Source organism: Pusillimonas sp. MFBS29 (assembly GCF_020687695.1).
Classification (GTDB): domain Bacteria; phylum Pseudomonadota; class Gammaproteobacteria; order Burkholderiales; family Burkholderiaceae_B; genus Pusillimonas_C.
In genome coordinates this window covers 287,089-401,461 of the sequence record NZ_JAJEWL010000002.1, presented here as the reverse complement: position 1 = coordinate 401,461, position 114,373 = coordinate 287,089, and the positions used below count along the sequence as shown (strand labels likewise).

The following is a 114,373-nucleotide window of genomic DNA, read 5'->3' as shown; positions in this document are numbered from 1 at the left end:
GCCGATCTGCTGGTTGACGGGCGCGACTATACGGTCGAAGGCCACGAACAAGGCTTTTATGTCGGCGGTACGCTGTTCGATAACGTTACGCCCGATATGCGCATCTACAAGGAAGAGATCTTCGGACCCGTCCTGGCATGCGTTCATGTGCCAGATCTGGGAGCTGCGGTTGATCTGATCAATCGTCACGAGTTTGGTAACGGCGTGTCGTGCTTTACCAGCGATGGTCATACCGCACGCGAATTCGCACGGCGTATCCAGGTAGGTATGGTGGGCGTGAACGTGCCTATTCCGGTGCCGATGTCGTGGCACGGTTTCGGCGGATGGAAGCGCAGCCTGTTCGGTGACACGCATTCCTATGGTGAAGAAGGTGTGCGTTTCTACACCAAGCAGAAATCCATCATGCAGCGCTGGCCAGAGAACATCAGCAAGGGCAACGAGTTCATCATGCCCACCATGTAGTCTGCCTGAAGAAAGTAGTACAGTGTAAGGTGCCGCCGCGCCCCATGCATGCTCGACGCTGCATGGGGCGCGGCGCTTGAGCCACCTTCAACAAGTCGAGAACACCGCATGAGTCGCCCTCTACGTCTGGCAATCAATGGTTATGGCCGAATAGGCCGTTGCGTACTGCGAGCGCTGTATGAATCGCCGCTCAAAGATTATTTCCAGGTTGTGGCCATCAACGAGCCGGCCGACCTGGCCAGCATGGTGTACTTGTCGCAGTTCGATTCCACCCACGGTATTTTTCCGGGCAAGGTCGAGCAGGGTGAGAACGGCCTGGTGGTGAATGGGCATCCGATACAGGTCACCCATGAAACCGAACCTGAAGCCATAGACTGGCCTGCGCTTGATATAGATTTGCTGCTGGAGTGTTCAGGCCATTACGGCTCTCGCGAGCAACTGCAGCGATTCATTGATGCGGGATGCCCCAGAGTGCTGGTTTCACATCCGGGCAACAGCGCACAGGATGTTGATTGCACTGTGGTTTATGGCATTAATCACCATGATCTGACAGGCGAGGAAATCATCGTTTCCAGTGCGTCCTGCACCACCAACGCCATTGTGCCCATACTTGCCGAGCTGGACTCCGCCTTTGGGGTCGATCACGCATTTCTGACCACACTGCACTCGGTCATGAATGATCAGCCCATGATAGATGGTTACCATCATTCAGACCTGCGCCGGACGCGTTCGGCCATGCAGTCCATTATTCCGGTGGCAACCGGGCTGGCGCAAGGCGTAGAGCGGTTGCTGCCGCAACTGAGAGGCAAGGTGCAGGCCAAGGCAATTCGCGTGCCCATATTGAACGTTTCGGCTATAGATCTGATGCTCAAGTTGCAAAGCGATGTGCCGGCAACAGCGCTCAATGCAACGCTGCTGGCGGCAACGCAACGCTATCAGGGCTTGCTCGATTATTCCGATCATCCGCATGCGTCGGTCGATTTCAACCATAACGTGCATTCGGCGATTATCGATGCGAGCCAGACACGTACCAATGGAGATGGTTTCGCCAACCTGTTCATATGGTTCGATAATGAATGGGGCTTTGCCAATCGCATGCTGGACGTGGCGCAAGTATGGTCGGCCAGGCTGCAGCAAGTGCAGACCATTTCTTTGTAAAGACCTTTCACAGGAGCAGCGGCAATGACAAACAGAATTGAATCTGACTCCATGGGCGAGATTGCCGTACCGGCAGCCCATTACTGGGGCGCCCAGACGCAACGTTCCATCCAGAATTTCCCCATAGGCGTCGGGCGATTTACCTGGCAGCCTCCTGTGATTACCGCACTGGGCATACTCAAGAAAGCAGCCGCACAGGCGAACGCAGAGCTGGGCGAGCTGCCGGCCGATATTGCCGCTCTTATTGTGCAGGCCGCCGACGAAGTCATCGAGGGCAAACTGAATGACGAGTTTCCGCTGGTGGTGTTCCAGACCGGCTCGGGAACGCAATCGAACATGAATGCCAACGAAGTTATTTCGAACCGCGCCATCGAGCTGGCCGGTGGCAAGATGGGTTCCAAGCAGCCTGTGCATCCGAACGACCACGTCAATCGAGGTCAATCATCGAATGACACCTTTCCGACTGCCATGCATATTGCCGTCGCCCAGCAGCTTGAGCAAAGGCTTTTCCCTGCTGCAGGCACATTGCGCAGCACATTGGCGGCAAAGTCCGAGGCCTACGACAATGTGGTCAAGACGGGACGTACCCATTTGCAGGATGCAACGCCGATCACGCTGGGGCAGGAAATTGGAGCGTGGGTGGCGCAGATAGATTTTGCGCTGGATGCCGTGCAATCCGATCTTCCGGGCATTTTCGATCTGGCCATAGGTGGCACCGCCGTGGGTACGGGCCTGAATGCCCATCCCCGTTTTGGCGATACCGCAGCAGGATACATCGCGCAGATTACCGGACTGCCGTTTCGTTCGGCAGAAAACAAGTTTTTTGCGCTGTCTGCGCATGATGCGTTGGTAAATCTATCGGCCTCGTTACGTACGCTTGCGGGCGCCCTCATGAAAATGGCCAACGATGTACGTTGGCTGGCCAGCGGCCCACGCTGCGGCATAGGCGAGCTGAACATACCCGACAACGAGCCGGGTTCGTCGATCATGCCGGGCAAGGTCAATCCTACCCAGTGCGAGGCCATGACCATGGTCTGCGTGCAGGTGTTCGGTAACGATGCTGCCACGGCTTTTGCCGGATCCCAGGGTAATTTTCAGCTCAATGTGTACAAGCCGGTTATGGTGCACAACGTGCTGGAAAGCATTGCTTTGCTTGCCGATGCCTGCCTGGCTTTCAACGACCATTGCGCCGTCGGCATAGAGCCGAACACCGGGCGGATCGCAGACAATCTTGAAAAGAATCTCATGCTGGTCACGGCATTGAACCGGCATATAGGCTACGACAAGGCGGCAGCCATTGCCAAGAAGGCACAAAAGGAAAACATCACCCTGCGTGAGTCGGCACTCGCGCTGGGTTACGTCAGCGCTGAGCAGTACGACGACTGGATCCAGCCTCTGGCCATGACGCATACGGGCTGAAATCATGAGCAAATCCGTACATATCAAGCGGGCTTACGAGCCGGCTGCCACGTCCGACGGCTATCGCGTGCTGGTTGATCGGCTCTGGCCACGAGGTGTCAGCAAAGAGGATCTGCCCTACGACGAGTGGTGCAAGGATCTTGCCCCTAGTCCGGCCTTGCGTAAATGGTTTGGGCACAAGGTGGAAAACTGGGACCAGTTTCGCGACAGCTATGAAAGTGAACTACGTGACCCGGAGCAGCGAGAACGCTTGCACGCCCTGATCGCATCGGCAAAGGGCAAGCGCATTACGCTGATCTATGGGGCCAGGGATCCAGACCATAATCACGCCCTCATTCTTGCCGCCGAGCTAGAGGGTCTATACTGAGACGGTGTCCTTGAGCGCTTGTTGCCCTTTGCCGGCAAGGTCGGTGCAGGCGTAACGCCACACGGAGGCCGAACATGAACAGAACACGAATTGCGTGGTTCGTCAGTATTATTTTCCTGGCTGCCCTGGCTTTGGGTGCCTTGGCTCCGGCCAGGGCAAATGCGCAATCGCCGACCGTCACTATTCTTCATGTCGACGGCATCATCAGCCCCGCAACCGCAGATTTCATCACACGTGGCATGCGCGAGGCGATCGATAACGGTTCGAAGCTGGTGCTTATCGAGCTGGATACTCCCGGTGGGCTTGATTCCTCGATGCGCACCATTATCCGCCAGATACTGGCATCTCCGATTCCCGTCGCGACCTTTGTGGGCCCAAGCGGAGCCCGCGCCGCCAGCGCCGGCACTTTCATTCTATATGCCAGCCATATTGCCGCAATGACACCGGCCAGCAATCTTGGTGCAGCAACACCGGTGGCGCTGGGTATGCCAGGCACGGATCCTCCTGACAAAAAGAACGGGCAAGACGAGGCCGGCAAGCCCGATGCCATGGCAGCCAAGGCCATCAACGACGCGTCGGCCTATATCCGCAGTCTGGCCCAGTTGCGTGGACGCAATGCCGATTTTGCCGAACAGGCCGTCAGGCAGGCCAAGAGCATGTCGGCGCAGGAAGCCCTCAAGGCCGGGGTGATTGATGTCATTGCAGGTGACGTGCCGCAGTTGCTTGAAAAGATCGATGGCCGCCAGATCAGACTGGACGGTGGCACCACCGTCACGCTGGATACCGCACAGGCAGTTGTAGACCGGGTCGAGCCTGGCTGGCGTACAAAGGTACTGGCTTTGCTGGCTAACCCTCAGGTTGCGCTGGTGCTGATGATGCTGGGTATTTATGGCCTGTTTTTCGAGTTGATGAGTCCAGGCGCAGCCTTGCCTGGTGTGGCCGGCCTGATTTGCCTGCTCCTGGCACTGTATGCCTTTCAGTTGCTGCCGGTTAATTGGGCCGGCGTGGCCCTGATAGCCGCCGGCACCGCCATGATGATCGCCGAGACCTTCCTGCCCAGTTTCGGGGCGTTGGGCATAGGCGGCATTATTGCGTTTGTTCTGGGAGGGCTCTTCCTGACTGATACCGGTATACCAGGCTTTGATCTTTCCTTGCCATTCCTGGCCGGTATGGCAGTGGTCAGCGCAGGTTTGCTGATTGCCATAGGCACCGTCGCGCTGCGGGTGCGCAAACGGGCCGTGGTAAGCGGCAGCGAAGATATGCTCGGCGCAATCGGCAGGGTTACGTTCAGCAAGAACGGCATGATTTATGCTCAGGTGCGTGGTGAAAGCTGGAAAGTACGCGGCAATGAACCTTTGTCACCAGGCGATGAAGTAAAGGTTATTGCACTGGAAGGCCTGGTTCTGCAGGTCGTGCGCAGCAGCCGGGCCGGCATCGATCGCCCGGCAGACTAGGGCCTGTTAACAGACCCGCAAGGAGAATCACATGTTTTATAGCGTGAACATAGGACTTACAGCCATTATCGTTGTTTTGCTGATTGTGGTTATCAACGCCATCAAGGTGTTGCGGGAATATCAACGCGGCGTGATCTTTACACTGGGTCGCTTCAGCAGTGTGAAAGGCCCGGGGCTGATCTTCGTCATTCCGGTGATCCAGCAGATGGTCAGAGTGGACTTGCGGGTGGTCACCATGGATGTGCCCAGTCAGGACGTTATCTCACGCGATAACGTGTCAGTTAAGGTGAATGCGGTGGTGTATTTCCGTGTGGTGGCCCCGGATAAGGCCATCATCCAGGTCGAGCGCTATCTGGATGCCACCAGTCAGCTGGCTCAGACCACGCTGCGAGCCGTACTTGGCAAGCATGAGCTCGATGAAATGCTGTCCGAACGCGAGAAACTCAACATCGATGTGCAGCAGATTCTTGATGCACAAACCGACTCCTGGGGCATCAAGGTTACGAACGTCGAGATCAAGCATATAGACTTGAACGAGAACATGGTGCGTGCGATAGCTCGTCAGGCCGAGGCTGAGCGTGAGCGGCGTGCCAAGGTGATACATGCCGAAGGCGAGAAGCAGGCAGCGCAGGCCTTGATGGAAGCTGCCGAAATATTGGCGACCCAGCCGTCAGCCATGCAGCTGCGTTATCTGCAAACCCTTACCCAGGTGGCCGGCGATAAAAGCTCAACGCTGGTATTTCCGGTTCCAGTCGACCTGCTCAAGGGTTTGCTCGACAACAAGCCTGGCCCATAGCAGGCCTGCGCATGCGGGCCAATATAATGTCGGTCTGGACTTTTCCAGTTTGATTCGGGAGTACAAAGTATGCAATTGGGAATGGTGGGCCTGGGCCGCATGGGCAGCAATATGGTGCAGCGCCTGTTGGCCAGAGATCACGAGTGTGTGGTGTACGACAGCCAGCCACAAGCGCTGGAAGCCGCTGCCGCGCACGGAGCTCAGGCTTTTTCCGATCTGTCGGGATTTGTTCAGGCCTTGGCCAGGCCCAGGGCAGTGTGGCTGATGGTACCTGCCGCTGTGGTCGACAGCGTTCTGGAAACGCTTACGCCGCTGCTCGACGAGGGTGACATCGTCATTGATGGCGGTAATTCCGCTTATCACGATGACATCCGGCGTGCCGGCCAACTGACGGAGCTTGGTCTGCATTACATGGACGTAGGTACCAGTGGCGGGGTTGCCGGGCTGGAGCGAGGCTATTGTCTGATGATAGGTGGAGAGGTCGCCACCTACCAGCATCTGGAGCCCATTTTTGCTGCGTTGGCGCCAGGCGCTGATGCGGCTGAGCCCACGCCGGGGCGCACCACGCAAAGCAGCGCCGATCAGGGTTACCTGCATTGCGGCCCGCACGGGGCGGGGCATTTCGTAAAAATGATACACAACGGTATCGAGTACGGCATTATGGCTGCCTATGCGGAAGGGCTCAATATTCTGCATAACGGGAACATAGGCAAGCAGGAACGCAAGATAGACGCGGAAACAACGCCGCTGCGCAACCCGGAGCACTATCAGTATGATTTCGACCTGCCCGAAATCACCGAGCTTTGGCGTCGGGGCAGTGTGGTCGGCTCATGGCTGCTTGACCTGACTGCACAAGCTCTGCAGAAAGACCCGAAACTCAATGGCTACGCAGGGCGTGTATCCGATTCGGGCGAGGGGCGCTGGGCTTTGGCGGCAGCCATTGATCAAGGTGTGCCGACACCTGTTCTTAGTGCGGCGCTGTTCTCGCGATTCGAATCGCGCGGCAATGCTGATTATGCCAACCGGGTGCTGTCGGCCATGCGCAAGCAATTTGGTGGCCATGCAGAGCAAGGCAAAGGGCAAGGCTGAATGAAAAAAGATCAGACACTCACTCCGTTTTCCAGGCGGGCATTGATGCTCGCAGCCTTATGTTTCTCGTGGGCAGGTACTTCGGCACTTGCCCAGGAGAAGCCCGGGCAAGTGCCGGCCGCAAAGGAAAGCAAGGTGGTTGTTCAGGAACTGGCGACAGGGCTGGAATATCCCTGGGCGCTGGCATTCCTGCCCGATGCTGCAGGCATGCTGATCACCGAGAGGCCAGGCCAACTGCGCTTGTGGCGTGAGTCCACCGGACTGTCTGACCCGATCGAGGGCGTGCCGAAGGTCTACAGTCGTTCGCAGGGTGGTTTGCTCGACATCGCCCTGGCACCTGATTTTTCACAGAGCCGGCGTGTTTATTTGTCTTACGCAGAAGCCGGAGACCAGGGGCGCGCCGGCACGGCGGTAGGTTATGGCCGGTTATCCGATGATCTGCGCAAGCTCGAAGACTTTACCGTGATCTTCCGCCAGATGCCGAAGCTGTCGACGGGTGCACACTTTGGGTCACGACTGGTTTTCGACAAGCAGGGCTATTTGTTCATTGCACTGGGCGAAAATAATCAGCGTCCGACTTCGCAAGACCTGGACAAACACCAGGGCAAGGTCATACGTTTGTATCCTGACGGACGTATTCCTGCCGATAATCCTTTCGCAGGAAACGACCAGACCAGATCCGAAATCTGGTCGTACGGCCATCGCAATCAGCAAGGTGCAGCCTTGAATCCGTGGTCGGGCCAGTTATGGACTCACGAGCACGGCCCGCGTGGCGGCGATGAGATCAATATTCCGCAAGCGGGCAAAAACTATGGGTGGCCGCTGGCAACCTACGGGGTGAATTACTCCGGCCTGGCTATTCCAGAGGCCGCAGGTACACATAAGCAGGGTACCGAGCAGCCTCATCATTACTGGAAGGTGTCGCCTGCGATATCGGGTATGGCTTTCTACAATGCCGACCGTTTCCCTGCATGGCAACATTCTTTGTTCATAGGTGCTCTGAAAGCACGCGCCTTGATCAGGCTCACGCTTGAAAATGATCAAATCGTGGGTGAAGAACGACTGCTGGAAGACAGGGACGAACGCGTACGAGACGTGCGGGTAGGGCCAGATGGTTACGTTTATGTGCTGGCCGGTGCCGGCAAAGGCAAGCTGCTGAAAGTTGGGTTGCAGCAAAGGTAGGCGAAAGGGGTGCGACAGGCGCCGCACCCTGAAAATCAAGGCTTATTTCACCAGTGTCACGGGTACGTCGGTAAGGCTCAGTACCTTAGTGGCAATAGAGCCCAGCACCATGCCTGTGATCGAACCCAGGCCGCGCGTGCCCATGATGATGAAATCGCAGTTTTTGTCTTTGGCGTACTCGACAATGGTTTTGGCGACCGGGCCTACGACAACTTCGCTGTTGTAGGGCAGCCCCGACTCGTCGAGCAGCGTTTTGGCAGGAAGCATGGCATTGATGCCTTCGTCCTGGTAGTAGCTCTGGATGTCTTCCGCCGAAAAAAAGCGGGTTACATTGCCCGAAATAATTGGCGCTTGCACAGTAATAAGGTACAAGTTGGCGCCATTCATATCCTGGGCTGCTTTAATGGCGGCCTGAACAGCACGCAGTGCGGATTCGGATCCGTCTACCGGTACTAGAATGGTTTTCATGAAAATCCCCCGTTGTTAAGTAAATGGTAAATGCCCGTTGATTTTGACACAGCCGTTGCGGGCAGCTATCGTGCTGCGGCCACTTTGACTTTATATTACCGGTTTCGTCACGGGACATCATGATAATTATCAAGATTCAGGAGAGCAACGATTAAAACTCTGCATGACAAGCACAACGTTGAAACCATACTCGTAACGGTCAGCGGCCGTGTTCAGGGCGTGGGCTTTCGGATGGCTACCGTGCGCCATGCACATCTGCAGGGTGTGCGTGGCTGGGTACGTAACCTGGATGATGGCACTGTGCAAGCCCTGTTGCAAGGCCCTCACGACCACGTGGACCGCATGCTTTCGTGGTTGCATCACGGCCCCGCACAGGCTCGGGTCGATGCAGTGGAACACCAGGAACACCACACTGAACGGTATTTCGATCGCTTCGAGGCGATATAGCCCGCTGCTCAATCCCTCAGTATGGCCGCATTCGGCGGCCAGTCGCGCTCGCGTGAGAATAATTCCAGCATCTCCTCGGCGTGTATCCCGAAAGGCGCAAGCCTGGCCGCCATCCGGGCTGCGTTTTGCTGCAGTGTGTCGATATCCGGCAAAGGACCTCGCCTGGCAATGACGACCCGATTGGCATGTGTTCTCTGGCTCCGGGCCCGCAGATTGAAAAAGTCGCCGAACACGGCGGCGTAGGTGGCCGATTCCCGCGCATACATGGTGCTGACGGTAAATGAGTTGGCCACCAATACGCCGTCCGGCGCAAGAATGGCATATACCTCTTCGAAGAACTCGCGGGTAAGCAGGTGGGCAGGTATGTAGTCGGTGTCGAAGGCGTCCAGCATGACCATGTCGTACTGTTCGCCTTCCTTACGCGCCCGCTCTACAAAGGCGCGGCCGTCTTCAATGAACAAGCGCTGGCGCGGTCCTTGCCGATAGCCAAAATAGCGCTCTGCAACCCGTGCGACTGCGGGATCTATCTCGATGCTGTCTATTGTGGCATTGGGCAGTATCTTGCCCAGCGCCACCGGCAAGGTCGCGCCACCCAGTCCCACGATCAGCACATTGCGCACGTCGGGTTTGACCAGCAGCGCAGCGGTCATCATGCGGGTATAGCCAAATACCATTCTGTCAGGATCGCTTAGGTCCATGCAGGATTGCCGACCGCCGTCTTCAATGGTGTTGAAGTCCATGCAACGCAGGCCGTATTCCTCAAGCACTACCACGGGTGCATATTCGGAAGGTTCGGTATGGATGAGCCGTGTTTCCGGAGCATTTGCCCGCCAGTAGAGCAGCAGGGCACTGCAGACGGCGGCGAGCCCGCCGGCAAGCAGAAGCACGAGGGAGCGTCGACGCATCGGAATTTTCACCATAGCAGGCATTATCCATTATGTTGTACCGGGTGTAATCTGCTACTATTTTTTTACATTTTGATAATCCGTAAATGCTGGCACAGGGCAAACAATTGCTACGGTGCCAAGGCCCCCAGGCAATACTCGTGAGAAACACCATGCGCTTAGCCAAACTGCCACGCCGCCGCCTGCTCCTGACTGGTGTTGCATTTGCCGGGCTTGTTACTGCAGGCGCAGCCGCTGCCTGGCTGAACTGGCCTTCGCAGCAAGTTGCTACAGAGCCTGTCGTTATTCTGGGCGATGGTGTGAACACGCCTGAAGGTATGGCATGGGTGCCGGGCGGTGTCTTCCTGATGGGCAGTGACAGCAAGCTGGCTCAGGCCAATGAACGCCCAACCCACCCGGTCAAAGTACATGGGTTCTGGATGGACGTCACCCACATCACCAACGATCAGTTCGCCCGTTTCGTGGAAGAAACCGGGTATGTCACCACGGCCGAGCAAAAGCCAGACTGGGAAACCATACGTGTGCAATTGCCGCCAGGCATACCCAAGCCGCCCGACAGCGTACTGCTGCCTGGTGCGATGGTTTTCGTGGGTACCGATAAGCCCGTCGACCTTACCGACTATTCGCAGTGGTGGCGTTATGTGCCGGGTGCCAGCTGGCGTCACCCGCAAGGCCCTGGCAGTTCGATAGAAGGCAAGGGCGATCATCCGGTCGTGCAAGTCAGCTATGTCGATGTACAGGCTTATGCAAAATGGGCGGGCAAGCGTCTGCCCACGGAAGCCGAGTGGGAATACGCTGCACGTGGCGGCCTGGAGCAGGCCACCTACACATGGGGCAATGAACTGACACCAGACGGACAGATGCTGGCAAATTACTGGGATACCGCACAGCAGGCGTTTCCGGTGGTCAGCCCCAAGGCCGGAGGCGCCATCGGTACAGTATCGGCGGGAACATTCCCTCCAAATGGTTACGGCCTGCATGACATGACAGGAAACGCCTGGCAATGGGTGGCCGACTGGTACAGATTCGACTATTTCGCCATGCAGGCAAGCAAGGGCAAGAAACCGATAGACAATCCGCAAGGTCCGGCCGAGTCATTTGATCCCAGTGAGCCCGGCGTACCGGTTGGTGCTCCCAAGCGTGTCATACGGGGCGGATCGTTCCTGTGCAATGAATCGTATTGTCTGTCGTACCGGCCCAGCGCCAGGCGCAGTTCGGATCCTTACAGTCCGATGTCACACCTGGGTTTCAGGCTGGTTCAGGATACTCCTGTGATCAGGTAGCCGACGCCATTCCGTACAAACTGGCAATTGGATCGGCTAACGGGGCTTATTGAATCATTTGATTGATTTCAATAATCGGCATCATCACGGCCAGCACAATGAGCAGGACGATTCCTCCCATGACCAATATCATCAGCGGTTCGAGCAGGGCCGTCATGGTCATGGCGCGGCGTTCCAGTTCTGCGGAAAGTGTTCTCGCCGCGCGCTCCAGCATGGCGGGCAGTTCACCAGTGCGTTCGCCGCTGCCAATCAGATGTATCAGCAGGGGAGGGAAGATTTTTTGTGCCGCAAGGGCCGGAGCCAGGGGACTGCCTTCACGCACATGCCGCGTGGCCTCGTCGACGGCCAGGCGCAGCTTGTCATTGCCCAGGGTTCTCCGAGAAGCCTCGAGCGCCGCCAGCAATGGCACGCCGCTGCTGGTCAGTATGCCCAGCGTTGCCGCATATCGCGCCGTATTCACGCCCAGCACATAGCGTCCCAGCAAAGGCAGACGCAGCACACGTGCATGCCAGGCCAGGCGCGCATCGGGATTGCGCAAGCGCCAGCGCCACAAGGCAAATGCCAGTACCATGATCATGGCGGTGAGCATGCCCCAGTCTTGCACGAACCCGCTGGCTGCGAGCATCATGCGGGTCAGCAGGGGAAGGGTCTGATGAGTCTGGTTGAACGCGCCCACTACCTGCGGGACGACATAGCTCAGCAGAAAAATCACAATGCCTATGGAAACTACCGAAACGATAATGGGGTAGATGAAAGCGGTGAGAATCTTGTTGCGCAAGGCCCCCCGGTTCTCAATGTAGTCAGCCAGCTTTTCCATTACCTGAGATAAGTCGCCGGATTGCTCACCGGCATCCACCAGCGCGCGATAGATGGGCGGGAAGTCACGAGGTCGTGCCGCCAGTGCCTCACCCAGACGGTGTCCTGCACGAATGTCAGCCCTGACGGCCGCGAGCGCGTGGGCAACGTGCTGTCGCTCGGCCTGCTCCAGGGTGGCGCTCAATGCCGCTTCCAGGGGCAGGCGTGCGGCGAGCAAGCTGGCCAGTTGGCGCGTAAGCCAACCCAGGTCTGCATCGCTGATGCGCTTGCTTCTGAACAGTTGGTCGCCCTTGCTGCGTCCTCCGGTATCCTTCAACGACAAGGGCAACAAACCGCGAGTGCGCAATATTTGCCTTGCATTGCGTTCGGTATCCGCATCCACCAGACCACGCTCCACGTGTCCGGCGGCGTTTGAGGCTTCGTATTGATAGGTAGGCATCGGCTTCCGAAAATCAGGTGTCACGCGTTACACGGGCCATTTCTTCCCGTGTGGTTACGCCTTGTTGAACCCAGCGTTCGCCATCCTGACGCAGGCTGCGCATGCCCGCCTGCTGGGCGGCCCGACGCAGTGTCTGCTCACCGGCATCTTCGTGTATCAGGGCACGTGTGCTGTCGTCCAGGACAAACAACTCATGTACGCCGGTGCGGCCCATATAGCCGGTATGACTGCAGCGCTCGCATCCTCCGGCATGCCAGGCACTGGTTCCGTCCGGATGAACGGACTTGCAATGCGGACAAAGCTTGCGAATCAGACGCTGGGCCAGTACACCTTGCAGCGTAGAGGCCAGCAAAAAAGGCTCCACGCCCATGTCTGTCAGGCGGGTGACGGCCGATACGGCATCGTTGGTATGCAGCGTAGCGAGCACCAGGTGGCCGGTGAGCGAGGCCTGGACAGCTATCTGCGCGGTTTCCAGGTCGCGGATCTCGCCTATCATGATCACGTCGGGATCCTGACGCAAAATGGCGCGCAGGGCAGTCGCGAAGCTCAGTTCGATGCGGGAATTGACCTGTGTCTGACCTATGCCGGGCAGGTCGTACTCAATAGGATCTTCCACAGTCAGAATATTGGTGGTGCCGGCATCCAGCCTGCCGAGTGCAGCGTATAGCGTGGTGCTTTTTCCGCTGCCGGTGGGGCCTGTTACCAGCACGATGCCGTGCGGTTGGCGGATGAGTGCATCAAGCCTGGCCAGCACAGGCGTGTCCATTCCCAGGCGCTCAAGCTCAAGGCGACCGGCTTCCTTGTCCAGCAGGCGCAGCACGGCTCGTTCACCGTGGCCGGTAGGCAGGGTCGAGACGCGTACGTCAATCGGCCGGCCGCCGACACGCAGGGCGATACGCCCGTCTTGCGGCAGGCGTTTTTCGGCAATGTCCAGGCTGGCCATGATCTTGATCCGGGACACCAGGGCATTGTGCAGGGCACGCCGGGGGTTGACGATGTCACGCAAGGTTCCGTCCACCCTGTAACGCACCACAGAATGCGTTTCAAAGACTTCCAGGTGTATATCGCTGGCACCGTCCCGTACCGCCTGGGTAAACAGGGCGTTGATCATGCGTATCACGGGCGCGTCGTCGTGGGCCTCGAGCAGGTCTTCAATTTCGGGAATATCCTGCATCAGCCGATCCAGATCAATCTCGTTGGCAGCCGCGTCTACCACGGCTGCCGCATCACCGGTCTGGGCATACGCTGCAGCCAGCAGCGTATCGAGTTCGGATTCGCTGACTGACTTTGCCGGAAGCTGACCGTGCAGGCGCCGGATCTCTGCCAGTGCCCAGGCCGGCGTACTGGCGGTCGTGGCAAGGACCGCGCCCGCAGGCCCAGTCTGGATCAGGGCCCGGTGCGCGCGCGCCCAGGCATAAGGTAGCCGGGCCGTCATAGCGTGCCTGGTGGATCGCGCAAATCCAGCAGGCCGGTGCCCGGATCACGAATGACTTCAGGCAACTGCTGGGTGGCGGCGTCGGGCGAGAACCAAGTGGAACGCGCCGGCAAGCCGGACTGCGCCGCACGCATGTAGTTATAGCGATCGAGTGTCAGGCTGGCGCCGTCGCGGGCATTGCGAACAATATGAGGGCGCAGGAAGACCATCAGATTGGTCTTGGCACGACTGCGTTTGTCATAGCGGAACAAATTGCCCAGCACGGGAATGTCGCCCAGGACAGGAACGGAGCTGGTACTGTCGTTGATCCGGTCTTCCAGCAAGCCTCCCAGCACGATGATTTGCCCGTCATCAACCAGGACGTTGGTTTCCAGTGCCCGCTTGCGTGTGATCAGCCCGCCTCTTACGTTGGAGGCCGCCTCGTCGATGCTGCTTACCTCCTGGTAGAGCGACATCTTGACCGTACCTCCTTCGGAGATCTGTGGCCGTATGCGCAGTGTGAGGCCGACGTCCTCTCGGGCGACCGTCTGGAACGGGTTGCTCGCTCCGTCGGCCGAGGTTGTGTACTGCCCGGTCACAAAGGGTACAGTGCGTCCGACGATGATGCTGGCCTCTTCGTTATCCAGGGTCATCAGGTTTGGAGTGGACAATACATTGGCATCGCCATTGGTCTGCAGCGCACGGGCCAGCACGCTTAAATTCAGGATTTCAGTACCCAGAACATTGACGGTTCCCTTGACGACACCCAGGCTCAAGCCCTGGGCCAGGGCGTCGATCGTGGTCACGCCGTTCCTGCTGATGCCGCTGCCACCATAATTAGAACCTCCAATAAACGAGGTGCCGCCGTTTGTGATGCTGTCGCCACCCGCCATCCATTGAATGCCAAACTCGGCGGCTTTGTCGGTGCTGACTTCGACTATCAGACTTTCAACCAGCACCTGGGCGCGGCGCTGATCAAGCTGATCGATGACTTCCCGCAAACTGCGGTAAAGCGGCGGCGGAGCCGAGATAATCAGGGTATTGGTGGCCGGATCGGCCTGTATTGTTGCGCCACCCGCAGTAAATGCTTTGGTTCGCATGCTGTTACCAGAGCCACCCAGATTGCCCGATGACCCTCCCAGGGCATTCGATGACAGGTTGCCGGCCGCGGCAGTACCTGTTGTCGAATTCATGGCAGTGTTGAGCGCGCCAGGGTTATTGCCCGAGAGGATTCCGCCGGCGCCGTCCGACAGACTGTTGAACATATCGCCCGATGTTTCGTCATTGCCATCCTGACCGCTGAGCACGCCGCGCAGCACATCGGCCAAGCGGGTAGCCTGGGCGTTTCGCAGGTAAACCACATGCAGGTTCCCGCTTTTGGTTTCCGGACTGTCGATACGTTCGATCAGATCACGTGCAACGTCCAGCTGGGCAGGCGTGTTGGCGCGCAGCAAGACGGAATTGCTTCGTGGATCGGCAACCACGGTCGCCTGCATGTTGGCCGGGTTGCCGGAGTTGTTGCCGAGCAGCTGGTTGGCCAGAGCCGCAACGTCGAGCGCCACACCATAATGTATGGGCACCACATCAGTGTTCAGGGATTGTGCCGTGTCGATGCCGGCAATAACCTGTGCAATGCGGTCAAGGTTGTCGGCGTAGTCGGTAATGACCAGTGTATTGTTGCCCGCGTAGGCGTTGATCGTATTGTTGGGCGCGATCATGGGGCGCAATATGGGCACCAGATTGACCGCATTTTCAAACTTTAATGGGAACACCCGGGTAATGAGTTCGCCGCCATACTGGCTGCCCGATTGTTGAGGGCTTGCGACCGGGGCTCCCAACAACTTGGCGTCTGCTTCAGGAACGACGCGGCTTACGCCGTCGACATCGACAACGGCAAAGCCCTGCATGCGCAGTGCGCTCAGCAGCATCGCATAGGCGGTGTCCTGATCCACCGGAGCTTCCGAAACGAGTGTCAGTTTACCTTTGACGCGCGGGTCGACCACAAAATTGTGCCCGGTGAAACGTGCCAGCGCACGCACGACGCCTTGCAGATCCGCGTTGACAAAGTTGAGCATGGTATTGCTGCCGGATGCTTCTGATGTGGCATCACTGTGTGAGCGGGTATCACTGGCGCTGGCGGTTTCCGTGCTCGATGACAGTCTTCGCGTGCGGGGCCGGGGTTCGGGCGGCACCGGCCTGGCTGCGGGTTCCTGACGCCAACCTTCGCTGGATGAAGTATGCACCACGAATTGCGACGGACCATTGTCAATGGGTTCCGGGGTGGCGCAGCCAGCTACGATCATTGCAAGAAACAAGGTCGACAGCACTGGTCTGGTGTGATGGCTGCGACGCTCAGTTTGCGCTGGATTTCTCATAACCGAATCGATAAACCTGTTCTTAATATGCATTAGCGGAATCGCAATAGCGTTTGATTGTTCCGTTGGGGTCCCAGTGCTGCCAGGACGTCGCGTAGCGCGACCTGGTCATTTGCACTGGCCGAAGGATCGGCCTGCGCCGTACCGTCGAACTGAAAGCCTTGCTTCCGGTTGAGTACGCCATGGCCGTCGAGCCGTAACACGCCTTCCCGGGTACTGAGCGTGACATTCACGTTGTCCGGGCCTTTCTGCTTGAGCACCAGCGCATAATCTCCCAAGGGGCTTATAGGCGTCAATGCAGAGGCGGCATCGCGCCAATGCGCTTCAAGCAGCGTTGTCCCGTCGGGCCTGTGGGCACGACCGATGACGCTGGCCGGCCATTTGATTGACAAGGTGCCTCCGGGATCGACCGCGGCAATACGCGCATCAAGCGTTGCCAGCGCAGCCGCAGGCAACTGCAAGGTTTGTCCGGATACGCCCAGACCCAGCCAGGCTGGCGTCAGGGCCAGAGGCCCTCCCAGCCATGGATGATGAACAGTAAGTTTTGGGCCTCGCGACCAGGAAGTTTCCCAGCGTAATGGGGCAGAAACGGTACGCTGGTGTTCTTTTGTACCGAGTGCGACTGTGGCGCTGCCCGACCAAATCGTGCCGCTGGCATCGACGACGGTCAGGGGCCAGTGGCCAGGCACGACTGCCATGAGCCAACGGGCCGGCAATACCAGAAGCGCAGCCGCACAAGCCAGGGCGGCCAGTGCAGCAATGAGCAATCCAAGGCGCCCCGTACTCATGGCTGATCCTTTTCAGGCAGGCTGACAAGCACACGTCCCGAAACATGCCCGGGGCGGTCACGTCCGTCGACACTGGCGCGTTCCAGTGTAATGGCAGGTGTCTGAAGCCGCAGCAGATAGGGCACCTCGGACAACCACTCCATGACGCTGACGGCGCTGGCATTGAACAGGCTGAGCTCCCACTGACGGGTTGTTTCCCCGTCTTCGTCCACGGTAGTCAGCGTCGCGACATCGTCAAGACCGGCGCGCAGCAGGCTGGATTGCAAGGCCTCGGTAAGCTGCGCAGGATCGATGGTCCCGGCATGCCGGCGCTGCAGCGCCCGGGCTTCAAGAATGTAGGCATGAACCTGCGCCGCATCGGCGTGCCGTTGAGGCAGCTGCGCGCTTGACTCCCGGATAGACTTGACCGCGGGCTGCAGTCCGATTGTCCAGATAAGGAAGGCAACGAGGAAGATACCGCCGACCTGCAGCAGTCTTTGCTCGCGCTGATTGCGCAGGCGCCACCATGAGTTCAGCTGTTGCCCGACGGTATCGATCTGCCGGCGCCAAGTGCCTGGCAAATTGCCGGGGACGGGATAGCGGGCGCTCATGGTTGCTCCTTTCCGGAGGAAGGCACAATGGCATGACGAATATGCCAGGTATGTGCGGCCTGATCATCCTTGGCCAGCAACAGCGACTGCGCAGCCGCTGCCTGGTGCAGTGCCGCTTCGTTCGAGGGCGGGGTATAGCCTTCCGTAAGAACGAGCGTCAGGTTGCCTTGCTCGTATTCAAGTGCAGCGACATGGCCCTCAGCGAAACCCAGTACCTGCGCAGCGCCCAGGGCGAGAGGCATGAATTCGTCGTCGCTGGCTTCGCCGCCCGCCTGACGCAGCATGTCCAGTTGATTGCGTGCCTGCTTGACGGGATCAAGAATGACGGTGATGGACGGAAAAGCAGCACGTACGGCTGCTTCGGTCGATGCAGTGAGTGTATCGACTTCGTTACGCAGCTGACTTGCGTAAATCTGCAAGCCTGCCAGCCATAACACAGCGGCCGCCGCCAACCATAAAACCGAACTGCGCCAACGCTTGTCCGTGGATACCGGACGCCATTCTGCCTGTGCCAGTGACCAGCCAGGCAACGGTGTTTGCCAACGCTGGTTTGCAGGAAGCTGCAGTGTTTGATCGGGATGCGGATCGTTTGCCGGAACTGCAAGGGAAAATGGAACCAGGGCCTTGATACGCAGCCCGAGCGCTTCAAGCTGGCTCCAGGCTTTAAGGAGGGCAGACCGGTCGGTCCAGGCAATGCAGACGCTGCCGTCGGCAGCACGCGGCCCATGCGCAATACACAGGTCAGCCACATCGGTGAGCGCCATGGGTTCCACGCTGGACTGAACGGCTTCTGCAAGTCGCTTGGCGGGCAAGGGTGGAAGGACGGTGTCGATAACGATAGCATCGCCCGGGTGAAGAATGGCCTGTACGTGGTCGGCGGGCATCGCCTGCGCGATCTGGTCCAGCGGCAGCTGGCCGGATCGTAGTATCTGACCATTCCGGTCAAGCAGCGCAAACGCCACCACGGCGTCAGGCGCGACCAGGGTCAGGGGCGGCAAGGCCAGGCGCAGTCGGCTCTTCATTTAATTTATTGTCCAGCGTATGGAAGGTGGCTGATTGCCCTGGCGGTGCAGCAAAGCCTGGAGGTCGGTCACCGTTAGTCCCAGCGTAACTTGCCCGGTCACTTTGAACCACTCGCTATTTACCCCTATTTGATTTCCCGGGCGGATCTCGGGCTTGGCCAGGCGGTTGAAAAAATCAGCACGATTGTTGAACCAGATTCCGCTGTCACGTTCTTCGACCAGATCGCGCGCTTCGCCCAGCTGCAGGCCGGGTACGACTGCGCTGAGCACTTCGGCACTGGCCGTATTGGCATTGATACTGGTCTTTTGCGGCAGGATGGTCAGATAGGCGCTTACGATATCAACGATAGCGGGTGTCATGTCTTCGATCACCAGCAAGTCTCCCAGAGTGCGTAGTGCGGGTGCTGTATTCGTGCCATTTGGGCCGGCCTGGGATTCTGCGACCCGCCGCGCAATGGCGCCAGCCAGTCCGGCCGGAAGGCCGAGCCCGCTCAGCAGTGTTTCCAAAGCGGCCAGCTCGCTGATTTGCACATTGCCGTTGACTGCGAGGGTCCAGAGATTGAACTTGCCTTGCTCGTCTTCGATCTGGCCCGAGAAATAAGCTTTGCGTTCGTCGCCCGGCGTGCTCACTTCCAGTCCCTCTATGGGCTGTGACCAGACGGCGCCGTTACGGGTAACGGGATTGCGGCGAGCATCGTTGAACAATATGATGCGCGACCAGTCCAGCCCACCGCGCAGCAACCATCGGGCCTGTACGCGATCACGCTCACCCGTCAGGGTTTCGGCAAGCAAGGCCTGTCTTTCCATTATGGTCGCAGCCGCAACCGATGCCGCGGCGACGACCACCAGAGCGCCAATGATGGCGACACCACGCTGTGGTGCAGAACACTTGCCCGTGGCATGACGACGCATCAGCTTCCTCATGGCAGCAACACCACTTTGCGGTAAGTCTCGGCGACGTCCTTGTGCCTGCGAACGATGGCGAGCTCCAGCCCCGTCGCTGCTTGCTGGCTCACGGTGCTGTCGGGTGCCGCCCAGCCATGGCCTGGTATCCAGGCCCGTACCGAAAAGCTTTGAACCTGGTCGAGTACCATTTCACTTGCCGCCGCCTGAGGCAAGGGCAGGGTGGTTGAAGCAGGTCCGACTGCACGATGCAGTGAGTCATCGATCTGCCCCCAAACGACCTGCTGCCAGGCGCCATTGCCTGCAGAGCGCAATACCGTGAGCACTGGCGCACTCCAATGTATGCCCGGTGGGAGCAGGGTACTTGCGGGTGAGGCTGGTTTGCCCGTGACGGGTGCCTGCTCCGTGTCAGGGGTGTCAGTGGCCGGGGGCACGCCAGCCTGGGGCAGGATGGCCGCTGTGGCATGGTGGGCAATATCGCTTTCAAGCTGGCCCATGATTCGCATCAGCGCCAGCGTGTCATTGGCGCTGGCGTTCAGACGCCGGTTCGATCTTTCAACAAGATCCAGCGCCTGCCACGAGATGATGCTGAGCAATGCCATAAGCGCGAGCGCGATCATGACTTCGATCAGCGTAAATCCCTGCTGAATCATGGACCCGCGCGTCATGGCAATGAAGACAGCAAGCCGTTAAGCTCGGCCAGAACAGGCCCCTGGGCCAAGCGTACGCGCACGGTCGCCAACCGGAAATTTCCGTTCACCGTGGTCTGGAATTGCTGCTCGCAAACCAAGGCCAGCGGGCCCTGGGGGCAAGGCTCGCTGCTGCGGCCTGGCGCAGGAAAAGCCCGCAGCAGTCGCAGTTCGGCCAGCCTGTTCTCTGCGGCCTGCAAGGCCAGCGTGCGTTCCTGCATGCTTTGCGCTCCGCTGGCGCTGACACCCAGGGCGCGTATGGTGGCTGCCAGTGCAATACTGACAATCGCCAGGGCAATCAGAACTTCGATCAAGGTAAAGCCTTCCTGAACTATGGAACGGTTCATGGCAAGGCCTCGTATTGACCATTGCCCTGGCGCACCAGGCGAACGGTATGCGTGCCATCGTGCAGTTCCACGACCTGAGGGCCAGAGATCCATTCGGTGTTGAATTCGGCAGCTCCCTGAGGATGAACGCTGACTTCGATAGCGTTGTCCGGCGTCCAGTCACGCGGGCGCAGCGGGCTGCTGTCGGGAAAATCCGTGGCCTGCAGCAGGCCTTGCTCGCGGTTCATGCCTGCGGGCAGGAACAGCTTGCGTGGCGCTTGCACAAAGCGGTAGCCTTGCTGGTCATGTAGCCATATAACCGGACTGCCCGCCCTGCGTGCTTCGGATTGAGCAAGTGTGAACAGCTGCGCAAGACGCTGCCCATCCTTTCGCAATGCCAGGGAATCCGTATCAGAGAACGCAGCCACGCTGATCGTGGTTGTTGCAATGCCTATGATAAGCAGGACAATCAATACCTCGATCAAAGTAAAACCCTGTTGCCGGGCCAAGCCTGGCTGCGAAGCGGGATTGACCATGAGACTACCTGGCCCAAGAGCCGATATCAGCGTCGCTGCCTTCTCCTCCGGTGCGACCGTCGGCGCCCAGTGAAAAGACGTCGATTTCTCCGTGTACGCCCGGATTAAGGTATTGATAGGGTGTGCCCCAGGGGTCATTGGGCAGGCGATCCATATACGAGCGCGTGCCCGCTGCCTGAGCAGCCGGCGACTTGCCAACCAGGGCTTCCAGTCCCTGTTCGGCAGTGGGGTAGCGACCATTATCCAGCCTGTAAAGCTTCAGCGCCTGCATCAGGGCACCGATGTCCTGGCGTGCAGCGACAGCGCGTGCCTGATCCGGCCTGTCCATAACATTGGGAACGATGAGTGCGGCCATGATGCCCATGATGACCACCACCACCATGATTTCAATTAGCGAGAAACCCGACTGACGGCTGGCTGCGGTTTGCTGGATAATACGTGCTGGAATCAGGACACTTCTCCGTACTAAAAATTGACAATTGTTATTTTTTAGAACATTTTAGAATCATCCGCTTGGTTTGCAAGCGACAAAATTATGAATATGGAGCAACTATGGGCAACCTCGCAGCATTAACCCGGCCTGATGGTCCTGGTGTGGTGCGAGGCCTGGCAATCGCAACGCTGACGGTCGGCATAGGTGTATGGGCAGCTCTGTTGCTCGCACCAGTCCCGACGCAACCGCCACCCATGCTCGACGCCGGCACAGCCGCGGGCCAGGATACGGGCAGGGTAGCCGGCTGGTTTGGCGGCAATGCCTTGCGGGTTCCTGTTGTGGTCACCGGAGTTATCTGGAGTAACGGCGGGCGCGCGGCGGCCTTGCTGTCGGTCAACGGCAGCCCGGCCCAGGCGTATCGGGTGGGGCAGTCGCTGGCCCCAGGTGTCACCTTGGCTGCAGTCACAGCCAATGGTGTCTCCATCGATCAGGACGGCGTCATCGAGCAAGTTGCGATGCAGGATAACCCCACGAACCTGATCCAGGGCTTTATTCCGGTTACTGAAGCCACAACGGCCGACAAGCGCTGATTGCACGGTGCGATTTATTGCCGTAGCAACGTGCCCATCCCTTCCTTGTCGAATACCTCTATGCTCAGGTCTTGCGCCATACCGGCCGGACCAATTCCGAACCTCACACTGGAGCGGGACCCGGGTGCAGCAACTTCACCATCAGGCTCGAACACATAGGTGTTGCCATCCCAGTGTTGCAAGGGAAACGTTTGCCCGGCCGGTCCCATGACCAGATTAAGCTTTCCGCCAGCCTGTTCAACGCTGGCCTGACCGAAGTAGTCATTGAAGTAAACGCCTGTATAGGCATGTGCGGGAAGCGGCGGGATCGGGTTGCCTGGAAATGGCAGGCCTGCGAGCTCGCCTTCAGGCGCCGTCATGGCGGCAAAGTAGGGCTTGAGAAAGGCGACCCAATCTTCATGTGCGCGCCCGAACTGCACCAGATCCATATAGGTCAGGCTGACAGCCTCGGCGGCACCGACAGGCCAGGCATTGGTCAGGACCACAATGCCTGTATTTGCAGCGGGAAGCAGGCTGAAAGCGGTACCCGTACCCATGATAAAAGCCCCGGAATGTCCGTACATGACATGGCCAAGACTGGAGGTGGACAGGTTAAAACCGTATCCATAGTAGCCGGCTGCGCTATCCTCAGTGGCAGGTGATGTCTGCATTTGCGGACTGAGCGCCGGCAACAGGGCGTCTGATGGAATAATCTGCTCGCCCTCATAGGCGCCGCCAGCCAGAATCAGCTTCATCCACCTGGCCATGTCGTGTGCACTGGAACTGACGCCGCCAGCCGGTGATTGTGCATCAGGCTGACGTTGCGGACCCGGTTGAAACTGGCCGTTGACGCCAATGTGGGGAGAGGCGCGATTGGTGCGGGCGATGAAGTCGGCATAACGCGACGAGGTGGACTGCATGCCCAGTGGACGATAGATATCTTGCTCGGACAGGCTTTCCCAATCCGTTCCGGCTGCAACGGCAACAGCCTGAGCACCTGCCGTAAGGCCGAAATTGGTGTAGAAGTATTCGCTGCGCAGTGGCTTGGTGGGCAAAAAACGCAATTTTTCCAGTATTTGCCTGCGGCTGTACCCGATTTCCTCAAGGTCATCGCCGGCATGGTCAGGCAAGCCGGATCTGTGGGCGTAAAGATCGCCTATCGTAAGCTGTGTGGTGGCTTGTGGATCGCTCAGGGCAAACCACGGAAGGTGTCTGGTCAGCGGCGTACTCCAGTCAACAATGCCTTTGCCCACTTGTGCCGCCACAACCGAAGCACCGACGGATTTGGACAAAGAAGCGAGCTGGAATACCGTATCGGCATCGACAAGGGCGGGCTCGGTAACCAGCCGTACTCCAAAGCCTTTGCTGTAAATCGTTTCACCATTGTGTACTACTGCGACGGCCATGCCCGGAATGCCTGTACGCGTCATGACATCGGCGATAACGTTATCCAGCTGCGCCACCGCATCATGCACCTGTGCAGAAGAAATGGTTGTATCGGCAGATTTGTTGCTGCCGCAAGCCGCCAGAAAACCCAGGGCCAGTACGGCAGGCCATAATCGGCATGAACGCAAGTGCATGATGTCTCCTATTGCAGAGTGTTCTTATGTTGTTCTTGAACTAAGGAGGGGTATGCTCCTCCAGGCTCGACAGAATAGGGCAATCGGGCCGGTTATCGCCAGCACAACAATCAATCAAATTCTGTAAAGTGTCGGCCATTTGCTGCAGACCATCTATTTTGCTCTGCAATTCGCTTATATGTGCCTGGGCCAGTTGCTTGACAGCGGCACTGTGACGAGCGCTGTCATTCCACAGGTCCAGCAGCTCGCCGATCTCGGCAACACCAAAGCCCAGGTCGCGTGCCCGCCGTATGAAGCGCAGCCTGTGCACATCGGTGTCTTTATAGACACGATAGCCGGCGGGGGTGCGCGCTGCGGCGGGAATCAGGCCTGTTTCCTCGTAATAGCGAATCATCTTGGCCGAAACCCCCGATGCGCCGGCCGCTTCGCCGATGTTCATGGAATTTATAGCTTGCGTCATTGGGCACCTTCCATATGCGATCCGGAATCTTATTGAACAGGGTAGTGTTAAGATTAAACGATAGCGGTCGTAACTTATAGGAGTAGTAACGTGAAAGGCTTTGTCCAGAACATCGAAAAACTTACTGTAGAAAACGATAACTTCCGCAAGGTGCTGTATACCGGCAAGCATATGCAGCTGGTATTGATGACTTTGCAGCCTGGCGAGGAGATCGGCGCCGAAGTTCATGAAACGCACGACCAGTTCTTTCGCCTCGAGGCAGGCAAAGGGCAGGTGTTGATCGATGACAATACCTACGAAATCGAAGACGATGACGCCATTATCGTTCCGGCAGGTGCTCGCCATAATGTGATCAACACGGGCACCGAACCTTTGCGCCTGTATACCTTGTACGGGCCACCCGAGCATCGCGAAGGTGTGCTGCACGCCACCAAAGCCGACGAAAAAGAAGAGCACTTCGACGGCACCACCACAGAATAATTTCAAACTGTGGGTGGCCCTGCATTACGGCTTTGCAGGGCCTTCGGTCAGTGCCATGTAGTACTGGTGCCTGTCGTAGTGGTCAATGGGCAAATAAAATACGCATAATGTGTATTATGTAAAGTCGATAATACAGGTTCACCAAATACAGGTCCATCAGGCAGCCAGTCTCCGGATGAATCTGCACCCCGCTCTGCGTGGATACGCAGGCTGCCCGTGCAGCAGCCACGCATCCAAAGCGGGAACGCTTCCGCTTATGTACTTATTGCGCAAAACCTGGATCCAGGCGGTACGCCAGCCTGAGTAGCGCCGGCCACTCCATTAGGCCATACGGACGGCGGCTCTGTGGTTGGTATTGCATATAAGTGGATTCAACGACCTGCTCGGGAACGCTGCGCAGCGGCGTACCGCAAGCCATTGCAGCAAGCTGTGCGCGACAAGCAAGCTCCAGGCGATGCATCCAGTTGAATGCTTCGCCGATTGTCCGGCCCGCCGTAAGCAAGCCGTGATTGCGCAAAATCAGGGCTTCGTTGCTGCCCAGATCATTTACCAGCGACTCCTGTTCGGCAAGATCAAGCACGACGCCGCAGTAATCGTGATAACCAATTTTCAGGAAACGCATAGACGTCTGGTTGAGCGGCAGCAAGCCGCATTCCAGTGCAGATACAGCCATGCCGGCCCATGTGTGTGTATGAATTACACAATCCACCTCGGGGCGAGCCTCGTGGACGGCGCTGTGAATAACGAAGCCTGCACGGTTCACACCATATTTGAAGTCCCCAAAATCGGGAGACGACACCACTTCACCCGCATGGTCGATCTTGATCAGGCTGGAGGCCGTGATCTCTTCATAGAGCAGCCCGTAGGCATTAATCAGAAAAGTACCCTCTTCGCCCGGAACCCGCAGCGAAATATGGTTGGCGACCATATCCGCCATGCCATAGTGCGCGATAAGGCGATAACAAGCGGCAAGATCAACTCGTGCCTTCCACTCTTCGGGGGAACAACGGTCCTTCATGGATGAAATTTTCAGTTCTGGAATCAGTGACATGGTTAACGGTGCACTCAAAAATTAAGGAATATGAGAAATGACGATACGGACAGCGAACTCAGGCTAGGCGTTGCGAGCTGAGGCCTGCTGGGCAAAAAAATCCATAAGGCTGCGGCTGGACGGACGCAGGGTTTCCGGATCACGCACACAAAGATAGAACTGGCGCAGTGCCCAGTCGTCTTTAAGGGGCACCTTGACCAGCCCCATTTGTGCGATGTAGGTATCGGCGATGCCTTCCGGCATGATGCCGATCCCGAGCCCTTCCCGGATCATTTTGCAGCGGGCCTCGTAATTGGACACCTGTATCTTCACATTCAGGGGGCCGGTCAGACTGTGACCGGCCAGTTCCATAAAAGCCTCGAAGGAATGGCGCGGAAAGTAGCCTAGAAAATCGAATTCGCGGGCCTCGTCCAGATACACCGCATTTTCGCGTTGCAATGGATGGCCGTTGGGCACCACCAGCACGACACGGTCACGGTGGTAAGGCACGGAATGGACGCCGGGTGCCGGGCCGACTGCGTGATAAATGCCCAGGTCCAGATTTTTCTCTACGACCAGGCGCGGTATCTCGCTGCTATAGGATTCAAGCAGATCGATCCGCAGCCGCTGGGACTGCTGCTCCTGGTAAAGTTTAATTTCGCGAGGCAGAAAAAGAACGATGGCTGAGCGATTCGAAGCCAATTGAATCTTGGGGCTGCCATCGCTCGCGAAATCCTCAATAAAGCTGGTCAGGCCCGACATTTGTCCCAAAATGGCCTTGGCCCGGTAGTACAGCGCCGAGCCTGCGGCAGTTGGTATCACCCCCCTGTTATGCCGCTGCAGAACCTTTGTGCCAAGGCTGCGTTCAAGCTCCGAGATACGCTTGCTGACCGCCGAAGTGACCAGCCCTTCGCGCTCAGCCGCTCGGGCGAGGCTGCGTTCGTCAATCGCAGCGACCAGCGTTCTAAGCGCATCCAGATCAATGTTCAAGGCTCAATCCAGTTTGATGCCGACCTCGGTTACGACGGCATTCCACTTCTTGGTTTCGCTGGCAACGTAAGCAGCAAACTCTTCGGCAGTGCCCCCGACCGGTACTGCACCCTCGTTGGTCAGGCGCTGCTTGATGTTGGGATCCTGCAGCACTGTATTAATGTCGGCATTGATCTTCTGGACGATGTGATCCGGCGTACCTTTGGGCGCAAAATAGCCAAACCAGGAGCCCAGGGCAAATTCCGGCAGCCCTGCTTCCGCAACTGTGGGCAGATCCGGCATGACTACCGATCGGGTCGCGGTCGATACAGCAAGCGGCCGCAGTGTTCCGGCACGAATATGCCCCATGACGGAAGGCATTGTTGCGAACATAAAGTCGACTCGTCCACCGATAAGATCATTCAAAGCCTCGGCGCCCTTGTATGGGATATGGGTGAATTCAATCTTGGCCTGGCGCGCGAATGTCTCGCACGATAAGTGGGCAGCCGTTCCGACGCCGGTGGATGCGCAATTTACCCCGCCTGCACGGCTCTTGGAAGCCTGTATGAGTTCTTCGACCGACTTGATGCCGCTATTCGGATTCACCACCAGCACGTTGGGCACGTCGGCCACCAGTACGATAGGCACAAGATCTTTCTGGGGGTCGAACTTGAGTTTGCTGAACAGCGATGGGTTAACTGCAATGGGGCCGATGGAATTGATCAGAATGGTATAGCCATCGGGTTCCGCGCTAATGACTGCCTGAGTACCGATGTTTCCGGCACCACCGGGCTTGTTTTCGACAACGACGCTCTGCCCCCACATTGGAGTCAGCGCATTGGCGATTTCGCGAGCCAGAATATCGGTGGTTCCTCCTGGCGAGAATGCGACTACCGATGTGACGGGCTTGACGGGCCAGTCTTCTGCCGCCTGGGCGACGCCGCCAAACAGGGCGGCACTGACAAAACCTGCACACAATGCGCGCAGACTGCGGTGTGTACGGATTGAAACCTGGTTGTTTAACATGAACGTCTCCTTATTCTTCGATGTTTCAACCGACCTTTGACCCGCAGCGTGGCAGATCGTGATCGTATGGTGTACATGGATTCTAGATGGATTTAATTAACCAGTATTGAATTTCAGGAAACTCTGCCCTTCCAGGCTTGATGTGTATCAAATTTGACAGTGGCTCGAATTATGCTGATTCAGCTTGTTTAGACAGCTTATTAAAATCGTATTACGATGCTTCAGGGCTATGGAAAAGCATCGCCTGATGTCGTATTAACCACAAAAAACACAAGGAAGGATGACATGTTGAAAACTGGTATAAAAGCATTATCGTTCGCAATAGCGGTGGCGTTCAGTACAAGCGGCGCTGCTGCCGGAATCTCGGATGATGTTGTCAAGATTGGCGTGCTTGGCGACATGTCGGGCATGTATTCAAGCGGATTCAGCGGTCCGGGTGCAGTCGCCGCCGTCGAGATGGCGGTCCGTGATTTCGGCGGAACCGTACTGGGCAAAAAGGTAGAAGTCATCTACGCCGACCATCAGAACAAAGCCGACGTCGCTTCTGCCACTGCGCGCAAATGGTTCGATACCGACCAGGTCGACATGATCACCGACCTGACCAATTCAGCTGTTGCCCTGTCCGTGCAACAGCTGGCCCTTCAAAAGAAGAAGATCACCATTGGAACCGGGCCGGGTAGTGTCGACATCACCGGCAAGGCTTGCACCAAATATGGCATTCACTACGGATACAACACCTATGCCCTGGCCACTGGCACAGCCTCGGCAACCGTGAAAAATGGCGGTGACTCCTGGTTTATTCTGGCGGCTGACTATGCATTCGGGCATGCATTGGCGAAAGATACTACACGGGTTGTAAACGAGCTGGGCGGCAAAGTCGTTCAAACCGTGAATGTGCCTATCAATACGGCCGACTTCTCTTCATACCTGTTGCAGGCGCAATCATCGGGCGCCAAGGTAATTGGCCTGGCCAACGCGGGAACAGATACGGTCAACGCCATCAAGCAGGCGCACGAATTCGGAATCGTCTCATCCGGACAGGATCTGGCGGGTATGCTGGTTCTGTTGTCCGACGTGCAGAGCATGGGCGTAGAGATCACCAAGGGCCTGCACTACACGGGCAGCTGGTACTGGAATATGGACGATGCCTCGCGCGATTGGCAGAAGCGTTATGCAGAGTTTTCGAGCAACGCCGCTCCAACCGGACCACATGCCGCCCTTTACTCAGCAACCACCGCTTATTTGAATGCTATTAAAGCAGCCGGTACGGACGAGACTGATGCCGTTCGCAGCAAGCTGGGTGAAATGAAGATCGACGACTTCTTCGCTAAAGGCGGCACTATCCGCCGCGACGGCATCCTGATGCATGACATGTACATGCTCAAGGTGAAAACTGATGGGAAAAGCGAATGGGATCTGTCTGAAGTTGTTGCGACGATTCCCGCTGAAGACGCCTATGTTTCCCCTGAGGAAAGTGAATGCCCCGCTTTGAAGTCATAAGTGCCCTGAACGGTAAGGTTCTTTAGGATCAGCAAGATAAGCTGGCTGCCAACAGTGCAGCCAGCGATTGTCCGTTCAAAAAAGCCGTACCAGCGCTGCGACAACGATTCCGCAGGCAAGTGCCAGCAAAGGCCTTTTCAACGACAGCATAACGATTCCCGTAGCCAACAGCGACAGCTGTGCCCCGACATCTCCTGTAACAGCCATGGGAGTGACGATTGCCACCAGCACAGAGCCCGACATGGCCTGAATGAAGCGCTTGACCCGTTTGCTGATTGGCACGAATCCCATCACGTAGACACCACCCCAACGCGTGGCTAACGTAACGATAGCCATGATCAGTACGATAAACAGTGCTCCGGTTCCTGTTGTGTCAAGATTCATCGCCCTGCTCTCCTAAAAGCACGCCGGCGATACCGCCCGCCAGCGCGCCAATGATCACGTGTATGTTTTCAGGCAGGTACCAGTACGCCAGCATTGCCGAGAGGCCGGCCACGATCCAGATCATGAGCACACGCAGGTTCTTCTGGCCGCCAGCCATCATGGCGACCAGAAAGCACCCCAGAATCATGTCCAGGCCCAATCGTTTCGGATCGCTGATCGCACTGCCAAAATAAGTGCCAATAACGGTGCCGGACACCCAGAACACCCAAAGCGAAAGGCCACCACCCAGCACGATGCCCAGTCCAGGCTTCCCGCGCCCGAAGGCCTGCATCGCCATGGCCCAATTGGCGTCGGACACGACCGATGTCACGCCGTATTGTTTTGCAGGCGGAAGCTTGCACAGCCAGGGATACAAGGTGGCGCCCATGAGCAAGTGGCGGGCGTTGATGGCAAACACCGTGATCATCATGGTGAATAACGGTATCTGTTCGCCCCACAAGTCCAGTGTGGCAAATTGGGCGGCGCCGGCGTAAACCAGTATGCTCATGCCGATGATAAGGGGCTCGCTAAGCCCCGCCTGCGTCGCCGCAATGCCAAATGCCGCACCAAATGCGGTCACAAAGAAGGACATTGGTGTGAGCTGTTTGAAACCGGACCAGACCAGTGAGCCATCGAGCTTATGCAGCTCGGTATTGGCATTTGCCATTTGTTTCTTCCTAATCCTGTCTGTTTGCGCCTGAAGGTTCAGATCATAGGATATCAGGATGTACAGACAGGCTGGCATGCTAATCCATATCGCGCAACAGGTTCCTGGCAATGACCAATTGCTGGATCTGGGAACAGGAAAACGTGCAGCCCGTTTTGTTCATGCCTGTTCCTCGCCCAGAATCTTTTTCAGTATCTCGATAAAGGCCAGTGTGCGCTGCGGCAGCAAGCGACGGCCTGGCGTGACACACCATATATTGGTTGGTGGCAGACACCAGTCAGGCAAGATTCTTTCCAGTTCACCTTCAGCCACCAGCTTTTTTGCAAAGTTGTGCGACAACCCGACAATGCCCATACCCTTTGCCGCCAATGCCTGCTGCAAACCTAGCGAATTCGCTGATATCTTGTGCAAAGGCAAGCCTTCCCAACGCTCGGTGCCCCGGGTCAGCCGCCATGCTTGCTGTTCACCTGCACTGGTAACCAGCACCAGGCCGATATGCTGAGTAAGCTCGGCAGGATTTCGTGGCTTGCCATGACGGCGCAGATACGCCGGACTGGCATACAAGCCCATCTGCAGTGCTGTGATCAGGCGTGCCACCAGCGTATTGTCGTCAGGCAGTTGTGTTGCCGCCCGAACTGCAACATCAAAACGCTCAGCGACCAGGTCTACACGGCGCGCAGACAGGTCAAGTTCGAGTCGTACATCGGGATACTGTTCAGTAAACTCGGCCAGGACACTCACGAAAGAAAGATCGTAGAACTCCGGGGGCAAGGAAATTCGCAGCACGCCCTGCGGCGTCAGTTGCCGGTGTTGGGCCAATGCGCTGGCCGCTTCGGTCTCTTCGAGCAGACGCCGTGCATATTCCAGTATGCGTTCGCCGAATTCCGTCAGTACCAGGCGGCGCGTACTGCGCTGCAGCAGGCGCTCACCCAGTTCGTTCTCAAGATCGGTCAGGCGGCGCGACAAGGTTGATTTGGGCAGCCCAGTACGCTCGGATGCCCCCGTAAAGCTGCCGGCATCAACAATGTGAGCAAACAATATTAAATCGTCTGCATAGAGTGCAAAAGGCGCCATGGCATTCCTATTGTTCCAAAGATGGAACTATTATAGTTAAAACATGGGGTTTTTCTGCATTTTAAAATTTAATAAACTGCTGATGTTAAATAGAAATCAGTTTCATGGAGAGCAATATGAATGCCAAGATTCTGCGCCGGCTGGCGTTCGCTACCGCCCTCACCTTGGGCGCGTTTGGCGGCGCCCACGCGGCGCAGTATACGGCCCTGGATTCCGAGGCCAGCACTGTAACGTTCGGGTATAGCCAGATGAGCGTAAAGATGGATGGCAGCTTCAGTCAGATCAATGCCACGGAATTCAGCTTTGATCCAAAGAATCCGCAAGCTGCCAGGGTCGCCATTGAAATCACGCTGGCCAGCATAGATGCCGGCTACGACGAAGCCAACGCCGAGCTCGAGAAAGACGAATGGCTGGCGCTGGGGCAACATCCCTTGGCCACCTTTGTGTCCAGGCAGGTACAGGTTACGGGCGACGGCACTTATGAAGTGAGTGGCGATCTGTCCATCAAGGGCACTACCAAAGAAGTGATGGTTCCTTTCACATTTGAAGAGGACGGCGATGCCGGCGTATTCAAAGGTAATTTCACATTCCAGCGTGCCGACTTTGCCGTAGGCGAAGGCCAATGGAAGGATTTCAGCATTGTCGCCAACGAGATCGACATCAAATTTAATATTGTCGCCACACAATAATCGTCAGCTCGAATATTTTTTAATCAGATCAACCAAGGAAACTTTATGAAAACGACTCTTGTCGCTGCTGCATTTGCCACTCTGCTTGCGGGCCAGGCCATGTCTGCCCCCCAGACTTACTCGGTAGATCCGACCCATACTTTCCCCAGGTTCTCGTATAACCACATGGGCATGTCCAAGCAGATTTTGCGCTTTAACAAGACCAGCGGCACTGTCGTGCTCGACCAGGAAGCCAAAGAAGCGAAGGTCGATATCACCATAGACATGACGTCGATAGATACCGGATTTGAAATGTTCGACGGGCATATTCAAGGCGCCGACTTTCTGGATACAGCCAAATATCCGACTGCAACCTTCAAATCGACCAAGGTCAATTTTGAAGGTGACAAGCCCGTCAGCGTCGAAGGCGACCTGACCATCAAGGATGTGACCAAGCCGGTTACATTGACCATAACTTCCTTCTACAAGGGCCCACACCCCATGCTGAAGAAAGACGCCATCGGCGCCAACGCAACGGCCGTCATCAAGCGCACGGAATTCAATGCCGGAAAATTCGCTCCTGGCGTGGGTGATGAAGTAACGCTGGACATCGCCCTGGAAGCCGTAGCTCAGTAACTCACAAGCAGGCGGCCTGCCCGGCCGCCCTGATGTACGCGTGGTGGCGCAAGCCTGGCTCGACACAAGGAACTGAAATGGGGCTTCTGATTAACGGAAAATGGCACGATCAATGGTACGACAGCAGCAGCACGGGTGGCAGCTTCGTACGCAGCGATGCGCAGTTCCGTAACTGGATCACCCCGGACGGCAGCGCCGGCCCGACCGGCGCAGCGGGCTTCAGGGCCGAACCCGGCCGCTACCACCTGTATGTATCACTGGCCTGCCCCTGGGCCAGTCGCGTGCTGATCATCCGTGCGCTTAAAGGCCTGGACCAAATGATAGGCCTGTCCATCGTCCATCCTTATATGGGCGAGCACGGCTGGACCTTCGATCCGGCCCCAGGCGTGGTGGCCGATCCGGTAGGCAATGCGCGTTATATGTACGAGATCTATTTGCGCGCGCAATCCGATTACAGTGGCCGGGTAACCGTCCCCGTGCTGTGGGATCTTCAGCGCAACACCATCGTCAACAACGAGTCGTCCGAGATCATGCGCATGCTCAATTCAGCATTCGATGGTATCTGCGCACGCGAAGGCGATTACACGCCGGAAGAGCTGCTGCCCGAGATCGACGCAGTAAACTCCCGCATTTACGATGCGGTAAACAACGGTGTGTACAAGGCGGGTTTTGCGACCGAACAACAAGTTTATGAAAAAGAAGTCAGCAAGCTGTTTGCCTGCCTGGACGAGCTGGAAAACAGGCTGTCCAGGCAACGCTATCTGGTGGGCGATCGTATCACCGAAGCCGACTGGCGCCTGTTCACCACCCTGATACGCTTTGATTCGGTCTATCACGGTCACTTCAAATGCAATCTGAAGCGCCTGGTCGACTACCCCAACCTCTGGAGCTATACGCGCGAGCTGTATCAGTGGCCGGGTGTGGCTGCAACGGTTGATTTCGACCACATCAAACAGCACTACTATGGTAGCCACGCCACCATCAACCCTAATGGCATCGTGCCGTTGGGCCCCGTACTGAACCTGAATCAGCCATCCAGCCGGGCATTACCGGCTGCATGATAAAGCGCCGCCGCTTCAAACGGCGGCCGGCAGGATCTCAAGAACAAGCTCTTTGGGCCGGCATAAACGCGTGCCAAGCGGCGTGCGCACAAAAGGCCTGTTGATCAGAATGGGATGAGCCAGCATGGCATCAAGCAGCTGGTCGTCGCCGAGTTCGGGATCATCCAGGCCCAGTTCGGTATAGAGCGTTTCTTTCTGGCGTATGGCCTCGCGCGTGGTCAGGCCGGCTTGCCGGATCAGATCGACGAGCGTTGCGCGATCGGGCGGTGTTTGCAGGTACTCGATAACCAGAGGCTCAATTCCTGCCTCGCGGATCATGGCCAGCGTATTGCGCGACGTGCCGCATTTGGGATTGTGGTAGATAACGGTGGAATCCATGAGTATTCTTCCTGTTTGGCGGGCCCTGTGGCCCGCATACAATGATCAGACTGACAGCGCATTATATTGAAGGCTGCGTCGCACGCTTGCCACACCCTTTCTTGCTACATGTTTTTGTCACCAGTTCGTCACGTGCGCTTGCTGTAATGCTGGCATGATTAATCGCGTACCGGTGTATTCGAGTTGATACAAGCAAACGACACGGCCAGAAACTATAGAACAATCTGGATCTCCGATCTGCACCTGGGTACCGCTGGCTGTCAGGCTGCGGCCCTGCTGGAGTTCCTCAAACAGCATGAGTCCGAGACGCTGTATCTGGTGGGCGATATCATCGATGGCTGGCAGTTAAAGAAAAAATGGTACTGGCCACAATCACACAACGACGTGGTGCAGAAAATCCTGCGCAAGGCGCGCAAGGGTACCCGTGTGGTATATGTTCCCGGTAATCACGACTCCTTTGCCCGCCAGTACACCGGCGAGCATTTCGGCGGAATAGAAGTCCATCTGGAAGCCGAACACACCACACTCAAGGGTCAGTGCCTGCTGATCACCCATGGCGATCTGTTCGACGGTGTTATTCAGTATGCGCCCTGGCTCGCCTATCTGGGTGATAGGCTGTACAGCCTGGTGCTTGCGGGCAATGTGTGGTTCAACCGTGCCCGTGCCCACATGGGCCTGGGCTACTGGTCGCTTTCCCAATACCTGAAACACAAGGTCAAGGATGCGGTCTCATTCATCACTGCATTTGAGGATGCCTTGATTAAAGAAGCCAGGCGCCGTGGATTCGACGGAGTGGTGTGCGGCCATATCCACAAGGCGCAGATCCGCGAGGTGGACGGCATACTTTACTGCAACGACGGCGACTGGGTAGAGAGTCTGACCGCATTGGTCGAACATCTGGATGGCAGCCTGGAGATCATTACCTGGATACCTGAGGCCAGCCCCAAACCACGAAAAGCCCGGGCCCGACAGTCGGCACCAGCCCCGGCCACAACCCTGACACAGCAAGCTGTTCCCCCGAATGTGGAAACGGAAACCGTAGAAGGAGTCACGTCAAATTGAAGATAGTCATCGTTACGGATGCCTGGCGTCCGCAGGTCAATGGTGTGGTTCGCACGCTGACCCAGACAACCAATGAACTGACCCGCATGGGCCACGATGTCGACCTGCTGACGCCCTTGGAGTTTCGTACACTGCCCTGCCCGACCTACACTGAAATCCGCCTTTCGCTGTTGCCCGGCAGCAAGGTAAACGCCCGTCTTGAAGCCGCGGATGCCGATGCCTTGCACATTGCCACCGAAGGCCCGCTAGGCATGGCGGCCAGGGCTTACGCATTGCGCAACAAGCTACCTTTTACCACGGCTTACCACACCCGTTTCCCTGAATATGTACACGCACGTACCCGACTGCCACTGGGGCTGACTTATCGCTTCCTGCGCTGGTTCCACGGTCCGTCGAGTGCCGTCATGGTACCCACAGAAGTCGTCAGGCGTGATTTGCTGATCTATGGCTTTCCAGACCAGCAGGTCGTGCTCTGGTCTCGTGGCGTCGATCTGGACATTTTCAAGCCGGGCCCGGTTCTGCCACATCAGGAAAAACCGCCGGTATTCTTATGTGTAGGACGGGTTGCCGTCGAAAAGAATATCGAGGCTTTCCTCAAGCTGGATCTGCCGGGAACAAAGTGGGTGGCTGGCGACGGCCCTTTGCTCGCCGAACTCAAGACGCGCTATCCCGATGTGCGTTTCACGGGTGTGATGGACCAGAAAACCCTGGCCAGCCTGTATAACGCCGCCAACGTCTTTGTATTTCCCAGCCGCACCGATACTTTCGGCCTGGTACTGCTGGAAGCCATGGCCTGCGGCTGCCCGGTGGCAGCATATCCGGTGACCGGCCCCATTGATGTTCTGGGCGAGTCCGCCGCCGGCGTAATGGATGAGGATTTGCAATCGGCCTGCATGAGGGCGCTGGAAATTCCCCGTGAGCTAGCTCGCAGCCACGCCGAAAAGTTCTCATGGCGTGCCTGCACCGAGACATTCCTTTCACACCTGCATCCGATAGAACGCCCTGCCCGCACTGCCGGCCAGCAAGCGGAGGTTAAGCCACCGTTTGCGGCAAGGGGATGAATTCGCTGCTGTCGTGCTCGGGCAAGGCAATGCGACCGGCCAGCCAGTCGGCCTTGGCCTGCTCTATGCGTTCTTTGCGCGACGAGACAAAGTTCCACCATATATGGCGTGTACCCAGCGGTTCGCCGCCCAGCACCATCAGGCGGGCATTGCCCAGCGCTTTAAGCTCGGGAGCACCCCCGGGTGCGAATACCAGCATCTGACCTGCCTTATATCGTTGCCCCTCGTGCTCGACGAGGCCGCTGACAATATAAGCCGCTCGCTCCGGATGCTCGGCCGGAAGCGCCATGCGGGCATCAGACTGCAGCGCAACATCGGCGTAGAACAGGGGCGAGTGAGTTTTGGCGGGGCTACTCATGCCAAAGGCACTCCCGGCAATCAGGCGCCCCGACATGCCGTTCTCGCTGAATAACGGCAGTGCGTCGGACGCATAATGGTCAAAGGCCGGTGCATCTTCTTCATTGGCTTCGGGGACAGCTACCCATGCCTGTATGCCATCCATGCGACCACCCTGGGAACGCATGCCGTCAAATCGCTCGGAATGACTGATGCCCGAACCCGCCGTCATCCAGTTCAGCGCGCCAGGCAGAATATCCTGCTCTACGCCCAGGCTGTCCCGATGCGTCATCTGGCCCTCGAACAGGTAAGTGACTGTAGACAGGCCGATATGCGGGTGCGGCCGTACATCAATGCGCTGGGGGATCGGAGCAGGCAGATCATGTGGCCCCATGCGGTCAAAGAAAATGAAGGGCCCCACCATACGCCGTTGCCGGAACGGCAGCACGCGACCGACTTTGAATCCTCCGCCCAGGTCGTGCTCTCTGGTTTCGATGACAAGATCGTGCACAATGCCTCCGTGTTATGGTAAACCCCTACTGATTTGACGTGAATCAAGACTTTCCTGATTCTGATGAGGTTAAATAGCACTATAGTGCATGGAAACGCAGTGCACCCATACTTTCTATCCCAACTGGAGAACTCTTATGCTAGCAAAAGCCACTTTCGCCGCCCTTCTGTCCGTTATGACCCTGCCGGCCCTGGCTGCCCAGTGTGATATTACCGTCGAAGGCAACGACGCCATGCAGTTCAACACCAAGGAAATCGTTGTCGACAAAACTTGCACTGAGTTCACCATTAACCTGAAGCACACCGGACAACTGCCCAAGGCTGCAATGGGTCACAACGTTGTCATTACCAAAGAAGCCGACAAGCAAGGCGCCGCTACTGATGGCATGGCCGCTGGCCTGGATAACGACTATGTCAAACCCGACGATGCTCGCGTTATCGCCTACACACCGGTTATCGGTGGTGGTGAAAGCACATCGGTCAAGTTCGATGTAAGCAAGTTGGCAGCAGGCGAAAACTACGCTTTCTTCTGCTCCTTCCCCGGCCACTGGGCCGTCATGACCGGCACGCTGAAACTGTCCAGCTAAATATTGCCGGTACCCGGGCCCGCCTATGCCGGCCCTGCCAACTCAAAGGGCCCCAGTCGGGCCCTTCCGTGTTTGTATCACCATGCCTTAACCGGAGTCTTTACGATGCTGGAATTCGAAGTCAATGACATGACCTGCGGTCACTGCGTCAGCGCAATCACCAAAGCTGTGCAGGCAGCAGCGCCGCAGGCCCAACTGGACATAAAGCTTGATAGTCACCGCGTGCTGGTTAACGGCGCACCCGACGCAACGGTCATCGAGGCCGCCATACGGGAAGCCGGTTATTCGCCGGTGCGTGTGTAAAGCAACCCTGATATACAGCCGGTCAGGCGGTCATGCCGACAGCGTTCATGACCAGTCTGAGCAGATAGGCCACAAGCGCCAGCACGGCGATGCTGGCCGCCCAGATGCCCAGCAACCAGCCCAGGCGCCTGATCCACAGTCGTTTGAGGGTTGCCTGTTTCATCAATGATAGCCTTCACCAGAGACCACCTTGCCGCGAAACACGTAGTACGACCAGGCGGTGTACATCAGTATCATGGGTACGATCAATAACGCCCCTACCAGCGCAAAGCCCTGGCTTTGAGGCGGCGCAGATGCGTCCCAAATGGAAATGCCCGGCGGGATGATATTGGGCCAGATGCTGATGCCCAGGCCACTGTAACCCAGAAAAACAAGGGCCAGCGTCAGCAGGAAGGGACCGGCATGCGGCTCTTTTTGCAAGGAGCGCAGCAAATACCAGGCCGCCAGCACCACAAGCAAGGGCACCGGTGCAAACCAGAAAAGGTTCGGTAGCGTAAACCAGCGTTCGGCGATAGCGCTGTGTGTGAGCGGAGTCCAGATGCTGATTATGGCTATCACGCCCAGCAAAACCAGCGTCAGGGGCCTGGCCAGTTGCAGCATACGGTCGTGCAAGTCATCTTGCGTCTTGAAGATCAGCCAGGTGCACCCCAGCAGAGCATAGGCAACCAGCAGCCCAAGTCCTGTAAACAACGGGAAAGGCGCCACCCAGTCGAAGGGCCCACCTACATAGCTGCGGTCGACCACCTGCACACCATGCATGTATGCACCCAGCGTTACGCCCTGGAAAAAAGTGGCGGTGATCGATCCGAGAATAAAGGCTTTGTCCCACCAATGCCGGGTGCTGGCGTGCGCTTTGAAGCGGAACTCAAATGCAACCCCGCGGAAGATCAGGCCCAGCAGCATGAAGATCAGCGGCAGCATGAATGCACTGAGCACGACCGAATAAGCCAGCGGAAAGGCAGCAAGCAGCCCTGCACCACCCAGAACCAGCCAGGTCTCGTTGCCATCCCAGACTGGAGCGACAGTGTTCATCATGATGTCGCGATGTTCCTTGCCGGGCACGAAAGGAAACAATATGCCTATGCCCAGATCGAAGCCATCCATAATGACATACATCAGTACACCAAAAAGAATGATGATTGCCCATAACAAGGCCAGATCTATGCCCATCTCATTCATCCTTAACGTAGGTAGCGGGCTCAGCTGCGGCGTCGTCGCTGGCTGCCGAGATTGGCCTTGAAGGCGTGCGTGATTCACCAGGGCCGCCGGGAAGCGGCGGTTCGTGCTCGTCGGGCCCCTTGCGTATCAGACGCAGCATGTATATTGTGCCCGCTCCAAAAACCACGAAATACACAATAATGAACAGGACCAGCGCCAGCCCCACCTCGAAGGCACCGTGAGGGCTGACGGCATCGGACGTGCGCATCAGTCCGTACACAATCCAGGGTTGGCGGCCGATCTCGGTGGTATACCAGCCGGCCAGTATGGCAATCAGACCGCTCGGTCCCATCAACAGGGCAAATCGCCATAAGCGTGGAGACCGATAGAGCACACCACGGTATCTGGCCCAGGCAGCCCAGAATGCCAGGGCTATCATCAGCAAGGCCAGGCCAACCATGATACGGAACGACCAGAAGACAACCGTGGAATTGGGTCGGTCTTCTTTGGCAAACTCCCTCAGGCCCGGAAACTGGCCGTCCCAGCTATGCGTAAGAATCAGGCTGCCCAGGTGCGGGATCTCAAGCGCGAAGTGATTTTTCTCTTCCTCCATGTCGGGCCAGCCGAACAGCGTAAGGGGCACAGCCTGGCCCGGTGTATTCTCCCAATGCCCTTCTATGGCGGCTATCTTGGCCGGCTGATGCTTGAGCGTATTTTGTCCGTGAAAGTCACCGACCACAGCCTGGATAGGAGCTACGATCAGAATCATCCACATCGCCATCGACAGCATTTTTCGTATTGCCGGTGTATCGTTGCGTTTCAGCAGGTGCCAGCCTGCCGAGGCAGCAACCATCAGGGCAGTGGCCAGGAATGCTGCAATGACCATATGCACCAGGCGATACGGGAAAGATGGATTGAAAATCACGGCCAGCCAGTCAACAGGAACAACCTGATTGTTGATGATCTCGTAGCCGGCCGGCGTCTGCATCCAGCTGTTCGAGGCAAGTATCCAGGTGGCCGACATCAATGTGCCCAGCGCCACCATGATGGTGGAAAAGAAATGCAGCCCTGGCCCTACCCTGTTCCATCCGAACAGCATCACGCCCAGGAAGCCGGCCTCGAGAAAGAACGCGGTGAGCACTTCGTAGGCCAGCAGCGGCCCGGTGATACCGCCCGCGAAATCAGAAAAATAGCTCCAGTTGGTACCAAACTGGTAAGCCATGACCAGGCCGGATACGACACCCATGCCGAAGTTGACGGCAAATACCTTGATCCAGAAGTGGTATAGCTGCCGGTATACCTGTTGTCCGGTTTTTAGCCAGCAGCCTTCAAGCACGGCAAGATAGCTGGCCAGTCCGATAGTGATGGCGGGAAAAAGTATGTGGAAGGATATCGTGAACCCAAATTGAATACGGGCCAGCATCAATGCATCGATATCCATGTATGAGTCTCCGCTATACGGTTACGGGCCGGACCGGGATCGGGGCCAGCCGCCAAGTCACCAGAAAACACTGTACAGGATGGTAATGCCGACGTAAACCTCAGGCTCCAGTGCGGCGGGCATGGCATTTGCTGGTTGATGGCGTGCATCAATACAAGGAGATATCTATGTTACGCACGGTAAATAGTCTTAAAGGTTACGCCATCAGGGCCACCGACGATGAGCTGGGCAAGGTGAAGGAAGTTTATTTTGATGATGAGCGTTGGGGTGTGCGATATCTGGTCGTCGAGACCGGCACATGGCTATCCAGTCGTATCGTTCTGATCTCGCCCTACTCCATTACCGGTGTCGACGATCTGGGCGAATTGGTTCATGTGTCGCTGACACGTGAACAGGTGAAGAATAGCCCCGACATCGACACGCATAAACCCGTATCCCGTCTGCTTGAAGGTGAGTACTCGAGTTACTACGGCTTTGGCAATTATTGGGCCGGCCCCTATCTTTGGGGTACGAGCACCTATCCGGTCGGGCTGGATGTCGAGGCGGATCGGTCTGCCATAAATGAGCCGCCCGAAGTGATCGCGGCGCGCGCTGCAGAGCATCCAGAGGACGTACATCTGCGCAGCAGCAAGGATGTGAGTGGTTACCAGATTGCCGGAACAGACAGCGAAATCGGTCATGTCGAGGACTTCCTCTTCGATGACAAAGACTGGGCTGTTCGCTATCTGCTGGTTGATACCCGCAACTGGTGGCCGGGCGGCAAAAAGGTATTGCTGGGTAGCCAATGGATAGACAGCATCGACTGGAATGGATCTATGGTCCAGACGTCTCTTACACGGGATCAGATCAAGAACAGCCCCGAATATGACGAAGACGCTGCACTGGACCGCGACTACGAGTTACGTCTGCATCAGCATTACGACAAACCGGGCTACTGGGACTGAAGCCCGGCTTTCCTGCAGGCGATTAACGCTGTGGCGTCAGCAGCGATTCCATTTCCCGGCGTATCCGGTAAGCCGAGGTGGTGGTATCGATGTCGACGTCGGCCCAGCTGAGCGACTGGCCTTTGGCAACCGGTCGCACCACTTTGATTCCGTGCGCCAAGCCCAGTGGCAAACCGCCAAAGTCGACTGATTTGTGGGCGGGCAGCAGTTTGCCCCAAACCGTGTAACCGCCCTCGCCGTCCAGCATTTCTCCGGGCTTCAAGTCACGCTTTGCCGTGGCCACGACGTCGGCCTGCCAGCAAGTGGCCACCCCGGTTGCCTCTTTGCGCAATGCAACCGAAGCGACCGACATCCCGACTTCCAGGCCAATAAGATGCCAGCGTTTGTACAAGGTGAAATAACGGCCGCTGGGATCGGTGTGGGCGTTGTATTCTTCAAAGCAATGTTTGATGTAGTCGGTTTCCGCTTCGACCGTAACCCACACGCCCATGCGTATATCGTAAGGTATGCGGCGTCCGTCGGCCTCAAGCGATGAAACCACTTCAACCATGCCCTTGCCTTCGAGTACGCCGCCCTCGCTGACGGGGCGCGTCACGAAAGGTATGTCTTCAATACTGGCGGGTGGGTAAAGCAAGCCGTTGGACGGTACGCGCAAGCCGGTGGCATTGGCTACCGCAGAGCTTTCAATCGAGGGCTTGGAGCCATCGAGGAAGCTGTTGAACATTTTCGGATTCAGCCCGCCCCGCTCGGCTTGCTCGGGTGTCAGACCATAGTGGCCCCAGACGGTGTCCGGTGTGGACTCGGAAAAATGTGGCAGCCATTTATGCCCGCGCCCGGCTGCAACGACAGGAAACCCGCAAGTGCGTGCCCAGTCGACCAGATCGCAAATAAGCGCAGGCTGATCGCCGAAGGCCAGTGAATAGACCACACCGGCCTGGGCTGCCTTGCTGCCCAACAGCGGACCGCAAAACGCGTCGGCTTCCACAGTGACATTGACTACATGCTTGCCCTGCTCAAATGCAGCCAGGCAATGTTCAACGGCAGCGATGGGATTACCGGTGCATTCAACGATGACATCAATCTCTGGCAAATTAACCAGCGCCCGCCAGTCGTCGGTAATCCAGCTGGTGCCGTCATGCAAGGCCTCTTGGGCCGACGCTGCACCATATTGCCCGGGCTCCCAGCCAACCCGGGCCAGGTTGACGCGTGCTGCATCGGGAGAAAGATCTGCGATGCCCAGCAGGTGGACGCCGGGCGTGCGAGGGATCTGCGACAAATACATGGCACCGAACTTACCGGCCCCTATCAACCCTACGCGTATGGGCTTATTCTGGGCTGCGCGTTGCTGCAACTGGGCATAAAGACTCATCAATCCATCCTGTCGTGCAAAAAATGATTAGTGAATTCCGGAACGGGTAAAGCTTACTCGATTCCCAGGCATGCATCCATCAGCGCGTGAGCAGCACAACCCCGGCAACGATCACGGCACAGCCCAGTACGCGTGCGGGCGAAGCGCGTTCCTTGAGCAGAAAGAACCCGGCCAGTGTGGCGATCATCAGCGACATTTCACGGAGCGGCGCGACCAGACTGACATCTCCCCCCATTTGCAAGGCATACAGAACGAGAATATAGGCCAGCGGTGACAAGGCGCCGACGGCCAGGGCGTAGCCCCACTTGCCGCGCATCTGCTCCATCATGGATGACCGGCGTACCCATGCTCGAGGTGCCAGAATGACGGCATTACCCAGCGCCGACAACCAGTCCAGCACCACGGGCGCAACCAGCAATACCTTTACGCTGTACGCATCGGCCACGGTGTAGGCGGCAATGAACAAACCTATGAACACACCCCAGCGCACACCGGTCCAGGCTGCTGGCGTGGCAAAGCGGCGGATGTTCCCGTTGGACGCTATCAGCAAGATGCCCAGTACCACACTGAGTATGCCCAGCACGCCTGATGTGGAAGGCTGCTCACCAAGCCAGATGAAAGCAGCAAGGCTGGACAGTAACGGACCGGTGCCCCGCGCCATGGGATACACCACGGACAGGTCCGCTGCGTGATAACCCCATTGCAGGCAAAGGCTGTAGCCCAGATGCAGAAGGCTGGACAGGACTATGAAGAAAACGACGGCTGCGCTCCAGTTCATGCCGTCTGCCCAGAAAATATAGACGACCCAGGGCGCATACAGCAGCGCGGAAATCAGCCTGTATGCAAAGACAAAATGGCCTGCCGAGGCATTGGCTTTCTTCGAGATAAGGTTCCAGCTCGCATGCAAGGCGGCTGCACAGATTACCAGACCAAATATTTCAGGTGTCATACGTTCGGATATACGCTGCCGGGTTCCAGAACTCCTGAGCGCGGTTTATGATGAAAGCCGCAAAGCGTCTGCTCAAGATCACATTACTTGTCATGAAAATGACATATTAGCTGGTCCTGGCTGGATTGCGATGCGCCAGTCATAAAAGAAAACCCGTTTCACAACACTTGATCAAGGGCTGAATATGAAACTCCTGCACTCATCTCTGGCTCGAATGTTCATCATGCTGGCGTTTTCCTGCGCAGTACCAGGCATGGCATCGGCACAATTGAAGCCGGGCGATGCTGCGCCCGCCTTTACTTTGGCCGCAACACTGGCGGGCGAAGCCTTTGAGTTTTCCCTGGACAAGGCACTCGAACAGGGGCCGGTTGTATTGTATTTTTACCCGGCAGCGTTCACTCAGGGCTGTACCATAGAAGCCCACAATTTTGCCGAGGCAACCGACGAGTACAAGGCATACGGCGCAACTGTGCTGGGCGTTTCAGCCGACGACCTTGAGAAACTCAAGAAGTTTTCCGTCAGTGCCTGCCGCAGCAAATTTGCGGTTGCGGCCGACCCCGCCGCCAAAGTCATCCAGGCTTACGATGCGGGCATGTCCTTTCGCCCCAATATGGCCGGCCGCGTGTCCTATGTCATTACTCCCGATCACAAAATTTATTACGCGTTCAGCAGCAGCAATCCGGACGACCACGTACCCAACACCATGGCGGCCGTCAAACAATGGGCGTTAGATGCTAAAGTTAAGTGATCTTCATCCATACCGGCAAGGTCTAGCATGACATCGGTGTATGCCTTTTCCGCGGTTGCCATTGATGGCGAAACCATAGATTTTTCCGACTACCAAGGCAAAGTCCTGCTTATCGTAAACGTAGCGTCGGAATGCGGCTTTACGCCCCAATACAAGGGGCTGCAAACCTTGTTCGAAACCTATCGGGATCAAGGCTTGCTTGTGTTGGGATTCCCGTGCAATCAGTTTGGACGACAGGAACCGGGTGAACCCGCACAGATAGCCGGCTTCTGCACACAGCAATATGGTGTGACCTTTCCCCTATTTGAGAAAATCGACGTCAACGGCCCGGGTGCCCACCCTTTGTATACCTGGCTAAAAACCAGAAAATCAGGCGTGCTTGGCAGCCAGAGCATTAAATGGAACTTCACCAAGTTCCTGCTCGGGCGTGATGGTGAGGTCCTGCAGCGCTATGGCTCCACCACGAAACCCGAGGCCATGCGCCGTGACATTGAAAAAGCCCTGGAGCATTCATGATAGATTTGTATTACTGGACCACACCTAATGGCCACAAGATCACCCTCTTCCTGGAAGAAGCCGCCATCCCCTATACCCTGTTCCCCATCAATATTGGTAAAGGCGATCAGTTCGAGCCCGAATTTCTGAAGATCTCGCCCAACAATCGCATTCCGGCTATCGTCGATCATGCCCCCATCGACGGTGGTGATCCAATCCCGGTTTTCGAATCGGGCGCCATTTTGCTGTATCTGGCTGACAAAACCAAACAGTTTCTGCCGACCAGCCTGCGTGGTCGCAACGAGGCCTTGCAATGGTTGTTCTGGCAAATGGGTGGCCTGGGGCCCATGGCTGGCCAGAATCACCACTTCAATACTTACGCCCAGGAAAAAATCCCTTACGCCATCGATCGTTATGTGCGCGAGACCGGCCGTCTGTACGGAGTATTGAACAAACACCTGGCTGACCGGGAGTTCATTGCGCACGAGTACTCCATTGCCGACATGGCTTGCTACCCATGGATCGTTTCGCACCAGCGCCAGGAACAGGATTTGAATAATTTCCCTCATCTCAAGCGCTGGTTTGAAGCCATCGCACAGCGTCCCGCCACACGTCGCGCGTACGAGAAAGCAGAACAGATCAATACTGCGCCCTCTGTCAGCGACGATGCCTCCCGCAAACTGTTGTTCGGCCAGGACGCCAGCACCATCAAATAAAGGCCAGCATGTATTCACGTCCAGTCTTCCGATTCGCCCTGACCGCTGTTGCCTTGGGTGTACTGGCTGCTTGTACCAGCGGGCCTTCTGCGAATATTTCCAGAATACCTGTAGAAATCGGGGAGCAAACCAGCAAAGAGGGTTTGTTCACCCAGGAGTTCAAATGGGAACATACAAAACCGGGCTGCAAGGGCGAATGCCCGACGCTTGAGCTCAACTCGCTGGTGTTTCCGGGCGTCCCCAAGCTGACCGAGCTGGTCGATCACGCGCTGGCCATGATGACGGGAATCGGCACCAGCGGCCCTGCTCCTTATTTCACCATCAAGGAATACGAAGACTATTTCTGGAAAACAGCCGCCCCGCGGGATTCCACCGTCATGGTTGCCAAAGCCCGCTACCGGAATCGCTCCCTGACCGTAATCGAGCTGAACACCTGGCAGTATCAGACCGGCTCGGCGCACGGCATTTCGGCTACCCAATTCCTTAACTGGGACAATAACACCGGTAAAGTGCTGAGCTTGGACAGCATCCTGCGGCCCGGCCAATACGACGGATACGTTGCTGCGCTGAAACAGGCTCACGCCAACTGGCTTGCGTCGCACCCCGACGCCCAGCATGATCCGGAAACATTCAACCGGATGTGGCCATTCCAGGTCAGCGAGAACTTTGGATTCACTGATCAGGGTCTTGTCGTCAAGTACGACTCTTATCAGCTGGCCCCCTACTCCTCTGGTCAGCCCGAGCTCGTGCTGCCGTATTCTTCCTTGTCGGGAATATTGCGACCGGAATTCATGCCCGCACCCGCCTGACGGCGTCAGGCGGCCAGCAGCTCAGGGCTCGGGATTTTCGTTAAAGCGATCCAGGTCGAAATAACGTGACGTTGAATTATCTGAAGGCTTCTTGACGCTGGCTTGGGGTGCCGGCTTGCTTGCTTGCATAGTCTGACCGGCCCCGGTGCCACGCTGGCCGCTGCGTTCGGCCATCACCTTGGCGGACAGCGCGTCCAGCTTGCCTGCCAACGTATTATGGTTTTTCAGGCGTGCCCAAAATGCCGCATCATACTGCTGCGTCGTTTTCATCGTGACGTCTGCACCAACGTCAAGCAGATACTGGACCACGGGTTCGCTGCCGGCGTAAGCGGCCATCATGAGTGCGGTCGTTCCGTCCGGCCCGGGCGCGTTCACAATCGCTTTGTTCGCGACCAGCATCCTGACCGTCTCAAGGTGTCCCTTCGAGGCTGCATACTGCAAAGGAGTCCATCCCAGACGATTGACCAACGCCCCACGGTTGATCAGGTCTTGCGCACGCTGCGTTTCACCGGCTACAGCAAGGTACATCAGCGGAGTCTCACGATTGACGTTAATGGCGTTACGCACCGTCTTGGGATTGGCGGCAAGCAGGTCGTATACCTTCCAGGAGCCGTCCCGGATGGCCTGCATGATTGCAGGCTGGCCATCCGGGCTGATCGAGTTCGGATCAGCGCCACGACTCAATGCTTTCTTCACCTCGGACACACGGTCATTGGCAATATCGTTCCACCAGTTTGCAGGATTGGCGGCCAAGGCGGCACCCGACAGCACCAGGCCAGCGAGCAAACACAGAATCAGGCAATAAAATTGCCTTGTATCGATGATCCGGCTAGTGTGATGACTGGTCATGATTGCACCTACCTGAGAATTAAGTCTGGATAATTTACTTTGGATATTTAACTTTAAATAAATTACGTCTAATAAACTACTTTAAATAATTAATATTAGATTACCTGTCTATCTTATTGAATAATTTGAAGAAATTATCTGTTGTATGTTGTGCAATTTCAGCCAAAGTTACGCCCTTTAGCTCAGCAATTTTCTCTGCCACATGCATGACTTTAGAGGGATCATTGGTCTTTCCCCTGTGTGGCACTGGTGCCAGAAATGGTGAATCCGTCTCTATCAACAACCGGTCGAGCGGCATTTTCCGCGCCAGGTCCTGAAGGTCCTGGGCTTTTTTGAATGTCACTATTCCAGAGAGCGAAATATAGAAATTCAGTTCCATGGCAGCCTGGGCAACCTCCCAGGACTCGGTAAAACAATGCATGACGCCACCGATCTCGTCAGCGCCCTCTTCCTTCATGATACGCAAGGTATCCGCGCTGGCGGCACGGGTATGTATGATCAATGGCAGCCCGCTCTGCCTGCTGGCCCTGATATGAGTGCGGAATCGCTCACGTTGCCATTCCAGCGGCTCAGACAACCGAAAGTAGTCCAGTCCGGTTTCTCCGATCGCCACAACCTTGGGTTCCTGGGCCAATTCGCACAGCTGGTCCACGCCGGGTTCAGGCGTATCTTCATAATCGGGATGCACGCCTACCGAGGCGTACAGATGATCATGGGGCGCCACCAGGTCCATCAATCCGGGCCAGTCCGGCATGTTCACGCTTACCACCAGCGCATGGGTGACCTGGTTCTGAACCATACGATCCAGGATTTCCGGCAGGTTGTCCGCCAGCTCGGGAAAATTCAAATGACAATGGGAATCAACAAACATAATAGCTTCTAACGAAAATCCTTAAGTTGCCGGAGCACAAGCCAGCGCAACTCGTTGCAGGGTGCTGTGCACAAACAACTTGGCGTTCAAGGGATGGCCTGCTACCGCGCGCTGCTGGGCGAGCCATTTTGCCGTCTCGGCAAGACGAGCCGGAGACGCCCCGGCGGCGACAGCGGCAACCTGCTTCTCCAGCGCAGGAAAATAACGCAAAGATGCACCCGATGCGGCCAGCATCAAATCCAGGAAAGCCCGCTGCAAGGTGTCTATCCAGGCTTCGGGGGCCTGAGCCTCCAGTTGATCTGCCAATGCGCCAATATCAGCTGTACGGGCAGCGGCGAGGTCGCCCAATAATCGGGCCAGCCACTCAGGATACGGCTTGTCGCCAGACTGCGCCAGCTCTTGGGCCAGCAAGGGGGCGCCACCTGCGACCGCAAGCCATTGCTCCGCTTCGGACACGCCATGGGCCTGCAGCCATGGGAGGCTTTCGCCCGGCCCGGGCACCGAAAGCGGAAGGCGACGGCAACGCGATACCAGGGTAGGCAAAAGCCGGTCGGGCGCATCGGCCACCAGCAGGAAAATTGTATGCTCGGGCGGCTCTTCGAGCACTTTCAGCAAGGCATTTGCTGTAACGGCGTTCATGGCCCGAGCCGGATAAATGAGCGCTACACGCCAGCCTCCTCGGTGAGTTGCCGTGTTGAACCAGTTGTGCAGTGCCCTGAGTTGCTCGACTTTAATGTCTTTGGACGGCGTCTTCTTTGCGCCACCCGCTGGCGCGCTGTCGTCCGACACGGCACCGGCCTCGCCCTCTTCCAGTGCCATGGCTTCAGGGCGAATGCGCCGCATGTCGGGGTGACTGCCACTTTTCAGCCAGAGACAGGCCGCGCACTGGCCGCAGGCAAAACCACCCGCAGGCGATTCGCACAGCAGACTCGCTGCAGCCGCCAGCGCAAACTGACGTTTTCCTATGCCTGGGAGTCCGTGGATCAGCCAGGCATGTGCAAAGCGTTCACGTTGCCCCAGCCACGCTGCCGCCTGTTTTTCCTGCCATGGCAAAAAGGAAACGAAATCACTCATGGCCACCCTGCCCGTGCCTGATCAGTACTTGTCGAACCAGCTCCCGGATTTCGCCGCGCACTTGTTCGTAAGGCTGTGCGGCATCCACAATCGCAAAGCGCCCGGGTGCCAGCCTGGCCTGCTCTATATAGCCGTGCCTGGCGCGTTCGAGAAACGCCAGGTTTTCCTTCTCCATCCGGTCAAGTTCACTGCCTCTGGACGTCACTCTTTGCAGCCCAACTGCCGGATCCAGGTCAAGGATAATGGTGAAATCGGGCTTCAGCCCTGCGACCGCCATATCATTCAGACAGTTGATCAAATCAAGGTCCAGACCACGCGCATAATGCTGAAAACTGATGGTAGCCGAGTCAAAACGATCGGATACGACGATTTTTCCAGCCTCAAGGGCGGGGATGATCTTCTCGCGCACGTGCTGTGCACGGGCCGCGGCAAACAGCATCAACTCAGTTACGTCGCACATTTCGGCTGCAGAGTTGTCCAGCAGAATATCCCGGATCTTCTCGCCTATGGGTGTTCCACCAGGCTCCCGGGTCATTACTGCCTCGAGCCCCCGGGTGCTCAAATAAGCCTCGATATCACGCAAACAGGTGCCTTTTCCGGCGCCATTGCCTCCGTCGACCACTATCATGCAGCCCCTGCTCAATTTCGCCGCCCCAGAATGTATTTGGCAACTGCTCGATTGTGGGCAGCCAGATTGGGCGAAAACTCGCTGGTACCGTCGCCCCGCGAGACAAAATACAGAAATTTGTGCTCTTCGGGATGCAGTACCGCCAGCAGCGCCGCGCGCCCGGGGCTGGCAATCGGCGTAGGAGGCAGGCCGTTGCGCGTGTAGGTGTTCCAGGGCGTGTCGGTCGTGAGGTCTTTTTTACGGATCCTGCCCTGATAGGCATCGCCCATGCCATAGATCACGGTCGGATCCGTCTGCAGGGGCATGCCTAACCTGAGGCGGTTCACAAATACGCCTGCAACCCGGCTGCGATCGTTGCTGTGCCCGGTTTCCTTTTCCACTATCGAGGCCAGAATCAAGGCTTCGTAGGGCGTTTGCAGAGGTAAATCGGGGTCACGTTCGTTCCAGAGGCGCTCCAGCAACTGGTGCTGGGCATGATAGGCACGTCGCAGCACGTCAAAGTCAGATGTGCCGGGCGCAAATACATAGGTATCAGGAAAAAACAGCCCTTCGGTGCTGGACGATGACGCACCCAGGCGCTCCAGCAACTCTTCATCGCTGACACCTTCCAGGGTTTGTTTCACCTTGGGGTCGTCCCGCAAAGCCTGGCGGATGCGTTTGTAGGTCCACCCTTCCACCAGCGTCAGCCGTGTCTGAGTCATGTCGCCGTTGGCCATGCGTTCGAGCAATACCCGCGGCCCATCACCCTGAACGGCTTCATAAGCCCCGGCTTGCAGCTGTTTGTCCAGGCCCGTGAGCCTTGCCAGCAGGGCAAATGCGTCAGGATTGACCTGTATGCCTGCCTGATTCATAGTCCTTGCTATGGCACGTGGGCGGCTTCCCGGCTCAATCACGTAGTTGACCCGGTCTGCAGCCAGGTCAACGGGCCGCTCAGCCCAGTACCAGGCGCCGGCGCTGATGGCTGCGGCCGCCAGGGCCGTTGCCAGCAGCAGATACAAAATTATCAATTTGAGTTTTTTCATGAGCACCAGAGTGTAGCCCAGCCTATCTGGCGGCGCAGTAAATTGTCGTCAAATGGGCCACGGCAGCCAGAGCGCGGCACGTTTCATTAAAGCCCATTATCATAAACGCTGGTGTCCTGTTGAATTGAAGAGTTGTCAGTCATGAGTATTTCCCGTTATGTCGTTTCCCTGGCCGATTTGGCTGTCATTGAAATCACCGGCCCGGATGCCGTCACTTTTCTGCATGGCCAGCTTAGTCACGATATCGCCGGCCTGTCTCCGGGCCACGCCCACCTGGCCGGATTCTGCACGGCCAAAGGCCGTTTGCTGGGCACCATGGTGGTATGGCCGCTATCCGGCAGCGAAGTTCCCACCTTGCGTGCCTTGATCAAGGCCGATATCGCCGATGCGGTAGCCAAACGGCTTTCCATGTTTGTCCTCAGGGCCAAAGTAAAGATCAGCGTCACCAACCTGAGCGTGCTGGGCGTCGGTGCATCGACGGGCACCGCTGATGCAAATACCCCGGCCGGGTCGCAGGCCGGTTTGCTGGAGCAGGCCGCCGCCCTGCCCGAAGATCCTGCCCCATGGGCGGTCGTACATACCGAGGCCGGCGACTGGATCGCAGCAATCAGTGCCAAGGGCGCCAGCGCCAGATGGTGGCTGGTTACCGCAACCGACATGGCAACAGAACAGCCTTCACAAGCGGCACGCACCGCATGGCAGGCGCAAGATATTGCGGCCGGTTTGCCCTGGGTGCAGGCTGCGATACAAGACGTATTCATTCCCCAAACGCTGAACCTCGATCTGATCGACGGAGTCAGCTTCACCAAGGGCTGCTATCCAGGCCAGGAAGTCGTCGCCCGCAGCCACTATCGCGGCACCGTCAAGCGTCGCATGGCCTATGGGCTGATACACAATGGAACAGACCTGCAGGCCGAAACCTTGTCAGGCACCGACACTTTCGATGCCAACAACCCCCAGAATCCCGTCGGGCGGATCGTGAATGCCGCCAAAGCGGCGGCCGGCGATCAGAGCGACGGGCAATCAGCAAGCGATGCCGTGCACGTTCTGATGGAGGTGCAACTGGCGGACCTGGGCCAGGCCGATTTCCGCCTTGGCAGCGCCGAAGGCCCTGCGATAAACGTGCAGATGCTTCCCTACGACATCGTTACACCCTAGCCATGCTTACCGCATGCGGCGGCCCTTACTTTTTGTACAGGTTCAATATGCTGGAAAAATCCAGCCCGCCGCTACCCTGGGAGCTGTGCAGCGAATAAAGATTCCGTGCCAGCTCGCCCAAAGGAACCGAAGCACGCGAATTTAGCGCCGATTCAGCCGCCAGGCCCAGGTCCTTTAGCATGAGGTCTACACCAAAACCGCCGGCATAGTTCTTCGAGGCCGGCGCATGCTCCATCACTCCGGGCCAGGGGTTGTACAGTTCCGTCGCCCAGTTTCGCCCTGAGCTTTTCGCAATGATGTCGGACAGCACCTTGGGGTCGAGCCCATTGGCTGCGCCCAGGGCCAGCGCCTCGGATGTGCCTGCCATCAGGATACCCAGCAGCATGTTGTTGCAGATCTTGGCAACCTGACCCGCACCGGCGGCTCCGGCATGAAAAATGTTCTTGCCCATTTTTTCAAGATAGGGTCTGGCTGCTTCGAGGTCTTCGGCTTCGCCACCCACGATAAAGGTCAGCGTACCCGCCACCGCACCACCGGTGCCGCCGGAAACCGGTGCATCGATCATGCGTATGCCTTTGCCGCGTGCGGCATCGGCCACCTTGCGTGCGGATTCGGGGGCGATGGTGCTGCATTCAAGCACCAGCGTGCCTGCGGCGATGTGGTCAATCAAGGCCGGCTCACCCAGGTACACGCCTTCTACGTGCTTGCTGGCCGGCAACATGGTTACCACGACTTCGGCGTCTTTCACCGCCTCTTGAGCAGAAGCCACCGCTTTTGCGCCGGCATCGGCCGCTGCCTTGACTGCGGCGGCGGCCAGGTCAAAAACCACCAGATCATGCCCTGCCTTGATCAGGTTCAAGGCCATGGGACCGCCCATATTGCCTAAACCAATAAATGCGATACGACTCATTTTTTGTCTCCTTGGAAAATATTCCTGGTTCGATGATGTTATGTGGTGGCTTGACGGCCCAGATCGGCCAGCGGGTTTGCCTCGTGGGCAGGCCAGGGAATGGCAAAAAAGCGTTGCACCCAGGCGTCGGTGGCCGCATCGTGGGTTGCCGGCGACCATTTTGGTTGCTTGTCCTTGTCGATGATCAGGGCGCGTATGCCTTCCTGCAAGTCGCCATGCACGCCGCATTGCAGGCTGACGATATATTCCTGCCGGAAGACATCTGCCAGTGACATCAGTCGTACGCGACGCAGCAATTCGAAACTCAGCCGGGCAGAGCCGGGAGAGCCCGCCACAAACGTAGCTCCTGCCCTTTTCAGCCAGGGATCGTCGCTTTGGGCCAAGCCGGCGATGTTTTCACAAATGCGTGCAAAATCAGCACCATCGCAGGATTGCCTGATCAAATCATAATGGGTGCTCAATGGGCCCGGCTGTCCGGATCCGGTGCCCTGCAAGCCCAGCAGCACATTACGCAACAACACATCATTCTGAGTTCGCTCGGCCGACCATGACGATGTCTGGATGGCGGCAAGCAAGGCGTCCCATTCTTCTGCTGCCAGCGTGTAGTCTGCCAGGCCCAGCATCGTGCAGTCGGCCGCACCCAGTTGCGCACCGGTCAGGGCCAGAAACAGGCCTATCCCGCCTGGCAGGCGTGCCAGCATCCACGTACCGCCCACGTCGGGAAACAGGCCTATGGAGATTTCAGGCATGGCAAACCGCGTGGTTTGGGTAGCCACCCGATGGCTGGCGCCCATCATGAGACCTACCCCGCCACCCATGACAATACCGTTGCCCCAGCACAGCAAGGGCTTGGAGTAGGTATGAATATGGTAGTCAAGCCGGTATTCGACATCGAAGAACTCGCGCGCGTAGGTGTTGTCCCATGCCTGGCCGCTGCTGTTGTCCTTCATGCCCTGATAGATGCCGTGCAGATCGCCGCCGGCGCAAAAGGCCTTCTCGCCGGCACCGCGCAACAGCACGAGTGCAATTTGCGTATCATCTTCCCACTGCCGCAATTGGCTGGCCAGCAACTTGCACATATCGAGCGACAGGCCATTGAGCGTTTGTGGCGCATTCAGCGTGGCGACTGCTACCTTGCGGCCATCGGCCGTATCCAATTCTTCGAACAAGACCGGGGAATTCATCGGATGTCTGCTCCTTTTTCCAGTAGTTGCCGCGCCACGATGACGCGCATGATTTCATTTGTGCCTTCGAGTATTTGGTGTACCCGCGTATCGCGCACTAGCCGCTCCAGCGGGTAGTCTTTCAGGTAACCATAACCCCCATGGATCTGTTGGGCATCAAGGCAGGCCTGAAAGCACAGGTCGGTTGCCAGACGTTTGGCCATGGCGCAATAAGACGATGCATTGGGATCCTGCATATCAAGCTTGGCTGCCGCCAGGCGTACCATCTGGCGTGATGCGACGATATGCGTAAGCATGTCGACCAGCTTGAACTGCAAGGCCTGGAAATCAGCCAATGCCTTGCCGAACTGCTTGCGTTCACCCATGTAGTTGCGGGCGGTTTCGTAGGCACCCTGGGCCGCGCCAACCGAGCAGGTGGCAATATTGATACGCCCGCCATCCAGCCCCTTCATGGCAAACTTGAAACCCTCCCCTTCGCTTCCCAGCAAGTTCTCGGCGGGCACCTCGGCGTTATCGAAAGTGATGGGACGAGTGGACTGACTGTTCCAGCCCATCTTGTCTTCCTTACGCCCGTAGGTGATGCCGGGTGTGTCGGCCGGTACGGCAAAAGCGGAAATGCCGCGGGGCCCGTTATCGCCCGTGCGCGCCATGACCACCAGCATGTCGGTGTCACCGGCACCGGAAATAAACGCCTTGGCGCCGTTCAGCACATAGGCGGCGCCCTTCTTCTCGGCACGGGTCGACAGTGAGGCGGCATCGGAGCCCGAGCCCGGTTCGGTCAGGCAGTAAGACGCGAGCTTTTCACCCGTGGCCAATTGTGGCCCCCAGGTATCACGCAGCGAATCGCTCGCCCATGAGCCTATCATCCAAGTAGCCATATTGTGTATGGTCAGGAAGGCAGTTGTGGATGGGTCGTAGGCGGCCATTTCCTCGAAGACCAGTGTTGCGTCAAGGCGCGGCAGGCCCAGCCCGCCTATGGTTTCAGGAGCGTAAATGGCGCAGAAACCCAATTCGCCGGCGCGTGCAAAGGCATCGCGCGGGAAAATGCCTTCGGCATCCCAGTGAGCGGCGTTCGGGGCCAGTTCGCCCTCGGCAAAATCACGCGCGGCTTGTGCAAAAGCCTGCTGCTCGTCGCTAAGACGAAATTCCATATGTTGTCTCCATTCTGCAATTCGATTTGTTCAGTCAGACTATAAGTCTTATCCGTTACCCCTGAAACCATAGCGCCTTGTCATTATTATTATTGTCATGTGCGTGACAATCGCTTGGTCATGAACGCCTTGCGGTGCTGCGCCCGTCGCCGGCGGGACTCCATGGGGTCAAAATTCAAGGGCCGGTATATTTCGACACGGTCTCCCGGGGCCAGTTGGCGATCGAGCGTGCAGGTCTGCCCGTATATGCCGACAGCCAGTACAGCTTGCGGATAGTCTGGATTGCTGCGTGCGAAACCGCTGGCATCAATAGCCTGCCCTACCGTGCTGCCTGCCGGTAATGTCAGCCTGGCCTGCCACACGGAACCCGCCTGCGCATAGACCACCTGAACATCAATATCAGTGCCCATAAACGGCCTGCGCACGTTGCGTGAAGGAGTCGATGAAGCTGCTGGCAATACGATTGAATATGGGGCCGACCACGGCCTCGAGGGCACGGCTGGAAAAGGCATATTCCATGGTGTAGACCACCTTGCAGGCGTCTGGAGCCAAGGCCTGGAACGCCCAGGTGCCGGTCAGCATCGAAAATGGGCCGTCGACCAGATGTATGGTGATGAGCTCGGGATACTGATGCTCGTTGCGGGTGGTGAAGGTTTGCCGGATGCCGGCAATATTGATGGTGACAGAAGCCTCCATTCCATTTTCATCGTGCTTGTGCACGGTGGTACCACCACACCAGGGCATGAATTCAGGATACTTGGCCACATCGGCCACCAGATCGAACATTTGTGCACTGCTATGCGGGACGAGAACAGAACGCTGTACTTTATGCATCGAAAGTCGTTAATGGATAGAATGTATGGATTTTACAGTCTACAGCCATATTGTGATTCATGAGCATTGTCGATAACCGCAAAGCAACGCACGATTACTTCATCGAAGAACGCTACGAAGCGGGTCTTGTGCTGGAAGGATGGGAAGTAAAAGCAATACGTGCCGGGCATGTGCAGCTGAAGGAAAGCTACGTTATCGTACGAGACGGCGAGATCTGGATCATCAATATGCACGTCAGCCCCTTGCCTACCGCTTCCACGCATATCCATCCTAATTCCACCCGTACGCGCAAGCTGCTGCTCAAGGCGGAAGAAATCAGCAAACTGATAGGCAAGGTGGAACAGCGCGGCTATACGCTTGTACCGCTGAACCTGCACTACAAGAACGGGCGCATCAAGCTTGATATCGGGCTGGGACGCGGCAAGAAAATGCACGACAAGCGCAACACTGCACGCGATAAAGACTGGCAGCGGGAAAAAGAACGCATCATGAAGCACGACACCCGCAACCGAAAGGGTGACTAGAACGCATTTGCGGGGCCGGCGCCGCCACGCTCCTATGCCAGGGTGAAACCTTCCAGCTCCAGCAGGGCGAATTTGCGCTCAAGCCCGCCGGTATAGCCGTTCAGGCGCCCGCTGCCGGCCAGCACCCTGTGGCAAGGCACGATAATGCTGACGGGATTGCGCCCCACAGCCGTTCCCACCGGACGCCCATGCTGCGCCGTCAGGCCTGCCGACAGGGCGACATCGCCGTAAGAAACATATTCACCGTAAGGAATGGCAAGCAGTGCCTCCCAGACCTTGATCTGGAAGTCGGTTCCATGCAGATGCAAGGGAACGCCAAATACCCTGCGATCCCCGTTGAAGTATTCCTGCAGCTCAGCCAGGGTTTGCTGAAACACACTCAGGGCGCCGGCGGGCGTGTCGGGCTGCATGACGACCAGGCACTGCTGCGCATCCCACGCCGCCCCTGGGCCGCCACCGGCCGGGCCGGTGGTGTTCTGGTCTTCATTATCGAAGAGATCGGCTTGAACCGCTTTCTTGTACGCCTTGAAGTCTTTGATGGCTGCGCCCGCCATCATGCCTGCCGTCGGATCAGCCTTGCCCGCTTTCACGGGCGCCAAGCCATCGACCGGCGGCCGATCCTTCTGGTCGTCGAAGTACAGGCCGTCAAGATGCGTGCCGTTTGAGCTGAGCAACATAGCGCCCAAAGGCGAATTCAGCCGCGCATAAAATCTCATTCTCGCTACTCCTTGCCACACTGCAAGGCCTGATTGTAGTGCGCCGGCGCGACGGACTCAGTGCAGCTTGACACGCGGCGCAGCGCGTTTCATGAACAGGCGCCCTATGGCCAGTGTGCCGGTACGCACCGGACCGAGCACTGCGAGGTGGTGCATCAAATGCAGGCTCATGTACATAAGCCGGGCCAGCAAACCTTCAACAAACCAGCTTTTCCCCGACAGCACACCCATCAGATTGCCTACTCCGCGGCTATGCCCTACCGAGACCAGCGAACCGTAATCGCGAAACTGGAACTGGCGATCACGGGGTTGCCGGCCCATGATGCGCTCATGCATGGTATCGAGCAGAAAGCTGGCTTGCTGATGTGCGACCTGGGCGCGGGCGGGCAGCGGGCGGTCTTCGCCGATCCAGGGTGCCTGGGCACAATCACCCAGGGCGTAGATGGACGGATCGGTACTGCGCAGGCTACCGTCCACGACCAATTGATTATTGCGATTGAATTCGAGCCCAAGCCCGGACAGCCAGGCCGGCGCTTCGATGCCCGCCGCCCAGACACAGAGATCAGCCGGATAGCGATTGCCTTCGCTGTCAGTCAACTCGTCTGCCGCCACGGATGCGACACGCACTGATGTCTTGACCACAACCCCCCTGCTTTCCAGCAGCTTTTGCGCCGCGGTCGATAGTTTTTCCGGCAAGGCCGACAAAATGCGCGGGCTGCCTTCAAGCAGGGTAATGCGTATGTCGGCGGCGGGGTCCAGGTCGTTCAGGCCGTAAAACGATGCATCGGCGCAGGCTTCGAGCAACTCGGCCGCCAGCTCAACGCCGGTGGCGCCGCCGCCGACAATACCTATATTCAACTTATAGCCGGGCTCTGCCGCCTTTCTTCGGCTTGCCAGCACCAGCTGATGCAGCAGGCGCAGGCGAAAACGCTCGGCTTCGGCGGTGGAGTCAAGTGCTATCGCGAACTCGGCCGCGCCCGGCGTACCAAAGAAGTTGGATTTGCTGCCCACCGCCATGACCAGCGTATCGTAGGCTATGCTTCTGGCGGGGAAGACCTCGTCTTGCGAGTCGGACAGAACGGGCTTGAGCTTCAGCAGCCTGGCTTGCCGGTCGACCGCTTCAAGCTCGCCATAAATAAAGGTGAAACCACAATCCTTGGCCAGCATGAAATACGAAAGGCCTTCGCGGTGGATGTCCAGCGTTCCGGCTGCGACTTCGTGCAAGGAAGGCTTCCAGATATGGCCGCCGTCTTTGTCGACCAGCAGTACGTGGGCAGGCCCGTATTTGCGCCCCAGCTTGGCGGCCAGCTCAAGGCCACCCGCACCGCCGCCGACAATCACTACCTTATGTGCCTGTTCGTCCATCTGCGCCCCTGATACGCGTGCTAGCCGGAATGTACGACATTCGCAGCATCGGTTTCCAGCCAGCCGCCGCCCAACGCCTTATACAGATCGACCTCGCTGTTCAACTGTGCCAGACGATCCTGAATATACTGCTGCTGCGAAGTGAACAGCAAACGCTGGGCATCCAGCACGTTCAGATAGCTGTCCACCCCTTCATCGTAACGCTGTTGGGCCAGTTTGAAATACTCGCTGGTATTTTCAACCAGTTCGCGCTGTGCTTGCAGCTGTTTGCCGTAGGTGCCGCGTGCGGCCAGGCTGTCCGAGACTTCGCGAAAAGCGTTCTGTATGGCCTGCTCATACTGGGCCACACGAATATCACTCTGGATTTCGGCGTAATCCAGATTGGCGCGCAGGCGGCCGGCATTGAAAATGGGAACGGAGATGCCGGGCATGAAGGACCAGGTTCCGGAACCGCCTTCAAACAAGCCGGACATTTGCGAACTGGCGGTACCCGCAGCACCGGTCAGGCTGATGCGCGGAAAGAACGCGGCACGAGCCGCGCCGATATTGGCATTGGCCCCGATCAGGCGATGCTCGGCTGCCAGGATATCGGGCCTGCGCTGCATCAAATCGGAAGGCAGGCCGGCCGGCACGGCGGCAAATACCTGGCTGTCCAGCTTCAGGCCCTGCGGCATATCGGCGGGCAATGGACCACCCATCAGCATCCTGAGGCCGTTCACATCCACCGCCACCTGGCGTGTATAGCGCTGCACGTAGGCACGCGCTTCGTCCACTGTGGTGCGCGCCTGGCGCACCTCCAGTGCCGAGGCCACACCCACATCGAAGCTGCTTTGTATCAAGGCCAGCGTTTTCTCGTTGGTCTGCAGCGTGCGCTGCGCCACCTCCAGCAATGCCTGATCGGCTTGCCAGGCCAGATAGGCCTGTGCCACATCGGCCACAAGGCTTATATGGACGCTGCGCTGTGCCTGCCCGGTCGCCAGGTATTCTTCCAGGGCCTGCTGGTTCAGGCTGCGAACCCGGCCAAAGAAATCCAGTTCGTACGACATGGCCGCGCCCACGTCATATTGCGAGGAAATGCCCGCCACACCGGCGGGCGACAAGTCGGCCGGCAGGCGCTGGCGGCTGCCATTGCCCGCCGCATCCAGCGTGGGGAACAGCTCGGAACGCTGAATACGGTACTGGGCCCGATAAGCATCGACCGTCAGGGCGGCCACACGCAAATCACGGTTGTTGTCCAGGGCAACGGCAATCAGCCGCTTCAGGGCGGGATCCTTGAAGAAAGTCTGCCAGCCTATATCGGCTGCAGCCCTGCCCTCTTGTGCCGGCGCTTCACCATAGGCCTGCCCCTGCGGCCAGGCCGCCGTTTCCACCGGCTGGGCCGGCTGTTCGTACTTGGGCGTCATGGAGCAGGCTTGCAACAGCACGCTGATGGCCACCCCCGACGTGATCATTGCAAATCTCATGACTGCGCTCCTTCCAGGGCGGGCTGACTGCCGGCCACCGATGATTTTTTCTTCGTCAACGACATCACCACCACAAAGAACAGCGGGATGAAGAATATGGCCAGCACTGTCGCCGTGATCATGCCGCCCACCACGCCAGTGGCGATGGCGTGCTGGCTGCCTTCGCCGGCTCCGCTGGCCAGCGCCATGGGCAATACACCGAAGGTAAAGGCCAGCGAGGTCATGATGATGGGTCTCAGGCGCAGCCTGGCTGCCTCAACAGCGGCCTGGACCAGCGTGCGCCCTTCCTGCTCGTAAAGCTGCTTGGCAAACTCCACGATCAGGATCGCGTTCTTGGCCGACAGGCCCACCGTGGTCAGCAAACCGATCTGGAAGAAAACGTCGTTGGACAAGCCCCTGAGCAAGGTGGCGATGACAGCCCCGATCACGCCGAGCGGCACCACCAGCATGACGGAGGCCGGCACCGACCAGCTTTCATACAGCGCGGCCAAGCTCAGGAACACGATCAGCACCGTCAGGGCATAAAGCATGGGGGCCTGCGAACCGGTCTGGCGCTCTTCGTATGACAGGCCGTTATACGCGATGTCCACACCTTCAGGCAGTTGGTCAACCAGGCGTTCGACCGCTTGCATGGCCTCGCCCGTGCTGTATCCAGGCGCGGGCGCGCCCTGTATCTGTATGGCCGGTACGCCGTTGAAGCGTTGCAGCTTGGGCGAGCCGTAAGTCCATTCGCCGGTGGCGAAGGCCGAGAACGGCACCATATCGCCTTCGGCATTGCGCACATACCACTTGCCGAAATCCTCGGGTGCAAGACGTGAATCCATCTCGCCCTGGATATACACACGCTTGACCCGGCCGCGATCGAGGAAATCATTCACATACATGGAACCCCAGGCGGCGGACATCGTTTCATTGACATCGGACAGGTTCAGCTGCAACGCGCGAACTTTTTCATCGTCGATCAACACCTGGTATTGCGGTTCGTCGCTCAGGCCGTTGTGGCGCACCATCATCAGCGCCGGGTCCTGGGCAGCCAGCTGCAGCAGCTGGTCGCGCGCGGCCATCATTTCGTCGTGACTCAGGCCGCCCATGTTCTGCAGGTAGAAGTCAAAACCGGTGGCGTTACCCATTTCAATAATGGCGGGCGGCACGAAGGCAAACGCGGTCGCATCCGTGATCCGGGACAGGCGCGCATTGGCCCGCTGTGTCAGGCTGAATACGTCGGTAGCGTCGCCCTGACGATCTTCCCAGGACTTGAGCTTGACGAATGCAACGCCCGAGTTCTGGCCGCGCCCGGCAAAGCTGAAGCCCTTGACCGCCATGACGGAATCGACCGTGCCCGCTTCGTCTTCAAGCAGGTACTGGTTCACTTCATCCAGAGCGGCCTGGGTACGCTCGGCGCTGGAGTTGGCAGGCGTCTGCACCTGTACGAACATGATGGATTGATCTTCTTCCGGCAGGAAGGTCGTCGGAATGCGCGTGAACAGCACCGCCAGGCCGCCGACAATAAGCAGAAAGATCACCATATAGCGCCCGCGATGCCTGATCATGCCCGACACGCCGCGCTGATAGCGGTCGTTGCCGCGATCGAACATGCGGTTGAACCAGCCGAAGAATCCTTTTTTGTTGTGATGATCGGCTGCCGAAGGCTTGAGCATGGTGGCGCACAAGGCCGGCGTAAACACCAGTGCCACCAGCACCGACAGGCCCATGGCCGACACGATGGTAATGGCGAATTGCTTGTAGATAATACCCGCCGAACCGCCAAAGAATGCCATCGGCACAAACACGGCGGACAGCACCACGCCAATGCCCACCAGCGCGCCCTGAATCTGCCCCATGGACTTGCGGGTGGCATCGCGGGCCGAGAGTTTCTCTTCGACCATCACCCGCTCGACGTTCTCGACCACCACAATGGCATCGTCCACCAGCAGGCCTATGGCCAGCACCATGGCGTACATGGTCAGGATATTGATGGTAAAGCCGAAGGCAGACAGAATTCCGAAGGTGCCCAGCAACACCACCGGCACGGCCAGCGTGGGTATCAGGGTGGCCCGGAAATTCTGCAGGAACAGATACATCACCAGGAAGACCAGAACAATGGCTTCAAACAAGGTGTGCACGACCGATTCGATCGATGCCTCCACGACCGGCGTGGTGTCGTAGGGATAAGTAATCTTCAGGCCGTCCGGCAAGAAGGGTTCGAGTTTTGCAATGGTGGCTTCCACACGTTCGACCGTGTCCAGCAGGTTGCCGCCCGTGGCCAGGCGCAAGGCCAGGCCCGACGAGGGCTTGCCGTTGTACTGGCCCGAGATTGCAAAGTTTTCGGCGCCCAGATTGATTTTGGCCACGTCGCGCAAGCGAACCTGTGAACCGTCAGGGTTGACCTTGAGCAGAATGTCTTCGAACTGAGGGATGGTCTGCAGACGGGTCTTGCCGATAATGGTGGCTGACAGCTGTACGCCCTTGGTGGTCGGCAAGCCGCCCAACTGGCCCGAAGACACCTGCACGTTCTGGCTGCGGATGGCATTGGCCACATCGCCCGGTGTCAGCGCAAAGCTGTTCAGCTTTTGCGGATCCAGCCAGATGCGCATGGCGTACTGCGAACCGAACAACATGAAGTCGCCCACCCCTTCAACACGGGATAGCGAATCCTGCCAGTTGGTGGCGATGTAGTCGGACAAGTCGGCGGCATCCATGCGTCCGCTTTCATCCACCAGCCCCACCACCAGCATGAAGTTGGATTGGTGCTTGGCCACGCGTATGCCCTGGCGCTGCACCTCTTCGGGCAACAGCGGCGTCGCCAGCTGCAGCTTGTTCTGCACCTGGACCTGGGCAATATCAGAGTCAATGCCCTGCTCGAAGGTCAGGATGATGCTCATGCTGCCGTCCGAGTTGCTTTCGGAAGACATATAGCGCAAGCCATCCAGGCCGTTCATTTTCTGCTCGATCACCTGCACCACTGAATCTTGCACGGTTTGTGCCGATGCACCGGGATAGGTCACGCTCACCGAAATGGCCGGCGCGGCGATATTGGGGTACTGGTTCACGGGCATGCCGAATATGGACAACGCACCGGCCAGCATGATCACGATGGCCAGGACCCAGGCAAAAATGGGCCTGTCTATGAAAAACTTTGACATTCAGCGTCCTCTTAAGCGTTTGTGTCAGGCTTGCCGGACACTGCGGCCTGGTCTTTTGCTTCGGTTTGGGCAGCCGAAGCAGACTCGTCCACATCGGAAAAGTCCATCACAACCGATACGTTCTCGGCCGGTTTGGCAACCACTTCCATGTCCTGGCGCACGCGTTGCACACCCTCGGTCACTACCTGCTCGCCACTGCTCAGTCCCCCACCGACCAGCCACTGATTGCCCACCGTCCTGAGCGTCACGATGGAACGCCGCTGCGCCTTGCTGTCTGCGTCCACGACCCAGACGAAGGGATCACCTTTCTGGTCACGCATGACGGCTTGCTGGGGCACCAGGAGCGCATCGTTGCGCACACCCTCGTTCAACTGCGCCTAGACAAACATACCGGGCAGCAGATCGCCGTCGGGATTGGGGAACTCCGCCCGCAAAGTGACGGAGCTGGTTCCAGGATCGACCGTGACCTCCGAGAATTGCAATGTGCCGGCATGCGGATAGATACTGCCGTCCTCCAGACGCAAGGAAGCTTTTGCCTGGTCGGCACCCGCCAGCTCAAGCCGGCCGTTGGCCATTTCCTTGCGCAGGCGCAGCACCTCGGTCACCGGCTGCTGCACATCGACATAAATGGGATCGATCTGCTGCACGGTCACCATTTCCGTGGCCTGTCCATTGGTCACCAGCGCTCCCTCGCTAACGGTGGAGCGCCCGGCCCGACCCGAAATCGGTGCAAGCACCTTGGTGTAGACCACGTTGATACGTGCCAGCTCGGCCTGTGCCTGGGCCTGCTTCCAGGCGGCCATGGCGTCGTCATACTGCTGTTGACTGATGGCGCTGGTTTTCTGCAGGCGCTGATAGCGTTTGGCCAGACGTTCGGTCGTAACCAGATTGGCCCTGGCACGATCATATTCGGCCTGATGCACCGCATCGTCGATCTGATACAGCTGCTGCCCCTTCTCTACTTCGGCCCCTTCCTCGAACAATCGCTTCTCGACTATGCCATTGACCTGCGGCCGCACTTCGGCGATGCGAAACGCCGCGCTGCGGCCAGGCAACACCGTGACCAGGGTCAGGGGTTCGGTCTGCACGGTATGTACCCCCACTTCAGGGGCTGCGGCGGCCGGTGGCGCCTGCTCGGGCTGGCCGCAAGCGGCCAGTGTGGCGGCCATCACCAATAGCGCGGCGGTTTTGCTGAGGGAAAATCGGTAACTGGGCTTCATGGATGCATCTCAAGAGTTGAAAGGCACCGGACCGGATAGATCCGCATGCAGATTTGCGGACATATCCGGTCCGGAACTTTAGATTTATAACCGTACTGTACGGTCAGTTTAAGCTTGACAAAAACCTCCTGTCAAGCAAAACTGTACGGATTAGTTCAGAAATAAAGAGGCGACCATGAGAACCAAGAGCGAAGCCCGAAAAGATGCAATCATGAGCGTTGCCCTGGAAGTTTTCCGTGAAGTGGGGTTTGATGCCGCATCCATGTCGCAGATCGCAGCAAGGGTGGGCGGATCGAAGGCAACGCTGTACAACTATTTTTCGTCGAAGGAAGAGTTGCTGCTCGAGGCCATGCTGCACTCGGCTGAGCAGCACGCCGAGAATGTCCTGCAATTGCTGCAGACTGAAGGTGATTTCAGCCAGCAATTGCATAGCTTCGTGGCCTCGTTGCTCACGCTGGTCAACGCGCCCGAAACCGTAGAGATCCTGCGCGTGGCCATTTCAGTGGGCGGCACCACCGACGTGGGCCGGCGCTTCTACGAAAGCGGCACACAGCACGTCTGGACGGAAATCTCCAGCAAACTGCAAGAGGAAATCAAAAAAGGCAGCTTGCGCGATGTGGATGCCGACAGGATGGCCATGCATCTGCGCTGCCTGTGCGAGGCTGAAATGATACGCAACCTGCTGGGTGCCCATCAGCGCATGAGCGCATCGGAGGCCAGGGAAAAGGCAGATTGCATCATAGATATTTTCCTGCATGCCTACGGCAGCACGCGCTGAACCCTGCGGATACCAGCCATTAACGACAAAGCCGGTGTGGGCCACACACCGGCTTTGTCGTGTTACAGCTCTGTTTTGCCAGACTAGTTCGGTTTGGCCAGACGCTGCCAGGTGTCGACCACGGTATCCGGATTCAGCGACATGGACAGAATGCCTTCATCGCGCAGCCAGTTGGCCAGGTCGGGATGGTCGCTGGGGCCTTGACCGCAAATACCCACGTATTTACCCGCAGACAGGCAAGCCTGGATGGCCCGGCGAAGCATGAACTGCACCGCTTCATCGCGCTCGTCGAAGTCGGCCGCCAGCAACTCCATGCCCGAGTCACGATCCAGGCCCAAGGTAAGTTGGGTCATGTCGTTCGAACCGATGGAGAAGCCGTCGAAGTATTGCAGGAACTGTTCGGCCAGAATGGCGTTGGAAGGTACTTCGCACATCATGATCAGGCGCAGGCCGTTTTCACCCCGTGCCAGACCATGGCTGGCCAGCAGATCGACGACCTTGGCTGCCTGAGGCAAGGTGCGTACGAAAGGCACCATGATCTCGACGTTGGTCAGGCCCATTTCGTCGCGCACCTTCTTGAGTGCTTCGCATTCCATCTTGAAGCATTCTTCGAACTCCTGGGAAATGTAGCGCGATGCGCCACGGAAGCCCAGCATGGGGTTTTCTTCTTCGGGTTCGTAGCGCGAACCGCCCACCAGCTTGCGGTATTCGTTGGACTTGAAGTCAGACAAACGAACGATGACGGGTTTGGGGTAGAACGCAGCAGCCAGTGTGCTGATCCCTTCGGCAAGCTTTTCAACGAAAAAGGCGCGCGGGCTGGCATAGCCACGGGCAGCCGATTCAACGGCCTGCTTGAGCTCGGCATCGACATTGGGGTAGTCGAGCACTGCCTTGGGGTGCACGTTGATGTTGTTGTTGATGATGAATTCAAGACGGGCCAGACCCACGCCATGGTTGGGAATCTGCGAGAAGTCGAAGGCCAGCTGCGGGTTACCCACGTTCATCATGACCTTCAGGCCGATATCTGGCATTTCGCCCCAGCGGACTTCTTCTATCTCGGTTTCGATCAGCCCTTCGTAGATGCGGCCTTCGTCGCCTTCAGCACACGATACGGTCACTTCGCGACCATTGTCGAGGATATCGGTGGCATTGGCGCAGCCAACGACAGCCGGAATACCCAGTTCACGAGCAATAATCGCCGCATGGCAGGTGCGGCCGCCACGGTTGGTGACAATAGCCGAAGCCAGCTTCATGACGGGCTCCCAGTTGGGATCGGTCATGTCGGTGACCAGGATGTCGCCGGCCTGGACCTTGTCCATTTCGGAAACGTCGGCCACGATACGTACCTGGCCCGAACCAATCTTCTGGCCGATGGCCCGGCCGGTTACCAGCACGTCGCCGGTGGCTTTCAGGCGATAGCGTTCCTGCACATCGCTGCGTCCTTGCTGCGACTTCACGGTTTCCGGACGAGCCTGCAGAATGTAGATCTTGCCGTCGATGCCATCACGGCCCCATTCAATATCCATGGGGCGCTGATAGTGTTCTTCGATGATGACTGCGTAGCGGGCAAGCTCAATGACTTCCTCGTCGGTCAGCGAATAGCGGTTGCGTTCGGAAACCGGCACGTCGACCGTGCGCACGGCATGTCCGGATGTGCGCGCTTCGTCGAATTCCATCTTGATAAGCTTGGAACCAATACGGCGGCTGATGATGGGATAGTGACCCGAAGCCAATGTAGGCTTGAATACATAGAACTCGTCGGGGTTGACGGCGCCCTGCACCACGGTTTCGCCCAGGCCGTAAGACGAGGTGATGAACACAACGTCGTTAAAGCCCGATTCCGTGTCAAGCGTGAACATCACGCCGGCGCTGCCGCGGTCGGAGCGCACCATGCGCTGTATGCCGGCCGAAAGAGCAACTTCCGTGTGGGCATAGCCTTTATGGACGCGATACGAAATGGCTCGATCGTTGTAAAGCGACGCGAACACGTGGCGGATTTTTTCCAGAATGTCGTCGATGCCGACCACATTCAGGAAGGTTTCCTGCTGGCCTGCAAAGGAAGCGTCGGGCAGATCTTCGGCCGTTGCCGAAGAGCGCACGGCAAACGAACCCTGGCCGTCTGCGTCGAGTTCGGCAAAAGCACTGCGAATGGCCTGTTCGAGTTCGGCAGGAAACGGAGTGTCGATGATCCATTGACGGATTTCGGCACCGCCCTGGGCCAGTTCGCGTACATCGTCGGCATTGAGGGTTTTAAGACGCTCTGCAATGCGCTCATCGAGCCTGGTGGATTTCAGAAAATCGCGAAATGCGTCGGCAGTGGTCGCGAACCCGCCTGGGACCCTTACCCCGGCGCCGGCCAACTGACTGATCATTTCACCTAGTGATGCGTTTTTTCCTCCGACCGAGTCGACATCCGTCATGCGGAGCTGCTCGAAAGACACTACATAAGACATAAAGTCACCTTAACTATATAAAAGAAAGCTTGTTTGCTTAGCGCGCCAGAATTTCCGCAAGGAAAACCCTTGGTAAGCGGTGCACTAAGCAAACCAGCCTTGCCTGCCGGTTCGGTGACTGTTAATCTTTGCGATTGTACCGTTTATAGCGCCTTGTGCGCTGACTTTATTCCATGTCTGATTCCCTGATTGAAAGAACCGTATTTGTTGTCTCTGACAGCACGGGTATTACCGCCGAAACATTCAGCAACTCAGTGCTGTCGCAATTTGACCAGTTCTCTTTCCAGGCGATCCGTATTCCATATATCGACAGCGTGGAAAAAGCAGAGGCTGCCGCGGTGCGGATCAATCGCTGCGCGGAAGAACAAAACGCTCCGCCTCTGGTATTCAGCACGCTGGTCAATCCAGCCATCTCCCAAAGCATACGTGAAGCGAACTGCACTTTCCTGGATCTGTTCAGCACTTTTGTGCAACATATCGAAACTGCGCTGGGAGTGAAGTCCAGTCATTCGGTGGGCCGTTCACATATGGGCGGCATGTCGAAGCAGTACGCCAATCGCATCGAAGCCATCAATTTCAGCCTGGCCCACGATGATGGGCAGTTCATACACGGGCTGGAGCAGGCTGATGTCATCCTGGTGGGGGTGTCCCGCTGCGGTAAGACGCCTACGAGTCTTTACCTTGCCATGCAGTATGCGGTCAAGGCAGCCAATTTTCCTCTGATTCCCGAGGATTTCGACCGAGGCTCCCTGCCCGCCACGCTGGCGCCCTATCGCAAGAAGCTGTTCGGGCTGTCCATACAACCCGAGCGCCTGGCAGAAGTGCGCAACGAGCGGCGCCCGAACAGTCAGTATTCCTCGATCAAGCAATGCCGGGATGAGGTGGCCGAGGCGGAGCGCCTGATGCGCATGGAAAATATTCCCTGGCTGTCCACCACGACGCGGTCTATTGAAGAAATTTCCACCAAGGTGCTCGATGAAGTGGGGCTAAATCGGCGGATGTTCTGACGATTCGGGTGCTAATGGGCGTTGATATTCGCTGTGCGGTTTGATTCTTTGATCGCCAGGCTTCTTTTTGCACAGGCTGCTTGGTTTCTTGCGGGAGCCAGGGTGCTGCGCAGGCGCCGAACCAGTCACGAGGAGCAAAGCCCGGCCCACACCATCCGTCACGCGTGCAATATGACACGGCGCTGCTCAAACAGGCACACACCGGCTGCAACCGCCACATTCAGCGACTCCACATCGGCTGCCTGCGGAATGAATACCCGTATGTCGGCCTGAGCCAGCAAGGCCGGATCCACCCCCTGCCCCTCATTGCCGAAAACCCAGGCGCACTCGGCAGGTAATGCAACATCGTATAAAGACTGCGCGTCATGCAGTGCCGTCGCAACCAGTGGCACATCCAGGCGCTTGCGCAGCGCTGCCAGATCCATATGCTCGTGTATCGTCATCACGAAATGCGCGCCCTGCGCGCTGCGCAGCACCTTGGGCGACCAGGCCGAGGCACAGCCTGCAGACAGATAGGCATGCTGTATGCCTGCCGCAGCGGCCGTGCGCAGCAACGTGCCTACGTTACCCGGATCCTGCAGATGATCCAGCCACAGGCAATTGTGGTCTATATGATCAGGCAAGGTGGGCGTTGGTGTTGTAGCCAGAAAATAGACGCCCTGCCCGTGGCCCACCTGCGACAAGCCTGCCGCCAGACGGGGTTCGCAGCTAAGGCAGGCACCAGCGGGCAAAACATTGGCAAGCGCTTGCAACTCAGACTGCGTTTCAAGCTTTTGCAGGTCAAACAAAGCCAGTTCCGGGACACCCACGTGCTGCAGCCAGGCCTGACAAAGATGCACGCCCTCAAGTACCACGCGTTGCACGACGTGGCCGTCTGCACCCTTTTCCCTTTTGCCTGCAGCCAGACGCGACAACTGCTTGTAAACAGCGTTATCGCGCGAGGAAATATGCTTCATGGAAACGTATCTCCTGATTTATTGAACGGCAACACTGACTGTCGCGCCGGGGCTTTCCGAATCCTGCAGCAGCTTCCTGACCGGTGCAAAGCTGCGCCGGTGTGCCGGACACGGTCCGTGTGCCTGCAGGCGGCTCAGATGCAATGCGGTTCCGTAGCCTTTATGCTGGTCGAACCCGTAATCCGGATAGGTCTGGTGCAGCAGCAGACAATCGGCATCCCGGGCGGTTTTGGCCAGTATGGATGCTGCCGAGATCTCTGCCACGCTGTCATCGCCGCCCACTATAGCCTGTGCTGCGCACGATAAACCCTGGGGAACCCGGTTGCCGTCAATCAGCACCTGACCAGGAAGCAAGGACAGCCCTTCACATGCGCGGCGCATGGCCAGCATGGTTGCCTGCAGAATATTCAGCGCATCAATTTCCTCGACGCTTGCACTGGCGATACACCAGGCCAATGCCCGCTCCTGCACGATCAGGGCCAGCCCTTCACGACGCGCTGCACTCAGCTTCTTGGAGTCCGCCAGCCCTGTGATGGGACGATCCGGATCGAGAATGACGGCAGCCGCAAACACCGGCCCGGCCAGAGGACCACGCCCGGCTTCATCGATACCCGCCACATTCAGGACAGCGGGACCGGCACCAAACAGATCAAACTGGCTGCCAGCTTGTGGGTACATTTGACCGTTGTTGTTTGCCATCTGTTGCCTTAGCGAACCTGTTGGACAATGGCGCGAGCAGCCAGCTCCGGCGTATTGCGCCACAACGATTCGTGGATTTGTTCAAAGCGCCCGGAAACCTGCCGGGCGTACGGAGCATCGGTCAGCGCCTTCCAGCTGGCTTCGGCCAGCGCCTGGGGCGTTGCATCGTCTTGCAGCAGCTCGGGCACGACAAAATCACGGGCCAGCACATTGGGCAAGCCTACCCATGGCACATAAGGACGCGCCTGCCCTGACTTCCATTCCATCATACGTTTCATCATGGGTGAAAGCACATAGGAAATCACCATGGGCCGCTTGAACAATGCTGCCTCGAGCGTTGCTGTACCGCTGGCCACCAGGACCGCATCTGCGGCCTCCATGACGTTCCAGGCAGCGGGACGCCCTGCAAAGTCTGTGGTGGACGCATTGCCTGGCTGTGCCAGCTCTGGAGTTGCGGCCCGCGCCTTATCGTCGCCAGACTGCGCAACAATATGGCAGTTGGCAACCGGATATTCCCGCAGCAGGGCCTCGAACTCTTTTCGGCGTTCGGAATTGACCATGGGTACGAGTATCTGCAGCGCAGGATCTTGCCTGAGCAGGATTTGTGCAGCTTGCAAAAAGCGTGGCCCCAGCAGACGGATTTCCGAAGCGCGGCTGCCCGGCATAAGCGCCAGAACGCGGGCGCCGGGGTCTACGCCCAGATAACGGCGCGCAGCCGGCTTATCGGGCTTCATGGGGATGACCTCGGCCAAAGGATGCCCGACATAGGTTACAGGCACGCCTTCCTTTTTGTATATTTCTTCCTCGAAAGGAAACAGCACCAGCATGTGCGACACAGCCTGGCGTATCTTGTGTATGCGCTCATAGCGCCAGGCCCAGATTGACGGGCCCACAAAGTGCACCGTAGGTATGCCGGCCTGCCGCAACTGATGCTCCAGGCGCAAATTGAAGTCAGGTGCATCAATGCCGACAAACACATCCGGTTTGTTGTCCAGCCAGCGCTTTTTCACCTTGAAATACGTGTTCAGCAGACTGGGCATGCGTTTGAGCGCATCTACATAACCGAAAACGGTCAAGGCATCCATGGGCGCCCAGACGTCGAAACCTTGCTGAACCATGGCCGGGCCGCCTATGCCCTGGCATTGGCTGCCGGTGTCGTGACGGCTGATCCCGCGGATAATGCGCGCGGCCAGCAGATCACCGGAGGGTTCGCCGGCGACCATACCGACACGCATGTTCATGAGCGCACTATGCCCCGGGTCGAGCTCGCGAGAAAATCCACCATGAGCTGGATGGCATCGCTTGCCTGGGGTTGCGCTTGCTGAAGCTGACGCATCTGCTCAATAGCCTGCTCGACGTTAAGATTGCGTCGGTACAGCAGCTTGTAGGACTCTTTCAGTGCCGAAATGGCTTCAGGAGTGAACCCGCGTCGGCTCAGGCCCTCGGAGTTGATGCCAACCGGCCTGAACGGATCGCCTGCACCAATCAGATAAGGCGGGATGTCCTGACGGATGGAACTGGTGCCCCCAACCATGGCATGGGCACCGACGCGCACGAACTGATGTATGGCGGTCAGCCCACCCAGAATCGCCCAGTCGCCAATATGAATGTGGCCGGCAAGTTGCACGCCGTTTGCGATTACGGTGTGGTGCCCAATCTGGCAATCGTGCGCTATATGCACATACGCCATGATCCAGTTATCGTCTCCGAGGCGGGTAACGCCTACATCCTGTGCAGTCCCGGTATTGATAGTGACGTATTCCCGTACGGTATTGCCGTCGCCGATCTCGAGGCGCGTGGGTTCGCCCGCATACTTTTTGTCTTGCGGCATACCGCCTATAGAGCAAAACCGGTAAAAATTATTATTGGCGCCTATAGTCGTGTGGCCATCGATCACGCAATGCGGCCCCACCACCGTACCCGAACCGATGACGACATTTTCTCCGATGATGCTGTAGGGACCGACCTGCACGTCATCTGCAATGCGGGCGCCCGGAGCAATAATCGCAGTGGGGTGTATCAGGCTGGACATGACTAGTCTTCCAGCACACGTATTGCGCACATGATCTTTGCTTCTGCAACGACCTGCCCGTCGACCGTGGCGCAGGCCGAGTACTTGCAGATGGAACGGCTGATGCGGTCGGCGGTGACTTCCAGACGCAACTGGTCGCCCGGCACAACAGGCTTGCGAAAACGTGCACCGTCGACGCCAACGAGATAGTACGCGATCTTTTTGTCTGCCGGACTGACGCCGGCGTCATCCTCGAAGGAAAACAATGCGGCAGCTTGTGCCAGCGCCTCGATGATGAGTACGCCGGGCATAACCGGATGATGAGGAAAGTGACCGGTGAAGAACGGCTCGTTCATCGAGACATTCTTGATGGCCACTATGCTTTTTCCCGGTACCATTTCCAGCACACGATCAACCAGCAGCATCGGGTATCGATGCGGCAGCCTGGCCATGATCTGATTGATGTCCAGTTCCATCTTCTTATATCCTGCAAATAAATTCGTACGATACGAAAGTTTGTTTAAGATTGTTGTTTTTCCAGTGCTCTGATGCGTCGGCGCAACGTACTCAGCTGGGGCAGAACAGCGGCATTGCGTTGCCACTGAACGTGCTCGGCATAGGGGTAGACGCCAGTGTAACGTCCGGGTTCACTGATGCTCGAGGTAATCGCCGTGCCGCCCGAGACGTTCACGTCGTCGCCCAGGGTCAGGTGCCCGGACAGCATTGCCGCTCCGCCTATCGTGCAGCGCTTGCCGATGACCGTTGACCCGGCAACGCCCACACAAGCCGCCATGGCGGTGTGGTCGCCAATCAGGCAGTTGTGGCCGATCATGATCTGGTTATCGAGCTTGACGCCGTCACCTATAAGGGTGTTTTCGATTGCACCGCGATCAACCGTTGTGTTGGCCCCGATTTCAACATCATTGCCCAGCACAACACCACCAATCTGCGCTATCTTGGCCCAGGCGCCGCTTTCCTGCCGGGGGTCGGGCGCAAAGCCGAAGCCATCAGCGCCCAATACGCAGCCCGAATGCAAAATGGCGCGATCGCCGATGGTAACGTTGTGGTACAGCGTTACCCGGCCATGCAACAGGCAATCGGCTCCGATTACCGAGTTTGCTCCAATGATGCAACCAGGCCCAAGACGTGTGCCCTGCCCTATGCGTACACCATCTTCGATCACGCAATGCGGGCCCACAGCAACACCGGCTGCAATTTGTGCAGTTGGCGCAATGATGGCGCTCGGGTGGATACCCGCCGGCAGATTCTTGATGCGATGTCTGTCGAACCACTGTGCCAGCAAGGCATACATCAGATAAGGCTCGCTGCACAGAACCGGCTGAAATGTATAACTGCCTGAATCCAGGGTGTCGTATGCGGCCTGGGTCAGGATAACCGCCGCCGCACGGGATTGCTGCAATTGCCCCAGCATCCGCGGGTTGGACAGAAAACTGATTTCTTCAGGACCGGCAGAAAGCAAGGAGCCCAGGCCCCGGATACGGGTCTGGGCTGCGTCCTTGGTTTCGACCGGTATGCAATCCAGACCTGCGACATTGGCCTGGGCCAGCAGTGCTTGCAGGGTGGGCGCCTGCTCAGGCGCTAACAATACCGGCATCTTGTATTAGCCGCCGAGTGCTTTCATGACCTGGTCGGTGATGTCGACGCGTGGGCTGACAGTAACCGCATCCTGGATAATCAGGTCGTAGTTCTGCTGTTCGGCAATTTGCTTGATGGCTGCATCGGCCTTTTCGACGATTCCGGAGAACTCTTCGTTGCGGCGACGGTTGAAGTCTTCCTGGAACTCGCGACGCTTGCGTTGAAGGTCGGAATCGAGATCGGCAAGCGCACGCTGGCGCTTGATACGCTCGGATTCAGACAACACTGGTGCATCTTTGTCGAATTTTTGTGCTTCGCTGCGCAAACGGTTGGCCATGTTCTGCAGTTCGGTATCGCGCTTTTTGAATTCGGCTTCGATCTTGGCCTGCGCTGCCTTGGCTGGCTTGGAGTCGCGCAGGATGCGCTCGGTGCTCACAAAGCCAATCTTGGTTGCCTGCGCCTGGGCTGGCGCCGGTACCGCCACGATGGCCGCGCCAACACCCAGCACGGCTGCAAGTGTCAGTGCACGATTGGCCCGGCCGATGTTGCGGCTTAAGGTGGTAAGTTTTAATGCGAATTGAGACTTCATGAAAAATCTACCTTGCGAATTAGCAGAGATAAAAGAGTTATTGTGCCACTAAATAGAGTACATCAAAAACCTGTGCCGATCTGGAACTGGAACGCCTGCTTGTCGTCGCCTGGTTTCGCGTTCAGCGCACGGGCAAAAGACAGCTGCAGCGGCCCCAGAGGTGACTGCCACGACAGACCTATACCTGCAGAGTATTTCCAGCCGCAAGGATCTTCCACCTGATTGTTGACCCCTTGGGCGCAACCGCCATCGGTACTGGCAACCTGACCTGCATCGGTGAACAGGAACCAGCGCAAGGTACGATCACGCGTTGCACCGGGAAATGGCAGATAAAGCTGGATATTTGCCGCCAGACGACGGGAACCGCCCAGGTAGTCGTTCGTTAGTGTATCGCGCGGGCCCAGTGACGCACCTTCGTAACCGCGTACGGAACCTATGCCGCCACCGTATATGTTCTTGATGACAGGAAAGGACTTGTCGCTGTAGCTTTTGCCCCAGTCGGCCAGACCATTGAATGCCAGCGTATAGGAGCGACCCAGCGGCAGATAATATTGCTGCTGGGCACTGAGCATGTAGTACCGAAGATCCATGGTGGAAACGTCGGCAGACAGCCTTGTATAGCTGCCACGCGTTGGAGCGATTGCGCTATCGCGCGTATCTTTGGACCAGCCCAGGTTGAATATGAAGGAGTTGGCCTTCTCGCCGTACTCGTCGACGTAGTCACGATAAGCTTGTGGTGCACTGTCGCGGAAATGGCTGATCTCGTTGCGCTCGAAGCTCACGCCGGCAAAAACACGATCGTATTCTGAAATGGGCACCCCGAAATTCAGCCCTGCCCCGAACGCGGTAACGCGATAATCACCGGTGGCATCGCTGTTTTCATAAGGCGTGGTACGACGGTAGTACAGCGAGGTGGTCTTGCTGATGCCGTCTTGGGTCCAGTACGGATTGGTGTGCGAAATGATCGCCGCCCGGTTGGTCTGGCTGGTATTCATTTGCAATGACAAGGTATTGCCACTGCCGAAAATGTTGTCCTGGCTGACACCGGCCGACAGAATCACCTTGTCGGTTGAACCATAGCCCACACCCAGGTTGATCAGGCCCGTGGGCTTTTCCACGACATCAACGTTAACGTCGATCTGGTCGGGAGAACCCGCCACCGGCGTAGTGTGCACGTTGATATCGTTGAAGTAACCCAGACGATCGATACGTTCACGCGAAGCCTTGATGCTGTTCGAATCGTACCAGGCAGCTTCCTGCTGACGCATTTCACGCCGTATGACTTCGTCGCGGGTACGGGTATTGCCGCCGATCTGGATGCGGCGCACATAAACACGGCGGCCTGGATCCACATAGAAGGTCAGGTCGGTTTCATGGGCTTCGCGATCGAGTGCCGGATTAGGGTTGACGTTGGCAAACGCATAGCCCAGGCTGCCCAGGTAATCGGTAACGGCCTTGACGGTGGCGTTGGTGTCAGAGGCCGAGAAAACCTGGCCTTCCTTGACCTGGATAAGCGGCTGAATCTGCTCTTCCAGGCCGATCAGGTCGCCTGCCAGTTTCACGCTGCGCACGACATAGGGCTGGCCCTCGTGCAGCGTCAGGTTCACGAAGATGCTTTCGCGATCAGGCGAAATAGTTACCTGCGGCGGTTCGGCCGAATATTCCAGATAACCGCGATCAAGATAGAAGGAACGTATGCGCTCGACATCGCCTTCGAGTTTTTCACGGGAGTATTTGTCGGTGCCGGTATACCAGGTCATCATGCCCGACGTCGTGAGCTCCATTTCGTCGAGCAGGTCGTCTTCGGAAAATGCCTCGTTGCCGACAATCTGGATTTCGCTGATCTTGGCCAGGTCGCCTTCGAAAATATCGAAACTCACCCCGACACGATTGCGCGGCAAGGGCGTAATGATGGGATTGATTTCAACCCCGTACTTGCCTTTGGAAAGATACTGCTGCTTAAGCTCAAATTCGGCGCGCTCAAGCATGGAGCGATCAAACACGCGACCCTGGCCGAAACCGACCTGTGCCAGCGACTTGGTAATGCCCGGCGCGTCGAACTCGCGCATGCCATTGAATGAAACCGATGCAATGGTCGGGCGCTCTTCGACCGTTACCACCAGGACATCGTTGGCCGTGTCGATTTTTACGTCACTGAAAAAGCCGGTGGAGTACAGACGCTGGATGGCCTCGGACGCCTGCACTTCGGTGAATTCTTCACCGACCCGTACTGGCAGGTAGCTGAAGACCGTGCCTGCATCGACGCGTTGTATGCCATTAACCTGAATGTCACGCACGACAAAGGGCGTAAACGCACTGGCGAAACTGGGAATGAGCAAAGCAGCCAGTAAAGCAGGCAGTGCGCGCTTGGAAAAGGATAATTTCCGGCTAAACGACATCCTGGTGCATCCTTGGACGATTAAATGGTGGAAGATTGTAAGACAGAAAGCCGCTAGCTGAAAAGGCGGGAAAAATCGTTGAAAAACGCCAGACTCATCAGGGCTGCCAACAAGCCCAAGCCAATGCGCTGACCGTTTTCAAGCCACTTGTCGGGAATGGGTCGACCCCGTACACCTTCAAGAATGTAATACATCAAGTGCCCGCCATCCAGCATGGGGATGGGTAATAAATTTAACACGCCGATGCTAACACTAATAAGTGCAAGAAACCCTATGTAGGCAGCAAAACCTATTCGCGCTGTCTGTCCGGCATAGTCGGCAATGGTTACCGGGCCGCTCACGTTGCGCAGCGACACGTCGCCGACAATCATGCGCCCCATCATCTTAAGGGAAAACCACACAGTCTCGAAAGTACGCGATACGCCCCGCGCAAGACTCTCGAACAAACCGTAGCGCACCGTCACCATCGGAAAGTCTGCACCCAGCATGACGCCTATGCGACCGGTTACCTGACCGTCGGGCCCCGTTTGCGCCAGGGGCAGAACACTAAGGGTCAGGGCTGCACCATCGCGCAGCACCGTAACTGGCAAGACCTGCCCGGGGTGCTTCTTGACTTCTTCGACCATGGCACCGGCGCTGGGCTGATCAAGCTCACCCACCTTGACGATGACGTCACCAGCTTGTAAACCGGCCTGCTCACCGGGCTCGCCCGCATTAACGCCTGTGACTCTGGGCTTGGGTGTGGCCAGCGACAAGCCGGCCTCGGCCATCAGGTCGGCGCCATCGGGCTCGATGGCAGCGGGCGGAAAATGCAGGATACGCTCGCGCTGCAAGCCTTCTGCCGTTTCCACCCGTAACTCGGCCTTTCCACCGCTGCTCAGGGCGTCCATTAGCTGCCAGCGCGCCTCGCCCCACGATTGCACCGCCTGCTGATTAACGGCGATCACGCGGTCATTGGCCATAATGCCGGCCTGTGCGGCCAAGCTATTCGCCGGCGGCTCGGCCAGGATCGCCGCGGGTTCGCTGGTGCCGGCAAGATTCAGGCCGGCATAAAGCAGTGCGGCCAGCACCAGATTGGCAACGGGACCTGCCAGGACGATTGCACTGCGCTGTTTCAGGCTCTTCCGGTTGAACGCCTGGGCAGCTACGGAAGGAGGGTCACCGGGCTGGGCATCGTCCAGCATCTTGACGTATCCGCCCAGTGGAATGGCCGACAAGGCCCACTCCGTGCCGTGGCGATCCGTGCGACGCAACACCACCTTGCCGAACCCTACCGAGAATCGCAGGATGCGAACGCCGCACAGCCGTGCCACCCAATAGTGGCCCAGCTCGTGAAACGTAATCAATACGCCCAGCGCAATGGCAAAGGCAAGCAAGGTAAATAACATGAAGTTCCTGAAGAATCCGGTCTGGCACCTGTTAAAGGGGTAGTCAGGCCTTAAGCTGGCAAAGCTCGGTGGCAATGCCACGCGTATGGGCGTCAAGCGCCAGAACGTCGTCGAGGGAATCGAGGCTGGTATCGGAACGACCCGTTATGCGTTCCAGACAGGATTCTATAACCGGCGCGATTTCAGTATAGCGAATTTGCTGTTTCAGAAAGCAGTCAACTGCGATCTCATTGGCTGCATTGAGCGCCACACAAGCGGCCTGCCCTGTCTTGAGCGCGTCAAAGGACAGACGCAGACAGGGAAAGCGCTCGAAATCCGGCTCTTCGAAATCCAGCCGTCCCAGCATGGCCAGTTGCAACAGGCCGACTCCGCTGTCTATGCGCTCGGGAAAACCCAGGCCATAGGCGATAGGCGTGCGCATATCAGGCTGACCTAATTGAGCGAGTATGGAGCCATCTTCGTACTCCACCATGGAATGGACCATGCTCTGCGGGTGAATCACCACCTTTATGCGGTCAACGGGCATCGCGAACAGCCAATGGGCCTCGATGACTTCCAGGCCCTTGTTGAGCATAGTGGCCGAATCCACGGATATCTTGCGCCCCATGCTCCAGTTCGGATGCGCGCAAGCCTGGTCAGGTGTAACACCGGCCAGCTGATCGATCGCGGTCTGACGAAAAGGACCACCAGATCCGGTCAGCAACAAGCGTCGTACGCCGGCAGCCGGTTCGGTCGGTATCGTGGCGCGTGTTACCTGGGGCATACACTGAAAAATGGCGTTGTGTTCGCTGTCTATGGGCAAAAGCTCAGCGCCGTTTTCCCGGGCGGTGCGCATAAAGAGCCCGCCGGCGGCAACCAGCGCCTCTTTGTTGGCCAGAAGTATGCGCTTTCCGGCTTTAGCCGCTGCCAGCGCCGAAGGCAGGCCTGCCGCGCCCACAATAGCGGCCATCACCGTAGTTACCTCGGAATCGAGAACGGTATCCACCAGCGCTTGCGCGCCGATACGGATTTCGGGACCAGCACCATCGCCGGCCCAGGCCTGGCGAAAACGGTCACGCGCCTGTTCGGTCGGAACGATCACAATCTTGGCCCGCGCAATCCGGGCTTGCTCGGCGAGTTTTTCCATGCGACTGTATGCGCTCAAGGCATAAACAGCCATGGTCTCGGGATGGCGCAAGGCAACGTCCAGCGTACTTTCGCCTATGGATCCCGTAGAGCCCAGCACGCATAGTTGTTGAAACTTCATGAATATCAGACTCCGGTAATCAGCAGTGCAATGGGGGCTACGGGCAGCAAGGCGTCGATGCGATCGTATACGCCGCCGTGACCGGGCAGCAGCTGGCTGGAGTCCTTGACACCCGCCCTGCGCTTGAGCAACGACTCGAACAGGTCGCCGATAATCGACAGAGCAGCAAGAAAGACGGCAATCAAGGCAACCATCCACCAGGGCCAGCGCTGCAGCATTGCATCGCCAAAACTACCTGGCCACCAGGCGCTGAGCAAGACCCAGGCCGTTGCAGCCAGCACACCACCCGCCGCACCTTCCCAGGTTTTTCCCGGACTGACCCGCGGTGCAAGCTTGTGGCGCCCAAACGCCTTACCGGTAAAGTAGGCGGCAATATCCGCAAACCAGATAAGTGCCATCAGGGACACCAGAAACCAGGCGCCTCGGTGCAAATACATCTGGACCAGTGCAAACCACACGGCCACGACAGCCAGAAGGCCGAACAGACTAAGCCAAACGCCGCCCGAGCGCCGCGTGGCCTGGCCCTGGACGACCAGAGCCGTTGCCAGCCCCACCCACAGGACTGAAACAAGGGGGAGCAAATATCCACCAAATATGGAATGCGCCGGGATGGATGGTGTCGGGGATGCTTTATTAAGCCATTGCCAGGCCAACCCCAGGAGCACAATGCCACACAATGCAGCGGCAACGGGAGGCACGACATGCCCTGCGCCGGGCCACGTCAGGCGCAACCATTCCCACAGTGCACAAACGGCTGTCAGAACAAAAAGCAGCACCAGCGGCCACGGGCTGGATGCCATCAAGGAAGCCAGCAACACTGCCAGCAGAATCACCGCTGTGACGACACGCTGCTTTAACATATAAGGGAACCTCCCCCTGGCTTACTTGGCGAGCTGGGCACTGGTGCGCCCGAAACGTCTTTCCCGCGTGCGATACCACTCGAAGGCGGCATCCAATTCCTTGGCGCCAAAATCAGGCCAGAAATCGTCAGAAAAATACAGCTCAGTATAGGCCAGTTGCCAAATCAGGAAGTTGGAAATACGCTGTTCACCGCCTGTTCGTATGAACAGATCAGGCTCAGGCGCGTAGGCCATCGACAAATATGGAGCAAGCTCGCTTTCAGCAATGGCGTCAGATTGAGCGGCAAGTTCGGGTTTGGCGATCATCAGCTTGCGCAAGGCCTGCAGGATATCCCAGCGTCCGCCATAATTGGCCGCGATGGTCAGATGCAAGGCATCGTTGCCCGCCGTACGCGCCTGCGCTTCCTTTATCATTTCCTGCAGCTTGGGCTCGAAAGCAGATAGATCACCCACGATATGCAGGCGCACACCCTGGTTTTCCAGCTTGCTGATTTCTTTGTCGAGCGTCTGCATGAACAGCCGCATCAGTACCGAGACTTCTTCTTTGGGGCGGCGCCAGTTTTCGGAGCTGAAAGCAAATAGCGTCAGATACTTGACGCCCCGCTCTCCGCAGGCTTCGACGACACGACGTACAGCCTGCACGCCACGGAAATGGCCGGCTGTACGAGGAAGAAAACGTTTGGTCGCCCAACGCCCGTTGCCGTCCATGATAATGGCCAGGTGCTGCGGTATGTCATTGCTCTCGGGGATAGACAGCGTTGAGCTTCTTACCATGTAGGGAATATCCGATGCCTGGACACGACGGTTAAACCGTCATGATCTCGGCTTCTTTCTGGGCGACGAGCTTATCGACTTCAGCCACGTGCTTATCGGTGAGCTTTTGCACTTCATCCTGCATGCGACGCTCGTCGTCTTCAGAGATTTCCTTGTCCTTGACCAGCTTTTTCAAGCTGTCGTTGGCATCGCGTCGCAGATTGCGCACGGCAACCTTTGCATCTTCGCCTTCGTTGCGTACGACCTTGGTCAGATCGCGCCGACGCTCTTCGGTAAGAGCAGGCATCGGCACACGTATGCTGTCACCCATGGAAATCGGGTTCAGGCCCAGGTCGGAGTCGCGTATGGCCTTTTCCACCGGAGCAGCCATATTCTTTTCCCAAACCTGCACACTGATGGTGCGGGCATCGACCAGGTTGATGTTGGCAACCTGGCTGACCGGCACGGGGGAACCGTAGTATTCGACTTGAACATGATCGAGTATGCCGGCGTGGGCCCGACCGGTACGAATCTTGGACAGACTGACCTTGAGGTTCTCTATGGACTTGCCCATACGGGACTCTGCCGACTGTTTGATTTCTGCAAGACTCATTATTATTCCTTTGTCAAACGTGCACCAGTGTGCCTTCATCTCCGCCCGAAACTGCCCGTTTCAGGGCGCCGGACTTATTGATGGAAAATACCTTGATGGGCAACTTCTGATCACGGCAAAGCGCAAACGCCGTGGCGTCCATCACTTCCAGCCGGCGCACAATGGCTTCGTCGAAGCTGATGCGCGCATAGCGAGTGGCTTCCGGATCCTTGTTGGGGTCGGCGCTGTATATGCCGTCGACCTTGGTTGCCTTGAGTACGATTTCAGCACCGATTTCCGCGCCGCGCAATGCGGCCGCCGTATCGGTGGTAAAGAAAGGGTTGCCGGTGCCGGCGGCAAAGATAACAACCTTGCCTTCTTCCAGGTATCGCAATGCCTTCGGCCGTATATAGCGCTCGACGACCTGGTCGATATTCAGTGCAGACTGCACGCGGGCATCGATACCGCGGTTCTTGAGTGCATCTTGCAGGGCCAGGGCATTCATGACGGTCGCCATCATACCCATGTAGTCGGCCGTTGCGCGGTCCATGCCTTGTGCGCCAGGCGCAACACCACGGAAAATATTGCCGCCACCGATGACTATCGCCAGCTCGACGCCCATTGCGGCGACTTCGGCTATTTCTTCAGTCATGCGCAAGATGGTGGCGCGATTGATCCCAAACGCGTCTTCCCCCATCAGCGCCTCGCCGGAAAGTTTGAGAAGAACACGCTTATACGATCGGGTGGTCATAGGTAGTATCCCAGGTAAACAAACCAACGAGAGTTTAAGCCAGAGTCGGGCTTTCGTGATGCCGAAAGCCCGATTTTTTAGCCGAATGCGCTACTAAGCGTTACCGGCAGCGGCTGCGGCGACTTCTGCTGCGAAGTCTTCCGACTTTTTCTCTATGCCTTCACCCACGACATACAAGGCGTAGCGGGAAATACTGGCGCCTTTTTCCTTGAGCATCTGCTCAACGGTTTGTTTGTCGTTCTTGACGAACGGCTGGGACAGCAAGGTAACTTCTTTCAGGAACTTCTGGATCGAGCCTTCGACCATCTTGGTCACGATCTCGGCGGGCTTGCCCGATTCTGCGGCTTTCTGCTCGGCGACGGAGCGTTCGGCTGCAATGACTTCGGGGGCGACACCGCTGGCGTCCAGAGCCTTGGGCTTGGTCGCAGCAATGTGCATGGCCACGTCTTTGCCCACTTCTTCGGTACCGTTGATATCGACCAGTACACCGATCCGGCCACCGTGTACGTAGCTGGCCAGTTGGTTGGCTGTTTCGTAACGTTCAAAGCGACGCACGCTCATGTTTTCGCCAATTTTGCCGACCAGTGCGGCGCGAACGCTTTCGACGGTACCATCACGCATGGGCAGTTCACCCAGGGCAGCGACGTCGGCGGGATTCTTTTCGGTAATGAGCTCGGCCACTTCGTTGATGAAGCCGATGAAGTCGTCGTTCTTGGCAACAAAGTCAGTTTCACAATTGACTTCGACGACGGTTCCGCGTTTGCCGTCTGCGGCAATATGCAGGCCGATGAGGCCTTCAGCGGTAATACGTGTAGCAGCTTTGCTGGCCTTGTTGCCCAGCTTTACGCGGAGAATCTCTTCAGCACGCGCCAGATCGCCGTCGGCTTCGGTCAGTGCCTTTTTGCACTCCATCATGGGAGCGTCGGTTTTCTCGCGCAGTTCTTTAACCATGGATGCGGTAATTTGAGCCACTATTTTCTCCAGTTGACTAAAACACGCCCCGGCTGAACCGGGGCAGATGCAAAACAGGCGTTGGGGCTGCCCGCAAGAGCAGCCACGGCCCGGCGCTGGCCGGGCATTAACGCTTATTCGCGCTCTTCTTCGATCTCGACAAACTCTTCGTCGCCTTCGGCCAGCTCTTCGACCAGACCGTTCAGGTTCTGCTCGCGGCCTTCCAGTACAGCGTCAGCCATGCCACGCGCATACAAGGCAATAGCCTTGGCGGAGTCATCGTTACCAGGGATGACGTAGTCAACGCCGTCGGGCGAGTGGTTGGTATCAACAACGGCCACAACGGGAATGCCCAGCGTGCGTGCCTCGGCAACGGCAATTTTATGATAGCCAACGTCGATGACAAACAAAGCATCAGGCAGCGTGTTCATGTCTTTGATGCCACCAATGCCCTTGTTCAGCTTTTCGAGCTCACGTTCGAACATCAGCGCTTCTTTCTTGCTCATGCGCTCGGTTGCGCCTTCAGCAACTTGCGCTTCCATTTCTTTCAGACGCTTGACCGAAGTCTTGACGGTCTTGAAGTTGGTCATCATGCCACCCAGCCAGCGGCTGTCGACATAAGGCATGCCGCAACGTGCGGCTTCGGCGGCCACCAGCTCGCGTGCAGCGCGCTTGGTGCCAACGAACAGGATGTTGCCGCCACGTGCTGCCAGCTGGCGCACGAATTTGGCTGCTTCCTGATACTTGACGACGGTCTGTTCGAGGTTGACGATGTGGATCTTGTTACGGTGACCGAAGATGTACGGTGCCATCTTGGGGTTCCAGTAACGGGTTTGGTGGCCAAAGTGCACACCGGCTTCCAGCATTTCACGCATTAAAGACATTTGAATTCTCCAAGGGTTTGGTCTTGTGCCAGGCGTGTATCCGATATACTTTAATTACCGAACACCCTTTTGTCGCCCAACACGCGATTTTGGGTTCCCGGTAAACCGCTAGTGAAACCACTAGTGTTTCCCGGGGCAATGCTCTTCTTGAAATTCCAAGAAAGCCTATAATTCTACTATTTTTTCACCAATCAATTCAAGCCATCCATGAGCAGTCTCGTTACCGACCCTACAGATCTGAATAAAATGCGCGCCGCCTGCCAGGCCGCCGCCGCCACGCTGGACTACCTGGAGCCGCATGTACGCGCCGGAATCACCACGGGCGAACTCGACAGACTGTGCATGGATTTCATCACCAACGAGCTGAACGTCAAGTCCGCCACGGTGGGTTACGCGCCTCCTGGCTACACGCCCTTCCCCGCCTCCATCTGCACATCGGTGAACCATGTCATCTGCCATGGCATACCTGGCGACAAAGTTCTGAAGAACGGTGACATCATGAATATCGACGTCACGGTCATCAAGGACGGCTGGTTCGGCGACACCAGCCGCATGTACTACATAGGCGAGCCTTCCATCCTGGCGCGGCGCCTTACCGAAACCACCTACGAAAGCATGTGGCTGGGCATAGAGCAAGTCCGCCCCGGGGCAACCCTCGGAGACATCGGCCACGCCATACAGCAGCATGCCGAGAAAAACGGATTTTCGGTGGTGCGCGAGTACTGCGGCCACGGTGTAGGGCGCAAGTTTCACCAGGATCCCCAGGTCCTGCATTATGGCAAGCCCGGTGCAGGCCAGAAGCTCGAAGCAGGCATGATCTTCACCATCGAACCCATGCTCAATGCCGGCCGCAAGGAAATCCGCACCCTGGCCGATGGCTGGACGGTCGTAACCCGCGACCACAGCCTGTCCGCCCAATGGGAGCACAGCATTCTGGTAACCGACACGGGTTACGAGGTTCTGACTGTTTCCGAAGGCATGCGCGAGCCTCCTGCCCTGATCCGGGCAGTCTGATCCTGTATAAAGGCGACTCAACCATGCATGGGCAGGCAGTAGCCGACCTGCGCGACCAGCTGGCCGCCCGCAAGGCAGAAGCCATCGCCGCATTTCGCCAGCATCTGCGCCCCGATGCCCTGTTGACGGCACTGCGGCGCGCCACCGACCAGACCTTACGGGATCTGGTACGAATCTACCCCTTACCCGCCGGTGCGGCCCTGGTTGCCGTCGGCGGCTATGGGCGCGGGGAGCTGTATCCTTATTCTGATGTCGATGTGCTGATCCTGCTCAGCGAACAGCCCAGCAGCGAGAGCACACGCATGATAGAGGCTTTCGTGGCGGCCATGTGGGATCTGGGTGTCGAACCGGGCCACAGCGTGCGCACCATTTCCGAGTGCAGGCAGGAAGCCGCCAACGACATCACCGTGGAAACCTCGCTGATGGAAGCACGCTGGCTGCTGGGTAGCAAGAACCTTGTGGCACAGCTGCGCCATAGAATGCAGGAACAGCTCGACGCACAAACTTTTTTTCAGGCCAAGCGCTCGGAGATGCAGCAGCGCCATGCCCGCCACCAGGATACCCCCTATGCCCTGGAACCCAATTGCAAGGAAGCGCCCGGAGGGTTGCGCGACCTACAGGTGGTTCAGTGGCTGGCCCAGGCAGCCGGCCAGGGCCGTACCTGGCGTGAAATTGCCAAATCAGACCTTCTGACGGTGGCCGAGTTTCGGGCGCTGCGCCGTGCTGACCAGGCGTTCAAGCGGCTGCGCATCGAACTGCATCTGCTGGCCGGCCGGCGTGAAGATCGCGTTCTTTTTGACCTGCAGCCCAAACTTGCAGCCATTTACGGATTTGAGGCCAGCAAAACCCGCCGTCCCAGCGAAATCCTGATGCAGCGCTACTACTGGGCAGCTCGCGTGGTAAGCCAGCTCAATGCGATGCTTATGCAAAGCATAGAAGAGCTGCTGTTTCCCATGCCGGACGTTCAGATACGAAACATAGACGATCACTTCTGCATTGTCCGGAACCGCCTGAGCCTGCGTCGTGATGATGGCTTCGAGCGCAATCCGGCCTTGCTGTTCCGCGTCTTTCTGGTCATGCAGGAACGCCAGGAAATCGTCGGCATGTCGGCACAGGCGCTGCGCGCCATGTGGCATGCCCGCCGTCGCATCGATGCGCAATTCCGGCGCAATCCAGTAAACCGGCATCAGTTCATACAGATACTGCAACAGCCACGCGGTATCGTGCACGCCTTGCGGCGCATGACGATGATGAACATCCTGCCTCGTTATCTGCCGGTATTCCGGCGCATCGTCGGCCAGATGCAGCATGATCTGTTTCATGCCTATACGGTGGATCAGCATATTCTGATGGTCGTACGCAACCTGCGCCGCTTTACCATGCCCGAACATGCCCAGGAGTACCCGCTGGCCAGCCATCTGATTGCCAATTTTGACCGGCATTGGCTGCTCTACGTGGCTGCGCTGTTTCATGACATTGCCAAGGGGCGTGGCGGCGATCACTCCGAACTGGGTGCCATAGACGTACGCCGTTTCTGCAACGACCACGGCATAGACGGCGAAGACCGGGAGCTGGTCATCTTCCTGGTCAGACAGCACCTGCTGATGTCTACCGTCGCGCAAAAAAGAGACCTGAGCGACCCTGATGTGGTTCACGAGTTTGCGCGCTGCGTGCGCAATGAGCGTCAGCTCACGGCACTGTATTTGCTCACGGTCGCCGACATACGCGGCACCAGTCCCAAAGTCTGGAATTCCTGGAAAGGCAAGCTGCTGGAAGATCTGTATCAGCAGACCATTGCCGCCCTCGGCGGAGCAAAGCCCGATACCGGCACGGTGCTTGCCCAGCGCAAGGCGGCCGCCGCAACCGACATACGCCTGATGGGCTTGCGTGACGAAAGTCGCGATGCATTCTGGGACGAACTGGACGTAGCCTATTTCCTGCGGCATGAAGCCAGTGAAATAGCCTGGCACACCCGCCATCTGTACTACCGTGTGAACTCTCCCGAACCCGTGGTCAAGGTAAGAGTGCTGGGCCAGAATGAAGCCCTGCAGGTCATGGTCTACACCCAGGATCGCAAAGACCTGTTCGTGTCACTTTGCGCTTACTTCGACCACCGCTCCCTGAGCGTGCAGGACGCCCGCATACACACGACAAAGCATGGCTGGGCACTGGACAGCTTCGTCGTCTTGCTCCCGGCCCACGACAAGGATTACCGCTCCAACGCAACGTTGATCGAGCACGAGCTTTCCGGGCAGCTGCAGCAACCCTCCGAAGAAGGCGAGCGTCCAACCCGTCATGCCAGCTGGCGTCCTGGTTCACGTCGTGCCCGCGTATTTCCCATGATTCCCAACGTTGAGCTGCAACCCGACGAACGCAGTGCGTCCTGGCGTTTGTCAGTTACGGCCGCCGACCGGCCCGGTTTGCTGTACAACTTGTCCCAGGTTTTCGCCCAGCACGAGATCACCCTCAAGATGGCCAAGATCCTGACCCTGGGCGACCGGGTCGAAGACATTTTCATTATCGAAAGTGAATCATTGGCCCATCCGCGTGTCCAATTGCAATTCGAACGTAAACTGCTTGCCGCCCTGGATGCTTCCCAGCCCAGAAGCGCTGTACCTGCACTCACTCCAGCTACTGAATACACCGACTGACATGCCATCCAGAATCCTGCACCTGATCGCCCTGCTTTGCGTTGCTGCCCTGACATTCGCCCTGGTTTCCCAGCACGTGTTCGACATGCAACCCTGCGCCTGGTGTGTCTTGCAAAGACTGGTGCTGGTGGTGATCGCCCTGACCTGCTGGCTCGGCCTGCTGGCGGGCCGAATTGCCGCGGGCCTGCGACGCCTGGCCGGGATGCTGGTCACTCTGCTGGGCATATCTGGCGTCCTGGCCGCCTGGTATCAGTACACGGTGGCAGCGAAGATGTTTTCCTGCGACATGACGTTCGCCGACCGCTTCATGGTCAATAGCGGTCTGGATGCCAACGTCCCTTGGCTGTTCGGCATCTTTGCCTCGTGCATGGATGCCCGCGTTGATCTGCTGGGAATTGAATACGCCTTATGGAGCCTGGGCCTGTTCCTGGTCATCACAGCACTGGGCGTAGCCGCCCTGCTCATGCGCCCTGACCACGCCCCGGTCTGATCATTCGTAATCGTTATTGGCCGACATATCGTTGCTGGTGGCCATTTCACCGGCTTGAGGCCTTTGGCCACGGCTGGCACTGAGCCGTTCGAGATAGGCCTGGTCGATATCGCCGGTAATGTAGCGTCCGTTGAAGCACGACGACTCGAACTGTGTCATGGCCGGATTCAGGTCGCGTATGGATTGCTCCAGATCATGCAGGTCCTGGTAGACCAGACCATCGGCGCCAATTTCCCGTGCAATTTCCTCGGTATCTCGCCCGGTGGCAATCAGCTCGGCCTGTGTGGGCATGTCTATGCCATACACATTGGGGAAGCGCACCGCCGGCGCCGCTGAGGCGAAGTACACCTTGTTCGCACCGGCCGCCCTGGCCATATCGACAATTTCACGGCTAGTGGTGCCGCGCACGATGGAATCATCGACCAGCAGCACATTCTTGCCCCGAAATTCCATATCGATTGCACTGAGTTTCTGGCGCACTGACTTCTTGCGTACTGCCTGGCCCGGCATAATGAACGTACGACCAATATAGCGATTCTTGATGAAGCCTTCGCGGTAGCTCAGATCAAGTCGCGCTGCCAGCTGCATGGCAGACGGACGTGAAGAATCGGGTATGGGCATGACCACGTCGATATCGCCCAGACGCAAGGACTTGGCCACGTTATCGCCCAGATACTCGCCCATATTCAGCCTGGCATCGTAGATGGAAACACCGTCCATCAGGGAGTCCGGCCTTGCAAAATATACGTATTCAAATACGCAGGGGGTATGTACCGGATCCGTCGCACACTGGCGGCTGCTGACCTTGCCGTCCAGATCGATGAATACGGCCTCGCCGGGTGCAACGTCACGCTGCAGGGTAAAGCCGCAACCGGTCAGGGCCACGGACTCGGAGGCGAACATCCATTCAGCGCCCTGCCCGGTCTCGTTCGAGCCCATGCATAGCGGCCTGATTCCATGAGGGTCGCGAAATGCGACCATGCCGTAATTGGCAATCTGTGCAATCACGGCATAAGCACCTTTAGCGCGTCTGTGCACCGATGCCACCGCCTTGAAAATAGCGTCTTCATCGAGTGCGCCGCCGCTGGCGGCCAGGTGCAGCTCGTGAGCGAACACATTGAGCAGGACTTCGGAGTCGGAATTGGTATTGATATGGCGCCGGTCTATGCGGAACAACTCTTCGCGCAATTCACGCCAGTTGGTCAGGTTGCCGTTGTGCACAAATGTAATGCCGAAAGGCGCATTGACATAAAAAGGCTGGGCCTCGTCTACGCTCTCGCTGGATCCTGCCGTGGGGTAACGTACCTGGCCCAGGCCGCTGCAACCAGGTAATGCGCGCATGTTGCGTGTGCGGAAAACATCGCGCACCAGGCCATGGGCCTTGAACATATTAAAGAACTGCTCTTGTGCGGTGGCTATGCCCGCTGCGTCCTGGCCACGGTGCTGCAACAAAAGCAGACTATCGTAAATCAGCTGATTTACAGGGGTTTTGGCGGCAACCCCAACAATTCCACACATTTTACTTTCCTGAAAAGGATATCAATAAGGTAACCATGACGACAAGGACGGAGGCAGCATCAGCTTGATCTGTTGCAGGCCCTGGACAACCAGGCCTGAAAATTTGGCGTCGCGCCACCAGGGCTCGGCTGGCAGCTCGGTATAACCGGCCAACGCCACCAATACCAATACGATCAGCGCACCCCGCAACAAACCGAATAAACCGCCCAGCCCATGATCGGCCTGACCCAGGCCGGTTTTGTTAATAAGCGTGGTCAGCGTGATGTTGACCAACCCTACCAGCAGCATCATGACGATGAATACCACGCCATAGGCAACCGCCGTTCGCAACAAGTTGTTTTCAATCAGATTAGTGAGCCAGATCGATACTTCGGGGCCCCACCAGATGGCTGACAGAAACGCCACCACACAGGCCAGCAACGACAAGACTTCCTTGACCAGGCCGCGCAGCAACCCCAGGACGGCCGACGCGCCCAGGATGGCCAACACCAGGTAGTCGAAGCTGGTCACTTGGTGGAAATAAAGCCGTTGTCATATCCCAGCGCCCGCAACCGGGCCTGTGCCGCCTGCGCGGCTTCCTGCGAGGGGAAAGGCCCCACCCGCAGGCGATAAGTTGGCTTGCCGCCGGAGGTGGCTTTCTCAACATAAGTGTTGGTCACGCCCGCAGAAATGAGCCGATCGCGCCGGACATTTGCATCGTCCTGGTTGGTGTAGGCCGCGATCTGCAGTATGTAGTTTCCTGCAGAAGGTGCAGGTTTGCTGGCCGCGGGGCTGCGCCCTTCCAGCAAGGCAATGGCGACCGAGCCGTCGTCGGTACGTTCGGTTTGGGGTTTGCTTGGCTTGGGGGCTGGCGCCGGAGCAGGCTTGGCCGGTTCAGGCTCAGGCCTGGACGGTTCGGGCTTGGCCGGCTCGGGTGTGGCCGGTTCAGACTCGGCAGGTGCCGGCTCAGGTTTAGGTTCTTCCGGAGCTGGTTCAGGCTGCGCCGGCTCGGGTTGCTGAACAGTGCCACTGCCCGGATCCTGGACTACAGTGCCGGCATTGGCTGGCGTATTGGTGCCGGATACATCGGGAGCCGTGGGAGCAAGCGCCACATTATTATCGGTGGCCGGCGGAACTATGGCGGGTACCACAACGGGTGTGCGGACCTCTTCCTCGGGTACGGAAGAATCGAAAAGCATGGGTACGACGATAACGGCCGCCAGCACCAGCGCCAACGCCCCAATCAGCCTGCGTCGTGCACGACCACGCAATTCGTTGGCCTGAGCTTCACTGGACAATGATGCGCGCGATGTGGGCCGGCGACCGGAATCAGAAGCGGCCTCTTTACGTGAGAACAATCCCATGGAGCAAAAACCTATTGTAAAAACCTGCGGCTACCTGACCCACCCGAACCTGATGCACCTGCCAATTCCGGGCAGGACACCGGTTCAGGCCCTTCCCAACGCCTGAAGAACCGGGCCAACTGTTGCAAAAGAACCGAACACGAGAATTCTATCATTGTCGCTGGCTTGCTTCCGCGCTTCTGTAAAGGCTTGTTCCGGATTTTCGAAACTGGAAACGGTTACTGTTGCGGCTTTCACCGGCGCCACGGGCTGTGCCCTGACCCCGGGACGGTCACTCGTTTCCCTTTCGTCGGTCTGGGTGCGCCGGGCCTCAATGCTGTTGTCCACCATAGAGGGGACGGCGGCAGTACCGGCTACTACTTTGCGAACAATACCAGCCAGTTCTTCGCCCGATAATCCCCTGGCACCAGGCAGACTGGCGCAATACCAGCGATCGACACGATGAGCCAGTTTGCTTACAACATTTGCAATGTCTTTGTCGTTGAGCATGCCCAGTACGGCGTGCGTATGAGGGAAATATCCCATGGCATCGAGATTCTGCCCCAACGCTGCAGCGGCGTGCGGGTTATGCGCCACATCCAGAATAATGGTGGGTGTTCCGGGCAGTATCTGCAGGCGACCAGGCAACTGAACCTGAGACAGACCGATGCGAACCGCCTGCTGAGGAACCACCAGCTTGGGGCGCAAGGCCTCGAGAGCCGCCAGCGCCGCCGACGCGTTCAGCAACTGATTGGCACCGCGCAGGCCGGGATACGCCATACCGCTGCGTCGCTGGCCGCGGCCACCGTATGCCCACTGCTGCCGATCTCCGGAATAGTTGAAATCCTTGCCGAACAACCACAGATCAGCCTGTATCTGTTCCGCGTAATCAATAATGCTTTGCGGTGGAACCGGGTCGGCACAGATGGCCGGGCGACCGGGACGGAATATATGGGCCTTCTCGAAGCCGATTTTTTCCCGGGTGTCTCCGAGGTAATCGGTATGATCAAGATCGACGCTGGTAATAATGGCGCAGTCTGTGTCGACCATATTCACGGCATCGAGGCGTCCGCCAAGTCCGACCTCAAGAATGGCAACATCCATTTTTTGCTGCTCGAACAACATCAGGGCAGCCAATGTTGTGTACTCGAAATAGCTTAATGTCGTACTGCCACGCGCCTGCTCTATCCGGACAAACTGCTCGATAATCTGCTCGTCGCTGGCGAAGTCGCCATTGATGCGTATGCGTTCGTTGAAGTCGACCAGATGCGGCGAGGTATAGGTACCCGTCTTATATCCCGAGGCCAGCAGAATGGCTTCAAGCATGGCGCAGGTTGAGCCTTTGCCATTGGTGCCGCCCACTGTAATCTTGACATAAGGCAGCGCTAGATTCAGTTTATCGGCAACTGCGCGTATGCGTTCAAGACCGAGATCGATGGCAGTACTGTGAAGCGACTCAAGATAGCTCAGCCAGGCTTGCAAGCCTGCGGTCTGGCCAGGAATGGACATGGACATGTGTGTTGCTTATAGAAAAACCAAGGGCAGATGCCAATGTTAGCACCTGCCTTTCAAATCGTTGCGCGGACCAGCCTTCAGGATGGCCCGCGCCACTGCCCGGGCACCCGGGCTATTTGCGCCGCACGGGCGGCAAATCGGTACAACTGCCCTCGGCAACCTCGGCGGCCATGCCGATGGACTCGCCCAGCGTCGGGTGCGGGTGTATGGTTTTACCGATGTCGACTGCATCGGCGCCCATTTCTATAGCCAGTGCCACTTCACCTATGAGATCACCAGCATGGGTACCGACAATGCCGCCACCCACGACCCTATGCGTCTCGGCGTCGAAAAGCAGCTTGGTAAAGCCCTCTTCGCGCCCGTTGGCAATCGCACGACCCGACGCGGCCCAGGGGAAGACGCCTTTGGTGACGGCAATGCCTTCCTTCCTGGCTTCGTCTTCAGTCAGGCCTACCCATGCCACTTCCGGATCGGTATAGGCAACCGAAGGAATCACGCGGGCATCGAAGAAGCTTTTCTCGCCAGCGATGACTTCAGCAGCAACATGGCCTTCATGCACCGCCTTGTGAGCCAGCATGGGCTGGCCGACAATATCACCGATGGCATAGATGTGTGGCACATTGCTGCGCATCTGGGCATCAACCTGTATGAAGCCACGATCGGTAACCGCCACACCGGCTTTGTCGGCACCCAGCTTCTTGCCATTGGGCGTACGCCCCACTGCCTGCAGCACCAGATCGTAACGCTGCGCTTCCTTGGGTGCATTCTTGCCTTCGAATGTAACCCAGATACCATCGTCGCGGGCCTCGGCACCCACCGTTTTGGTATCGAGCATGATGTTGTCAAAACGATCAGCATTTTTCTTTTGCCAGACCTTGACCATGTCACGGTCGGCGCCCTGCATCAGGCCGCTTTGCATTTCCACGACATCCAAGCGCGCGCCCAGCGCGGAATATACCGTGCCCATTTCAAGCCCGATGATGCCGCCGCCTACGATCAGCATTTTCTTGGGAATGCCGGACAGCAGCAAGGCGCCGGTAGAGTCGACGACACGAGGGTCTTCGGGAAGAAATGGCAGCTTTACCGACTGGCTGCCCGCAGCAATAATGGCCGAACCAAACTTGACGGTCCGGGTCGTGCCGTCTTGACCGGTTACGGTCAGATGATGCGGATCGGCGAACTCGCCGACGCCTGTCAGTACGGTGACCTTGCGGGCCTTGGCCATGCCGGCCAGACCACCGGTCAGCTTGGCAACGACACCGTCTTTGTAGCCACGCAGTGCGTCAAGATCGATCTTGGGTTCGCCAAAGGAAATTCCATGAGCGGACAGTGACTGCGCTTCCTCGAGCACCGATGCCATATGCAGCAAGGCCTTGGACGGAATGCAGCCTACATTCAGACAAACTCCGCCTAAGGTGGCATAGCGCTCGACCAGCACAACCGAAAGCCCCAGATCGGCGGCCCTGAACGCTGCAGAATAACCACCGGGGCCTGCACCCAGCACCAGGACGTCGCAGCTATGCTCGGCCGAACCGGAAAAACTTGCTGCCGCTGCAGTGCTGGCCGGTGCTGTGTTGCTGGCCGGCGCCTCAGGTGGCGCCGAGGCAGTTGCGGGCTTGGTGCCAGTGCTGTCGGATGCGGGAGTACCGGACGCCGCAGCAACTTCTTCGATCTGGACAATAGGCGAGCCTTCGCTGACCTTGTCACCGACCTTGACCAGCACAGCCTTCACCACCCCCGCCTTAGCGGCCGGGATCTCCATAGACGCCTTGTCGGATTCCACCGTGATCAGGCTTTGTTCAGCCTTGATGCTGTCGCCCACGGCAACCAGCACCTCGATGACATCCACCTCGTTGACGTCACCGATGTCGGGCACATTCAATTCCGTTGTGCTCATGTGGCCTCCTTATAGGGCAATGCGGCGGAAATCGGCCAGCAGGCTGCCCAGATAGGCATTGAAACGCGCCGCGGCAGCACCATCAATGACGCGATGGTCGTATGACAATGACAAAGGCAACATGAGGCGGGGCTCGAATTCCTTGCCATTCCAGACCGGAGCATGGGCCGAGCGCGACACACCCAGAATAGCGACTTCAGGCGCATTGATGATGGGCGTGAACGATGTGCCACCTATACCGCCCAGAGACGATATAGAGAAGCAACCGCCCTGCATCTGGCTGGGCGAGAGCTTGCCTTCGCGTCCGAGCTTGGCCAGTTCCGAGGTCTCGGTAGCCAATTCGAATATGCCCTTCTGGTCGGCGTCGCGGATCACCGGCACCACCAGCCCATTGGGTGTATCTGCAGCAAAACCGATATGGTAGTACTGCTTCAGGATCAGATTGTCGCCATCCAGCGAGGCATTGAACTCAGGGAACTTCCTGAGCGCAGCCACAACCGCCTTGATCAGGAAGGCCAGCATCGTGACCTTGACGCCCGATTTCTGGTTTTCCTTGTTAAGCGTCTGACGCAATTCTTCCAGCTCGGTGATGTCAGCCACGTCGTTATTGGTGACGTGGGGAATCATGACCCAGTTGCGATGCAGGTTTGCACCGGAAATCTTCTTGATGCGCGACAGCGGTTTGGTCTCGATAGAGCCATACTTGGCGAAGTCAACCTTGGGCCAGCCCAACACGCTCAGGCCGCCTTCCGTACCCCCAACCGGAGCAACCGAGGCGCCGGCTCCCACGGACAAGGCACCTTTGACAAACTGCTGTACGTCTTCCTTGGTAATGCGGTTCTTTGCACCCGAACCCTTGACCGTGGCCAGGTTCACGCCCAGCTCCCGCGCAAACTTGCGCACCGATGGAGAGGCATGCGGCAGGTTGCGCGATGGAACATCGGCCTGCGCATAGGCGGCCGTCGGCGAATGGCGCTCGGGTGGAACCGACGCCATGCTGCCTGCGGCCGGCGCTGCGGCTGCTGCTTGTTCAGGCGCTTCGGCCTTTGCAGGCGCTGCAGGCGTTTCAGCTGCAGCAGACGGTTGTGATTGCGCAGCCGGTGCCTGCTCATCGGCAGCCTGAATCTCAACGATTTCCGAGCCTTCGTTAACCTTGTCACCCAGCTTGACCTTGACGGCCGTGACCACTCCTGCACGCGAAGCAGGAACCTCCATGGAGGCCTTGTCGGATTCGACGGTAATCAGGCTTTGTTCGACGGCGATCGTGTCACCCACCGCTACCATGATTTCTATCACCTCGACGTCGGTGGCGTCACCGATATCGGGCACGACAATGGTGGCCCGCTCGCCATCTTGCGATGCCGGGGCGGCTGCAGGCTCCGCCTTCGCCTTGGTTTGGGGCTGGCCGGCAGGTTCGGACTGCTGACTTTGCGCCTTGGCTGGCTTGTCTTCTTTCGCGCTGGCCGCGGCTCCTTCCTGAACTTCAATCAGCAAAATGACTGAACCTTCCTGGACCTTGTCGCCCACCTTGACGGACAGCGACTTGACCACGCCGGCTTGCGAAGACGGAATTTCCATGGAGGCCTTGTCGGACTCCACCGTAATCAGGCTTTGCTCTGCTGCTATCGTGTCACCCTCGGATACCAGCACCTCGATAACGTCCACCTCTCCCGAATCACCGATATCCGGGACTTTCACTTCAATGGTATTGCTCATGTTCGTGTCCCCCTTCAGGCGTGGTGCGGGTTGGCTTTTTCAGGATTGATGCCATACTTTTTGATGGCTTCGGCAACCTTGGCCATAGGCAGCTTGCCCTCATCGGCCAACCCGCGCAAAGCGGCCAGCACCACAAAGTGACGATCAATTTCAAAGTGCTCACGCAGCTTGTAGCGGAAGTCCGAGCGACCAAAACCGTCGGTTCCCAACACTTTGAAGACCCGGTCTTTAGGCATGAACGGCCGGATCTGGTCGCCGTAGGCCTTCACATAGTCGGTCGAGACAATGATGGGGCCGGTGGTGTCCTGCAGCTTCTGGGTAACGTACGGAACCGGTGCCTTGGTATCTTCAGGATGAAGCATGCTGTAGCGCTCGCAATCCATACCGTCACGGCGCAGTTCGGTGAAGCTGGTTACGCTCCAGAGATCTGAACCCACGCCCCAATCGCTGGAGAGCAGCTCTTGTGCTGCCAGTACTTCACGCAAAATCGTGCCCGAGCCCATAAGCTGAACGCGCAGCTTGTTGCTTTCGTCTTGCGACTTGAACTTGTACATACCACGCACTATGCCCTCTTCGTCGCCGGCCTTCAGACCAGGCTGGGGATAGTTCTCGTTCATGACGGTAATGTAATAGAACACATTCTCCTGGTTCTCTACCATGCGTTTCAGGCCGTCCTGAATGATCACGGCGAGCTCGTGCCCGAACGTTGGATCGTAAGAAACGCAATTGGGGATCAGTGCCGACATGATGTGGCTGTGTCCGTCTTCGTGCTGCAGGCCTTCGCCGTTGAGCGTCGTGCGTCCTGCCGTACCGCCGAGCAGGAAGCCGCGTGCCTGCATGTCACCCGCTGCCCAGGCCAGATCGCCAACGCGCTGGAAACCGAACATCGAGTAATAAATGAAGAACGGAATCATGATCCGGTTGTTGGTGGAATAGGATGTGGCGGCGGCAATCCATGAGCTGAATGCGCCGGCCTCGTTGATCCCTTCCTGCAGCAATTGACCATTTTCAGTTTCGCGGTAGTACATCACCTGGTCTTTGTCCACGGGGGTGTACTTCTGCCCTTCAGGCGCATAGATGCCGATCTGGCGGAACAGACCTTCCATACCAAAGGTACGGGATTCATCAGCCAATATGGGCACCACGCGCGAAGTGAGATCCTTGTCGCGCAGGATCTGGTTCAGTATGCGTACGAAAGCCTGGGTGGTCGAAATCTCACGGCCCTCGGCAGTGGGTTCCAGCACGGGCTTGAACGCTTCCAGCTTGGGCGCGATAAGGTGCTCGTCGGCCTTTTCACGACGCTTCGGCAAGTATCCGCCCAGTGCCTTGCGGCGCTCGTGCAGATACTTCATTTCCGGCGAGTCTTCAGCCGGCTTGAAATACGGCAGCTCTTCGAGCTTGTCGTCGGGAATAGGAATATTGAAGCGGTCGCGGAATTCACGCACCGAATCCATATCGAGTTTCTTCTGCTGGTGCGTGGGATTCTTGGCCTGGCCTACGTGCCCCATGCCGTAGCCCTTGATGGTCTTGGCCAGAATAACCGTGGGTTGCCCGGTGTGATCGGTGGCTGCCTTGAAGGCGGAATAAACCTTGTAAGGATCGTGGCCACCGCGATTCAGACGCCAAACGTCTTCGTCGCTCATGCGACTGACCATTTCCAGCAGCTTGGGGTGCTTGCCAAAGAAGTGCTCGCGCACAAACTTGCCGTCGTGCGCCTTGTAGGCCTGATACTCGCCGTCGACGGATTCTTCCATGACGCGTCGCAGAATGCCTTCCTTGTCGCGGGCAAGAAGCGGATCCCAGTAGCCGCCCCAGATCAGTTTGATGACGTTCCAGCCGCTGCCGCGGAAGTCGCCTTCAAGTTCCTGGATGATCTTGCCATTGCCGCGCACAGGGCCGTCCAGCCGCTGCAGGTTGCAGTTAATGACAAAGATAAGGTTGTCGAGCTTCTCGCGCGAGGCCAGGCTGATGGCGCCCAGGGATTCGGGTTCGTCCATTTCACCGTCGCCGCAGAACACCCAGACCTTGCGCTTGCTGGTGTCGGCAATGCCGCGCGCATGCAGATACTTGAGGAAGCGGGCCTGGTAAATGGCCATCAGTGGGCCAAGGCCCATGGACACCGTAGGAAACTGCCAGAAATCCGGCATGAGCTTGGGGTGCGGATAGGAAGACAGGCCTTTGCCATCGACTTCCTGGCGGAAATTGTTAAGCTGCTCGTCGGTCAGGCGCCCTTCAAGATAGGCACGGCCATAAATGCCGGGCGAAGAGTGGCCCTGGAAATAAACCAGGTCACCGCCGTGATCGGGGGTTTCGGCATGCCAGAAATGATTCTGGCCACAACCTATCATGGTTGCCAGCGAAGCGAATGACGCAATGTGGCCGCCCAGATCGCCACCATCGGGCGGGTTATGGCTATTGGCCTTGACCACCATGGCCATGGCATTCCAGCGCACGTACGAGCGGATGCGCTCTTCCAGCACCAGATTGCCCGGATGTGCGGGCTCGAGTCCGGGAGGAATGGTATTGACGTACGAGGTATTCGGAGAAAACGGTATGTAGGCGCCGGAGCGTCGTGCCAGATCGATCAATCGCTCGAGCAGGAAATGTGCACGCTCCGGCCCTTCCCGATCAAGGACGGCCTCGAGCGCTTCGAGCCATTCCTTGGTTTCCAGAGCGTCGTCATCGACGTTCGTTTTATTATTTACTTGATCAAGAGAGGACATAAGCTGTCTCCTGGTTGAGATGGCGGAGTCGGATACGAAAGCTGGCAACAACCTTCACGTTATACCTGAATAACTACCGAATGCGTATAGCCGTGCGGGGCCAGCGGTATCCCCGAATGGTTCAATTCTAGGAAAGAGCTTGAATATGCACAAGCAAAATTTCATTTTATGGTATGAATTTTTATAATGTGAAATAATGTCGATGTCGTTACAGTCTAAAATGCCTGTAGCAATTGACCTGCGCAAGCCTTTTGCAAGCGCTCGAACCTGAAATCATGGCGACTCCTTCCAAGAAATCCCTGATACCGACCACGTTTTACGACCAGGCGAATCATCCGCGCCGCGGCTTCTATTGGCTGACGCCGGTCATCGTGCTGATCCTGTACCTGTGTGTCATGGGCGTATTCGTCTGGCTGCAGCAATTGCATAACGACAGCGTCATGTTCGTCACCATAGATCAGGAAACGCGCCAGCAGCGCCTGCTCATGGTGGTGGCCGCCCTATCACTGGTCATCGTTCTCAGCCTGCTGGCGCTCTGGCGCTACACGCGCTTTCGCACGCGGGCCGAAGCCGCCCTGATTGCGGAAACGGGATTTCGGCGTGCCATGGAAAACTCCATGTCCACGGGCATGCGGGTCTTCGACATGCACGGACGCATTGCCTACGTGAACCCGGCGTTCTGCCGCATGATAGGCTGGAACGAAGCCGACCTGATCGGACGCACAACACCTTTTCCCTATTGGCTGCCGGGCCGGCATGCCCAACACCAGGAAACCCTGGATCTGCTTTTGTCCGGACGCACTCCCAGCAGCGGCCTGGAAGTCGAGGCCCAGCGGCGCGATGGCTCGCGCTTTACTGCACGCATGTATGTCTCGCCGCTGCGCGACCCGAACGGCGAGCAGATAGGCTGGATGACTTCCATGACCGACATTACCGAGCCCAAGCGCATACGCGAAGCACTCACCGCCGCGCACGAGCGCTTCATGACGGTGCTCGAAGGGCTGGATGACGCGATCTCGGTGGTGGCCGACACCAGCGACGGTCTGGAACTGCTCTTTGCCAACCGCACCTACCGGCGCTTTTTCGGTGCGCAATCCAACGGCCACGCCGAGCTGCTGGGTGGCCGCCTGGGAAGATTCACCGACGAAACCGTAGAGACCTTCTCGGATTCCGCCCAGCGCTGGTTCGAAGTGCATCACCGCATACTGGCATGGACCGACGGTCGTCGCGTTCGCCTGCAAGTGGCACGCGACATCACCGAAAGGCGTACTCACGAAGAGGCATCCCGCGTTCAGCAGGAAAAAATCCAGCTCACCAGCCGCCTGACCACCATGGGTGAAATGGCCTCATCGCTGGCGCACGAATTGAATCAGCCACTAACGGCCATCAGCAACTACAACATGGGCGCCGTCGCCATGCTCAAGTCTGGCAACGCCAATCCCGAGCGCTTGCTGGAAGCGCTGGAAAAGGCGGCTAACCAGGCCGAACGGGCCGGCAAGATCATCAGCCGCATACGCGAGTTCGTCAAGCGCAGCGAGCCCCGTCGCCAGCCGGTGCCGATGATGCGCATCGTTGACAATGCGGTAGGTTTTGCCGACATTGACGCGCGCAAACGCCAGGTCGACATTCAGCTCGACCTGCCCGAACACATTCCCGATGTACTGGCCGACCCCATACTTATAGAGCAGGTATTATTGAACCTGCTTAAAAATGGGGTTGAGGCCATGGAAAGCAGCGACTACCGCACCCTGCATCTGGTTATTACAGATCAAGGCGCCCTGGTTGAAATCGCGGTTATCGACCGCGGTCACGGCCTGCGCGACCCTGAACGCCTGTTCGAGCCCTTCTACAGCACCAAATCCGAAGGTTTGGGCATGGGGCTGAACATCTGCCGTACTATTATCGAATCGCATCATGGCCGTCTATGGGCCAGCGAGAATCCAGAAGGCGGTACTATCTTCCGTTTCACCCTGCCTTGCGCCAAGCCACAAGCGAACAGCACAACAGAAAATCCCCAGGAGTTGAATGCATGACTACATCTCAAGCACCGAGCACTGTTTTTATCGTTGATGACGACGAAGCGGTACGCGACTCATTACGCTGGCTGCTGGAAGCCAACGGTTACCGCGTCCGGAGCTTCAGCGGTGCTGAAGAATTCCTGCATGCTTACGAACCCGACCAGGTAGGCGTGCTCATCGCCGATGTGCGCATGCCCGGCATGAGCGGACTCGAGCTCCAGGAAGAGCTCAACCAGCGCGGCGCCCCGCTGCCCATCGTGTTCATCACCGGACACGGCGACGTTCCCATGGCGGTGTCCACCATGAAGAAAGGTGCCGTGGATTTTCTTGAAAAGCCATTTAACGAAACTGACCTGCGTACCATTGTCGCCCGCATGCTTGAACAAGCCACCGAGCGCGTGAATCAAGCCCAGGCCCAGAAGAATCATCAGGCCGTGCTCAGTCGCCTGACGGCCCGCGAACAGCAGGTACTGGAACGCATCGTTGCCGGCCGACTGAACAAGCAGATTGCCGGCGACCTGAACATCAGCATCAAGACGGTCGAAGCTCACCGCGCCAACATCATGGAAAAACTTGAAGTAACCACCGTGGCCGACCTGATGAAGATCGCCCTGACCAAAGAGACCGCAGCATGAGTGCAAGCATCATCGATGGCAAAGCTTTATCCGAAGCCGTCAAGTCTGAAGTATCCACCCGCGTCCAGGCCTTGAAAGCACGTGGCATCACGCCCGGCCTCGCCGTTGTCCTGGTCGGCGAAGACCCCGCTTCGCAGGTTTATGTACGAAACAAGGCTGCGGCATGCGAAAAGGCCGGCCTGAATTCGCGAGTCATCCGGCTCGACGGTGATATCACTGAAGACGCCCTGCTCGACATCGTGCGCGAGCTCAATACCGACAACGAAATTCACGGCATACTGGTTCAGCTGCCGTTGCCACGCCACATGAATTCGGCGCGGGTCATCGAAACCATTGCGGCCGAAAAAGACGTAGACGGCTTTCACATCAGCAATGCAGGTCTGCTCATGACCGGTCAACCGCTGTTCCGCCCCTGCACGCCTTACGGCGTCATGAAGATGCTGGAATCCGAAAATGTGTCGCTGTGGGGCGCCGAAGCAGTGGTGGTAGGCGCAAGCAATATTGTGGGTAAACCCATGGCCATGCTTATGCTGGCCGCCGGAGCCACGGTCACGCTGTGCAACTCCAAGACACGCGATCTTGCAGCGCAAACGCGTCGTGCCGACGTTCTCGTGGTCGCAACCGGCAAACCAGGCATGGTCACGGGCGACATGATCAAGCCCGGCGCCACCGTTATCGATGTTGGCATCAATCGTACCGAGCAAGGCAAACTGGTAGGCGACGTCGATTTCGAATCCGCCGTCAAGGTAGCCGGCCGCATCACACCCGTTCCGGGCGGTGTCGGCCCCATGACCATCGCCATGCTGTTGGTCAACACGCTGGAAGCTGCCGAGCGCAGCGCCGCCTGAACGCAATACACAACACGGTAGCAATGACTCAAAATCCCCTTCTGTTCCCAATTTCCGAACTGATCGACTACGCCGCAATCAGGCCCGAGCATATCGAGCCTGCCATCAGCATGCTCATCGAAGAAAGCCGGCAGGCTGTCGAAGCATGCGCGCAGCCTGCCCTGGCTCCCACCTGGGATGCGATCATTGAGCCATTGGAAGACACCACCGGGAAACTCTGGCGGGCCTGGTCCGTCGCGGGCCATCTGAACGCGGTGGTGAATACTCCTGAACTGCGCGCGGCCTACAACCAATGCCTGCCCTTGGTTACCGAGTTTTCCACCTGGGTCGGGCTGCATACCGGTCTGTATACGCAGTACAAACGCCTGAAGGATGCTCCCGAATACGCCCGGTTGCCGGCAGTACGCCGGCGCATCATAGATCTCGCCCTGCGCGATTTCCGGCTCGGCGGCGTCGAGCTGCAAGGCAAGGCGCGCGAACGTTACGCAGAAATCTCCGATCAGCAGGCACAGGCGTCCCAGAAATTTTCCGAGCATGTGCTCGATTCGGTCGATCAGTGGTCTTTGCTCTTGACCGATGAGGCACGGCTGGCAGGCTTGCCCGCCGATGTCGTGCAGGCCGCGCACGATGCAGCCAAGGCCGACGGCCAGGACGGCTGGAAGCTGACGCTCAAGATGCCCTGCTACCTGCCTGTCATGCAGAACGCCCTCGACCGTCAGTTGCGCCAGGACATGTATCGCGCCTACTCGACCATTGCGTCTGAGCAAGGCCCCGCCGAACTGGATAACTCGGCGCTGATAGAACAATTACTTGCATTGCGCGCCGAAGAGGCGGCATTGTTGGGCTACAGCAGCTACGCCAGTCTGCGGCTGGAAACACGCATGGCCGACAACGCCGGCCAGGTGCTGGATTTTCTGCGCGAACTGGCAGCCAAGGCCAAGCCGCATGCCACCCGCGATCTGGCTGAGTTGCGTAAATTCGCCGCAGACCAGCTCGCCTTGAGCGATCTGCAACCCTGGGATATCGCCTTTGCGTCGGAGCGTCTGCGCGAAGCCCGCTACGCGTATTCTGAAGAAGAAATCAAACAATACTTTACCGAACCGCAGGTATTGACCGGCCTCTTCCATGTAGTCACCAGCCTGTTCAACGTGCAATTAAGGCCCAGCCACGCACCCACCTGGCATGCCGACGCACAGGCTTATGAAGTCATATCGGCTCAGGACGAGGTGCTGGGCACCTTGTACATGGATTTGTATGCCCGCCAAGGCAAGCAAAGCGGCGCATGGGTCGACAGCGAACGCAGTCGTCGCCGTCTGGGCCAGGCCATTCAGACCCCCGTGGTCTACCTGACCTGCAACTTTTCACGCGGACACAATGGCAAGCCCGCCCTGTTGACGCACGACGATGTCATTACCCTGTTCCACGAAAGTGGCCATGCCTTGCACGCCTTGCTGTCGCAGGTCGATGACCCTGGTGCCTCAGCTTTCGCTAGTGTGGAATGGGACGCCATCGAGCTTCCATCACAGTTCATGGAGAATTTTTGCTGGGAATACAAGGTCATCCAGAGCCTGTCCGCCCACGTCGAAACAGGCCGGCCGCTGCCACGCGAGCTGTACGACAAACTCCTGTCGGCGCGCAACTTCCAGGGCGGGATGCAGATGGTACGGCAGCTGGAGTTCTCACTGTTCGACATGCTGATTCACGACCAAGCCCAGGGCCTGTCCATGACGGCCGTGCTGGAACAGCTTAACCAGGTGCGCCAGGAAGTCGCTGTACTCTTTCCCCCCTCCTGGAATCGCTTCCCGCACAACTTCTCGCATTTGTTTGCCGGAGGCTATGGTGCGGGCTACTACAGCTACAAATGGGCTGAAGTGCTGTCGGCCGATGCCTATGCCGCATTCGAAGAGAACAGTCCCGCCGTTGCTCCCGGGCAGCCGCGCGACACCCTGGACGCAGCAACCGGCCAACGCTTCCTGGACGAAATCCTGGCGGTAGGCGGATCACGCCCGGCCGCAGACTCGTTCAGGGCATTCCGGGGGCGTGAACCTTCAATCGATGCGCTGCTGCGCCACAGCGGCATGGCCGAGGCCGCTGTATAAGCGGCTGGCCTATAATCATCAGGTTCTACTGCCTGTTTCTGTCGTGACTGCCATGCGTATCATTCATCGTTTCTTTCTCAGCCTGCTGGCCGGCGTATTGCTGGCCGGTACCTCTGCTGCCCAGGCCGAAACTGCCTTGCACAGTGTGCGCGGCTTCCTGCCAGACCTGGAATTCACATTACAGGCAGCCGGCAACAAGACCGTCACCGAAGAAGATCTCAAGGGCAGTACCGTGATGCTGTTCTTTGGCTACGCCAGTTGCCCCGACATTTGCCCCACAACCATGGCGCAACTGTCGCAAGTCATGAACGAGCTGGGCGAGCAGGCCGACAAGGTGCGCATCGTATTCATCAGCGTCGATCCGCATCGTGATACACCGGACATCCTGCAAGCGTATGTGAATGCCTTTGACAGCGGCGCCATGGGCCTGACGGGCACTGAAAAACAGGTAGCTGCCGTGGCTCGCCGCTACCGGGTGGCATTCCAGATTGAAAAGCCGTCTGCCGACAATCCCAACAATTATGAAGTCGCCCACAGCCGTGGCGTGTATATTTTCGACGCGAACGGCAAGGCACGCTACCTGGCGGCAGATACCGAGTCGGTCGAAGTGCTCACGGCCGGGGTGAAAACCCTGCTGGAGCAGCAGGGATAATTGGCGGGACTCGGGGTTCGGCTCAATTATGATGCAGCGGCCGCAGCACAGCGGTTGCATGGTCCCTTGATATTCATGACGCAGCACGGGGGGTGTCTGGGGCCGGGCTGCGGCGACTTCCGGGGCTGAGCGAGCCGGAAGCGAAGGAAGCCCGAATGGGCGTACGAGCGAGGCGATGCGGCGTTCGGCGCGCAGGCGCCGAACCAGTCACGGGGAGCAAAGCCCAGCCCCAGACACCCCCGTGCGTCAATAAATACCAAGGGACCATGCAGCCGCTGTGCGTCAACAAATACCAAGGGATCATGCAACCGCTGTGCGTCTAAAAAACACGCAATCACCCTTCAAGCGTTATTGACCGCCTGATCCCCCTCGCATACCTGCTCCAGCTCTGCCTCCACCAGTTTCCTGGCGCAATCCCTCAACGCCGTACGTAACCCCTCTTCCACCACAGGATGGTAGAAAGGCATCTTCAGCATCTCGGCAACCGTCAGCTTCTTCTGCACCGCCCAGGCCAGCAAATGCGCGATGTGCTCCATGGCCGGGCCTGCCATCTCGGCCCCCAGGAATCGACCATCACGCACGCTTGCGTACACACGCAACTTGCCCCGGTTCTTAAGCATGACCCGAGAGCGCCCTTGGTTTCTGAAATCGACCTCGCCTATGGCCACTCCCTGGGCCGGCAGGTCTTTGTACCGCACGCCCGCCTGGGCCAGTTGCGGGTCGGTAAACACTACAGCCATTGGAGCGCGACGCTGTGCCGGCTGCACATTGGGATAAGACGCTGCGTTATCTCCGGCGAATTGGCCATCGTCGGCCGCCTCGTGCAATAGCGGCAGCACACCATTGACGTCACCGGCAATAAAAATCGGGCTGGTGCCTATCTGCAAGGTAGCCGCATCGTACTCAGGCATACCCTTGTCGTCGAGCGTGGCCGACGTATTGTGCAGGTCCAATGCCTTAAGATTGGGTCGACGTCCTGTGGCGACCAGCAAATAATCAACACTGGCGGTGTGTTCTTCACCATTCTCCGCCTGGTAGACGACCTCCAGCTGCTCACCTGCGCGACGCACGCTTTTGATTTCCGCATTCAGCTCAAGAGCAAGCTCGTCCAGGAAAGCTGCAGCCGCACTGGCCCTGACTTCCGGATCAGTGATCCCGCCCACCCCGCCACTGCGATTCACAATCGTGGTCTGGACGCCCAGGCGTGCCAGGGCCTGCCCCAGCTCCAGCCCTATTACACCCGAACCCACCACCATCACGCTTGCAGGCAGGTCGTCCCAGTAGAAAACATCGTCGTTTACGATGACCCGGTCCCCTCCGGAGCGGTAGGCGTCGGGCACAAAAGGCGAGGACCCGGTGGCAATAACAATGCTGCCGGCGGTGATCTCGGTATGGTCATCCACCTGAAGCACCGTATCAGACAGGAATCGGGCATAACCGCTGACCTTCTCGTCGGCGGGAATGCCTTCCACACTGTCCAGTACAAACCCGACAAAGCGGTCGCGTTCTCGCTTGACGCGATCCATGACCTGTTTGCCGTCTATGCGAACGCTGCCCTGTATGTGAACACCAAAGGGCGCCGCGTTAGCCGCCGTGTGAGCGGCCTCGGCAGCGGCAATCAACAGCTTGGAGGGCATGCAACCGACGCGGGCACATGTGGTGCCGTGCTGTCCGCCTTCGATAAGTATGGCTTGTTTTCCGGCCTTCTTGGCCGCACGATAGGCAGACAGCCCTGCCGTGCCGGCGCCAATAATGGCAACATCAGTCTTCAATTGCTTCATTGCGCGTGCTCCGGTAATAAGTTCAAGGCAGGCGCCGCTGCTCAACGCGCATCACAAGACCATGATCTTGCAAGAAACGCAGACCTCAGTTACCCGTCCAGGTGTTCACAAACTCGCCGTGATCCGGCCTGGCCAGCAACTGCGGCGCACTGATGGGCGTACCGAGCGCGACATACCCCATGAAACGATAGTCCAGACTATCGTAACCCAGAGCCTCGGCTACTTCTTCCACATAGGTACCAATACCGGTACTCCAGAAAGCCCCATAGCCCAGCATGTGGGCCGCATTCAGAATATTGGTGACTGCGGCGCCTGTGGCCAGCATACGCTCATGTTCCGGTATCTTGGTATTGGAATGATCAAGACGACATGCCACGGCAATCAATAGCGGAACCCGGGACAGCCAGTTACGCGTGCTGGTTTCTTTTTCAGGGGTCAGCGGCAGACCGGCAGCCTTGATCGACGCCATTGCCAGGTCAGCAAAACGACCGATGGATTCCTGGCGGATCAGGGTAAAGCGCCAGGGCCGAAGCTGTCCATGATCAGGTGCCGACATGGCCGCCTGCAAAATCTGTGCGAGTTCGTCTTCATTGGGCCCGGGAGCCTGGACAAACTTGCATGAGCGCCGGGATAAAAGATAGTCTAGAGCCGTTGCAGACATTAGTAAGCTTCCTGTTTGAATCACATGACTTACTCTTATACCAGAGTAAGCTATCTACGGCTCAGCAATGCCTTCATATCGCGCACGGCCTTTTCCCAGCCATCGAAAACGGCACGCGCCACAATCGCGTGACCGATGTTCAATTCGGATATACCGGGAATGGCTACGATAGCCTGCACATTTTCGTAGTGCAGTCCATGGCCCGCATTCACCCGCATGCCGTGCCTCAGGCCTTGCGCCACTCCGGCGCGCAGACGCGCGAGCTCAAACTCAACGGCTGCCTCGTCGGCCGCGTCGGAATAGCCGCCTGTGTGAAGCTCAATGACGGTGGCGCCGGCCTGGAAGGCCGCATCAATCTGCTCTGCTTCGGGGTCTATGAAAAGCGATACCCGGATGCCGGCATCTTGCAATTGTGTCACGGCACCCTTGACCAGCGGGAACTGGCCCCGCACATCGAGCCCGCCCTCGGTCGTCAATTCACTGCGCTTTTCTGGCACGAGGCAGACATCATGCGGCTGAACCTTGCAAGCAATCGTCAGCATCTCGGGGGTAATCGCGCACTCAAGATTCATGCGCGTACGCAGCACGGGGCGCATTGCATATACGTCGGCATCCTGTATATGGCGCCTATCCTCGCGCAGATGCAGGGTGATGGCATCGGCGCCCGCGTCTTCAGCGCGCAGCGCAGCCTGGATGGGATCAGGATAGCTGGTATGGCGTTGCTGCCGCAGCGTGGCCACGTGATCGATGTTCACACCCAACTGAATCATTTTGCCTTACTTCCTGTATTGTCGGACGCCTGAGCCGGCGCCGAGTCCTCAAGCCAGCCGCCACCCAGGGCCTTGTAAAGCTCAACCCTGTTAAGCAGCGAATCCATACCTGTCTGCAGGAAGCTTTGTTGCGTCGTGTACAGATCGACCTCGGCAGTCTGCACCTGCAGGAAGCTGTCTATGCCTGTTTCGTAGCGCAACTTGGCCAACCGCAGCGTTTCCTGGGCAGACGCCTCGAGTGCACGCAAGGCCTCGATCTGCCCGCTATAGGTTGCTTCACCGGCCAAAGCATCGGCCACTTCACGAAATGCCGTTTGTATGGTTTTTTCGTACTGTGCAACAGCGATATTGCTGCGTGCCTTGGCCAGATCCAGGTTGCCTGCTACACCACCCGAAAAGATGGGAACAGTCAGCTGCGGCGAAAATTGCCAGAAATCCTGGCTGGAACCGAACAGCCCGCCCAACTGCGGACTGGCAAAACCCAGCAGCCCGGTTATGGATATCGTGGGAAAGAACGCCGCCCTTGCCGCTCCGATATTGGCATTGGCAGCCAGCAGAGCGTTCTCGGCACCGATAATGTCCGGGCGACGCTCCAGCAACTCAGAGGGCAATCCAACCGGAATGGCGGCCAGGACCTGATCACGGCCGAACACGGCTGGAGTGGGCAGGTCATCGGGAATCTGTGTACCCAAAAGCAGCGTCAAGGCATTGCGGGCCTGCGATTCGGCGCGCTCAATGGCCATCAGGTCGGCCCTGACCGTATCGAACTGGGCACGGGCCTGATTCAGGTCAAGCGCGGAAGCGACTCCGCCATCGTAGCGTGCCTGGACCAGATCCAGCGTGTTGCGGCGCGACTTCTGCGTACTTTCCATCAGGGCTTTGAGCTGCTGGGTGGTGCGCAAACGGAAATAAGCCTCGGCAACCTGTGCAACCAGATTGATATGCACGGTGCGGCTGGCTTGTTCCGTAGCCAGGTATTGCTGGAAAGCCGCTTCCGACAGATTCCGCACCCTGCCGAAGAAATCCAGCTCGAACGCCGTCATGCCTACACCGGCCTGGTAATAACGCGTGACGCTGTCGGCATCGGGACTCGTGCGCAGGTTTTCAGGATTATGCGTGATCTGCGCATTGGCGCCGGCGCCTATGGTGGGCAAGCGCTCGCTGTCGGCAATGCCATACTGCGCATGCGCTTCCTGCACGCGCTCCACGGCAATGCGCAAATCGCGGTTATTGGTCAGAGCCAGACTGATCAGCGACTGCAGCCGCGGATCAGTAAAAAACTCGCTCCAGCCCAGGTCGGCGCTGCTTTGAACCTGGGGCGATACGGTACTGGCACTGTTCGGACCGGTATTACTCATCGCCCCGCTACCCGGATACTGGTCTGGCACGGGCATGGCCGGCCGCTCATATTTGGGTGCAAGCGAGCAGCCTGCCAATGCCAGTGAAACAAGCACTGGCAGGGCTGCTAGTCGAAGTCCTCGTGAACTCATGCTTTATCCCCGCTATCCGAAGTATGGGGCTCCGATTGTGTTGATTCGTTGTGGTGAACGTTCGTAAGCGGCGCGGCGTGCGACCCATGCGATTTGGGTTTAACTTTGAACAGGCCCATGATCACAACAAAGAATGTTGGCACGAACAGCATGGCCAGCGGTGTGGCGGCCAACATCCCGCCTACAACGCCCCGGCCCACTGCATTCTGACTGGCCGAACTTGCGCCGGTGGCAATGGCCAGCGGCACCACGCCCAGAATAAAGGCGAACGATGTCATCAGTATGGGACGGAAACGCAAGCGCGCCGCCTCAACCGCAGACGCAATGAGACTGCCGCCCTCTGCGTAGGTGTCCTTCGCAAATTCGACAATCAGAATGGCATTCTTGGCCGCCAACCCAATCACCGTTACCATGCCGACCGTAAAGTAGACGTCGTTGGACATGCCAAGAGCGGTCACGATACCCACTGCGCCCAGCATGCCCAGCGGCACCATAAGCATGACGGAAACCGGTATCGCCCAGCTTTCATACAACGCCGCCAGCACCATGAAGACCACGAGCATCGCCAGAGCCATCAGGTAGATGGATTGGTTGCCGGCCTGCTTCTCCTGGTAAGACAGACCCGTCCATTCATAGCCAAAGCCAGCCGGAAGCTCGGCGACCAGCCTTTGCATTTCTTCCATGGCCTGGCCGGTGGAATAGCCCGGCGCCGCAGATCCGCCGATACGAATCGATTCATAGCTGTTATAGCGCACCACCTGGACCGGACCCTGCTCCCACTCTGCGGTCACAAAGGAGGACAGCGGCACGGTCTCACCCTGGTTGTTGATGGCGCTCAGCTTCATGATGTCGGCCACAGTCATGCGGTGATCCTGGTCAGCCTGAACCCAGACGTTCTGTATCCAGCCCATATTGGGAAACTTGGCCACAAACGACGAACCCATGGCAGTCGAGATCAGGTTCGCCGCCTCGCTGAAGCTGACACCCAGCGCCGCGGCCTTTTCGCGGTCTATGGTCAGCTTGAGCTGTGGACCGCCACCCAGACCCGTCACGCGGGTATCGGCCAGAATCGGGCTTTGGCTCGCCGCCTGCAGCAGTTGCTGGGTAGCGGCCATCAGCGCGTCGTGCCCCTGGGAGCCGCGATCCTGCAGGCGCAAATCGAAGCCGGAAGCATTGCCCAGCGAGGAAATCGCCGGCGGCATCACCGAGAACACCATAGAGTCCGGCAACCCGAACAGCAGCGTCTGTGTGGCTTTGGCAGAAATTGCCTGAGCGGAATCTCTTTCGCCCTTGCGTTCGGAAAAATCCTTAAGCGGCACAAACGCAATTGCCGAATTCAGGCCATTACCGTTGAAGCTGAAGCCCTGGACCGTCACGATGTTCTGCATCTGAGGCTGGTCCATGAAATAGCCTTCAACTTTCTTGATGATGTCTATGGTCCGGTTGGCGGTCGCACCCGAAGGCAGCTCGATGTTGGCAATAACATAGCCCTGGTCTTCATCGGGCAGGAAGGAAGTGGGCAGGCGCATGTACATCCAGCCCATGGCAATGACCAGGATCAGATATACCAGCAACATGCGTCCGCTGCGCTTGAGGCTGCGTGCAACCCAGCCCTCGTAGCCCGAAGTCACCTTGTCGAAAGATCTGTTGAACCAGCCGAAAAAACCTTTCTTCTGCTCGTGGAAGCCTTTCGGAATAGGCTTGAGTATCGTTGCGCACAGCGCGGGCGTGAAGCTCAGGGCCAGAAAGCCCGAGAACGCAATCGAGACTGCCATGGCGACGGAAAACTGCTGGTAAATCACCCCTACCGAGCCACTCATGAAAGCCAGTGGCAGGAATACCGTAGCCAGCACGAGAGTCATGCCGACCACTGCGCCACTGATTTGCGGCATCGCCTTTTTGGTGGCTTCCTTGGGCGAGAGCCCTTCTTCCACCATGATGCGCTCGACGTTCTCGACCACGACAATCGCGTCATCGACCAGAATCCCGATGGCCAGCACCATGGCGAACATGGAGAGCACGTTGACGGAGAATCCCATGACCTGCATGACGCCAAAGGCGCCCAGGATGGCAATTGGCACAACGAGGGCCGGAATCAGGGTATAGCGTACGTTCTGAAGAAAAATGAACATCACTACAAACACCAGCACCATGGCCTCGAACAGCGTGTGCACGACCTGCTCGATGGAAATCTCTACATAGGGCGTTGTATCGTAGGGTATGGTGTATTCGATGTTCTCGGGAAAGAACTTGGACAGCTCTTCCATCTGAGTCTTGATGCCTTCGGCCGTCGAAAGCGCATTGGCATTGGTTGCCAGCGATACGGCGAACGCGGCCGTGGTCTTCCCGTTAAGCCTGGCGCCGAACTGATAGCTGTCGGCACCAACCTCTACCCTGGCCACGTCACGTATGCGGACAGCGGAGCCATCGGGGTTGGACCTGAGTATGATGTTTTCGAATTCAGACACCGTAGACAATTCGCCATTGACCACGATAGGTGCCGAGACCCTTTGGTTGTCGGGGTTGGGGGGAGAACCAAGAATGCCTGCTGAAATCAGCTGTGTCTGCGATCCGACGGCAGCATTGACTTCGGACATGCTGATGTTGAAACCCGTGAGCTTGTCCGGGTCAACCCAGATACGCATGGCACGCGGCGCGGCAAAAAGCTGAAAGTTACCTACACCAGGTACGCGCGATATGCTGTTCTGGACATTTCGGGTGATGTAGTCAGCCAGGGCAAATTGGTCTAGCGAACCATCTGTCGAAGACAGAGCCACCACCATCAGGAAGTTGGAGTTACTTTTACTGACCCGGAGCCCCTGCTGCATCACCGCGGCGGGCAACTTCGAACTAATGTTTGAAATACGGTTCTGGACATCAACCTGCGCCAGGTCGGGATCGACTCCCGGAGCAAAAGTAGCGGTGATTTCAGCCGAACCATAAGAGTCGCTGACCGATTCGTAATAAAGCAGGCCGGTGGCGCCGTTCAATTCGTTCTCGATCACGCTGGCAACCGATTTGGACACATCGTCGGCCGACGCGCCCGGATAAGTTGCCTGTATTGAAATGGTTGGTGGGGCAACCTCGGGATACTGCGAGACCGGCATGTTGACCAGAGCCAGGATACCGGCCAATGTAATTGCCAAGGCTATCACCCAGGCAAATACAGGACGTTCAATAAAAAACTGCGGCATAAGTGCTCACTTTGCTAGCATTGGCTTGCTGCACAGCCCGGGCAGGTACTCGGGCTCCTTAGCATACTTGACGCTGAAATTCAGCCTTGTTCGGCGGATTTGGCAGCAGGCTTGGCGTCGGCGGGGGTTGCCTGGCCGCCGTCTTTGGATGCCTGGCCGCCGTCTTTACCAGGAGCTGCGCCTGGTTGCGCGCCCTGCTGGGCTTGCCCGGCACCACCCTGCCCGCCTGCCGGCGCGCCCGGTTTCCATGGCATAGCCTGTACCGGCGCACCCGGACGAATTTTCTGGAATCCTTCGACAACGACCTGGTCGCCGGCCTTCAGACCTTTTGTGATCAGGGTCTGACCATCGATAATGATGCCTGTGGACACCGGCACGGGCGCCGCCTTGCCATCGCGAACCACGAACAGGCTGCTAAGACCATCGGCGGTGCGCTGAACGGCCTGCTGCGGAACCTTCAAGGCCTTGTCGTCCACACCTTGTGGAATACGTACACGTACGTACATGCCAGGCAAAAGTATTTGATCAGGATTGGGGAACTCGGCACGCAGGCTGACCTGACCCGTGCCCGGATCAACCGTTACCCCCGAAAACAGCAACTTGCCGGCGTGGTCGTAGGTTGAACCATCTTCGAGCAAAGCATGGACTACGGGGCTGCCATCGCCCGTTTGGGTCAGCACGCCGTCGGCCAGCGCCCGGCGCAATTCGGCCAGCTCGGTGGTGGAACGGGTGACGTCGATGTAGACTTTGTCGAGCTGCTGGACCACCGCCATTTGCGTGGCTTCGGCCGCACTGACCAACGCACCTTCGGTCACCATAGAGCGGCCGATACGTCCATCGATAGGAGATGTGACCTTGGTATAGCCCAGGTTGATATCGGCACCTTGCAGCGCGGCCTTGGCAGCAGCAACTGCGGCCTCTGCCTGGCCCGATCGGGCGACAGCGTTATCGTATTCCTGACGGCTGACCGCATTGGCCTTGATC

The 114,373-nt window shown here is 57.8% G+C and carries 111 protein-coding genes (2 of these 111 running past the window's edge); 37 read left to right on the top strand and 74 right to left on the bottom strand.

The features are described 5' to 3' along the window. From LKR43_RS04545 to LKR43_RS04510, 8 genes are all read left to right on the top strand, one after another. Window positions 1-462 carry the final stretch of a CoA-acylating methylmalonate-semialdehyde dehydrogenase gene (locus LKR43_RS04545; protein ID WP_227682670.1) on the top strand. Its footprint begins 1,086 nt before the window's first position, so 462 of the gene's 1,548 nt are visible here — the last part of the coding sequence; its start codon lies off the left edge, out of view; it ends in the stop codon at window positions 460-462. A gap of 108 nt (window positions 463-570) precedes the next feature. Beyond that, window positions 571-1,620 carry a type I glyceraldehyde-3-phosphate dehydrogenase gene (locus LKR43_RS04540; RefSeq protein ID WP_227682669.1) on the top strand — a complete coding sequence of 350 codons (1,050 nt, stop codon included), beginning with the start codon at window positions 571-573 and terminating at the stop codon, window positions 1,618-1,620. Between the two features lie 24 nt (window positions 1,621-1,644). Then, window positions 1,645-3,039 (top strand): class II fumarate hydratase, encoded by a 1,395-nt coding sequence (gene fumC / locus LKR43_RS04535; protein WP_227682668.1) that lies wholly within the window; start codon window positions 1,645-1,647, stop codon window positions 3,037-3,039. Window positions 3,040-3,043: 4 nt separating this feature from the next. Next, window positions 3,044-3,406, top strand: a complete 363-nt coding sequence (locus tag LKR43_RS04530; RefSeq protein WP_227682667.1) for a DUF488 domain-containing protein — start codon at window positions 3,044-3,046, stop codon at window positions 3,404-3,406. A gap of 74 nt (window positions 3,407-3,480) precedes the next feature. Further along, window positions 3,481-4,860 (top strand): nodulation protein NfeD, encoded by a 1,380-nt coding sequence (locus LKR43_RS04525; RefSeq protein WP_227682666.1) that lies wholly within the window; start codon window positions 3,481-3,483, stop codon window positions 4,858-4,860. 31 nt (window positions 4,861-4,891) lie between these two features. After that, the gene (locus LKR43_RS04520; protein WP_227682665.1) at window positions 4,892-5,656 is read left to right on the top strand and encodes a slipin family protein; all 765 of its coding nucleotides are present in this window, start codon (window positions 4,892-4,894) and stop codon (window positions 5,654-5,656) included. Window positions 5,657-5,725: 69 nt separating this feature from the next. Then, the gene (gene gnd / locus LKR43_RS04515; RefSeq protein WP_227682664.1) at window positions 5,726-6,745 is read left to right on the top strand and encodes a phosphogluconate dehydrogenase (NAD(+)-dependent, decarboxylating); all 1,020 of its coding nucleotides are present in this window, start codon (window positions 5,726-5,728) and stop codon (window positions 6,743-6,745) included. Beyond that, window positions 6,746-7,927, top strand: coding sequence for a PQQ-dependent sugar dehydrogenase (locus LKR43_RS04510; protein ID WP_305080616.1), 1,182 nt, complete (start codon window positions 6,746-6,748; stop codon window positions 7,925-7,927). It abuts the gene before it with no gap. A 42-nt stretch (window positions 7,928-7,969) separates the two neighbouring features. On the opposite strand, the gene LKR43_RS04505 is transcribed toward LKR43_RS04510, so the two are convergent. After that, window positions 7,970-8,395: a universal stress protein gene (locus LKR43_RS04505; protein WP_227682663.1), complete on the bottom strand. Its 426-nt coding sequence runs from the start codon at window positions 8,393-8,395 to the stop codon at window positions 7,970-7,972. 159 nt (window positions 8,396-8,554) lie between these two features. Here LKR43_RS04505 and LKR43_RS04500 point away from each other — a divergent pair, with 159 nt between their 5' ends. Then, a complete protein-coding gene (locus LKR43_RS04500) occupies window positions 8,555-8,842 on the top strand; it encodes an acylphosphatase (RefSeq protein ID WP_255675966.1) in 288 nt (95 codons plus the stop codon). 8 nt (window positions 8,843-8,850) lie between these two features. Here LKR43_RS04500 and LKR43_RS04495 read toward each other — a convergent pair whose 3' ends face one another. After that, window positions 8,851-9,747 carry a spermidine synthase gene (locus tag LKR43_RS04495; protein WP_227682662.1) on the bottom strand — a complete coding sequence of 299 codons (897 nt, stop codon included), beginning with the start codon at window positions 9,745-9,747 and terminating at the stop codon, window positions 8,851-8,853. Window positions 9,748-9,899: 152 nt separating this feature from the next. Between LKR43_RS04495 and LKR43_RS04490 the strand changes: the two genes are divergently transcribed. Next, entirely contained in the window at window positions 9,900-11,030 is a 1,131-nt protein-coding gene (locus LKR43_RS04490; protein WP_227682661.1) for a formylglycine-generating enzyme family protein, read from the top strand. Between the two features lie 46 nt (window positions 11,031-11,076). Here the strand turns inward: LKR43_RS04490 and gspF are convergent, their stop codons facing one another. Genes gspF through gspG form a run of 11 tightly spaced genes read right to left on the bottom strand, consistent with a single transcriptional unit; the run spans window position 11,077 to window position 21,379 of the window. After that, a complete protein-coding gene (gene gspF, locus LKR43_RS04485; RefSeq protein WP_227682660.1) occupies window positions 11,077-12,285 on the bottom strand; it encodes a type II secretion system inner membrane protein GspF in 1,209 nt (402 codons plus the stop codon). Window positions 12,286-12,298: 13 nt separating this feature from the next. Continuing rightward, on the bottom strand, window positions 12,299-13,720 hold the full coding sequence (gene gspE, locus LKR43_RS04480) for a type II secretion system ATPase GspE (protein ID WP_227682659.1): 1,422 nt from the start codon (window positions 13,718-13,720) through the stop codon (window positions 12,299-12,301). Next, the gene (gene gspD, locus LKR43_RS04475) at window positions 13,717-16,074 is read right to left on the bottom strand and encodes a type II secretion system secretin GspD (RefSeq protein WP_227682658.1); all 2,358 of its coding nucleotides are present in this window, start codon (window positions 16,072-16,074) and stop codon (window positions 13,717-13,719) included. Before gspD ends, gspE begins: the two co-directional genes overlap by 4 nt. Window positions 16,075-16,106: 32 nt before the next feature. Next, window positions 16,107-16,862, bottom strand: a complete 756-nt coding sequence (gene gspN, locus LKR43_RS04470) for a type II secretion system protein N (RefSeq protein ID WP_227682657.1) — start codon at window positions 16,860-16,862, stop codon at window positions 16,107-16,109. Next, window positions 16,859-17,452: a type II secretion system protein GspM gene (gspM, locus tag LKR43_RS04465; RefSeq protein ID WP_227682656.1), complete on the bottom strand. Its 594-nt coding sequence runs from the start codon at window positions 17,450-17,452 to the stop codon at window positions 16,859-16,861. The genes gspN and gspM overlap by 4 nt, the downstream gene beginning before the upstream one ends. Then, window positions 17,449-18,474 (bottom strand): type II secretion system protein GspL, encoded by a 1,026-nt coding sequence (gene gspL / locus LKR43_RS04460; protein WP_227682655.1) that lies wholly within the window; start codon window positions 18,472-18,474, stop codon window positions 17,449-17,451. The genes gspM and gspL overlap by 4 nt, the downstream gene beginning before the upstream one ends. Beyond that, window positions 18,475-19,386, bottom strand: coding sequence for a type II secretion system minor pseudopilin GspK (gene gspK / locus LKR43_RS04455; RefSeq protein ID WP_227682654.1), 912 nt, complete (start codon window positions 19,384-19,386; stop codon window positions 18,475-18,477). It lies immediately after the preceding gene. 8 nt (window positions 19,387-19,394) lie between these two features. Next, window positions 19,395-20,030, bottom strand: a complete 636-nt coding sequence (locus tag LKR43_RS04450) for a type II secretion system protein J (RefSeq protein ID WP_227682653.1) — start codon at window positions 20,028-20,030, stop codon at window positions 19,395-19,397. Between the two features lie 11 nt (window positions 20,031-20,041). Further along, window positions 20,042-20,413, bottom strand: a complete 372-nt coding sequence (gene gspI / locus LKR43_RS04445) for a type II secretion system minor pseudopilin GspI (RefSeq protein WP_227682652.1) — start codon at window positions 20,411-20,413, stop codon at window positions 20,042-20,044. Further along, a complete protein-coding gene (locus LKR43_RS04440; RefSeq protein ID WP_227682651.1) occupies window positions 20,410-20,928 on the bottom strand; it encodes a prepilin-type N-terminal cleavage/methylation domain-containing protein in 519 nt (172 codons plus the stop codon). The genes gspI and LKR43_RS04440 overlap by 4 nt, the downstream gene beginning before the upstream one ends. 4 nt (window positions 20,929-20,932) lie before the next feature. Beyond that, window positions 20,933-21,379 carry a type II secretion system major pseudopilin GspG gene (gene gspG / locus LKR43_RS04435; RefSeq protein WP_227682820.1) on the bottom strand — a complete coding sequence of 149 codons (447 nt, stop codon included), beginning with the start codon at window positions 21,377-21,379 and terminating at the stop codon, window positions 20,933-20,935. 101 nt (window positions 21,380-21,480) lie between these two features. Here gspG and LKR43_RS04430 point away from each other — a divergent pair, with 101 nt between their 5' ends. Continuing rightward, window positions 21,481-21,951: a type II secretion system protein N gene (locus LKR43_RS04430; RefSeq protein WP_227682650.1), complete on the top strand. Its 471-nt coding sequence runs from the start codon at window positions 21,481-21,483 to the stop codon at window positions 21,949-21,951. Between the two features lie 14 nt (window positions 21,952-21,965). Here LKR43_RS04430 and LKR43_RS04425 read toward each other — a convergent pair whose 3' ends face one another. Together LKR43_RS04425 and cueR are read right to left on the bottom strand one after the other, a co-directional pair. Then, window positions 21,966-23,510, bottom strand: coding sequence for a serine hydrolase (locus LKR43_RS04425; RefSeq protein WP_227682649.1), 1,545 nt, complete (start codon window positions 23,508-23,510; stop codon window positions 21,966-21,968). A gap of 40 nt (window positions 23,511-23,550) precedes the next feature. After that, complete coding sequence (cueR, locus tag LKR43_RS04420) at window positions 23,551-23,949, bottom strand: Cu(I)-responsive transcriptional regulator (RefSeq protein ID WP_227682818.1); 399 nt, start codon at window positions 23,947-23,949, stop codon at window positions 23,551-23,553. A 111-nt stretch (window positions 23,950-24,060) separates the two neighbouring features. Between cueR and LKR43_RS04415 the strand changes: the two genes are divergently transcribed. Next, on the top strand, window positions 24,061-24,450 hold the full coding sequence (locus tag LKR43_RS04415) for a cupin domain-containing protein (protein ID WP_227682648.1): 390 nt from the start codon (window positions 24,061-24,063) through the stop codon (window positions 24,448-24,450). Between the two features lie 262 nt (window positions 24,451-24,712). On the opposite strand, the gene LKR43_RS04410 is transcribed toward LKR43_RS04415, so the two are convergent. From LKR43_RS04410 to LKR43_RS04400, 3 genes are all read right to left on the bottom strand, one after another. Next, the gene (locus LKR43_RS04410) at window positions 24,713-25,501 is read right to left on the bottom strand and encodes a class II aldolase/adducin family protein (RefSeq protein ID WP_227682647.1); all 789 of its coding nucleotides are present in this window, start codon (window positions 25,499-25,501) and stop codon (window positions 24,713-24,715) included. A 63-nt stretch (window positions 25,502-25,564) separates the two neighbouring features. Beyond that, on the bottom strand, window positions 25,565-26,470 hold the full coding sequence (locus LKR43_RS04405; RefSeq protein ID WP_227682646.1) for a LysR family transcriptional regulator: 906 nt from the start codon (window positions 26,468-26,470) through the stop codon (window positions 25,565-25,567). Window positions 26,471-26,473: 3 nt separating this feature from the next. Next, on the bottom strand, window positions 26,474-27,475 hold the full coding sequence (locus LKR43_RS04400; protein WP_227682645.1) for a tripartite tricarboxylate transporter substrate binding protein: 1,002 nt from the start codon (window positions 27,473-27,475) through the stop codon (window positions 26,474-26,476). Window positions 27,476-27,691: 216 nt separating this feature from the next. On the opposite strand from LKR43_RS04400, the gene LKR43_RS04395 reads away from it, so the two are divergent. Further along, a complete protein-coding gene (locus LKR43_RS04395; RefSeq protein ID WP_370632061.1) occupies window positions 27,692-28,975 on the top strand; it encodes an ABC transporter substrate-binding protein in 1,284 nt (427 codons plus the stop codon). Between the two features lie 75 nt (window positions 28,976-29,050). Here LKR43_RS04395 and LKR43_RS04390 read toward each other — a convergent pair whose 3' ends face one another. The 3 genes from LKR43_RS04390 to LKR43_RS04380 all read right to left on the bottom strand — a co-directional run bounded on the left by LKR43_RS04390 (window position 29,051) and on the right by LKR43_RS04380 (window position 31,139). Continuing rightward, window positions 29,051-29,359 (bottom strand): AzlD family protein, encoded by a 309-nt coding sequence (locus LKR43_RS04390; protein ID WP_227682644.1) that lies wholly within the window; start codon window positions 29,357-29,359, stop codon window positions 29,051-29,053. Beyond that, window positions 29,349-30,065, bottom strand: a complete 717-nt coding sequence (locus LKR43_RS04385; RefSeq protein WP_227682643.1) for an AzlC family ABC transporter permease — start codon at window positions 30,063-30,065, stop codon at window positions 29,349-29,351. The genes LKR43_RS04390 and LKR43_RS04385 overlap by 11 nt, the downstream gene beginning before the upstream one ends. 159 nt (window positions 30,066-30,224) lie before the next feature. Continuing rightward, a complete protein-coding gene (locus LKR43_RS04380) occupies window positions 30,225-31,139 on the bottom strand; it encodes a LysR family transcriptional regulator (RefSeq protein ID WP_227682642.1) in 915 nt (304 codons plus the stop codon). A gap of 116 nt (window positions 31,140-31,255) precedes the next feature. Between LKR43_RS04380 and LKR43_RS04375 the strand changes: the two genes are divergently transcribed. The 3 genes from LKR43_RS04375 to LKR43_RS04365 all read left to right on the top strand — a co-directional run bounded on the left by LKR43_RS04375 (window position 31,256) and on the right by LKR43_RS04365 (window position 33,504). Continuing rightward, a complete protein-coding gene (locus LKR43_RS04375) occupies window positions 31,256-31,828 on the top strand; it encodes a YceI family protein (protein ID WP_227682641.1) in 573 nt (190 codons plus the stop codon). 45 nt (window positions 31,829-31,873) lie between these two features. After that, on the top strand, window positions 31,874-32,443 hold the full coding sequence (locus LKR43_RS04370; protein WP_227682640.1) for a YceI family protein: 570 nt from the start codon (window positions 31,874-31,876) through the stop codon (window positions 32,441-32,443). Between the two features lie 77 nt (window positions 32,444-32,520). Next, the gene (locus LKR43_RS04365) at window positions 32,521-33,504 is read left to right on the top strand and encodes a glutathione S-transferase family protein (protein WP_227682639.1); all 984 of its coding nucleotides are present in this window, start codon (window positions 32,521-32,523) and stop codon (window positions 33,502-33,504) included. Between the two features lie 15 nt (window positions 33,505-33,519). On the opposite strand, the gene arsC is transcribed toward LKR43_RS04365, so the two are convergent. After that, on the bottom strand, window positions 33,520-33,882 hold the full coding sequence (gene arsC, locus LKR43_RS04360; protein ID WP_227682638.1) for an arsenate reductase (glutaredoxin): 363 nt from the start codon (window positions 33,880-33,882) through the stop codon (window positions 33,520-33,522). Window positions 33,883-34,065: 183 nt separating this feature from the next. On the opposite strand from arsC, the gene LKR43_RS04355 reads away from it, so the two are divergent. Together LKR43_RS04355 and LKR43_RS04350 are read left to right on the top strand one after the other, a co-directional pair. Continuing rightward, entirely contained in the window at window positions 34,066-34,944 is an 879-nt protein-coding gene (locus LKR43_RS04355; protein WP_227682637.1) for a UDP-2,3-diacylglucosamine diphosphatase, read from the top strand. After that, window positions 34,941-36,005, top strand: a complete 1,065-nt coding sequence (locus LKR43_RS04350; RefSeq protein ID WP_227682636.1) for a glycosyltransferase family 1 protein — start codon at window positions 34,941-34,943, stop codon at window positions 36,003-36,005. Before LKR43_RS04355 ends, LKR43_RS04350 begins: the two co-directional genes overlap by 4 nt. Here the strand turns inward: LKR43_RS04350 and LKR43_RS04345 are convergent. After that, complete coding sequence (locus LKR43_RS04345; RefSeq protein ID WP_227682635.1) at window positions 35,977-36,852, bottom strand: pirin family protein; 876 nt, start codon at window positions 36,850-36,852, stop codon at window positions 35,977-35,979. The genes LKR43_RS04350 and LKR43_RS04345 overlap by 29 nt on opposite strands. Window positions 36,853-36,988: 136 nt before the next feature. On the opposite strand from LKR43_RS04345, the gene azu reads away from it, so the two are divergent. Both azu and LKR43_RS04335 read left to right on the top strand, forming a co-directional pair. Then, window positions 36,989-37,438, top strand: coding sequence for an azurin (azu, locus tag LKR43_RS04340; RefSeq protein WP_227682634.1), 450 nt, complete (start codon window positions 36,989-36,991; stop codon window positions 37,436-37,438). Window positions 37,439-37,543: 105 nt separating this feature from the next. Continuing rightward, window positions 37,544-37,741, top strand: a complete 198-nt coding sequence (locus tag LKR43_RS04335) for a heavy-metal-associated domain-containing protein (protein WP_227682633.1) — start codon at window positions 37,544-37,546, stop codon at window positions 37,739-37,741. A 22-nt stretch (window positions 37,742-37,763) separates the two neighbouring features. Here the strand turns inward: LKR43_RS04335 and LKR43_RS04330 are convergent, their stop codons facing one another. The 3 genes from LKR43_RS04330 to LKR43_RS04320 are packed head-to-tail and all read right to left on the bottom strand — an operon-like array spanning window position 37,764 to window position 40,340. After that, window positions 37,764-37,904, bottom strand: coding sequence for a DUF2474 domain-containing protein (locus LKR43_RS04330; protein WP_227682632.1), 141 nt, complete (start codon window positions 37,902-37,904; stop codon window positions 37,764-37,766). Beyond that, a complete protein-coding gene (gene cydB, locus LKR43_RS04325; RefSeq protein WP_227682631.1) occupies window positions 37,904-38,911 on the bottom strand; it encodes a cytochrome d ubiquinol oxidase subunit II in 1,008 nt (335 codons plus the stop codon). The genes LKR43_RS04330 and cydB overlap by 1 nt, the downstream gene beginning before the upstream one ends. 1 nt (window position 38,912) lies before the next feature. Then, window positions 38,913-40,340 (bottom strand): cytochrome ubiquinol oxidase subunit I, encoded by a 1,428-nt coding sequence (locus LKR43_RS04320; RefSeq protein WP_227682630.1) that lies wholly within the window; start codon window positions 40,338-40,340, stop codon window positions 38,913-38,915. Window positions 40,341-40,507: 167 nt separating this feature from the next. On the opposite strand from LKR43_RS04320, the gene LKR43_RS04315 reads away from it, so the two are divergent. Then, window positions 40,508-41,284 (top strand): PRC-barrel domain-containing protein, encoded by a 777-nt coding sequence (locus tag LKR43_RS04315; RefSeq protein WP_227682629.1) that lies wholly within the window; start codon window positions 40,508-40,510, stop codon window positions 41,282-41,284. A gap of 22 nt (window positions 41,285-41,306) precedes the next feature. Here LKR43_RS04315 and LKR43_RS04310 read toward each other — a convergent pair whose 3' ends face one another. Further along, entirely contained in the window at window positions 41,307-42,653 is a 1,347-nt protein-coding gene (locus tag LKR43_RS04310) for an NAD(P)H-dependent oxidoreductase (protein WP_227682628.1), read from the bottom strand. A gap of 79 nt (window positions 42,654-42,732) precedes the next feature. Beyond that, entirely contained in the window at window positions 42,733-43,602 is an 870-nt protein-coding gene (locus LKR43_RS04305) for a DMT family transporter (protein ID WP_227682627.1), read from the bottom strand. A 178-nt stretch (window positions 43,603-43,780) separates the two neighbouring features. On the opposite strand from LKR43_RS04305, the gene LKR43_RS04300 reads away from it, so the two are divergent. From LKR43_RS04300 to LKR43_RS04285, 4 genes are read left to right on the top strand one after another with little or no spacing between them, the layout of a single operon-like run. After that, window positions 43,781-44,350 (top strand): peroxiredoxin, encoded by a 570-nt coding sequence (locus LKR43_RS04300; RefSeq protein WP_370632067.1) that lies wholly within the window; start codon window positions 43,781-43,783, stop codon window positions 44,348-44,350. Between the two features lie 27 nt (window positions 44,351-44,377). Then, on the top strand, window positions 44,378-44,866 hold the full coding sequence (locus LKR43_RS04295; RefSeq protein ID WP_227682626.1) for a glutathione peroxidase: 489 nt from the start codon (window positions 44,378-44,380) through the stop codon (window positions 44,864-44,866). After that, entirely contained in the window at window positions 44,863-45,561 is a 699-nt protein-coding gene (locus LKR43_RS04290; RefSeq protein ID WP_227682625.1) for a glutathione binding-like protein, read from the top strand. Before LKR43_RS04295 ends, LKR43_RS04290 begins: the two co-directional genes overlap by 4 nt. An 8-nt stretch (window positions 45,562-45,569) precedes the next feature. After that, window positions 45,570-46,370 carry an RsiV family protein gene (locus LKR43_RS04285; protein ID WP_227682624.1) on the top strand — a complete coding sequence of 267 codons (801 nt, stop codon included), beginning with the start codon at window positions 45,570-45,572 and terminating at the stop codon, window positions 46,368-46,370. Window positions 46,371-46,391: 21 nt separating this feature from the next. Here LKR43_RS04285 and LKR43_RS04280 read toward each other — a convergent pair whose 3' ends face one another. From LKR43_RS04280 to mltG, 5 genes are all read right to left on the bottom strand, one after another. Further along, complete coding sequence (locus LKR43_RS04280) at window positions 46,392-47,219, bottom strand: ankyrin repeat domain-containing protein (RefSeq protein WP_227682623.1); 828 nt, start codon at window positions 47,217-47,219, stop codon at window positions 46,392-46,394. Window positions 47,220-47,319: 100 nt separating this feature from the next. Beyond that, window positions 47,320-48,090 carry a TatD family hydrolase gene (locus LKR43_RS04275; RefSeq protein ID WP_227682622.1) on the bottom strand — a complete coding sequence of 257 codons (771 nt, stop codon included), beginning with the start codon at window positions 48,088-48,090 and terminating at the stop codon, window positions 47,320-47,322. 21 nt (window positions 48,091-48,111) lie between these two features. Beyond that, entirely contained in the window at window positions 48,112-49,164 is a 1,053-nt protein-coding gene (gene holB / locus LKR43_RS04270; protein ID WP_227682621.1) for a DNA polymerase III subunit delta', read from the bottom strand. Beyond that, window positions 49,157-49,792: a dTMP kinase gene (tmk, locus tag LKR43_RS04265; RefSeq protein ID WP_227682620.1), complete on the bottom strand. Its 636-nt coding sequence runs from the start codon at window positions 49,790-49,792 to the stop codon at window positions 49,157-49,159. Before tmk ends, holB begins: the two co-directional genes overlap by 8 nt. Before the next feature lie 11 nt (window positions 49,793-49,803). Further along, complete coding sequence (gene mltG / locus LKR43_RS04260) at window positions 49,804-50,814, bottom strand: endolytic transglycosylase MltG (protein ID WP_227682619.1); 1,011 nt, start codon at window positions 50,812-50,814, stop codon at window positions 49,804-49,806. Between the two features lie 141 nt (window positions 50,815-50,955). Between mltG and LKR43_RS04255 the strand changes: the two genes are divergently transcribed. Next, entirely contained in the window at window positions 50,956-51,972 is a 1,017-nt protein-coding gene (locus LKR43_RS04255; RefSeq protein WP_227682618.1) for a folate-binding protein YgfZ, read from the top strand. A 25-nt stretch (window positions 51,973-51,997) separates the two neighbouring features. Here the strand turns inward: LKR43_RS04255 and mmsB are convergent, their stop codons facing one another. From mmsB to LKR43_RS04230, 5 genes are all read right to left on the bottom strand, one after another. After that, on the bottom strand, window positions 51,998-52,882 hold the full coding sequence (mmsB, locus tag LKR43_RS04250; RefSeq protein WP_227682617.1) for a 3-hydroxyisobutyrate dehydrogenase: 885 nt from the start codon (window positions 52,880-52,882) through the stop codon (window positions 51,998-52,000). A gap of 38 nt (window positions 52,883-52,920) precedes the next feature. Next, on the bottom strand, window positions 52,921-54,066 hold the full coding sequence (locus tag LKR43_RS04245) for an enoyl-CoA hydratase/isomerase family protein (RefSeq protein ID WP_227682616.1): 1,146 nt from the start codon (window positions 54,064-54,066) through the stop codon (window positions 52,921-52,923). Further along, window positions 54,063-55,217 (bottom strand): acyl-CoA dehydrogenase family protein, encoded by a 1,155-nt coding sequence (locus LKR43_RS04240; protein ID WP_227682615.1) that lies wholly within the window; start codon window positions 55,215-55,217, stop codon window positions 54,063-54,065. The genes LKR43_RS04245 and LKR43_RS04240 overlap by 4 nt, the downstream gene beginning before the upstream one ends. A 95-nt stretch (window positions 55,218-55,312) precedes the next feature. Further along, window positions 55,313-55,627 carry an RnfH family protein gene (locus LKR43_RS04235; protein WP_227682614.1) on the bottom strand — a complete coding sequence of 105 codons (315 nt, stop codon included), beginning with the start codon at window positions 55,625-55,627 and terminating at the stop codon, window positions 55,313-55,315. Then, entirely contained in the window at window positions 55,617-56,051 is a 435-nt protein-coding gene (locus LKR43_RS04230; RefSeq protein WP_227682613.1) for a type II toxin-antitoxin system RatA family toxin, read from the bottom strand. Before LKR43_RS04230 ends, LKR43_RS04235 begins: the two co-directional genes overlap by 11 nt. A 59-nt stretch (window positions 56,052-56,110) precedes the next feature. Between LKR43_RS04230 and smpB the strand changes: the two genes are divergently transcribed. Continuing rightward, a complete protein-coding gene (gene smpB, locus LKR43_RS04225) occupies window positions 56,111-56,575 on the top strand; it encodes an SsrA-binding protein SmpB (RefSeq protein ID WP_227682612.1) in 465 nt (154 codons plus the stop codon). Between the two features lie 32 nt (window positions 56,576-56,607). Here the strand turns inward: smpB and LKR43_RS16275 are convergent, their stop codons facing one another. The 6 genes from LKR43_RS16275 to LKR43_RS04200 are packed head-to-tail and all read right to left on the bottom strand — an operon-like array spanning window position 56,608 to window position 64,482. Further along, the gene (locus tag LKR43_RS16275) at window positions 56,608-57,291 is read right to left on the bottom strand and encodes a methylated-DNA--[protein]-cysteine S-methyltransferase (protein ID WP_370632060.1); all 684 of its coding nucleotides are present in this window, start codon (window positions 57,289-57,291) and stop codon (window positions 56,608-56,610) included. Between the two features lie 57 nt (window positions 57,292-57,348). Continuing rightward, a complete protein-coding gene (locus tag LKR43_RS04215; protein ID WP_227682611.1) occupies window positions 57,349-58,656 on the bottom strand; it encodes an NAD(P)/FAD-dependent oxidoreductase in 1,308 nt (435 codons plus the stop codon). 20 nt (window positions 58,657-58,676) lie between these two features. Then, complete coding sequence (adeC, locus tag LKR43_RS04210; protein WP_227682610.1) at window positions 58,677-60,119, bottom strand: AdeC/AdeK/OprM family multidrug efflux complex outer membrane factor; 1,443 nt, start codon at window positions 60,117-60,119, stop codon at window positions 58,677-58,679. Continuing rightward, the gene (locus tag LKR43_RS04205; RefSeq protein ID WP_227682609.1) at window positions 60,116-63,262 is read right to left on the bottom strand and encodes an efflux RND transporter permease subunit; all 3,147 of its coding nucleotides are present in this window, start codon (window positions 63,260-63,262) and stop codon (window positions 60,116-60,118) included. Before LKR43_RS04205 ends, adeC begins: the two co-directional genes overlap by 4 nt. An 11-nt stretch (window positions 63,263-63,273) precedes the next feature. Then, complete coding sequence (locus LKR43_RS16225; RefSeq protein WP_305080615.1) at window positions 63,274-63,633, bottom strand: HlyD family secretion protein; 360 nt, start codon at window positions 63,631-63,633, stop codon at window positions 63,274-63,276. Between the two features lie 6 nt (window positions 63,634-63,639). Then, on the bottom strand, window positions 63,640-64,482 hold the full coding sequence (locus LKR43_RS04200; protein ID WP_305080614.1) for an efflux RND transporter periplasmic adaptor subunit: 843 nt from the start codon (window positions 64,480-64,482) through the stop codon (window positions 63,640-63,642). Window positions 64,483-64,657: 175 nt separating this feature from the next. Here LKR43_RS04200 and LKR43_RS04195 point away from each other — a divergent pair, with 175 nt between their 5' ends. After that, window positions 64,658-65,260, top strand: coding sequence for a TetR/AcrR family transcriptional regulator (locus tag LKR43_RS04195; protein WP_227682608.1), 603 nt, complete (start codon window positions 64,658-64,660; stop codon window positions 65,258-65,260). Between the two features lie 83 nt (window positions 65,261-65,343). Here the strand turns inward: LKR43_RS04195 and ppsA are convergent, their stop codons facing one another. After that, window positions 65,344-67,713, bottom strand: coding sequence for a phosphoenolpyruvate synthase (gene ppsA, locus LKR43_RS04190; protein WP_227682607.1), 2,370 nt, complete (start codon window positions 67,711-67,713; stop codon window positions 65,344-65,346). 173 nt (window positions 67,714-67,886) lie between these two features. Here ppsA and LKR43_RS04185 point away from each other — a divergent pair, with 173 nt between their 5' ends. Then, on the top strand, window positions 67,887-68,720 hold the full coding sequence (locus LKR43_RS04185) for a pyruvate, water dikinase regulatory protein (RefSeq protein ID WP_227682606.1): 834 nt from the start codon (window positions 67,887-67,889) through the stop codon (window positions 68,718-68,720). Between the two features lie 158 nt (window positions 68,721-68,878). Here the strand turns inward: LKR43_RS04185 and LKR43_RS04180 are convergent, their stop codons facing one another. The 16 genes from LKR43_RS04180 to rpsB form a co-directional block, all read right to left on the bottom strand. Continuing rightward, window positions 68,879-69,676 (bottom strand): RNA methyltransferase, encoded by a 798-nt coding sequence (locus LKR43_RS04180; RefSeq protein ID WP_227682605.1) that lies wholly within the window; start codon window positions 69,674-69,676, stop codon window positions 68,879-68,881. A gap of 18 nt (window positions 69,677-69,694) precedes the next feature. Beyond that, window positions 69,695-70,354, bottom strand: a complete 660-nt coding sequence (rnhB, locus tag LKR43_RS04175) for a ribonuclease HII (RefSeq protein WP_227682815.1) — start codon at window positions 70,352-70,354, stop codon at window positions 69,695-69,697. 29 nt (window positions 70,355-70,383) lie between these two features. After that, window positions 70,384-71,616 (bottom strand): lipid-A-disaccharide synthase, encoded by a 1,233-nt coding sequence (lpxB, locus tag LKR43_RS04170; RefSeq protein ID WP_227682604.1) that lies wholly within the window; start codon window positions 71,614-71,616, stop codon window positions 70,384-70,386. Then, on the bottom strand, window positions 71,613-72,407 hold the full coding sequence (gene lpxA, locus LKR43_RS04165) for an acyl-ACP--UDP-N-acetylglucosamine O-acyltransferase (RefSeq protein ID WP_227682603.1): 795 nt from the start codon (window positions 72,405-72,407) through the stop codon (window positions 71,613-71,615). Before lpxA ends, lpxB begins: the two co-directional genes overlap by 4 nt. 2 nt (window positions 72,408-72,409) lie before the next feature. Further along, complete coding sequence (gene fabZ / locus LKR43_RS04160; RefSeq protein ID WP_227682602.1) at window positions 72,410-72,862, bottom strand: 3-hydroxyacyl-ACP dehydratase FabZ; 453 nt, start codon at window positions 72,860-72,862, stop codon at window positions 72,410-72,412. 44 nt (window positions 72,863-72,906) lie between these two features. Further along, the gene (lpxD, locus tag LKR43_RS04155; RefSeq protein WP_227682601.1) at window positions 72,907-74,001 is read right to left on the bottom strand and encodes a UDP-3-O-(3-hydroxymyristoyl)glucosamine N-acyltransferase; all 1,095 of its coding nucleotides are present in this window, start codon (window positions 73,999-74,001) and stop codon (window positions 72,907-72,909) included. A 6-nt stretch (window positions 74,002-74,007) separates the two neighbouring features. Then, complete coding sequence (locus tag LKR43_RS04150; RefSeq protein ID WP_227682600.1) at window positions 74,008-74,571, bottom strand: OmpH family outer membrane protein; 564 nt, start codon at window positions 74,569-74,571, stop codon at window positions 74,008-74,010. A 62-nt stretch (window positions 74,572-74,633) separates the two neighbouring features. Beyond that, window positions 74,634-76,970, bottom strand: coding sequence for an outer membrane protein assembly factor BamA (gene bamA / locus LKR43_RS04145; protein WP_227682599.1), 2,337 nt, complete (start codon window positions 76,968-76,970; stop codon window positions 74,634-74,636). Between the two features lie 53 nt (window positions 76,971-77,023). Further along, window positions 77,024-78,358 carry an RIP metalloprotease RseP gene (gene rseP / locus LKR43_RS04140; RefSeq protein ID WP_227682598.1) on the bottom strand — a complete coding sequence of 445 codons (1,335 nt, stop codon included), beginning with the start codon at window positions 78,356-78,358 and terminating at the stop codon, window positions 77,024-77,026. A gap of 43 nt (window positions 78,359-78,401) precedes the next feature. Next, entirely contained in the window at window positions 78,402-79,604 is a 1,203-nt protein-coding gene (gene ispC / locus LKR43_RS04135) for a 1-deoxy-D-xylulose-5-phosphate reductoisomerase (RefSeq protein ID WP_227682597.1), read from the bottom strand. Window positions 79,605-79,609: 5 nt separating this feature from the next. Then, window positions 79,610-80,464 carry a phosphatidate cytidylyltransferase gene (locus LKR43_RS04130; protein WP_227682596.1) on the bottom strand — a complete coding sequence of 285 codons (855 nt, stop codon included), beginning with the start codon at window positions 80,462-80,464 and terminating at the stop codon, window positions 79,610-79,612. Window positions 80,465-80,485: 21 nt separating this feature from the next. After that, complete coding sequence (uppS, locus tag LKR43_RS04125) at window positions 80,486-81,238, bottom strand: polyprenyl diphosphate synthase (RefSeq protein ID WP_227682595.1); 753 nt, start codon at window positions 81,236-81,238, stop codon at window positions 80,486-80,488. Window positions 81,239-81,269: 31 nt separating this feature from the next. After that, window positions 81,270-81,830: a ribosome recycling factor gene (gene frr, locus LKR43_RS04120; RefSeq protein ID WP_227682594.1), complete on the bottom strand. Its 561-nt coding sequence runs from the start codon at window positions 81,828-81,830 to the stop codon at window positions 81,270-81,272. Window positions 81,831-81,843: 13 nt separating this feature from the next. Continuing rightward, window positions 81,844-82,560, bottom strand: coding sequence for a UMP kinase (gene pyrH / locus LKR43_RS04115; RefSeq protein ID WP_227682593.1), 717 nt, complete (start codon window positions 82,558-82,560; stop codon window positions 81,844-81,846). A gap of 93 nt (window positions 82,561-82,653) precedes the next feature. Further along, the gene (gene tsf / locus LKR43_RS04110) at window positions 82,654-83,532 is read right to left on the bottom strand and encodes a translation elongation factor Ts (RefSeq protein ID WP_227682592.1); all 879 of its coding nucleotides are present in this window, start codon (window positions 83,530-83,532) and stop codon (window positions 82,654-82,656) included. 113 nt (window positions 83,533-83,645) lie between these two features. Then, window positions 83,646-84,395, bottom strand: a complete 750-nt coding sequence (gene rpsB / locus LKR43_RS04105; protein WP_227682591.1) for a 30S ribosomal protein S2 — start codon at window positions 84,393-84,395, stop codon at window positions 83,646-83,648. A gap of 207 nt (window positions 84,396-84,602) precedes the next feature. Here rpsB and map point away from each other — a divergent pair, with 207 nt between their 5' ends. The 3 genes from map to LKR43_RS04090 are packed head-to-tail and all read left to right on the top strand — an operon-like array spanning window position 84,603 to window position 88,550. Then, complete coding sequence (gene map, locus LKR43_RS04100; RefSeq protein WP_227682590.1) at window positions 84,603-85,409, top strand: type I methionyl aminopeptidase; 807 nt, start codon at window positions 84,603-84,605, stop codon at window positions 85,407-85,409. Window positions 85,410-85,432: 23 nt separating this feature from the next. Beyond that, window positions 85,433-88,060, top strand: coding sequence for a [protein-PII] uridylyltransferase (locus LKR43_RS04095; RefSeq protein WP_227682589.1), 2,628 nt, complete (start codon window positions 85,433-85,435; stop codon window positions 88,058-88,060). A gap of 1 nt (window position 88,061) precedes the next feature. Then, entirely contained in the window at window positions 88,062-88,550 is a 489-nt protein-coding gene (locus LKR43_RS04090; RefSeq protein ID WP_227682588.1) for a disulfide bond formation protein B, read from the top strand. Here the strand turns inward: LKR43_RS04090 and purF are convergent, their stop codons facing one another. The 7 genes from purF to aceE all read right to left on the bottom strand — a co-directional run bounded on the left by purF (window position 88,551) and on the right by aceE (window position 99,241). Continuing rightward, window positions 88,551-90,068, bottom strand: coding sequence for an amidophosphoribosyltransferase (purF, locus tag LKR43_RS04085; RefSeq protein ID WP_227682587.1), 1,518 nt, complete (start codon window positions 90,066-90,068; stop codon window positions 88,551-88,553). A gap of 21 nt (window positions 90,069-90,089) precedes the next feature. Beyond that, window positions 90,090-90,578, bottom strand: a complete 489-nt coding sequence (locus LKR43_RS04080) for a CvpA family protein (protein WP_227682586.1) — start codon at window positions 90,576-90,578, stop codon at window positions 90,090-90,092. After that, window positions 90,575-91,411 carry an SPOR domain-containing protein gene (locus LKR43_RS04075; protein WP_227682585.1) on the bottom strand — a complete coding sequence of 279 codons (837 nt, stop codon included), beginning with the start codon at window positions 91,409-91,411 and terminating at the stop codon, window positions 90,575-90,577. Before LKR43_RS04075 ends, LKR43_RS04080 begins: the two co-directional genes overlap by 4 nt. A gap of 84 nt (window positions 91,412-91,495) precedes the next feature. Further along, complete coding sequence (gene folC / locus LKR43_RS04070) at window positions 91,496-92,905, bottom strand: bifunctional tetrahydrofolate synthase/dihydrofolate synthase (protein ID WP_227682584.1); 1,410 nt, start codon at window positions 92,903-92,905, stop codon at window positions 91,496-91,498. Window positions 92,906-93,017: 112 nt separating this feature from the next. Continuing rightward, entirely contained in the window at window positions 93,018-94,802 is a 1,785-nt protein-coding gene (lpdA, locus tag LKR43_RS04065) for a dihydrolipoyl dehydrogenase (protein WP_227682583.1), read from the bottom strand. 9 nt (window positions 94,803-94,811) lie between these two features. After that, window positions 94,812-96,518 carry a dihydrolipoyllysine-residue acetyltransferase gene (gene aceF / locus LKR43_RS04060; RefSeq protein ID WP_227682582.1) on the bottom strand — a complete coding sequence of 569 codons (1,707 nt, stop codon included), beginning with the start codon at window positions 96,516-96,518 and terminating at the stop codon, window positions 94,812-94,814. A gap of 14 nt (window positions 96,519-96,532) precedes the next feature. Continuing rightward, entirely contained in the window at window positions 96,533-99,241 is a 2,709-nt protein-coding gene (aceE, locus tag LKR43_RS04055) for a pyruvate dehydrogenase (acetyl-transferring), homodimeric type (protein ID WP_227682581.1), read from the bottom strand. 275 nt (window positions 99,242-99,516) lie between these two features. Here aceE and LKR43_RS04050 point away from each other — a divergent pair, with 275 nt between their 5' ends. The 5 genes from LKR43_RS04050 to LKR43_RS04030 are packed head-to-tail and all read left to right on the top strand — an operon-like array spanning window position 99,517 to window position 105,493. Continuing rightward, on the top strand, window positions 99,517-101,274 hold the full coding sequence (locus LKR43_RS04050; RefSeq protein ID WP_227682580.1) for a PAS domain-containing sensor histidine kinase: 1,758 nt from the start codon (window positions 99,517-99,519) through the stop codon (window positions 101,272-101,274). Continuing rightward, complete coding sequence (locus tag LKR43_RS04045; protein WP_227682579.1) at window positions 101,271-101,894, top strand: response regulator transcription factor; 624 nt, start codon at window positions 101,271-101,273, stop codon at window positions 101,892-101,894. Before LKR43_RS04050 ends, LKR43_RS04045 begins: the two co-directional genes overlap by 4 nt. Beyond that, on the top strand, window positions 101,891-102,742 hold the full coding sequence (gene folD, locus LKR43_RS04040) for a bifunctional methylenetetrahydrofolate dehydrogenase/methenyltetrahydrofolate cyclohydrolase FolD (RefSeq protein ID WP_227682578.1): 852 nt from the start codon (window positions 101,891-101,893) through the stop codon (window positions 102,740-102,742). Before LKR43_RS04045 ends, folD begins: the two co-directional genes overlap by 4 nt. Before the next feature lie 23 nt (window positions 102,743-102,765). Beyond that, on the top strand, window positions 102,766-104,841 hold the full coding sequence (locus LKR43_RS04035) for a M3 family metallopeptidase (RefSeq protein ID WP_227682576.1): 2,076 nt from the start codon (window positions 102,766-102,768) through the stop codon (window positions 104,839-104,841). Window positions 104,842-104,893: 52 nt separating this feature from the next. After that, window positions 104,894-105,493 (top strand): SCO family protein, encoded by a 600-nt coding sequence (locus LKR43_RS04030; protein WP_227682575.1) that lies wholly within the window; start codon window positions 104,894-104,896, stop codon window positions 105,491-105,493. Between the two features lie 341 nt (window positions 105,494-105,834). Here the strand turns inward: LKR43_RS04030 and LKR43_RS04025 are convergent, their stop codons facing one another. From LKR43_RS04025 to LKR43_RS04000, 6 genes are all read right to left on the bottom strand, one after another. Then, window positions 105,835-107,274 carry a dihydrolipoyl dehydrogenase gene (locus LKR43_RS04025; protein ID WP_227682573.1) on the bottom strand — a complete coding sequence of 480 codons (1,440 nt, stop codon included), beginning with the start codon at window positions 107,272-107,274 and terminating at the stop codon, window positions 105,835-105,837. Window positions 107,275-107,359: 85 nt separating this feature from the next. Next, window positions 107,360-107,935 carry a nitroreductase gene (locus tag LKR43_RS04020; RefSeq protein WP_227682572.1) on the bottom strand — a complete coding sequence of 192 codons (576 nt, stop codon included), beginning with the start codon at window positions 107,933-107,935 and terminating at the stop codon, window positions 107,360-107,362. 50 nt (window positions 107,936-107,985) lie between these two features. After that, window positions 107,986-108,705 carry a pyridoxine 5'-phosphate synthase gene (locus LKR43_RS04015; protein ID WP_227682571.1) on the bottom strand — a complete coding sequence of 240 codons (720 nt, stop codon included), beginning with the start codon at window positions 108,703-108,705 and terminating at the stop codon, window positions 107,986-107,988. Then, window positions 108,702-110,195: an efflux transporter outer membrane subunit gene (locus LKR43_RS04010; protein WP_227682570.1), complete on the bottom strand. Its 1,494-nt coding sequence runs from the start codon at window positions 110,193-110,195 to the stop codon at window positions 108,702-108,704. Before LKR43_RS04010 ends, LKR43_RS04015 begins: the two co-directional genes overlap by 4 nt. After that, window positions 110,192-113,389, bottom strand: a complete 3,198-nt coding sequence (locus LKR43_RS04005) for an efflux RND transporter permease subunit (RefSeq protein ID WP_227682569.1) — start codon at window positions 113,387-113,389, stop codon at window positions 110,192-110,194. Before LKR43_RS04005 ends, LKR43_RS04010 begins: the two co-directional genes overlap by 4 nt. An 80-nt stretch (window positions 113,390-113,469) precedes the next feature. Further along, a protein-coding gene (locus tag LKR43_RS04000) for an efflux RND transporter periplasmic adaptor subunit (protein WP_227682568.1) crosses the window boundary here: on the bottom strand, window positions 113,470-114,373 show its 3' portion. The gene runs 401 nt beyond the window's last position; 904 of the gene's 1,305 nt are visible here — the last part of the coding sequence; the start codon falls outside the window, past its right edge; its stop codon occupies window positions 113,470-113,472.

Bases quoted from the DNA above. Each gene is read 5' to 3' on its own strand.
- purF (WP_227682587.1), bottom strand. From the start codon at position 90,068: ATGTGTGGAATTGTTGGGGTTGCCGCCAAAACCCCTGTAAATCAGCTG.
- LKR43_RS04275 (WP_227682622.1), bottom strand. From the start codon at position 48,090: ATGTTTGTTGATTCCCATTGTCATTTGAATTTTCCCGAGCTGGCGGAC.
- lpdA (WP_227682583.1), bottom strand. From the start codon at position 94,802: ATGAGCACAACGGAATTGAATGTGCCCGACATCGGTGACGTCAACGAG.
- LKR43_RS04520 (WP_227682665.1), top strand. From the start codon at position 4,892: ATGTTTTATAGCGTGAACATAGGACTTACAGCCATTATCGTTGTTTTG.
- LKR43_RS04400 (WP_227682645.1), bottom strand. From the start codon at position 27,475: ATGTTAAACAACCAGGTTTCAATCCGTACACACCGCAGTCTGCGCGCA.
- LKR43_RS04150 (WP_227682600.1), bottom strand. From the start codon at position 74,571: ATGAAGTCTCAATTCGCATTAAAACTTACCACCTTAAGCCGCAACATC.
- LKR43_RS04095 (WP_227682589.1), top strand. From the start codon at position 85,433: ATGCATGGGCAGGCAGTAGCCGACCTGCGCGACCAGCTGGCCGCCCGC.
- tmk (WP_227682620.1), bottom strand. From the start codon at position 49,792: ATGATAGTGGTCGACGGAGGCAATGGCGCCGGAAAAGGCACCTGTTTG.
- LKR43_RS04305 (WP_227682627.1), bottom strand. From the start codon at position 43,602: ATGACACCTGAAATATTTGGTCTGGTAATCTGTGCAGCCGCCTTGCAT.
- rseP (WP_227682598.1), bottom strand. From the start codon at position 78,358: ATGTTATTTACCTTGCTTGCCTTTGCCATTGCGCTGGGCGTATTGATT.
- fabZ (WP_227682602.1), bottom strand. From the start codon at position 72,862: ATGGAACTGGACATCAATCAGATCATGGCCAGGCTGCCGCATCGATAC.
- holB (WP_227682621.1), bottom strand. From the start codon at position 49,164: ATGAGTGATTTCGTTTCCTTTTTGCCATGGCAGGAAAAACAGGCGGCA.
- pyrH (WP_227682593.1), bottom strand. From the start codon at position 82,560: ATGACCACCCGATCGTATAAGCGTGTTCTTCTCAAACTTTCCGGCGAG.
- LKR43_RS04510 (WP_305080616.1), top strand. From the start codon at position 6,746: ATGAAAAAAGATCAGACACTCACTCCGTTTTCCAGGCGGGCATTGATG.
- rpsB (WP_227682591.1), bottom strand. From the start codon at position 84,395: ATGTCTTTAATGCGTGAAATGCTGGAAGCCGGTGTGCACTTTGGCCAC.
- LKR43_RS04130 (WP_227682596.1), bottom strand. From the start codon at position 80,464: ATGTTAAAGCAGCGTGTCGTCACAGCGGTGATTCTGCTGGCAGTGTTG.
- LKR43_RS04230 (WP_227682613.1), bottom strand. From the start codon at position 56,051: ATGCATAAAGTACAGCGTTCTGTTCTCGTCCCGCATAGCAGTGCACAA.
- LKR43_RS04390 (WP_227682644.1), bottom strand. From the start codon at position 29,359: ATGAATCTTGACACAACAGGAACCGGAGCACTGTTTATCGTACTGATC.
- LKR43_RS04075 (WP_227682585.1), bottom strand. From the start codon at position 91,411: ATGGGATTGTTCTCACGTAAAGAGGCCGCTTCTGATTCCGGTCGCCGG.
- LKR43_RS04235 (WP_227682614.1), bottom strand. From the start codon at position 55,627: ATGGGCACTGATATTGATGTTCAGGTGGTCTATGCGCAGGCGGGTTCC.
- rnhB (WP_227682815.1), bottom strand. From the start codon at position 70,354: ATGTACCCACAAGCTGGCAGCCAGTTTGATCTGTTTGGTGCCGGTCCC.
- LKR43_RS04410 (WP_227682647.1), bottom strand. From the start codon at position 25,501: ATGTCACTGATTCCAGAACTGAAAATTTCATCCATGAAGGACCGTTGT.
- lpxA (WP_227682603.1), bottom strand. From the start codon at position 72,407: ATGTCCAGCCTGATACACCCCACTGCGATTATTGCTCCGGGCGCCCGC.
- LKR43_RS04280 (WP_227682623.1), bottom strand. From the start codon at position 47,219: ATGACCAGTCATCACACTAGCCGGATCATCGATACAAGGCAATTTTAT.
- aceF (WP_227682582.1), bottom strand. From the start codon at position 96,518: ATGAGCAATACCATTGAAGTGAAAGTCCCGGATATCGGTGATTCGGGA.
- bamA (WP_227682599.1), bottom strand. From the start codon at position 76,970: ATGTCGTTTAGCCGGAAATTATCCTTTTCCAAGCGCGCACTGCCTGCT.
- mmsB (WP_227682617.1), bottom strand. From the start codon at position 52,882: ATGAGTCGTATCGCATTTATTGGTTTAGGCAATATGGGCGGTCCCATG.
- LKR43_RS04015 (WP_227682571.1), bottom strand. From the start codon at position 108,705: ATGATTCAGTTGGGTGTGAACATCGATCACGTGGCCACGCTGCGGCAG.
- LKR43_RS04035 (WP_227682576.1), top strand. From the start codon at position 102,766: ATGACTCAAAATCCCCTTCTGTTCCCAATTTCCGAACTGATCGACTAC.
- map (WP_227682590.1), top strand. From the start codon at position 84,603: ATGAGCAGTCTCGTTACCGACCCTACAGATCTGAATAAAATGCGCGCC.
- LKR43_RS04050 (WP_227682580.1), top strand. From the start codon at position 99,517: ATGGCGACTCCTTCCAAGAAATCCCTGATACCGACCACGTTTTACGAC.
- frr (WP_227682594.1), bottom strand. From the start codon at position 81,830: ATGAGTCTTGCAGAAATCAAACAGTCGGCAGAGTCCCGTATGGGCAAG.
- fumC (WP_227682668.1), top strand. From the start codon at position 1,645: ATGACAAACAGAATTGAATCTGACTCCATGGGCGAGATTGCCGTACCG.
- LKR43_RS04540 (WP_227682669.1), top strand. From the start codon at position 571: ATGAGTCGCCCTCTACGTCTGGCAATCAATGGTTATGGCCGAATAGGC.
- LKR43_RS04495 (WP_227682662.1), bottom strand. From the start codon at position 9,747: ATGCGTCGACGCTCCCTCGTGCTTCTGCTTGCCGGCGGGCTCGCCGCC.
- LKR43_RS04530 (WP_227682667.1), top strand. From the start codon at position 3,044: ATGAGCAAATCCGTACATATCAAGCGGGCTTACGAGCCGGCTGCCACG.
- LKR43_RS04020 (WP_227682572.1), bottom strand. From the start codon at position 107,935: ATGTCTGCAACGGCTCTAGACTATCTTTTATCCCGGCGCTCATGCAAG.
- LKR43_RS04525 (WP_227682666.1), top strand. From the start codon at position 3,481: ATGAACAGAACACGAATTGCGTGGTTCGTCAGTATTATTTTCCTGGCT.
- gnd (WP_227682664.1), top strand. From the start codon at position 5,726: ATGCAATTGGGAATGGTGGGCCTGGGCCGCATGGGCAGCAATATGGTG.
- LKR43_RS16275 (WP_370632060.1), bottom strand. From the start codon at position 57,291: ATGAGATTTTATGCGCGGCTGAATTCGCCTTTGGGCGCTATGTTGCTC.
- LKR43_RS04295 (WP_227682626.1), top strand. From the start codon at position 44,378: ATGACATCGGTGTATGCCTTTTCCGCGGTTGCCATTGATGGCGAAACC.
- LKR43_RS04180 (WP_227682605.1), bottom strand. From the start codon at position 69,676: ATGAAGCATATTTCCTCGCGCGATAACGCTGTTTACAAGCAGTTGTCG.
- LKR43_RS04425 (WP_227682649.1), bottom strand. From the start codon at position 23,510: ATGCACTTGCGTTCATGCCGATTATGGCCTGCCGTACTGGCCCTGGGT.
- LKR43_RS04030 (WP_227682575.1), top strand. From the start codon at position 104,894: ATGCGTATCATTCATCGTTTCTTTCTCAGCCTGCTGGCCGGCGTATTG.
- LKR43_RS04450 (WP_227682653.1), bottom strand. From the start codon at position 20,030: ATGATTCAGCAGGGATTTACGCTGATCGAAGTCATGATCGCGCTCGCG.
- LKR43_RS04380 (WP_227682642.1), bottom strand. From the start codon at position 31,139: ATGGCGCCTTTTGCACTCTATGCAGACGATTTAATATTGTTTGCTCAC.
- folD (WP_227682578.1), top strand. From the start codon at position 101,891: ATGAGTGCAAGCATCATCGATGGCAAAGCTTTATCCGAAGCCGTCAAG.
- gspK (WP_227682654.1), bottom strand. From the start codon at position 19,386: ATGCGTCGTCATGCCACGGGCAAGTGTTCTGCACCACAGCGTGGTGTC.
- arsC (WP_227682638.1), bottom strand. From the start codon at position 33,882: ATGGATTCCACCGTTATCTACCACAATCCCAAATGCGGCACGTCGCGC.
- aceE (WP_227682581.1), bottom strand. From the start codon at position 99,241: ATGTCCTCTCTTGATCAAGTAAATAATAAAACGAACGTCGATGACGAC.
- uppS (WP_227682595.1), bottom strand. From the start codon at position 81,238: ATGGTAAGAAGCTCAACGCTGTCTATCCCCGAGAGCAATGACATACCG.
- azu (WP_227682634.1), top strand. From the start codon at position 36,989: ATGCTAGCAAAAGCCACTTTCGCCGCCCTTCTGTCCGTTATGACCCTG.
- LKR43_RS04215 (WP_227682611.1), bottom strand. From the start codon at position 58,656: ATGGACGAACAGGCACATAAGGTAGTGATTGTCGGCGGCGGTGCGGGT.
- adeC (WP_227682610.1), bottom strand. From the start codon at position 60,119: ATGAGATTTGCAATGATCACGTCGGGGGTGGCCATCAGCGTGCTGTTG.
- LKR43_RS04010 (WP_227682570.1), bottom strand. From the start codon at position 110,195: ATGAGTTCACGAGGACTTCGACTAGCAGCCCTGCCAGTGCTTGTTTCA.
- cydB (WP_227682631.1), bottom strand. From the start codon at position 38,911: ATGGGCATAGATCTGGCCTTGTTATGGGCAATCATCATTCTTTTTGGT.
- LKR43_RS04430 (WP_227682650.1), top strand. From the start codon at position 21,481: ATGGGCAACCTCGCAGCATTAACCCGGCCTGATGGTCCTGGTGTGGTG.
- LKR43_RS04385 (WP_227682643.1), bottom strand. From the start codon at position 30,065: ATGGCAAATGCCAATACCGAGCTGCATAAGCTCGATGGCTCACTGGTC.
- LKR43_RS04335 (WP_227682633.1), top strand. From the start codon at position 37,544: ATGCTGGAATTCGAAGTCAATGACATGACCTGCGGTCACTGCGTCAGC.
- LKR43_RS04395 (WP_370632061.1), top strand. From the start codon at position 27,692: ATGCTTCAGGGCTATGGAAAAGCATCGCCTGATGTCGTATTAACCACA.
- LKR43_RS04440 (WP_227682651.1), bottom strand. From the start codon at position 20,928: ATGGTCAATCCCGCTTCGCAGCCAGGCTTGGCCCGGCAACAGGGTTTT.
- LKR43_RS04185 (WP_227682606.1), top strand. From the start codon at position 67,887: ATGTCTGATTCCCTGATTGAAAGAACCGTATTTGTTGTCTCTGACAGC.
- LKR43_RS04310 (WP_227682628.1), bottom strand. From the start codon at position 42,653: ATGAGTCTTTATGCCCAGTTGCAGCAACGCGCAGCCCAGAATAAGCCC.
- LKR43_RS04240 (WP_227682615.1), bottom strand. From the start codon at position 55,217: ATGGAATTTCGTCTTAGCGACGAGCAGCAGGCTTTTGCACAAGCCGCG.
- gspF (WP_227682660.1), bottom strand. From the start codon at position 12,285: ATGCCTACCTATCAATACGAAGCCTCAAACGCCGCCGGACACGTGGAG.
- LKR43_RS04330 (WP_227682632.1), bottom strand. From the start codon at position 37,904: ATGAAACAGGCAACCCTCAAACGACTGTGGATCAGGCGCCTGGGCTGG.
- ppsA (WP_227682607.1), bottom strand. From the start codon at position 67,713: ATGTCTTATGTAGTGTCTTTCGAGCAGCTCCGCATGACGGATGTCGAC.
- smpB (WP_227682612.1), top strand. From the start codon at position 56,111: ATGAGCATTGTCGATAACCGCAAAGCAACGCACGATTACTTCATCGAA.
- LKR43_RS04320 (WP_227682630.1), bottom strand. From the start codon at position 40,340: ATGGATATCGATGCATTGATGCTGGCCCGTATTCAATTTGGGTTCACG.
- LKR43_RS04205 (WP_227682609.1), bottom strand. From the start codon at position 63,262: ATGTCAAAGTTTTTCATAGACAGGCCCATTTTTGCCTGGGTCCTGGCC.
- lpxD (WP_227682601.1), bottom strand. From the start codon at position 74,001: ATGCCGGTATTGTTAGCGCCTGAGCAGGCGCCCACCCTGCAAGCACTG.
- folC (WP_227682584.1), bottom strand. From the start codon at position 92,905: ATGTCCATGTCCATTCCTGGCCAGACCGCAGGCTTGCAAGCCTGGCTG.
- LKR43_RS04045 (WP_227682579.1), top strand. From the start codon at position 101,271: ATGACTACATCTCAAGCACCGAGCACTGTTTTTATCGTTGATGACGAC.
- LKR43_RS04195 (WP_227682608.1), top strand. From the start codon at position 64,658: ATGAGAACCAAGAGCGAAGCCCGAAAAGATGCAATCATGAGCGTTGCC.
- LKR43_RS04200 (WP_305080614.1), bottom strand. From the start codon at position 64,482: ATGAAGCCCAGTTACCGATTTTCCCTCAGCAAAACCGCCGCGCTATTG.
- gspD (WP_227682658.1), bottom strand. From the start codon at position 16,074: ATGAGAAATCCAGCGCAAACTGAGCGTCGCAGCCATCACACCAGACCA.
- cueR (WP_227682818.1), bottom strand. From the start codon at position 23,949: ATGAACATCGGCGAAGCGGCCGGCGCATCGGGGGTTTCGGCCAAGATG.
- gspE (WP_227682659.1), bottom strand. From the start codon at position 13,720: ATGACGGCCCGGCTACCTTATGCCTGGGCGCGCGCGCACCGGGCCCTG.
- lpxB (WP_227682604.1), bottom strand. From the start codon at position 71,616: ATGAACATGCGTGTCGGTATGGTCGCCGGCGAACCCTCCGGTGATCTG.
- LKR43_RS04490 (WP_227682661.1), top strand. From the start codon at position 9,900: ATGCGCTTAGCCAAACTGCCACGCCGCCGCCTGCTCCTGACTGGTGTT.
- LKR43_RS04505 (WP_227682663.1), bottom strand. From the start codon at position 8,395: ATGAAAACCATTCTAGTACCGGTAGACGGATCCGAATCCGCACTGCGT.
- LKR43_RS04315 (WP_227682629.1), top strand. From the start codon at position 40,508: ATGTTACGCACGGTAAATAGTCTTAAAGGTTACGCCATCAGGGCCACC.
- LKR43_RS04005 (WP_227682569.1), bottom strand. From the start codon at position 113,389: ATGCCGCAGTTTTTTATTGAACGTCCTGTATTTGCCTGGGTGATAGCC.
- LKR43_RS04245 (WP_227682616.1), bottom strand. From the start codon at position 54,066: ATGAATTCCCCGGTCTTGTTCGAAGAATTGGATACGGCCGATGGCCGC.
- LKR43_RS04090 (WP_227682588.1), top strand. From the start codon at position 88,062: ATGCCATCCAGAATCCTGCACCTGATCGCCCTGCTTTGCGTTGCTGCC.
- gspN (WP_227682657.1), bottom strand. From the start codon at position 16,862: ATGAGTACGGGGCGCCTTGGATTGCTCATTGCTGCACTGGCCGCCCTG.
- gspM (WP_227682656.1), bottom strand. From the start codon at position 17,452: ATGAGCGCCCGCTATCCCGTCCCCGGCAATTTGCCAGGCACTTGGCGC.
- gspI (WP_227682652.1), bottom strand. From the start codon at position 20,413: ATGAACCGTTCCATAGTTCAGGAAGGCTTTACCTTGATCGAAGTTCTG.
- LKR43_RS04285 (WP_227682624.1), top strand. From the start codon at position 45,570: ATGTATTCACGTCCAGTCTTCCGATTCGCCCTGACCGCTGTTGCCTTG.
- gspL (WP_227682655.1), bottom strand. From the start codon at position 18,474: ATGAAGAGCCGACTGCGCCTGGCCTTGCCGCCCCTGACCCTGGTCGCG.
- LKR43_RS04025 (WP_227682573.1), bottom strand. From the start codon at position 107,274: ATGAAGCAATTGAAGACTGATGTTGCCATTATTGGCGCCGGCACGGCA.
- mltG (WP_227682619.1), bottom strand. From the start codon at position 50,814: ATGAAAAAACTCAAATTGATAATTTTGTATCTGCTGCTGGCAACGGCC.
- LKR43_RS04290 (WP_227682625.1), top strand. From the start codon at position 44,863: ATGATAGATTTGTATTACTGGACCACACCTAATGGCCACAAGATCACC.
- LKR43_RS04255 (WP_227682618.1), top strand. From the start codon at position 50,956: ATGAGTATTTCCCGTTATGTCGTTTCCCTGGCCGATTTGGCTGTCATT.
- LKR43_RS04365 (WP_227682639.1), top strand. From the start codon at position 32,521: ATGGGGCTTCTGATTAACGGAAAATGGCACGATCAATGGTACGACAGC.
- LKR43_RS04375 (WP_227682641.1), top strand. From the start codon at position 31,256: ATGAATGCCAAGATTCTGCGCCGGCTGGCGTTCGCTACCGCCCTCACC.
- ispC (WP_227682597.1), bottom strand. From the start codon at position 79,604: ATGAAGTTTCAACAACTATGCGTGCTGGGCTCTACGGGATCCATAGGC.
- LKR43_RS04370 (WP_227682640.1), top strand. From the start codon at position 31,874: ATGAAAACGACTCTTGTCGCTGCTGCATTTGCCACTCTGCTTGCGGGC.